Raw genomic sequence first — 115343 nt, 5'->3', positions numbered from 1 at the left:
AATAAAAGGTGGTAATCCTTTATAACAGCATATACTTTCGTTACAGGGCCTTTTCTAGGCGTCTGCAAGTGTGTGCTTGAGGGTGTTTTGATATGGGCTACCGTTCTTACAGAATTTTTGTCAAAACCATTGAAGCTATTGGCAATTGATACCTATAAAATTACATCGGTTGTTCCGGTTACGTAAATAACGGAATCGGACGACGCCACACGACCGTCTATTATTTGTCCTGACAAATAGATTCAAGCGAAATACCCGTTAGTAGGTATTGCAATACACAACTATTAGGAATAAATTTAACTCACCAAACAACATCCAGATTACACTCATGAAAAATACCATCCTAACAGGCACATTGTGCCTAGTGGTGGCAACAGCAGTTGCCCAGACGGTCGATTATAAGGAAATCGACTTCCAGAACGATGCCAGCGTCATTTCCACCATCAAGGTCAAAACCGGATCTCGTTACGGCATCAGGATCATCAACATCAATAAAAAACTTTACAGTATCGATAACATGGTTACCAATACCAGCTATCACGAAACACCACCTGCGCTTTTCGAGGTTTTCTCCAAAGCGGAACTGCCTGGAAAAACAGCGGACGGCACAGCCCTTGCCAACGGAAATACCAACCTGGTGACCATCGACGAATTGGGCGATGCAAAGCTTTCCCCTGCCCTCCGCGAAAAGCTTACCGCACTTAACAGCCTCTACAGCAATACGGCAAATACCATCTTTAGCAATGACGAGCTGTTGACCGGATTTGGTGACGCTTACCGCGAGATCCGTTCCATATTAACTTATCAAAATAACCTCGTTGCTTTACAAAATAACTGTGAGTCGAAGTTCGACCAAATCCGGAGCGAAGTGGTCAATCTGACACGGGCCAGCTTCAGGTCTTCCACAATGGAACAGCGGGACAGGGCCAGCCTTGCCTCTGCAGACTATTATGCGATACGCCCTATTCTGGTCCGGTATTTCGACCGCACCATCGAGGAAGAGGTAAGAAAACGCTACGAACAGATCAATATCGTTTTCGCCCCGAGCAAACGCGAACAGCTGAGCAAGGATGTAACCAAAATCAATGCCACCATCAAAGCACTCATTGTTGCCATCGAAAAGGAAAAACCAAAAGACGCCGCCTCCCTCAGCATCCTCAAAAAACTAAAAGCTGAACGCGATGGCAGCGCCCTGCAAAACTTATTGCTTGATAAAATGGAGCGTTACGCTAAGGTGGATATCGTTAAACTAAACAGCAACATGGAAACTTTCGCCGCATCCGGCCAAAAGGATGTACTGAATGTCTATGATTATTTCACCCCAGGAAACTGGACCTATATAGTCGATGCCCAGCCCATCGAAAATGACCTGACCGTTATCGCGGTAAATATCAAACCAAAGGACGCAGTCTCCTGCAGCATCACCGCAAAAAGTTATGCGGTTAATATAAAGGCAAAGGGCGGCATCAAAATTGACTTTTCAACCGGGCTATTCACCAACTTTGGTGGCAACGACTTTAAGGACCAGACTTACCGTTATGAACCTCTTGAAGGCAGCACTACCCAGCTGCAGGTAGTGAAAAATGAAAACAAAAACAGCATATTTCCATCTGTAGGGGCATTAATGCATGTTTATGGCCGTACTGGCCATGACGTAAAACTTGCAGGCACCTTCGGTTTAAGTACTAAGGACCTGGAAAAAATCAATTATCATCTTGGTGGCTCACTGATCCTTGGCACTTCCAAACGCTTCATCCTCAGTGCCGGTGCCACACTCACAAAGGCCAACCTTATCAGTGATGAATATCATGTCGGCCAGACGGTCGAAAAAGCAACAGCTCCTGTCGCTATACCCACCGCGTCATTCAGCCGCTTCGGTTTCTTTGCCGCCTTCACCTATAATCTGACCGCCAAATGAAAGCCTTCATGATCCTGGCATTGGTCTTCTTCTCATGGATGCCCATGAAACCCTTTGCCCAAAGCCTGTTTCAAACCGCGCCGGGTACGCCGATGGTCTGTTCATTCAACTGTAGTACCACTTTCATTGATCTGCAGAAAAACTGCCCGGCTCCCCTTCAGAGCCTCGCCAAACCAATGATCGCCACCAGGGTTAACCCGTTCGTTGAGTTTGACGGTATTATATCCAGGTTAAAAGGCGACCAGGCGAACACATTTACTTTGAGCTACTCATTTTTAGCCTGCACTGCGACCTGTAATGCGGCCAGCACCCTGGACCGTTACTCCAACCAGATCATCTACTATAACCCGGACTTCCTTGACAAAATTAAGGGAAGCGATGAAAAAGTAAAATGGGCCGTGCGCTGCATCATTGCCCACGAGATCGGCCACCATATTCTTGGCCATACCCTTCCCGGAAACCCAAGTCCCAATAATGAGGACCGCCGGAAAAGAGAAAAACGTGCAGATTTCTTTACGGGCTTTGTAATCAGCCGCTTCCCAGGGGCGACAATTGAAAATGCCCTGGAAGGCATCCGCAGCCTGGATGCCTCAACCTACAGTCCGCGTAATGACCAACAGGAAGCCAATAGTACCTATCCGACCCTCGCCAACCGCATGGATGCTGTAAGGGAGGGTTTTCTTGCATCTACATCATTGCCGATCCACCAAAATACCAACCGCTCAACCGGAACTGCATTAACCCTCAAAATGTTCAGAGATATCGACAGCATTGCCCTTGCCCAGATGCAAACACTTGGCCGCTCACAGATATTCCGTACGATGGACAAACTCTTTACGCTGGGCATGTATAATGAGGCCAGACTGCTGGCCGAAGACAAGCTAAAGAACTTAAACCTTATCGGCAGGGAACAGCTTTGGCAGTACAAGTCCATGGCCCAGGAGCTTGGTAACGATAAAGGGGAGGCCATTAAAAGCCAGCGCAAGGCCGTCAAACTGGGTAAAGATGATCCGGCAACAATTCTGCGCCTTCAGCACCTATTGAGGGAGGGTACAGATATCCAGAAAATCGAGGCCGATAAGCTAAAGGAAAAACTAGAGAGCGAAAAAATCAGGCAAAAAATGCTTTTAAGGCAATAATAAAGGAGGCAGAAAATAAAGCTGATATGATCGGATGCGATTTTAACATACAGCAAATAAATAATATAAGAAGCGCAAAATCATTACATATCTTAAATACTACAAGGTTTTAAAATTTTCCAAAATCGACAGGCGTTACAGGAGCATTTAATAATTCGCCTGGAACATACGCGAGGTATTGTGATACCTGTCATCAGATCGCGGTACGGTAACATGTGTATTGAATATATAGAACATTTTAAAAGTCAACATTTTGAAACAGCAAAAAATTCGAAGACATAATAGAAGACATCGGCATATAGAAAAATGGAGATTGGAAAATTTTGACCTAAGCAGCAGAGATGCTTAATGATTAAGTGGTGCCGTTTTATGAGCAGTACGACCTGCGTTTGCTGTGGATACTTACCGATAGGGGAATTGAATATTGCCGATCAAGGGAACAGCACGAGTTCCAGTTATACCTGGCCATTGAAGACTTCGAACATATCAAAACAAAGCCTAAAAGCCCGCAGACCAACGGCATTTTTGAGCGGTTCCATCGTACCATTCAGGATGAATTCTACGGTGTTGCCTCGTCTAAAAGTATCATCACAGTTATTCAATCTTTTCTTTACGTCGAATAAGCGCGCAAATAGATCAAAAAATGATTTTTCGCCACTGCTGACATTCCGCCAGTCAAAAGAAATAAAGTGCACAAGTTCCTTCGCAATATATTTATTAGATGGGTTGTATTCAGGTTTGGACATTTCCTTCAACAGACGGATCAGGCGCTGATCAGCTGCCTGAACGCTAATCGTCAAATGGTTATTAAAGGATCTAAAATATACTATAACATATTCATAAACAGAAATGTAATCTAACGTTGTCGCCCCACATGTCAACTCAGCCAGCATTTATAAAAGCTGCGTTTTTCCAACACCATTTTCGCCTGCAATGACATTAATGTCCACTACACAGTCACCCAGCAAATCCTTAAAAAGTTGTCTCTTTTATGAATAGTTAAAGTTTTCCCAATAATTTGACAAAAGAATTCGTTCGACAGGTTTGAGGATATTGGGGCAAAATTCAGAAAATTTTCGACGTAGATAAAAACAAGTTTATTCATATCGAAAAGTACCTAAAGTCCATCTACGTTGCAAATGAATGTTTATATGACAAAGTATAAATATTAAAATTTGGATTATTACAAGAATGAAATTTATCTAAGATTGTTCTTTAAATCTATCTTCGAATACGATGCACGAACCAAAATGACGATTAGCTATTATTTATAACTTGCTCATTTAGTACCGCTTGGATTATTAAGTTATTATCCCAGCTGGATCACATAAATCCTTCCCTGCTCATTGGAGCATTTTTATTTCAAAAGGATTTATTTCATGATGCTAAAAGCTCAAACAACCGGTTATGGCCCCTGCCCTGCTTTGACACAGCTATACACCAACAATACTCCAGGCCGAATTGCTCTTTACCTTTTATTTACCCATTGTAAACCTTCCCATCCGAAGCGAGGTAAATGTTTGATCATCCTGATCTATATCAAGGCTACAACTTCACCAAAGCAGATGCCTCGCAGTGTGCAAGCAGGTGTCACGCAAGCCTGGCCGGAAGGTGGCTCAAACGTGGGGTAAAGGTGGACTTTTGAATATTTTTTGGAAGTATTTTTTTTCAGATGGATGATTTGGGTACTCATCTTTTTGGGTGATTACAATATACTTAAATTATGACGAAACGGACAAAAAAAGCTTGTAAAATTTCGGCAAGGGCAATATAAACGCAAGTTATTAGGGTTTGTACCAGGCGTTGGGAAGCAGCTACAGATTGATCGTTGTACGGCGTTTGTAATTGGCCTCATGAAGTAGATCAACTTAATTTTATTCATCTGGCCATTGGCAACAGTACTAAAATTAAACGGGTAAAAACTGAAGCTGTTTTGTTTCCGGTTACCCCTTCCCTATCCATATCTTTATGGGCTAAATCAATGTAACCTGAACGCTCTTCTTAAAGCATCAGGAAGGATTTTAAGGTTTTAATCAGCCAATGAGGTATGGCTCAGGCCATCACCCGCAACTGTAAATTAACCTGGAACCTGGCTCAATGCCTCCTTTTTTATATTCTGTTTCATGATTGTTGCGTCTCGAGCTGTAAGCCACTCAGGTACTTATATAGTCCTTGTTCAGTCTTCATGAGTTCCTGGTGGGTGCCCGATTCAACAATCTGCCCCTTTTCAAGCACCAGTATCCTGTCCGCTTCACGAATGGTAGATAACCGGTGAGCGATGATGATAGACATCCGTCCGCTCATTAATTCTTCAAGTGCTTCCTGCACCAGGCGTTCTGATTCGGAGTCGAGGGAAGAAGTGGCTTCGTCCAGAATCAATATAGACGGATTTTTTAACAGTGCCCTGGCAATGGCAATGCGCTGACGTTGCCCGCCCGAAAGTTTTACGCCACGTTCTCCAACAACGGTTTCGTAGCCCTCTGGAAATGCACTGATAAAATCATGCGCATTTGCCCTTTTAGCCGCCTGTATTATTTCTGTTTTTGTGGCCTTTAGCTTGCCATAGGCGATGTTTTCCAATATCGTTCCGCCAAATAACATCACATCCTGTGGCACAATCGCGATCTGATTCCGTATATCCGTAAGTGAATAGGCAGCGGCTGGTTTGCCATCAAACAGGATTTCGCCACTTTGAGGATGGTAAAATTGTAGGATCAATCCTGCGGTAGTCGATTTACCCGAACCACTTGGACCTACTATTGCTATTTTTTGTCCGGCTTTCGCTTCGAAAGATACTTTGTTTAACACCGTTACTTCCGGCCTTGAGGGATAGGCAAAACTGATGTGTTTAAAAGCAAGATTCCCGGTTATTTTTTGTTTTGCCACGTTATCCTTTTCAACTATCGATACTGCTTCTCCCTGTTCGCCCAATATCTCCAGCACCCGTTCGCTGGCACCTACCGCCTTTTGCAGGTTGGCAAAAAGTTCAGGAAAACTACCCAGGGAACTGCCAAGGAACATCGCATAAAGTGAAAATTTTAAAAGTTCGCCGAAGGTAATTTCCTGGTGACTGACCAGGATACAGCCATAACCGATCACCCCCAGTACACTTCCAAAAACACAAAGCACGATAAAGGAAACAAACATGCCCCTGAATTTGGCCCCCTTAATGGCAATATCGGCTACCTCTCTGATGGTATTCCTGTACCGTGCGGCTTCAAAGGCTTCATTTACAAACGCCTTTACATTTGATATGCCCGACAGGGTTTCTTCAACAATGCTGTTTGATTCGGCCATTTTATCCTGGGCCTGGCGCGAAATTTTCTTGATAAACCGCCCGAACAACACTGCAAACACAATCATAAGGGGTAAAATCAAAAGCAGCGTAAAAACCAGTTTTTTCGAAATGACGGCCATCAAAACAATGCCACCTGCAAACAATACAAACTGCCGTAACATCTCAGCAATGGTGGTGGTTAAGGTATCCTGAACCTGCGACAGGTCTGCAGAGATCCTGCTGTTGAGCTCCCCAACCCTGCGGTTGGAAAAGAAGTTCATCGGCAAGGTGATCAATTTGAAATAGGTATCGCGCCTGATATCGGCAAGGGAGCGTTCTGCTACATTGACAAACCATAAAATTCTAAAATAAGATACCACTGCCTGCACGGCCAATACAACAAAGGCTAACATTAAGATTCCCGGTATGGTATCCGGCAAATAACCATTGGCGTGTTTACCCTGTGCGGTATCAATCAATGCACCGATAAAAGATGGAAAGGCCAGCCCAACCAAACTTGATAAAAAGAGAAAAAACAGCGCAGCAATGAATTTGCCGCGATAGGGTTTCAGATAAGTGAGCAAACGGGCAACATTGCCCAAACTTTTTCTGTTTATTTTGGCTTTTGATAATTCAACGCCTGGTGCATTTCCGCTATTTAACTGTTTTCTAGCCATTGTTTTGATGTGATCTTGTTTGGGGGGCGATTTCTGCTCTATCGCTTATTCCTGCGCCAAAGCGGGTTTTGATAATGAAGACGGATCAATGCCAAAAATACTTCATTTTTTCTCATGAAATTCTAACGATCCTGATTATCAGATTACTATTTTTTTGTCTTAAAGTTGGTTAAAAATTATCCCATAAGTACACAGTCATTATTCTATATTTGCGGCCAAAATAAAATAAATATGTATATGAAATCAAAATTAACCCTCTTCATTCTTCTTGTAGCGGTATTTATCTCCTGCAAAAAAACGACCAATGTTGATGTTAAACTTTCTACCAGCGGAAAGCTTACTTACAAACTAACCGACGATGCCGGTAAAGGATTGGCAAATGTAAAAGTATCTTTATTTGACCGTACCGACACCTATTACGCTAATTACAACATTCTGTTGGAAACCCGTTTAACAGATCCTAATGGTCTGGTAGATTTTGGCAACCTCAATCCAAGCAATTACTTACTTGTTGCTGATTCTGCAAAGGTAAATAATGTTGCCTACATGGTTCAGGAATATGTTCAGGTGATTACTGGTGCTGATAAAGCGAAAGAAACCAAGGTAACAGATTTTTCAGGAACATTTGCGCTTGCGGTTAGATCTTACAACAATAATCAACCATTAAAAAATATAGGTGTGATTATGATTCCTTCAAATAAATTCAACTACGCTGCAACTACTGCCGCCAATTTAAAAGTTGCCGATTTTTCAGGAGTGACAAACGATGCAGGGCTGATCACTTTCAGAATTCCTTCAAACAAGCAGTACGCAATATACCTTTATAATACGGTTACAAATGCATCATACAATTATAACAATAGCGTTTCGGTTCAAAAAGATGCTACGGTCAATTATTCAATGAATATCTATCAACTATAGTTGATTGTAAGATTGCTTATTTTATAATAGTATGAAATTTAAAATCATGGTCCTGCTGGGGCTGTTTATTTTGACGCTCTCCTGTAAAAAGATTACCAACGTTAAATTGGTTGATGGGGTAAATTCTGGCAAACTGAGTTATAGACTTGTAGATGATGCAGGGAAAGGTTTAGCTGGTATTAAAGTTTCGCTGTATGATGCAAAACTTGGTTTAAATACGAACTACCCCGACCCAAGTGCGTTGGTTGGATCAATAAGAACAGATCAGGATGGCGTAGCGTATTTTCCTGATTTGCTGCCTAACAATTATCTTGTCACCTGCGATACTGCCAGGATCAATAAAGTGAGGTACCGTACTGACGAATTTGTTCAGGTTGTTGCGGATGTAGACAAGAAAAAGAGTATAAATGTGTCTGAATTTTCAGGCCTTTTAAACCTCACGCTCATATCCACAAAAGATTACAGAACTGTATTGAAGAATGTAGGCGTAGTTGCTTATCCGGTTAATGAAATCATCCTTAATTCCAGCAATGTTTTTGAAGTGATCAATTCGTCAACGCTTAAAGGTGTTACCGATGCCAATGGTTTTGTATCAATAAAAGTACCATCCAATATTCCTTTTAATTTTATTGTATATAATATAACAAACAGGAATCTTGCTTATGGATACAATAGCTATTCGGTAGCAAAGAATGCCAAAATTAATGCTACGCTTTATTCAGATCCTTTTTAAGTATAATACCACCAGAAAAAGCTATTGATCAAAAAAAGGGAGCTGTCCGGAATGGATAGCTCCCTTTTTCATTTTATTTCAAAGACAGCAAGCTTATTGTTTTACAGTGCGATTCAAACCTCAAATATCCAATAAAGCGCTCCTACCCTGGCAGGCTCTCAGAAATTTTCATCATTTCAAAAAAAAGTATCAGGACCTGACATTTCAAAATTTTAATCTACCGGATAGAAATGTTTTCCTCCGTTGTAATAGATAGAATAATCTATGCTTTTTCGGGATTTCCTTTCAGTATATAGAATCGCATCCATTTGAAAAAAATTCATTAGCTTTATTTAGGTTAAGTGCAACTAAGTTTTATAAGGGAAAGTATATCCGGTAACTATTTGATTTTCGTTGTATAGGATGATCCTGGTCGGATCATATTTATCCTATCATTTGAACTTAGGTATTTAGACATACAATAATGATGCGCTTAAAGCCGCAGAAATGTAGGATGTCGGAAAAAGTACCGTTGATAAAACGATAAGAGACGACGAAGATTTTTATATGTGCTGTGTTTCGTATTAAGTTCAATTAAATGAAGTATTATTTTTAATTTTCTATAAAATAATGATATTCAAGTGTCTGTGTGTTTTATCAATACATTCGTTTAGGTGTTATGTGTAAAAAATAAATCATGAAAGCCAAGCTCTTTAATTATACGGCAGGCCAATGGATTGCTGAGAACGGCGAAGAAAACATAGCTGCTGATCAGTTTCAATTGGTATTGTGTTTTGGTGGTAAGCATTTATTGCAGACCATTGATGTATACCTGCAGTTAAAATCACTTTTTACAAATGCAGATATTGCGTTATGCAGTGCTGCAGGAGAAATTTACCAGCAAACGGTATGCGATAATGCACTTATTGCTATTGCTTTAGCTTTTGATTCAACCACGATAAAAACTTCGCTGGCCAATATAAACGAATATGAAAATAGTTACGCTGCGGCGATCGGGTTAATTGAGAAATTGCCGAAAGAGGAATTAAGCTATATACTAACATTTGCCGATGGAAATATGGTAAATGGAAGTGAGCTGATTAAAGGACTAAACGTTGCCGCGGGAAACATTTTGGTAACCGGTGGTTTGGCTGGTGATGATGCCAATTTTAAATCCACTTTAGTGGGACTCAATCAAAACCCAGGTGAAGGAAACATCATTGCCATTGGTTTTTATGGGAACAGGCTGCTGGTTACCCATGGCTCGCAGGGTGGTTGGGACATGTTCGGTTTGGAGCGAACGGTAACCCGATCGCAGGCAAATGTATTGTATGAAATTAATGGCGAAAGTGCGCTGGATTTATATAAAAAATATTTGGGACCTGATGTGGATAACCTCCCGGCCTCTGCATTATTATTTCCGTTAGCTATTTCTATTCCAGGTTTTTCAGAGCCAATTGTACGTACCATTTTATCGATTGATGAAGATAAAAAAACGATGACTTTTGCAGGAGACATACCCGAGGGCTCAAAGGTAAGGTTGATGAAAGCAAATTTCGATAATTTGATCGAAGCTTCGAGCCATGCAGCCACAAATAGCCTTAAACAAAATCAAAAGCCGGATTTTGCTTTGCTCATCAGTTGCGTTGGGCGTAAATTAATACTCGGCCCCAGAACCGAGGAAGAAGTTGAAGCAGTTGCTGAAGTGTTTGCTAAAGAAACTACCATCGCGGGTTTTTATTCGTATGGTGAGATTTCCCCGTTTAATAATAGTGGAACCTGCCAGCTACACAATCAAACGATGACCATTACTTCATTCTATGAATTACCATAAGTTACTTAATAAGCAGATTAGCAAATATTTATCTGCCGAACTGGTGGAGAATCCGGCTATTAAAAAATTTTTGAGCGTAATCAGCGATTCCTATGACGCGTTGCTAAGAGATAAATTATTGGTTGAAAGGGCTTTTTCAATTAGTGAAGAAGAGTATATATCTGTAAATAAAAAACTGAGCCATGAAGTATCGGTAAAAAGGAAATCAATTGAAACCTTGAAAAACATTTTGGGTGAAATGGGTCGGAATTATCAGGGCGAAAATCCTGATGATTTTCTTGCCATTGCCGAATACCTGAATAAACAGGTTACGTTAAGGAAAAGTGCAGAAAAGGTATTTACTTCTTTGGTGGAAAACTCGCACAGCGGGATTCTATTGGAAGATGAGCATAGAAACATCGTTTTTACCAATCAGCTTTTTTGCGATCTGTTTCAGATACCCTATCCACCAGATGCACTTATCGGTACCAGCTGCAGTGATAGTGCAGAGCAATCAAAACACCTTTTTAACAATCCTGATGAGTTTGTTGCCGGTATTGGACAAATACTGAAAAACAGAGCTTTCGAGAGTACAAACCTAACGCTAGCCGATGGAAGGATATTAAAACGCGAGTACATTCCGATTTTTATCGACGATGTATACAAGGGACACCTTTGGAATTATACCGATATTACCGAAAAGAAAAAAGCGATGGAAGCGCTTGAGCAGAGCGAATTAAAAAATCGCCTGATCATGAATTCGGCTTTGGATGCCATTATTACCATCGATAGCGAGGGATTAATTACTTTCTGGAATCCTCAGGCAGAGAAAATATTTGGCTGGAAGGAAGCTGAAGTGATCGGAAAGCATTTAACAGATAACATTATTCCATCCTACCACAAAGCCGGACATAAAGCGGGTATGGAAAGATACCATCAAAATAGTGCCGGTACAATTTTAAATAAAATGATTGAAATGCCTGCGATGAATAAAAACGGAGCGGAATTTTCAGTTGAATTGTCTATCATTCCCGTAAGCCAGGGCAGCACAAATTTTTTCTGTGCCTTTATCAGGGATATTTCTGACAGAAAGAAAAATGAAGAAGAGCTAAGGGCAAGTAAGGAGCTATGGCAATTTGCTTTGGAAGGCGCCGGGGATGGTGTTTGGGAATACAATTTCCAAAACAAAAAAGCCTTTTTCTCTAAAAAATACAAAAGCATGCTTGGCTATGGGGATGAAGATTTTGCCAATGACCCTGATGAATGGTTAAGCCGGATACATCCCGATGACCTTCCTAAAATTTTGGAGACAGATGAAGCCTATTTTTCAGGTGAAATAAATTCACATCAGCGGGAGTACCGGATATTACATAAAAATGGCAACTACATATGGGTACTTGACCGGGGAATGATCGTGAACAGAACACCAGATGGGTTGCCGGAGAGAATTATCGGTACCCATTCTGACATCACTGAACGTAAACTTTCTGAGCAGGCCCTGATCAACAAAGAAGAAAAGTACCGGAACATCATTACCAATATGAACCTGGGCCTACTGGAGGTTGATAATGACGGATATATTCAATTTGCAAATCAAACCTTTTGTAAAATGATCGGCTTTGACCAGGAAGAACTTGCCGGAGCGAAAGACACAGATATAATAGACCTTGGCGAAAGTAAGGAGACCGTAGCGTCAAAAACAAGTCTCCGAAAACATGGAATATCAGATGCCTATGAAGTGAAAGTTCGGAATAGAGCCGGCGAATTAAGATGGTGGCTCATAAGCGGAGCGCCAAGGCTCAATGATAAAGGGGAACATATCGGCTCTGTCGGAATACACTTAGATATCACTGAGCAGAAAAAGCTGGAGCATGAGCTTATCAAAGCTAAAGAGGCTGCCGAAGAATCAACGAAATCAAAAGAAGCATTTCTGGCCAATATGAGCCATGAAATACGAACGCCAATGAATGCCATTTCCGGGATGGCCAATCAGCTTAGTAAAACAAAATTAGATCATCATCAGCAATTTTTTCTCAATACAATCCGCTCCTCTGCAGATAATCTGCTTGTGATTATCAATGATATTCTTGACCTGAGTAAAATAGAATCTGGCAAGCTGGGTATTGAAAAAATTGGATTTGAACCTAAAAAGGTCATTAGCCATGTTATGCAGGTGATGCAGCACCGCGCCGAAGAAAAGGGACTTACGTTTACCAACTCATTTTACGATCAAAGACTTTCGAGGGTATTAATTGGCGATCCTTACCGCCTTTCGCAAATTATGCTCAATTTAGTCAGCAATGCGATTAAGTTTACCCCTAAAGGAAAAGTAGATATTTACTGCAGCGTTTTGCAGGATCACGAATCGGAACAGCTTATTGAGATAAGCGTGATTGACAGTGGCGTTGGAATGGAGCAGACATTTGTTAACCACCTGTTCGCTAAATTTTCACAGGAAGATAACTCTATTACCAGAAAATACGGAGGAACAGGACTGGGCATGAGCATATCTAAAGAACTCATTGAACTGATGGGTGGAGAAATTAAGGTAAACAGCGAAAAAAACAAAGGAACTACGGTATCCTTCAACCTCAGGATACCAAAAGGTAACGAACAGGACCTTATAGAGAAAGGCAATATTGAAGTAGATACAACATTACTGAATGGTAAGCAGATTTTGATTACCGATGACAATGAAACCAACCGGCTTCTGGCATCAGCAATACTGGGTAATTTTGGTGCTGTTGTTACCGAGGCCGCTAACGGACGAGAAGCGCTTCTTTTAATTGAAAAGAATAAATTTGATCTGATTTTGATGGATGTACAAATGCCCGAAATGGATGGGCTGGAAGCAACCAGATTGGTTAGGGAAAAACTAATAGATGTACCGATTATCGCACTAACGGCTTTCGCATTAAAAGGAGATAATCAAAAATGCTTAGACAATGGCATGGACGATTACTTGTCAAAACCATTTGAAGAAGAACAGCTCCTTGAAATTGCTTCGAAATGGCTGGGTAAATTTCATTTAGTTAAAAAAGAACCTGGTAAAGTAACTGATACACCACTTTATAATTTATCAAAAATTGAGGGCATAGCGAGAGGTAATACCAAATTCATTAATAATCTGGTCGGTTTTTTCATCCGGCATATACCGCTTACGTTAAAAGAGATAAATGATGCATACGATCACAATGATTTTTCGAAAATTTCAAAGCTTGTACATCGGATTAAACCCTCTGTAGCTGACATGGGTATATCATCCATAAAGGACGAGTTGATCGAAATAGAGAATTTTGCACCGGAATATGGTAAATCGCAAAGACTTGACTATTTACTGAATAAAATCAATTTGGTGTTAAATCAGGTGGTTTCCGCATTGAAAGATCATATTGTTTCTGATGTTTAATCTTTAACGGTTGATTTGGTTGCTGCCTTTTGTATGTATACTACCTGATAAAATTCTTTGCTGATGGACCTGCGTTCACCTTTAAGTGGTATGGCAGGTTCCTGTTGTTTAAAATAACCAGGAAATACCTCAGCTAAACGAACTGAAATTCGCAAACAAAAGTGCTCCAGACTGTTCGAAATCGATGTTTTTGAATTAAAAATCAATAAAATTTTTTAATTCAAATAAATAAACGTTAATTAGACATTTATTTATTGTTATGAGCAAAGCAAACTATGTAATTGGAGTAGATTATGGGACTGATTCTGTCCGATCTGTTCTAGTCGATACCGCAAATGGAAAAGAAATTTCGGCCTCTGTTTTTCTTTATCCCAGATGGCAAAAAGGTTTATACTGTAAACCGGCTGTTAACCAGTTCCGCCAGCATCCCTTAGATTATATTGAAGGTTTAGAGCATACCATAAAAGATTGTTTAACCAAAGCAGGTGGTGCAGAAATTGCTTCTTTAGTAAGGGGTATTTCGATTGATACGACAGGTTCTAGTCCGGTTGCTGTTGATGCCGCAGGTACTCCCCTGGCTTTAACACCTGGTTTTGAAGAGAATCCAAATGCCATGTTTGTGCTTTGGAAAGACCATACAGCGGTTAAAGAAGCTGCAGAAATTAATGAGCATGCTACCCGGTTCGAAACCAACTATTTGAAGTATGTAGGCGGAATTTATTCGTCTGAATGGTTTTGGGCCAAACTCTTGCGTACCTTAAGGGTAGATCAGTCTATTCGGAATAGTGCGCAATCCTGGGTAGAACATTGTGACTGGATTCCTTTTTTACTTTGTGGTGGCAAGGATGTGACTACCATGAAAAGAAGTCGTTGCGCTGCCGGACATAAAGCTTTATGGGCAGAAGAATTTAACGGTTTGCCACCGGAAGATTTTTTTAGCAGTCTGGATCCGCTTTTGGCTGGTTTCAGAGATAAATTATTTAATGATACCGATACTTCTGATGTTGCCGCCGGAACCTTGTGCGAAGAGTGGGCAAATAAATTAGGCTTAAGTACCGATGTGGTAATTGGTGTTGGCGCTTTTGATGCACACATGGGTGCAGTTGGCGGACAGATTGAGCCTTATTATTTAAGTAAGGTAATGGGTACCAGTACCTGCGATATTTTAGTAGCACCTAACCAGGATTTAGATGGAAAACTGATAAACGGTATATGTGGACAGGTAAATGGTTCTGTAATTCCGGGTATGGCAGGTTTAGAGGCAGGTCAATCTGCTTTTGGCGATGTATACGCCTGGTTTAAAAATTTAATCAGCTGGCCGCTAAACCATTTGCTAACTGAATCTGCACTTATTGATGAGGCCACGGCAATTGCGCTGAAAGAAGAACTTGAAGCCAAAATTATCGCCAGTTTAAGTAAGCAGGCTGAAGCTTTAGATGATGATGATTATGCAGAGCTGGCTGTAGATTGGTTAAACGGCAGAAGAACGCCTGATGCCAATCAGGAACTTAAAGGTGCCATCACTGGTTTGGGTTTAGGAACCGATGCTCCGCGGTTTTTCCGCGCACTGGCAGCCGCAACCTGTTTTGGCGCCAAAGCCATTGTAGATCGTTTTAAAGAACAAGGGGTGCCTGTAAAAGGTATTATCGGAATTGGCGGAGTGGCTAAAAAATCGGCTTACATTATGCAGATGATGTCTGATGTGCTCGAAATGCCGATCCGGATCCACCGCTTTGAGCATACCTGTGCTTTAGGTGCAGCTATGTTTGCCGCAGTAGCTGCCGGTATTTACCCGAATATTGAGGAAGCCATGCAAGCCATGGGTACCGGTTTTGAAAAAGAATATAAGCCAAATGTGAAAAAGCAAAAGCTTTACCGCCAGCATTATCAGCAATATTTAGGGCTTGGCCGTTATTTGGAGAAATACAGCAAAAAAGATGTTAAACCTTATCTGTCATGAGCAACTATCAGGATATAAAACAACAGGCTTACGAAGCCAATATGCAGTTGCCGAAATTGGGATTGGTATTGTTTACCTTCGGTAATGTAAGTGCCGCAGACCGTTCAAAAGGTGTATTTGCAATTAAACCCAGTGGTGTGCCTTATGAGGATTTAACACCGGAAAAAATGGTGATTGTAGATTTTGATGGGAAAACGGTTGAAGGTAGTCTCCGCCCCTCTTCGGATACCCAAACGCACGCCGTTTTGTACAAGCACTGGGAAGATATTGGTGGTGTAGTACATACCCACTCTACCTACGGCACTGCCTGGGCGCAGGCGCAAAAAGCCATCCCGATTTTTGGTACCACCCATGCTGACCATTTAACTGTCGATATTCCGTGTGCGCCACCGATGGATGACGCCATGATTAAAGGTAATTATGAATATGAAACGGGGTTCCAGATCATCAATCATTTTGAAAGCCTGGGCTTAAGCCATAAAGAAGTTGAAATGATTTTAGTGGGTAACCATGCGCCTTTTACCTGGGGTAAAACAGCAGAGAAAGCCGTTTACAACAGTGCCGTACTGGAGGCCGTAGCGCAAATGGCTTTGTTAACACAGCAGATTAATCCGCAGGCACCAAAGTTAAAAGATTCGTTAATTGAAAAGCATTATGAGCGTAAACATGGTGCAGGTGCTTACTACGGACAAAAATAGTGAATTCGAGGTCTTGAACTATCGGTTGGTGTCTCACCGACCGGAGAATATTAAACCTATCAGGTTTTAAAAACCTGATAGGTTTATTTGAATAAATTAAAAACAAAATAATTAAAAACAACATAAGCAGTAATGATTGATTTAAAAAAATTACAGGTTTGGTTTATCACCGGTACACAACATTTGTACGGCGAAGAAACCTTGAAGCAAGTAGCAGAACATGCACAGCAAGTTGCTGATTCATTGAACCAAAACCAAAATATTTCGGTTTCGGTGGTGTACAAGCCGATTGTAAAAACCACCGAGGAGATTTTTGAAACTTTACAACAGGCCAATATCGATGAAAATTGTATTGGAGTTATTACCTGGATGCACACGTTCTCTCCTGCCAAAATGTGGATCAGGGGTTTGAATGTATTGCAGAAACCTTTGTTACACCTGCATACACAGTTCAATCGCGATATTCCATGGAATACCATTGATATGGATTTTATGAACCTGAACCAGAGTGCACACGGCGACCGCGAATTTGGTTTTATGGTTTCGCGTATGCGTAAAGACCGTAAAGTGGTGGTTGGCCACTGGCAGGATGAAGAAGTGGCAAAACAGATTGATACCTGGTGCAGGGCTGCTGCCGGATGGAACGATTGGCAGGGCGCTAAATTTGTACGCTTTGGCGATAACATGCGCTATGTAGCAGTTACAGATGGTGATAAGGTTGAAGCGGAAATGAAATTTGGTTTTTCAGTAAACACTTACGGTATAGGTGATTTAGTAGCCGTAATTAATGGAATTGATGAGGAAGCTGTTCAGGCTTTATTAACAGAATACGAAGCTAGCTATGAAATGGCTGATGACCTGAAAGCTGGTGGTGCGAGACACCAATCGGTTTACGATGCGGCCAAAATTGAGTTGGGATTACGCAAGTTTTTAGTTGATGGCGGCTTTAAAGGTTTCTCAGATACCTTTGAAGATTTACACGGGATGATTCAGTTGCCGGGCATTGCAGCACAACGTTTGATGGCCGATGGTTACGGTTTTGCCGGTGAAGGTGATTGGAAAACTGCGGCTTTGGTACGTGCCTGTAAGGTAATGGGCGCGGGTTTACCAGGTGGAAATGCTTTTATGGAAGATTATACTTATCATTTTGATCCGGCAAATGCCATGGTGCTGGGTTCGCACATGCTGGAAGTAGACGCCAGCCTGGCATCAGGAAAAGCAAGTTTAGAAGTACATCCACTGGGCATTGGCGGTAAAGCTGATCCGGCACGTTTGGTATTCAACGTAGGCGGTGGCGATGCCCTGAATGCTTCGTTAATTGATATGGGCAACCGTTTCCGTTTACTGGTAAATGAAGTTAAAGCCGTTGAAGCAGAAAATGATTTGCCTAACCTGCCTGTTGCACGCGTGCTTTGGAAACCACTGCCTGATATGAAAACAGGTTGTGCAGCATGGATTTACGCGGGTGGAGCACACCACACGGCTTACAGTCAGAATTTAACTACCGAGCACTTGTCAGATTTTGCCAACATTGCCGGTTTGGAATACATTAACATTGGGGCCGATACGAAAATCAACCAGTTCAGAAATGAATTGCACTGGAATGAGGTGTTTTATAAAGGTTAAGCTAAATAAATCCCAATAATACAGAAGCCGATAACATTTACATTATCGGCTTTTTTTGTGATTATACTTTTCAACGATAAAATCGCTGTCCTCATGCATCCGCGTTACAAACGCGGACGATTTTTGTCTTTCAGTAGGTTATCGGATATAGCCTAACAAAATGGAGAGATAACAATAGACATTCGTCATTGCTAGAAGGCTTTTTCAGCCGACGAAGCAATCTTTCTAGCAAGAATCGCTGGCATGACAGATTGCTTTCCCGAGAAATCGGGACTGACTGTCGTTCCTCCCTATAATGACGATCTATTTACTTTCCAGTTTTCATTAATGTTGGTTAATTGAATAAATTGGGTAATTGGTTCATTGTCGGCATTGGTATAAACCGCAAACTAATAACTGTCAACTGAAAACTGATTAAGCGTTCGCCAAAGCCCGGTCTAAATGTACATAGCCTCCATCAACATGGATTATTTGCCCGGTAGTGTGACTTGAGCGGGCCGACATCAGAAATACCGTCATATTGGCAATTTCTTCTGCAGTGGTCATTCTGTTTTCAAAAGGAATTTTAGCGGTAATTTCATTTAGTTTTTCCTGTGCATCAGTTAGCGTTTCGATCCAGGTTTCGTAGGCGGGTGTCCAGCACTCGGCTACTACCACTGCATTTACCCTGATGCCGTATTTTAAAAGTTCTACCGCCCACTCGCGGGTTAGCGCGTTTCTGCCACCATTGGCTGCCGCATAGGCTGAAGTGTTGCCCTGACCGGTTTCAGCTGTTTTGGAAGTGATATTTACAATTGCCCCCTTGCTTTTGATCAGCTCAGGCAAAGCATGGTGCGCCATCAGGTAGTAATGCACTACATTTTTATGGAGCGAAGCCATAAAACTTTCATAATCGCCGCGCTCGAGGCCTACCCCATCATTTACACCGGCATTGTTTACCAAACCATCAATCCTGCCGAATTTAGCGACAATCTGGGCAACCACTTTTTCGCAATCTTCCGGTTTGGAAAGTTCGGCTACAAACTGATCGGCTTTTTTGCCTAGCAAGGTAATTTCATCAACCACCTTCTGGTTGTCTGCTGCTTTTCTGCCCACAATTACGGCGATGGCATCTTCTTTGGCAAACACTTCCGCGATACTGCGGCCAATGCCTTTGGCTGCGCCGGTAATGATGATTACTTTTTCTTTTAGTTGTAAATCCATATTTATTTTTTTTGCCACAGATTTCACAGATTAACACAGATTTAGTTTAGAGATTTGTGTTTGTCTTTTGTAGCTATAAGTTATTTTATTTGTTTTTAGCTCCTGCTTTATTTTTTGCCACAGATTGCACGGATAGACACGGATTCTGTATGATTAATATCTGTGTTCATCCTTTTTATCAGTAGTTTATTCTAATTGTTTTTTTCTGTTCTATTTTTTGCCACAGATTGCACGGATAGACACGGATTATGTTTATTAATATCTGTGTTCATCCTTTTTATCAGTGGTTTATTCTAATTGTTTTTTTCTGTTCTATTTTTTGCCACAGATTGCACGGATAGACACGGATTATGTATGATTAATATCTGTGTTCATCCTTTTTATCAGTGGTTTATTCTAATTGTTTTTTTCTGTTCTATTTTTTGCCACAGATTGCACGGATAGACACGGATTATGTATGATTAATATCTATGTTCATCCTTTTTATCAGTGGTTTATTCTAATTGTTTTTTTCTGTTCTATTTTTTGCCACAGATTGCACGGATAGACACGGATTATGTATGATTAATATCTATGTTAATCCTTTTTATCAGTGGTTTATTCTAATTGTTTTTTTCTGTTCTATTTTTTGCCACAATTTGCACGGATATACACGGATTATGTTTATTAATATCTGTGTTCATCCTTTTTATCTGTGGTTTATTCTAATTGTTTTTTCTGTTCTATTTTTTGCCAACGTATTTCACGGATAATTACGGATTGTTTTTTTATTAAAATCTGTATTTATTCATTTTATCTGTGGTTGATCATATTCATAATGTCCTGCCTTCTCGATTCGGGTAATACTTTTAAATCGATTAATTTTCCGTCTTTTAACCTTCCTTCAACGGTAGTTTGGTATGGTGCATAAAGTTTAAAATGTACATCCCAGTCTGCCGGCCAGGCCGGAAAAAGATAAATCTTTTTTCCATCGGCTTGCATGAGCATCTCCTGTAAACCAATCATGCCAGAACCGCCCCAGTTATGGTCGGGTGTCCAATCGAAGCCTGGTCCCCAGAAGGCCGGAAAACGCCTTCCGGAATCTTTTAATTTAAGGGTGGTTAATCGGGCAGCTTCTTCGGTTAAACCTAATCTCGCTGCAAAGATGTTATCCTGCTTCCAGCCTACATAACTCCTGAATTTCAGCACATCTGTGTCGTATCGGAAGGTATTGACCGCAGTATCTAAACCTGGTTTCCCTATGCCATAAATGCCCCATGGATATACCGGATAGAGTTGCGGACTTTCGGTGTTATTGATGCGTTCCCAGAGCTTGGCCGGTGCAATAGTGGTTTGCCCCTGAAAAGATCTGAAACTAATCTCTGGGATGGTTTTGAGCATGGCTGTCCATTCGCTTCGCTTATTTTCGGGTAATGAAGGACTTTCAATCAATGTTTGTAGTACTGTTTTCAATGCAGCGATGGTAGATGTAGCATTGTATGCCATTTTATAGGTTTCGGTACCGGAGCCCGGATACAAAACCAAGTGCCCTTCCCCGTCAAGTGCTTTGGCGCCGCGTTGTTTGGCCAGATAGGTATAATGCTCCTTGAAAAACATCAGTGAGCTTTCAATTAAAGGAAGATATTTTTCGATATTCCGCTGATCATAACGTTCTGTTTCGAGGATCATCATGCAGAACTCCAGAACGGTATCCCATTCGTATTCGAGCCAGGCATTGTATTCCATCCCTTTGTTAAAATCAGCCGGACGTTTCCAGCCATATTCTGCAGGGTTGGGTAAACCGAAATTTTCGAGTTGCTCGGTAAAACTTGCTCCTTTGTGCCCCCAGGCAGCCGCGGTTCTGATCTCCGCATTCTTTAGTAAATCCAGGTAGAAATCAAATTGAGGCTTCATCATATCGAAATCGCCGGTTTTAAGCATGGGCCAGTAAACCAAACGCTGGTTTTGTGCGGTATGGGTGCCTCCACCCCAGTTTCTGAAATCAGGTGTGTATTTTAGCGCGCTATCGGTAAACTGCGGATCGAAAGTAAAAAGCCCGCCATTAAATTTAGTCGGATATTTGCCAAAAGCATTACAGCCCAGCATGTAGCGGAAAAGCTGGTAATTCCTGCCGGATTGATTGGTGGCCTCATCTTTTGCCTGGATGTAAATAAAACTTTTGTTCCAGTAATTGTTCCACCATTTAATGCTGCCCTGCTGATCGTTTTTCGCATGTTGAAGTGTGCTTTTCAATTCCTTTTCCCAGGTAGTAACAGCCGATGTAGTACTGGTATTCAGGGCAATGGTGAGGTGTTCGTTTGTAGCAGGTGTCTTGCTTTTCAATTTCCAGCCCTGAAAAGGTGTGCTGAGGTAAGTGCCGGCATCATTACCTGCAGCCACCATGTTTTTTCCTGTCATTATTCCGCCAAAAATCAGATTTTTTAAAGGGTTGTAGAGTGCGGTTTGGTATTCGGTTAAACCTTGTTGTTTTACGGTCACATCAAAAACAGTTTGCGGCTGATTCTGATGATAAAATTGTACGCCACCATTTTTAAAAGCAATTTCGTCTTTCCGTGTTTTTACAACGCCTTGAGGAGCCCATTTGTACGAATTCTGGTTATTTTCTTTGCCTGTGGTATTGCGATCTTCAAAGCGCCAGCTCTCATAATTGGCGGTAGTGGTCATTTTTGCATTCGATTGAATGTCTATATGAATGACTGGTTTAAAAACATCGACCCAAACCTTGATTTCGCTTTTAATTTTTCCATTGGCGCCGGATATGCTGGCGTAACCATCTTTCAGGATGAGTTCTTGCTTAAAGGTTTGGCCGGCAAACGGATTGGGACTAAACTGCAACCTGACGCGACCAAGTTTAAGCAAGGTATTGTTTTCATCAAAGGTTCCGCTGCGGGAAATATAGCAATATACCTCTCCTTTTTCTACCCAGAGGTTTAAACCGATATCGCCACCGCCAACAGGCATCGATTCGGCTGAATTGTCACTTTGGGTAGTCCATACCACATTCGCGGATGCTATCTCTTGCGAAAAGGCAACTGTTGAAGTGAACCATAAAGACGCGAACAGCACAAAGACAAAGTTTTTGCCTTGCAAACGTAAAATATTTGACCACCTGAGACACCTAAGCACACCTGATTGATGATTTAAAAAAAACAACCATATAAGACAATTAAGCACATTTAAGTTGATTAATAGAATACTCTGTAGCCTTCGTTTCTTTGTGGTTAAAAAGCTAAGGATGCCTGAGGAATGGCTTAAAAATGCCGGCCATCTAAGTAAATTTAGCACATTGAAGTACTTTTTATATAAATGAGGTGTCTTTCTGGTGAACATCATTATTATTTCTCCCAATTGTCTGTACGGAAAGAGGAAACGGGCAGGCCGTCATTTCCGAATAAATCGCCGGTTACAAAATTCTTAAAAGCATAACGTACGGCCACAGGCACTTTTACCTCTTCCGCCGAAACAACGACGCTGCTGCCTTTTATAGTGGCTTTAGCCGGATAAAACTTCTGATCAGCGCCCGCAATTTCAAATAAAGATAAAGTTTTACCAAAAGAAGTTAACCCGTTAGGTATATTTTTAAACCTCAGGGTTGCAGTGTTTTTTTCGATACTTAACGATTCGTAAACCGGACTAAGTGCACCAAAGCCTTTGATACCATAGGTTTGGGCCAGGGCCAGGTAGGCAAGCCTTTCGCCTCCCTGTTTTTTATTGGCCGGATGGATGGAGTTTTCTTCACCGATATCCATTAAAACCGCCATGCCACTATTGGGTATTTTGCTTAACGATTTGCGCTGTGCATCGCGCAGATAAGCCGCGTTGTAACTGGTGCCTGGTTTGGCGATAAGTGAATAATTGTAAGGCGCAATTTGTGCGTAGTAGAAGGGAAATTCGCCATGGTCCCATTGTTGTCGCCAGCCCGAAACCATGGCCGGGAACAAATCTTCGTAGCGTTGTGGTCGCTCATAATTCGATTCGCCCTGGTACCAGATGGCTCCTTTAATGCCATAACCCATTACCGGATAAAGCATGCCATTGTATAAGGTAGTTGGTGTTCTGCTTACTTCTTTAATAGAATCGCCTTTTGAAGGGATTTTAATTTCTGTAAAGGGCTTTAAATCTTCAGGCGACATCCAGGCTTCAATGCTCGAACCACCGTAACTGTCGTTGATTAAACCAATGGGTATATGGAGCATTTCGCTCAGCAGCGATCCAAAATAATAAGCGGTAGCACTGAAATTAGAAACGGCTTCAGGTTCGGCAAGTTTCCACAACGAAGGTTTGCTGTTGTCCTGCCTTTCGGTAATGGATGAACGCGGAACAGTATATAACCTGATGTTGGGGTTTAAAGATTTTAAGATGACTTCATTAGATCCGATAACAGGCTGACTTTTGAATCCTTTCATCGGCATTTCCATGTTTGACTGGCCTCCGCAAAACCAAACCTCACCAATGAGAATATCTTTCAGGACGAGTTTTTCTCCATCATTGAGTGCGATTTCGTATGGTCCGCCTGCAGCTGGTGTAGCCACTTTTACTTTCCACTTTCCGGTTTCATCAGAAGTTACAGCATAGCTGGTTTTGTTCCACGAGGTAAACACTTTAACTTTGGTTGCCGGTTTAGCCCAGCCCCAAATGGCTACGTTGCTTTGCTGCTGCAACACCATGTGATCGGTAAAAATGGAAGCTGGTTTTACAGTGGCCGATGCGATGCTGGAGCAAAGGATCAGGAAAAGGATCAGTTTTAATTTCATTGTTGTATTTTTTTCTTTTACTGGTCGTCATTTCGAGCGCAGTGCAACCCAGTCGAGAAATCTATTATAGATTTCTCCATTGTGCTACGCTCCAGTCGAGACGATCACGGTGAAGTTATCTACTAACCGGCAGCCAAACCGACATTTCGGAATGGCCCCTGTTGCCCCAGGCAAAATAAGGTATCAGTTTAAGTGTGGTTGTAGTATTTTTATCTTCAATTGGCTTGTAAAGCACATTTTTCCAGTTATTGGGTGCTACAAATTTAGCGGTACCCTCCAGGCTCATTATTTTGGCGCCGTTAATATTCATGGTTTTTGCTTCAAATTGGGTTGTGGCAGGTATAAAGGCGTTGAAAATACGCTTACCCGGCAGGTCGGTAGATTCAAGGCAATATACCACCGGGCCGCGTTTTACGGCTACCTGATTGCGGTTTTCCTCTACCAAAGGATTGGCTTCAATTAAAACAGCCTCCATAGGAAGGTTGAGTGTAATCACATCCCCTTTTTTCCAAAGGCGGTTCATTTCAGCATAAGTGCCGGTACCAGCCTTTACCTGTGCTACTTTTCCGTTGATGCTGATCTGCGCATCATGTGTCCAGGCAGGGATCCTTAAAAAAATTGAATAGGCTTTATCGGTACTTTCTTTTAATGTGATTTTGATGTTGCCACTCCAGGGATAATCGGTTTCTTCGCTCAAAGCAATTTTAATGCCGTTACTTAGTGTGGTGCTTAAATTATTGCCTCCATATAGATTGAACCACAACCCTTTATCTGAAATGCTGTGGGCGTAATTACTAACTTCGGCAATGGTACGCACCACATTTGGCGGACAACAGTTTGATAATGTTATATAAGGTACCCGATCTTTAGACCAGCGCTGTTTGAAAGGTAAATCATCAGATTGTGCCAGCGGATTGGTATACAGGAAATTCTTTCCATCTAAGCTAATGCCCGATAAAACACTGTTGTGAAGCGCCAGTTCCATCACATCGGCATATTTGGCATCGCCAGTAAGTTGCAACATGCGCCAGTTCCACAATACGTTACCGATATTGGCACAGGTTTCGTTGTGGGCGGTGAAATTGGGTAGCTGGTAATCGCGGCCGAAAGCCTGGTGTATTTTCTGTACCTCGGCCGGATTGTATGAAGTGCCATCAGGCGATGTACCATCGTAAAGGGAGCCACAACCGCCGGTAATGTACATTTTATGCTGGTTTACATCATCCCATATCATATTCAGGGTGTTTAAAAGCGAATCTTTTCCGGTTTCTGCGTACAGATCGGCTATGCCGGCATACAGGTAATTGGCCCTTACGGCATGGCCCATGGCTTTAGTTTGCTGTAAAAAGGGAATACGGTCCTGGTTATCGTCGGTTCCATCCTCAATTTTCCCTTTAATGGCAATTAAATGTTTGGCCAGTTCGAGGTAGCGCGGATCTTTGGTGGTACGGTACATTTCTACCACACCCATGTAGTGCGAAGGACAAATGGCATTTCTGGCCAGAGTAGGCGAAGCGGATTTATAGAACCTGTATAAGTAATCGGTGGCTTTTTTGGCGATATTAAGCAAGGTGGTTTTACCCGTAGCACGGTAATGGATGCAACCTGCTGTCATTAAATGACCGATGTTGTACGATTCGAAACTCAGGCGATCCTGAAACTGGTTATTGGCACCGGTTTTACGTTGCTCAATCATGGCTTTGGTATAAATGTAGCCATCTTCGCGCTGCGATTTGCCAATAACAACAATCGCCTTATCCATCATCTCATCTAATTTTGGATTTTTGGTAGAAGCATACAGCACCGCCACCGCTTCCAGTGTTTTGTAATAATCGCCATCGTGAAAGGAAGGGCCGGCATGCGAACCGGTATCAAGGCCAGCGGCAATTTCGAAGTTTTTAAAGGCATGGCTGATTTTCGGATCGTTGTAAATGGCCCACATATTCGGTACCATGGTTTCGGTGGCCACTTTAAAACGGTCGGCCCAAAAACCTTTTGTCCAGGTTACATCACTCATATTAATGCTATGCAGCTTAGCATAAGGGCTGTTTGAGGTGTTGACCAGCGCTTTATCCTGTGCTACTGCGTTTAACATTAAAGAAAGCATTGCGCAAATCATTACCTGAAGTCGTAAAGTCTGAAAGACAAAATTTCCGGTCATATGAGGTAGCTTTTTTATCATTGTTTTTCTTTTTAGCGTTCTAATCTATTTTATTGCCAAAATTTCTTAAATTCTGAAGGGTGGGCAATGGCCTGATCATAATTTTCTTTACATTTTTTTTTAGAATTTTTTCGGAGCCCAATGATTTTAAAGTTTCAGTCCTCACTCCTGCTAAAAGATCAAATACTTTTTCGATCGTTGAATTTTTGCCATCATAAACTACACTGGAGATTTTAACCAATTGAAAAACGCCATTTTTGTAGATGAATTTATGCTCATAACGAACATCATTTTTTTCGGAGTTCATGACTAAAAACCCTTTTTCAATAAAAAAATATGGAATGGTATTTTTGGTGTGTATACCATCTACATATTGAGGTTCAATTACATCTGTTGAAGAGAAAACCATTTTAAATTGCTTGTTGGGCTGTAACAAAAATATCTGCAACCTCAACGGAACAGCTGCATCGATTGTATCCATTGTAATTACAGTTTTGTCTGTTAAGCCATCGTTATTCAAATCACCCTTTTCTAACCTAATCCGGACATTAAAATTATCTTTTACTTGCTTTTGCTGGGCGTAAACAATGGTTTGAGCAAAAGCCAGAATGAATACAATTATTTTTTTCATTTATTTGAAATATCAAATTCTCAATTACTTTTCAAGTTGTATCAGTACCGGTCCGAATAATCCTGCAGGGTTTAATGGCTTGCCTTCCAAACGGAATGGTGCAGTTGTTTTGGTAATTCTTTTGTTTTCAGGCAATTTACTATCACCAATTAAACGGTTAGCCCAGGTATTTACCATTTCAATGCTGATCTGGTTCTCTCCTTTTTTAATGGATTTGCTGATGTCTAAACGGTAAGGCGGTGTCCACAAGGTACCGCATGTCACGCCGTTGATTTTAACTTCGGCCATGCTCGAGAAAGCGCCTAAATCGATCCAGGCATTTTTGGTATCGCCATTGTAAGTAAAGTTTTTGGTGTAAAGTGCAGTTCCCGAATAGTAGCGGATTGCCGAATCAGGATTTTTGCTCCAATCGCTAAGCTGATTAAAAAGAACCGGTTGGGATGGGCCGCCATAAGCGGGGTCAAATTGCACCTGCCATTTAGCTGAAATATCCAGAGCTTTTTTATCTAAGGGCGTGTTTTCTACAGCTTTCAATCCGCTATCGGCACTTTGTGAAGAAAAAGAACTTACTTCCGGTGTGTCCATTACCAGAAAAACAGATTGGTTAGGATATAAGGTTAAACTGATGTTAGTACCATCAAATGCATTGTTGATCTGATGTGGTTCAGACCATACATCACTTACAGCATCATAGCTTTGTACAGCTTTTCTGCCATTTCTTAAATTGAAGCGTAATGCCCTTTTTCTATTTTGCTGATTAGAGACAAAGTAAATTTCCTTGTTACCATCAATTCTATGGGTGTAAGCAATACCAGGTGCGTAATCCTCATTTAATTTATTGCTTGTGAATTCATTAACCGTTAAGTCTCTTTTCAAGCCTAAAACATCAAAGGTTTCACCATAGAAAGGGGCCTTAAAAATCTGTCCCAGTCCTAATTTTTTGATATAAACAGGATGGTTATTATTTTTATATGATTCGAAGTTGCCATCCCAAATTTCTTCCACCATTTTATTAAACTCCATGGCGTTAACCTGTTTTATACCATTTTGGTATAAGGGTTTATCTCCAACAATTACCTTCGCACCTGCCCTGATCAGCCCCAAAAGCTTTTTAATTGTTTCATAGCTTATGTACTGGTAATTGGGGTTCATTTTCATATCCCCGGGGAATACCAGAATTTTATAGCTGGTACCGCCTGCAAAAACAACTTCTCCGTTTTTAACGGTTGCAGTGCTCAATACATCCGGATTAAAACTATCGTAAGCATAGCCGCGTAAAGGGTTTACCCAGTTTTCGGGATCGGCCATGTTAGCCGAATGGGTAACCCCGGCAGGGATTTGTCGCAAAGGTTCGCCAACATTGGCTAAACGTTGCTGTTCTGCCTCCACCACCTCCTTGCCAAAAAGTCCGGGTAAGGTTGTGACCAGCCTATCAGGTAATACCGACCTGCGGGGAAATTCTTCACCTGTGAAAACTGCAATATCCACTACAGGTTTACCTTGTTGCAGCAGATTTTGCGTGCGTGTGGCATAATCAACCCAGGCTTTACCCAGTTTCCACCAGGTTTGGTCGCGCTGAAAGTAAAGGCCTACCCCATCTAAAGTCATGCCCGGTTTTCTATCCATCCAGGGGTTATGCGCAAAAACGTGGTAGCTCAGTTTATTAATGCCGAGGGCATAATTAAGGTCTTGCAGGGTTTTCATATTGCCCGGACTTTCGTTCCAATCCATCCGTACGGTGGTAAAGGCCTCTGCCTGAACGATGTTTTTGCCATAAATGTGTGCTCCTGAAATGGCATCTAGCATATCGTTTGGTTTATCGTGCGTAGGGCTGTTCAGCCAAAACTCGCCCATGGGTACATCTACTGCTTTATAGTGCAATAAACCGTCGCTCATCATGGTAGGTGCGACACTCTCTGCGGTAAAGGTTACCCCTTTCTCCCTGGCCAGTTTGGCCAGGGTTTTATAAAACTGATCGACCACCAGCTCGGCGATGGTTTTCCTGATATCATACAGAAAATCTTCAGATACTTTTGCGCTTTCTACCGGAAGTCCGGTAAAAATGGGCAGATAAGGTGTTAAATCGTACCCCCGGCGTTTTAAAAAATCGGCTTTAAACAATGGCGACCAGTTCTGGCTGCCACACTCCCAGCTATCTACATGGAAAACGCTCAGTACTTTTCTTGCCATTTTAGGGCCAGCATGTTTTAAAGCTGCTCCGTACCAATTGTCGAATTGTAGTTTAACTGCTACGGGATTAAATTTATCGCATTCCAGCCCCATGCCGCCACCTGCGGTAGCGTTGGTATGCCCTGTTGAGGTATGCCCGATCCTTAAAATGGTCCATTTACCTTTGGGAGCCTTCCAGTTCAAAGTACCGTCAGGATTTAGTTTAGTACTGAGGTTAATGATGTTTTTTAAGGGAATGCAAAGGTTTGGGGCAATTTGAGCATCTGTGCTTCTTTTGCTGATCCGCCACACCGAGCCATTTTTGCCTTCAAATTGATTAAGCTGCGCTTCGGCCGATAATTCCAGGTTAACGAGTTTTAATGAAGGTTTCCATTTGGCGGCATCTAAATCTTCAGCGCCTGGTTCAGCGCCTCTCTTATCGTAAATAAACCTGAAGAATTGAGCTGTTACAGGTACAATGCTGTGTGTTACAGCTTCATCTGTGTCCTGCCAGCCATGCCGTGGTGCTTCCAGGCGCCCGATGGAGCGGAAGGTTTTCCCATCGTTACTCACCTCAATGGCCAGTCGCTGGGCCTGATAATTATTGCCGCTAACCTTAATTGTTATGGTTCGGCAGGTGAAAGGCTTTTCAAATTCGTACTGGATGTAACAAGGTTCGTTTGAGCCAAAGTTTTTCTTATTGCCGGGTTGAACCAGTCCGGTAGCGTCTGCGCCATTGCTGGCCGTAATTTTAGGGATGACGGTGCGGGTAGAGATCCCTTCTCCAACAGGTGATGGATACGCATAAACAGCTATATCGCGGTAGTAATTTTCCTTATTTTCGGGTACAGGTAGTTGTATTTTATTCTTCGTATTACTGGTGGTTATCTTTGACCAAACTACTTTTTGCATGGAAAGTTCGGGTTTAATCCAGGGACCGCCTGCCAATGCAAAACCATCGCTTACATGCATACCCAGTTTAAGGTTTAAACGTTTGGCTTCGCTCATGGCAAACTCCACCATTTGCCACCATTCGGGGGTAAGTTGTACGCTTGGCGGCTGATAAAGCGGTGTTTTATCGGCACCCTGAATACTCATTAAATAAGCGCCGCCGATACCATTGGCTTTCATGGCCTCCAGATCGGCTGTTATGCCGGGTTTCGAAACAGCTCCTTTAATCCAGTACCAGAATACCCAGGGCTTTGCGTTTTCATTTTGCGCATGGACCCGCTTTGAGGCACAAAAGCTGATCAGCAATATCAATAACAGTGTTTTACTAAACCTGGGTGTCATTTTTAAAATTTATGTTCAATAACTTTAAGTTGATCATAGTAGCAATGAGTAGATTAATTATGATTTATGCGCCATTTTATAGCCGCTTAAAGCAAAATAAAGCACCACTATAAAGCAAACCAACGGGATGCTGTAACCAATCTGGATGTGATCACCGTAAAGATCAATCAGGGTGCCCATGCCGAAAGGTAAAATGGCACCTCCCACAATTGACATAATTAACCATGAAGAACCTGGTTTGGTATCATCACCAATACCATCGATACCCAGTGCGAAAATGGTCGGAAACATGATCGACATAAAGAATCCAAGTCCACCTAAAGCATACACCACGTAAGAACCCTTTCCTAAAATAGCCACCAGGCACAACAAAACAGAGATAACAGCATAAATTGCCAGCAGTTTATTGGAAGAAACAAACTGAAGAATAGCTGTACCTGCAAAACGCCCGGCAGTGAATAAGAAACCATAAATCGCTAAATAGGATGCCGCGGTTTGCTCATCGAAGCCACCACCTTGCTGGGCCATTCTGATAAAAAAACTGGTTACACAAACCTGCGCACCGACATAAAAAAACTGTGCAACCACAGCCCACCTCAGGTGTTTATGTCTTAATGCACCAAAGAAACTACCTTTGGCCTCGCCATCAATACTCTTGGTTTTAATTTCGGGCAGGTGGATGAAATAAAATATAACTGCGATAATCAGTAAAATAATCCCTAAAGTAATGTAAGGGGTTTTAACTGAAGCTGCTTCTTCCAAAAAATAGCTGTTTCGGCTTTCCGCACTCATGGCCGCGAGTTGTTCTTTGGTATGCGATTTTCCGGAAAGGATAAATAAACCACCGATCATGGGCGCTACCATGGCTGCTAAGCCATTAAATGATGCGGCAAGATTTAACCTGCTGGTGGCTTTTGCCGGATCTCCTAAGACTGCAGCATAAGGATTGGCCGAAGTTTCGAGCATGGTTAAGCCACAACCAATGATAAAAAGTGCAATAAGAAAAGTGATGTAGGAAAGGTTATTGGCTGCCGGAACAAATAGAAAAGCACCGATTGCAAAAGCCAGCAGGCCCGAAATCATGGTAGCCTTATAACCCCATTTCTTTAAAATAACGCCTGCCGGAATGGCCATTAAGAAATAGGCAAAGAAAACAGCGGTATCAATTAAGGTAGATTGCCGGTTATTTAAGTTACAGGCTTTTTTAAGGTGCGGAATCAGGATCGAATCGAGATTGTGCGCCATTCCCCACAGGAAAAACAGACTCACTACGAGTATAAATGGCAATAGGTACTTTTTTCCCGATGAGGAATGGTTTTCAGTTACAATTTCGGTTGCGGTGTTGTGGTTCATGATATTTGGTTTATTGGTTCATTCGTTCAATAGTTCATTTGTCATTGGTGTGATTTGTTCATTGGAGCTGCCACTGCCAGGTGGATATCAGTGTCCTGATTACTGAACTAATGACTACTGAACTTTTTAACTACAAGAAGATGGTCGCATACCAATACCACTTCTCCATGTTGGTTAATGATTTCTACATGCTCTGTTACGGTGCCATATTCTGGCCTTTTGCTTTCTCCTTTTTCAGAAATGGTGACTTCGGAGTGAATGGTATCGCCAATAAACACCGGTTTTACGAAACGAAGTTTATCGTAACCTTTACTCATGGCCTCGGGGTTAATTTCGGAAGCAGTAAGGCCGATACCGATGCTGAAAATCATGGTACCATGTGCGATGCGTTGTTTAAAAGGTTGTGTGGCACACCATTCGGCATCCATGTGGTGCGGAAAAAAATCGCCGGTATGGCCGGCATGCACCACAAAATCGCTTTCTGTGATGGTGCGCCCTAAGGTCACACGTTTATCCTGTAACTGGTAATCTTCAAAAAATGTGGACTTGAAATACATAATTTAATTTTTTTATAAGCGATACAATCGCTGTTCCCCTTCATCCTCGTTACAAACGAGGACGATGTGTTCTAAATTTTATTCATTTAGTTTTTTGCAAAGCGTCTTACGAGGCAACGCTTTGTTTTTAGGCGATGCAATCGCCGTTCCCGTTCATCCTCGTTAAAAACGAGGACGATATTATTTCCTCTAGGCAAAGCAATTTTTCGGCTTAATTTATTCATTTTAGTTTTGCCGCTGCAAAGCGTTTTTATAAGACGACACATTTATTTTTAGCGATACAATCGCCGTTCCCGTTCATCCTCGTTACAAACGAGGACGATATTTTCAATATTGTTTCTTCGCAATGACGCTAATTTATTTAACCTTCACACCACCAGTATCACTGGATTGATAGGCACTTTCTACTACAGCCATCGTATCAATCACATCTTCAACACTGGTGTGTAAAACAGGGCTTGATCCTTCATTATAACGCATTAGATTGGCCATGGTGCCAATAAAGGCTTCCGGAAACCAGGAACCTTCCAGTTTTACGGTTTGCCATTCCGGTGTTTTTCCAGCTTCTGTCACACAATACTCAAACACATCTGGCACGCCATGCGGATAATCCATCAATAAGCCAATTTTGGCCACAATAGCGCCGTTGGTTCCCTCCCATTTTATATAACTTTCCTGATGCCTCGGACCAAAATCATGGTCGTGGTTGGTATTGATCACGGCATGCATGGTATCGCCATAATCAAGTAAAATGGTTGAACGTGATGATGACAAGCTTTTGGCAGGATGTTTCAGGGTTTTTGCCATCACACTATTGGGGTTACCCAAAAAGGAACGGATCAAATCAACGTAGTGGATGCTATGATACTGAATCTCTAAACGTGGATGGATGATCACGTGCGGGAAAATTTCCCAGGGGGTTTTAATGGTTACGCGGACTTCCATATCGTAGAGTTCGCCAATCAAACCTTTATCGATAAGGTATTTTGCAGCACTTACAAAAGGTGCAAAGCGCAGCTGGAAGTTAATGGCTGCTTTGAGTTTTTTTGCCCGGCATAAAGCTAAAATTTCTTTAGCCTGGTTAAAATCATCGCCCATGGGCTTTTGGATTAAAACCGCTGCACCATCAGGTAATTGCTTTAGGGTTTCGATATACTGCTGGGGCATAATGGTAATATCGAACACGGTATTTTCAGGCGCTGCAGCAACGGCTTCAGCCACATTATCAAAAACATGAGGGATACCGAAAGCATCGGCCAGTTTCTGTGCCCTGGCTTTTGTCCGGTTTACAATGCCATATACTTCAAAGCCCGCAATTTTATAAGCAGGCAGGTGCGCATCAGCCACAATTCCGCCGGCACCAATAATGATAATCGGCTGTTTGGTTTCGGGCAAAGCTGGTCTATATTGGATATCGATACTCATTTAATTCAATTTGTTAATCTGGTTTTGGGCTGCCTCAATTAAACCGGCAGATTCAGCCGTGGTATTGATGGCTTTTAACACCATTTCATCAATAATTTTGGCTATTTGCGTCCAGTTTTTATGCTGTGGCAGCGTATTGGACACCTCGTGTAACTGTTCTAATTTATGGTAGTATGGGATCATTTCGTTCACTTCTGCGTCTTTCCAGGTAGAAAGCCTGCAACCAATTCCACCTTCAAGCGTCAATAGCTTATCTTGCGCGGCATTCGTGGCAAATTTCAGGAAATCGTAAGCCACTTCTTTATTTTTACTGCCTTTGGCAATGGTGTAAAGCCAGTATACATTTAAGGATGCCGAAGCCTTACCAACTGCTGCAGGCAACAAATCGACACTTACCCTACCTTTTACCTTCGAATTGGCATCTACCTCGCACATGCCGGCAAAACCAAACCAGTTAATCATCATGGCGGCTTCGCCATTGGCAAAAGCCAGGCCGGCGGCAACCGATTCAAAATCTTTTGATTTGGGATGAACTGCAGTTTGATCATTTACGATCTTGCGATAAAAATTAAGACCATCTACAGCGGCCTGGCAGTTGATTTGAATGTTTCCATTTTGATCAACCAGGCTGCCTCCTCTGGTCCACAATTGCAGGCAAAAATCGAAAACGGTATTGTGCCCATCGGGATAGGAGGCAAAGATGCTGCCATATAGATGCTCGTCCGGGCGGTGAAAAAACTGTGCTGCCTGATGAAAATCCTCCCAGGTTTGGGGTATGGTTAAAGCTTTTCCAAACTGCTTTAAATAATTGGCCTGCTCAGTTTCGCTTTCAAACAAATCTTTGCGGTAGATAAAACACTCCGGACCATCATGAAAAGGTAAACCCACCACTTCCCATCCAAAGCGCTGTAATTTAAGTAGCGATTTGCTCCAGCCATTAGGGAAATCTACGGGTTTACGGGTGTTGATATAAGGGTTTAAAACCTCAAATGCCTGGTTCAGGTAACCTTCATACACCCAGTCGGTATTGATGTGCGCAATATCAAATGTGCCTTTAGCTAAGCCCTGATTGGTAATGGTACTTTCATAAAGCTCATGTAAATCCATAATCTGCATGTCCAGCTGGAGTGTACAGCCAGAAAAAGCACAATAGCTGTCCCAGAATTTTTGCATGGCAGATTCAAAAGGGCCAAATTTACGTACAGCTATTCTGAAAGTTTCGGCTTGATTAGACATTTACAGTGGTATGAGTTATAAATTCTTTGATGATTTTTTCGTTGTCCTGTCCCAGTTTGGGTGAACCTTTCGGTGAAGTTAGTAATTCTCCGTCAATCCGGATTGGACATCTGGTGGTTTCGTAACGGTAACCGTCAAGCATTTGTACTTCCTGGATCATGTTCAATACCTTAAAGCCATCGTGCGCCATCAAAGCATTCCAGTTTAATACATCCGAACACCAAATATCGGCTGGTTCTAATTTAGAAAGCCATTTTTCGGTGGTTTGGGTAAGCAAATGACAGGCTAATATGGCTTTAATTTCATCGCGTTTCTCAAAGGCTTCGCTTACTTCTGCATAATCTTCCAGTTTTTCGCAGCCGAGTAAATTACCCAATTGCGGAATTGACCCCATGGCCAATGCCAGATAACCATTTTCGGTCTGGTAAATGCCATAAGGTGCACCTAGATACGCATTTGCGTTGTTTTGTTTAGATCGCTCTGGCAAACTACCACCGTCGTTCATGAAGGTGGTAATGGTTTCAAACTGAAAATCGTAAGCCGATTCCATCATGCTCACCTGTACAAAACCGCCTTCATTTTTTACAGCTTTCCGGTACAGGCAGGCTAAAATTCCCTGGGCCAGATGTGCACCGGCCAGCATATCAACAATGGATAAGCCCATGGCCACAGGACCGCTGTCTGCATTTCCGGTAAGCGATGTCAAACCAGTAACCGATTGTAAGAGCAAATCCTGCCCAGGTTTATTTTTCCATTCACCAGTTGTTCCGTAACCTGATATTTCGCCATATATAATAGTGGGATTTAAAGCGCTCACTGTAGGATAATCGAAGCCTAAACGCTCCATTACACCCGGCCTGAAGTTATGAATCATGACATCGGCCTTTTTTAAAAGCCCACGCACCATTTCGCAACCTTCCTCACTTTTTAAATCAACCTCAAAACTTTCCTTGTTCCGGTTGATCGCATGAAAAACCGACGATTCGCCGTTCATAATCAGGTTTGAGGTATACAGCGTACGGCAGATGTCGCCAATGCCCAAACGTTCGATTTTGATTACACGTGCGCCCATATCGGCTAAACGCAAACTCGCCGAGGGGCCGGAAAGAAACTGGCTAAAATCGATAACTAAATAATCTTCAAGCGGTCGCATATGTTAATTTATTTTATTTATTCTTCATCCCGACGGTAGTGGAGGGATCTGTTTTGAAAGATTTATCCGTTCCGCTGCGCTACAGTCGAAATGACGACTTTATGTTGGTTGCCATGGGTTCGTGTCCACACGAACCATCCTCATTTGTTATAAAGGATTTAGAATAACTGTCACGTTGAGCCTGTCGAAACGTTTTTAAGTATTCATAAAAGTCCTTCGACAAGCTCAGGATGACAATCCATTAATTTATTTTATCTCAAACTCTCTGTTGATACTTTCCGTATCAAAACCCAATTTTGGCGCAGCTTTAGCCGCAAATAATTTTCTTTTATCAAGCCGGATGGGACTAACGGTTGTTTTAATGGTTTTTCCACTCCCTAAATTAAGCTGTTGTTCTATTTCCAGGTTTTTATAGGTACTTAATGCAGTAGCCGTTTGGTAATTGAGCACCTCGGCACACCAGATGCCATTGCTTTCCAGGCGATTAACCCAGCTGGCTGTACGCTCCTGTTTAAAGGTTTCGGAAAGACGTACAATCAGTTTGTCGCGGTTATCGAAAGCTGAACCAGCTTCTACATACAAGTCGCTGATATCGCAGCGGATAATGGCGCAGATATTCGGGAGGTTGCCCATGGCCATTGCAATGTAGCCATCCTGCGTTTGGTACATGCCATACGGGGCACTTAAATAAGCATGTGCGCTACCTTTGGCTCCGCTCCTGTCTGGCAATTTGCCTCCATCATTTAAATACGTCGTAATTACTTCAAACTGTACATCCAGAATAGATTCTAGCAGACTTACTTCAACCAGTACGCTTTTTTGGGTTTTAGCACGCTTAATTAAAGCCGCCATAATGCCTTGTGCCAGGTGGTTGCCGCACATAATATCCGAAACGGAAAGGCCAAAGGGCACCGGTCCGTCGGTATCTACACCGGAAAGAAAGGTTAAACCCGAAACAGATTGAACCAGTAAATCCTGTCCGGGTTTATTTTTCCATGGGCCTTCGTTGCCATAACCCGTAACCACGCCGTAGATAATTTCTGAATTGATTTGTTGTACCTGCCTATAATCAAGCCCAATTTTCTCCATCACACCCGGCCTGAAATTGTGCGTCATCACGTCTGCCCTGGCGATCAGTTTTTTGATTTTTGCTAAATCTTCCGGATTTTTTAAATCGGCAGTGTAACTCTCTTTATTGCGGTTAATGGTATGAAATAATAAGCTGTCTTCATCCACAAAAAGATTTTTGATGGATAGAGAGCGGCAGGCATCGCCGGTTTGTGGTCGCTCTATTTTAATCACGCGAGCGCCTAAATCAGCTAGTTTTAAACCAGCGGATGGCCCGGCCAGAAACTGGCAAAACTCTAAAACCAAAAGTCCCTCTAACGGCTTGTTCATGATACTGCTAAACTTTTAGATTGCTGATATAACTCGTTCAACGCAGATAAAACTGTCATTTCATCGCCCTCACCCATTAAATAATCGCGCACTACATCACCGGCATGATCCTGAAAATACATGGACCCATGGTAGCGGGGACGTAAAAAAGCCCTTTGTAAGGCAGGTAATGTGTTGGCAAAATATTGCTGGCTCTGGCGATTCACCTCTTCATTTTTCCATGCAGCCAAATGCCCGGGCTGTCCCCCGCTTTCGAAATATAATGTAGCCTGACAAGTTGGAGAACCCACAAACTCAACATATTTGGCTGCCATTTCTGGTTCAGTACATTTTGCTGAAATAGCCAAACCTGTGCCGCCTAAAGTGCTTCTTAAATTAGTTTTGCCATTCACCGATATCATATCATGAAAGTGCAGCACTTTTCGTGCATAACCATTTCTCGAATAATTGGCATAGCCGTAGGCAAAGGGGCAATAAGCAATCTGATCTGTTTGGGTCATGGCTTCATATACCTGAATAGGGTTCCTATTGAAATTTGCCGGATCTATTTTTGATGCCAGCTGACGGTACATTTGTAGTGCACTCACCCCGGTTTCAGTTGAAATTACAGTCTCATCATTCTGGCAGGGATCTTCGCCCAAAGAGCAGCAAAGCGTATAAAAATTCATTAACACATCTATCGGGATGCCTGCAAAGGCTACCAGGCCTGCATTGGCCAATGCCATTAAATCTTCAAAAGATTGAGGCAGGGAAAAGCCTTTTTCAGCCAGTAAATCAGGCCGGCTGGCGGCTACGGGTGTGGCTGCATCAATAGGTAACGCCCATAAATGACCATCATAAGTATAACTTTCGTAAGATTGTCCCACCGAATGCTCTTCCTGATCTTTCAAATAGTCATCACTGAGGTAAGAATCCAAAGGAACAATGGACTTGGTTTTGGCGGCAAAACCTGCCCAGGGGTGATCGATCACCAATAAGTCGAAACGCTCTGCCAGTTCCTGGATAGAGAAATCGGCAAATTGCTGCAAGCTCCGCTTTTCCCAGGTGATATTTACCTGAGGGTACAATTCTGAAAACCTTTGTGCAGTTGCCACCATGGGCAATATGCCACGACTGTGGTTCCAGGTTATTCCTTTTAAATTGATCGTCTTCTCCACTTATTCTTATTATTTAATTTCTGTCATGGTTCGTGTCTTCACGAACCATTATTTACATGCTCAGTTTCGGTTGGTGAGCCACCAACCCATTAGATTATCCAACTGTTTGGTGCCACACCAACCAGCTTTGCAACGCATTTATTTATTTGTTCTAACTTCTATAACTGCCGATGACAAACCTGCCGAGGTAGCTGTCAACTTAATTCTTCCGGATTTGGCTGTAGCCTGTAAAATAGCGAGGCATAAACCATGAAAAGCTTTGCGGTAACTGGCTTTAAAAGGTTCTAAACTCGCCTGAAACCCATTGTCTACACCGGCTATAAATCCATTGCCTTCCACTTTAAAGTCAACCAGGTTATCCGCATTCGGTACTACATTCCCGGCCTTATCTAAAATGCGTACAGTGATAAACGATAAATCTTTACCATCGGCTTTAATCTGTTTTCGATCAGCTATTAATTCAATTTTAGCCGGATCGCCGGCAGTTTTTACTTCACGGACCAAAACCTCTTTTCCATTTTTGCGCGATACGGCTTTAAGTGTTCCGGGTTTGAAATTTACGTTCCATTGCACGTGTAAATCATCATTCTGTTTTGATTTTTTACCTAAAGATTTTCCATTGAGGTACAGCTCCACCTCATCAGCCTGGTTGTAGTAAGCCCAAACCTCTACAGATTTGCCCGGTTCCCAGTTCCAGTGTGGCAGGATGTGCAATACCGGTTTATCGGTCCACTCGCTTTGGTACATGTAATATGAATCTTTAGGGAAACCCGCTAAATCGACAATTCCAAAATACGAGCTGCGTGCCGGCCATGGATAAGGTAATGGCTCACCGAGATAATCAAAACCCGTCCAGACAAAAAGACCTGAAACATGATCGTATTTTTTGGCCGCTTTCCAGGTTTCTTCGTGCGTAGAACCCCAGTAAGCCGAAACATTATCATAAGCAGAGGCTGACCATTCGCGGTTGCCTTCAGTAAACTTTGTTTTTCCATCTCTTGGCCACCGGCGGATGGTATCAGCCGTATCGTAAAAACCTCTGGTTTCTAATGCTGATGTAGTTTCGGTGGCCAGAAACTTAACACCAGGATAATTTTTAGGCCAATCTTTATACAGTTTATGGTTGTAGTTTAATCCATAGATATCCAGCGCATTGGCCTGGTAAATAAAGTTTTTCTTAGCATCGGTTTCGGTTAGTGCCGAGATTACCGGACGACTTTGATCGAGGTTTTTAACTGTTGCCACCAACTCTTTGGTTAGTGCTACACCGGTACTGTCGAACTGCTCGCGGATTTCGTTTCCAATGCTCCATAAAATAATGGAAGGGTGATTGCGGTCGCGGAGAACCATATCTTCCAGATCGCGTTTATGCCATTCGGGGAAACTGAGGTGATAATCGTTTTTGTTTTTCTTTTTCGCCCACATGTCAAAAGCTTCATCCATTACGAGAAAACCCATTTCATCACATAAATCTAAAAACTCCGGTGCCGGTGGATTGTGGGCCATACGGATGGCATTTACACCCATGGCTTTCATGATTTCGAGCTGGCGCTCCATAGCGCGTACATTTACAGCAGCACCCAAAGCACCCAGATCGTGGTGCAGGCAAACGCCCAGTATTTTGGTGGGTATACCATTTAAAGAAAAGCCCTTTTCTGAGTCGAAATTGAAGGTTCTGAATCCGAATTTAGTTTCATAAGTATCAATAAGCTTATTGTTTCGCAAAATTTGTGTAACCACTTTGTACTGTGCAGGCTTTTTTAACGACCAAAGCACAGGGTTTTTAAGCTGACTATCGCTGTTAACGATTAATCCTGTTGTATCTATTTTGATGTTTTGTGCTTGTGTTTTTATGATCAGTTTATCCCTGGTATCATAAATAGAATGTACCAAAACTGCTGACTGCTGTTTCGAAGTTTTGTTCTGGATTTGCGTTTTTATACTCACTTTTCCGTCAGTACCCGTAGTTACAAAAGTACCCCATTTGGCCACCGCAACTTTGGCAGTAGTAGTTAACCATACGTTTCTGTAAATTCCGGAACCGGAATACCAGCGGGAATCGGGCTGCGCTGAATTATCGACCTTCACAGCAATGATGTTATTGCCTGACTTTAAGAACCTGCTGATTTCGTAAGCAAAAGAGCTGTAGCCATAAGGACGCTTACCCAGGTAGTGGCCGTTTACCCAAACCTCGCTGTTTTTGTAAATACCGTCAAACTCAACGGTAATCAATTTGTTTTTAAAACCGGCAGGTGCCATAAATGTTTTCCTGTACCAGCCGATGCCTGTTGGCAAGCCACCACCTTCAGGTTTAGCAGGGTTCTTTTCGTCGAATTTGCCTTCAATGCTCCAGTCGTGTGGCAAAGTAAGTTTTCTCCATTTTGAATCATTATACAGCGAATTCCTGGCAGCGGGATCATCACCCAGGAAAAATTTCCAGTCGTGGTTGAAGCTGGTTTTTACTCGGGATTTTCTATCGGTTGGTGTCTCACCGACCGATAATTGTCTATCATGGTTGGTGCCCCGTGAAAAGATTTCTCCGTTCCGCTGCGCTCCAGTCGAAATGACGAATAGTGGATTAGCATCACAATTTTGCGAGGCTAATAATCCCAGCAGGGATACCATAAAAACCTTATAAATGCCCGGTATTCTCATTTCTTAATTTTGAACAAAATTCAATTTACTTTTTCCTAAATCTTTCGAAGTGGCCACCGCAATACCCCGCTGGTCTTGTTTGTTCACCGCACAATAAAAGTGGTAAACAATGCCTTTGTGCTTAACGACGAACGATTTGTGCGCATATAACTCATCATATTTTTCTGATGATTCGATCAGGTTATTACCCGTCCAGTCGGTCCAGTTGACGAGGTCTTTAGATACCGCAAAACGGTTAAAAGAACCTTTCCTGTCCTGCCAGAAAGCACCGAAATAAAACATCACGTAATTGCTTCCGATCTGCTGGATGACTGCATCGCCGGTAATGCCAACCGGATGATGTACAACGGGATTTTTAAGGTAGCGTTGCCAATGCACCATATCATCGGATACTGCCATGCCAATGCGTTCGTACCAGCGTGTTTTTTTATTGTTTGCCAGCGAATCGCCAACAGCATTGTAATACATTACAAAGGAATGGCCCGTCAACTTTTTCTGATCGGCAATCACCGTACTTTTAAATAGTTTATGACGGTTTTCCCACCAGCGTACATCGCTGTCGAGCGAGCTTAAAACCGGTTGATCCAGCCGTTTCCATTCCTGCACAACCGACGGATGTTCATCGGTATAAGCCATACCAACAGATAATGGTTCTGCCTCGTATCCTTTTTCCTTGCCACCAAAATAAGACATCCAGTATTTGCCATTAAAGCTGTTCGCCTGGTAACTACCTCCCCATTTGATATCTAAAAGTGCATTGTAGCCCGCCTTCTGGTTATCGTCCCATTTGCCTGAATCATCGAACGACATTAATTTACTCTGATTTTCCCAGTGCAGTAAATCGCTGCTTTTGGCCATCCAGGTTTCGTAACCGCGACCGCTAAAAATCAGATAAGTCATGTACCAGTATTTGCCTTTTCTAAAAATGGTGGGACAATCCATTTTATGCGCTTGATCAGCCGGAACCATCACCAATCCGTATTTGAAAGGCGTTTTCACTTCCTGGTAAATTTTTTCCATTTCGGCAGCAGATACCGGATTTTTAGCTTCCTGAGCAAATGCTGTAGCGCATGTTAATAGGCCTGTCAGATATATCCAGATCGTTCTCATGCTACTTCACTGTAAATTTATAATAACCCGAACCGATCGCTACCTGGGTTCTGCCATTGGCTGTGCCCAGGTTCTGGAATTTAGCATTGTGGATCTCTGCAAGGCTTTGATTTGCCGAAACCGGAATATAAACCACAGCTGTGGTATTCACTGGAATATTTATGGCGATTTCAAAACCATCGGTCGTTTTTTTCCAGTCAGTAGCTATTTTACCATAGGCCGATTGGTAACTCGTGGTTGCAGCAGTTAAATCACCGACTACCTCAGGGTAAATTTTAATCCGGTTAAAGGCGACCGAGTTTTCATCCTGACGGATTCCACCCACTCCGCTGTAAAACCATTCCATTAAATGCCCCAGCATAAAATGGTTATTGGAAACCGCTGGCAGTGCCGCCCAGCTTTCGGTCAAAGCAGTAGCACCCTTGGCCAACTGCATGCCATAACCGGGTACGTCGCTACGGCTGTTCATGTCGAAAATCACATCCGAGCGTCCGGCATCTTCTAAAACGCGTAGTACATAACGGTAGCCAATGTCGCCTGCTGTTAATCCGTTGTTTTTATCTTTAATGTCTTTTACGAGGTTATCAATAACTGCCTGCTTATCCTTTTCTTCAACTAAACCCATATAAACAGCCATGGCATTGGCCGTTTGGCTGCCCGAGCCGTATTGCCTGGTTTCCGGATTAAAGAATTTAGCATTAAATGCACTGCGTACTGAAATTGCAAGTTTGGCATAAGTCAGTACATCAGCTTTTTTACCCAATAAGTTGGCTATTTTTTCGAGGATTTTTAAATCATAATAATAAATAGCAGTGGCGGTAATGCCCATCGGGGTAAGCTGTGAAACGCCTGGTGGTTTTGGGCCAAGGTCATACCAATCGCCCAAACCTTGCGATAAAATGTGGTTATTGGCTTTGGTGTTTAAATATTGGATGTAACGCTGCATAGTGGGATAATGATTGGCTAAGGCCTGTTTATCGCCATACCACTTGTACAAATCCCAGGGTACTAAAATACTACTACTGCCCCATTCAGGCGAATCGCGGAACATATCGCCTCCCCATTCAAATTTAACATACTCAGGTGCAATTTCAGGAACGAGTCCGTTGGCTAGTTGCGAATTTTGCATATCGACTGAGGCTTTTACAAACAACGGTGCAGCCGCGTAATTGTAATTTACCGAACTGCCCATTAAATGCAATTGCTCTAACCAGCCGAGTTTTTCGCGGTGTGGACAGTCGGTAAAAACACTAACCATATTACTTTTAATACCCCAATCGATCAGTTTAAAGGTTTTATTAAACAATTCGTTTGAAGAAGTAAACTTGCCTGCTGTTGGAGCTGCATTACGTACGTGAAGGCCTTTTAAATCTTTGATAATGGCTTTGTTCAATGGGTTTTCTTTTCCGGCCGGAACGCCACCTTTAACCTGCAGATAGCGGAAACCCGTATAGAAAAAACGTGGTCGCCAGGTTTCGGTAGCCTCACCACTTAAAATATAGGTAAAGTAAGCAGGTCCGCCCATGTTTTTCTGGGTAACGGTACCATCTTCTTTTAATAGTTCAGCTGGTGTAATGCGGATGGTGTCGCCTGTTTTGCCGCTCACCTGGAGTTCAATAATGCCCGATGCGTTTTGTCCGAGATCATAAAACCAGTCACCATTTGCAGTTTGTGTAATCTGCTTTGCAGGAAAATGATCAAAAATTTTAACAGGCTCTTCCTTCTGGGCGTTTAGCTTCGGACCATTCACTACCAAAGCGCTTTTCCATTTGCCATCATTGAATGCTGCCTGGTTCCAGTTTTTTTGCGCTAAACCGGCGTTATAGTCTTCGCCACCATAAATACTGGAAAAAGTAACCGGCGAGGGTGATGTTTTCCAGCTTTCGTTGCTGGTTACATTGACCGAAGTGCCATCTGTATATTCGATCAGTAAACGGCAGATCATTTTCGGGAAGCCATAAGCCACTTTTAGTTTCCGGTACCTTTCTTTGACCGGCGAAATGTAATAAAAGCCATTTCCCAGCATCACACCCACGGCATTAGCGCCTTTTTTTAGTTGTTTGGTAATATCATAGGTTACGTATAAAGCTTCGCGATCGTATTTGGTCCAGCCAGGGGCTAAAAAATCATCTCCTACTTTTTCGCCATTTAAACTCATTTCAAAGTGACCCAAGCCCGAAATAAAGGCAGTAGCTTTTTTGGTGCTTCTGGTTACTGCAAACTCTTTGCGAAACATCGGCAGGATATTATTGCCGTTAAATTTGTCTTTCTTCCCATCCGTCGGTAAAACATTTACGTTTGAATCGGCCAGTTTTTCGTAAGCAATCCATTGGGCGCCTTTCCAGTCAGCTGCACTCAACAGCCCCATCTGGAAAAGTGCCGTTTCACTCCAGGCAGATGGCTTGCCCCGGTTATCCCAAACCCGGATTTTCCAGTAATACCTTTGAGCTGATTGTAGTGCTGCTCCTCTATATTTTATCTGAATGGACTGACCGGAAATAATCTTTTTAGAATCCCATACCTCACCTTTATCTTGCTTAAGCGAAGTCAGGCTCTTTGATACCAGAAGCTGATAAGCGGTTTGCATAACATTGTGCTGATCTGAAGCCATTTGCCAGCTAAAATGTGGTTGCACGGCATCAATCCCAAGCGGATTTGAACGGTATTCACAGGCTAAATGGAATACCTTAACCTCCTGAGCAAACAGCGGAAAAGTAAACAGGTAAAAAAAAGAAAAAATTACAAGTTTGTTCATTAGCCCGTACAGATCGCTTTTGATGCTTGATTTGGTTTATACTTGGTTGTCGTGCTCAATTTAGTTAGAAATAAATTCTTGGCCCCTATAGTATAAGCTGTAGAATTTGTTTAACTTTAAATTTTGCAGGTAATTCAAATATAAATCTTTTTTTTAAATATGAAAACATATATTCAGGTAATAATGATATAATTTCATTCTGAATATGAAATATGAATGCTTTTTGTATGTTTGAAACTGTAAAAAATACGATACAACCAAATTAACCCTGTATGAAAGAAAATGAATCGAAGTATCAGGCACCGGCTTTAGATAAAGGGCTTGATATTTTAGAGTATCTATCGGCTCAATCCATTCCCTTATCACAAACCGAAATTGCCATTGGTATTGAAAAAACACCGAATGAAATTTACCGGATGCTGATGAGTCTGGAAAGCCGTGGTTATATTTTACGCGATGAGGTTTCGGGTAAATACCGGTTGTCGCTCAAACTTTTTTACCTTTCTCACCGCCACTCACCTATTGATGAGTTAAGGAAGGCTGCACAGTTTCCGTTGGAAGAGCTGGCCAATTCGGTACGCCAATCTTGTCACCTGAGTATTTTGTACATGAATCAGGTGATGGTCATTATTCATGCGAAAAGTCCGGGACCAATTGCCCTTTCTATTGAAGAGGGAAATTTGTTTCCGCTACCATTAACTGCATCGGGTAAAGTATTGCTGGCTTATATGCCCGAAGCTGAACGAAATACCATATTAAAAAACAACGCTATTTTTAAAAAATATGCCAAACCACAGCAGGAAGATTTTTTAAACTCTTTGAATGAAATTCAGCAAACAGGTTCATATTTTAAAAACAGTGATGCTGTTTCGGGTGTAACCGATATTTCGGTCCCTATTGGTATTGCCAGTAATAATGGCATTATTGCCTGCTTAACCATTTCGATGCTGAATGCCTTAAATTCCGATCAGCCGATTGACAGCAAAGTTATTTTAGCTGAAGCGAACAAATGTGTTAAAAAAATTGAACAAAGAATTGGAGTTTAGCTTCATTTAAACCTGGCAGGGTTTAAAGCCTGCTGGGTTTGCACAGCTACAAAAGAGCTGTTAGCTCGAATATTTAACCAGATACTCCACTTCTTTTTCAATTGTAACCTCAAACATTCCTTTTGAAATTTCTTTAATTTCTGCTCCTTTCGCTACTGGTTTCGTTTTACTCTTTATCCTGAGTTTACCCTTTCCGGTAGCAGCGCTCACCTTGATTTCCCTTTTATTCATGTAAACTGAAATATCGCCGTTGGTAGTGGGTACTTTACCTTCCATCCAGGCTAAACCACCTAAATGGGGCTCAATGGTGTAGGTTTCGTAACCCGGAGAATCGGGACTTACCCCTAGGTAATATTTGCCGAGCAGGTAAATCGGGCTGGCTCCCCAGGCGTGGCAAAGGCTTTTTCCAAATGGCCGGCCGTACATGGCCAGGTGTTCGGTACCTTTTTTATCGGGATTATATTCCTCCCAAAAGGAAGTAGCACCCAGCTTGAGCATGCCTCCCCAATAGTTTTTCATCTCTTTTAATACATAGCTTTGCTCACCCATGGCACAAAGTGCTTCCAGCTCATAAAAGCGCATGTAAGGCGTAGTAATTTTGTTGATGCTGTCGTTAAGCAATACATGTTCTTTTACAGCTAATTTCTGTTCAGGTGTAAAGTAATCGAAGAAAATCCCGAACATATTCGCATAGCGCGTTACATTTTCTGTGGGCTGACCGGCTACCCTGCTGTGCACCAAGGCGTGTTTGCTTTGATTCCAGTAAATATCGAATATTTTGGCTTTCAATGTTTTGGCTTGTTGTTCATATTTGGTGGCATTTTCGCTGTCGTTGGCCAGTTTGGCACATAATGCCATGGTTTCTAAACTGCGGGCGTAAAGCAGTTGCTCGAAGCTCACTTCCCCATCTTTACTCAACTTATCGGCCCAGTCTATAAAAATCCAGTCACCGGGCATCCATTCCAGCAAACCGTTTTTGTTTTTACGGCCATCAATATAAGTCATAAGTGATTGCATGCGGGGATAAATGTCCTGTACAAATTTTCTGTCGCCGGTAAATTTGTAATAATCATAAATGCCCAAAAACCAATAGAAAGAATAATCCATGATGGTATTGATGTGCGCTGTAACCGGATCTTTGCCACGCTGGGCCAACAATGTTCTTTTCACGGTCGGAGCATCAAAAAACGAATAATAATTCATGAGGTAACTTTGGTAGGCATCGCCACTCCACACCCATCTGTCACGTTTTATGCCATCGATAAAAAATTCGCGGGTATTGAGGTGAAAAGTGTATTTGGCCACATCATAAATCTTGTTCAGTTCCGCATCTGATGATTTAAAACTTCCTCGCTCGGTAACGGGAGCATATTCATAAAGCATGGAGATAGAATCGGCAGAAACGCCATTTTCGGGCTGAAAATTCACATAGCGGAAAGCTTTGGAAAGCGGCATTACCGAATCTTTTTTGTTGGTAAAATCAATATCCAGATGATCCAGTGTTTCACATTTATCGGTTGATAAGGCTTCTTCTTTCGATTCGCCATAATACAAACTCAATTTACCTTTGCCTTTTAAGCCATGCACTTTAATAAAACCGAAGGTTTCTTTCCCAAAATCGGCTACATAACCTGTGCCTGCCTTTTCTGTTTTAACAGCAGTATGCTTTACAACAGGCAATTTAAACGCAGAAGGCTGGCTATGAGGATCGGTTAAACCCCAGGAGCCAGCCGAAACAAAGGTGGTTCCAGATTTATCGGAAGTTTTGCCACTGGCATCAATCCATTCTTTATCCTCAAAAGTGGTTAACCAGCTTTCATCTGATATAAGGGTTTTACCCTGTACAAAAATGGCTGGCACTGTAGCCTGGCTATACACTTTCAGGCTTAGTTTATGCTTTCCGGCCGGGATCTGGATGGATTTCGGAAAGCCGGTTAGGGCCTGACCGTCAATTTTAACATTGTAAGTGCCTTCTACAAAGAGTTTAACTTCTTCAGATTCATTAAGGGTAAACTCTTTATGGAAATCGACCAGCACGTAATGGCTATCCATTTTCCAGAAGACCGGAAAAAATGAACCACGTTCTGTTCTACGGTTTTGCATCACATTGCTCATGTAGATATCAAAATCGCCGGGATACCAGATCCAGGATGCTTTTTGAGCAAAAGCGGGGATTACCATAGTTTGCAGCAGGGTAATCAGGAGTATTTTTTTTAGGTTTATCATGTTGCTTGGTTTTTAGCCATGGATAATTTAAGTTTATCAGTTTTTTATTTAGACACGGATGGACACGGATTAACACGGATCTAATGTGTTGTTATCTGTGTGTATCCTTTATCTGTGGTATCTATACTTCATGTTGCTTGGTTTTTAGCCACGGATAGACACAGATTAACACGGATTTAGTATCTGTGTCTATCCTTTTTATCTGTGGTTCATAATTTGTGTCCCTAATGGGATAATTTAGGTTTATCATGTTGCTTGGTTACCGTCATCTCGACTGAAGCGCAGTCCCGAATATTCGGGAGAGAGATCTATAAAGCAGATTTCTCGACTACGTTACACTACGCTCGAAATGACGAAATTTCTAATGTCCGTTAAAGAAAATATAAAGTGTAACCATCAATATAGCCAATGCAGCCCAGGAAATCCAAACAGTCTTATCTGGTTTTTCAATATTGGCTTCATGTTCTTCGTTGATGGTGTAAATACTTGGTGTTCTGTCTAAAAGCGAAATCAGTATGGCGATAAGCAGTAAACCCACAAAAATCAGGAAGGATAACATGAGGTAATGCGGCCAAAAGGTGTATTCGCTGGGTGGTAAAACCCATAAATACATAATTCCGGTACTTAAACTCAGTACCGAACCGATGGATAGCGTAAAATTTACGGCTTTTCGGGTAGTCCGTTTCCAGAACACGGTTAACAGAAAAACCACTGAAAGCGGAGGCGCAATAAAACCCAGTACGGATTGGAACACATCGAAGAGGTTTAGACCTTTAATGTTATCGATGGCCAGCACTACAATTACCGCGAAAATACAACCGGCTATAACCGTTAAACGCCCAACATTGATGATCTGTTTATTGCTGGCCTTTGGATTGATTTTCTTCACATACACATCCATGGTAAATACGGTGCTTAACGAATTTAGCGATGAACCTATGGTGCCAACCAGAACCGCGATAAGCACCACGATTACCAAACCATTCATTCCCGGAGGAAAAAGATTGGTTACCATGGTCATGTAAGCTTCGTTGGGATCTTTCAGATTGGGAAAGAGGATATAACACAATATTCCGGTTACGATAAAGAGTGGCAGCGAAAGGATTTTTAGCCAGCCGATAAAGCTCACGCCCAACTGGCCCTGCTTCAGGTTTTTAGCGCCCAAAACAGACTGGACCATCGATTGATCAGTACAGAAAAAAGCGACAGCAGCTACGGGGTAACCTAAAAGAATGGCATACCAGGGATATTTGGGATCGCTGGCAGGTTGTATGAGGTTCCAGAAATGTCCGGGTGTTTTGCTGTATAGTGCTGAGATTCCTCCAACCTTATGCAGGCCTAGTAAGGTAAGCGAAAGCGAAACCGCAATCAGTAAAATCATCTGGAAAATGTTGACTTTGGCAATGGCTTTCAAACCGCCAAAAAAAGTGAATAAGCCCGCAAAAGCGACCAAAACGGTGACCGATTGCCACATGGGGATGCCTAAAATCTGGCGGACTAAAAAACCACCGGCAAACAAACCTAAGGATAGCCAGGAGATTAAAATCTTAACTAATGCATACCAGGCTAAAATATTCTGGGTAGAATCGCCGTAACGGTTTCCCATAAATTCGGGCATGGTGCTTACCTTTGCGGCCAGGTATTTGGGCGCGAAAACGATGGCTAGCAGGAAAAGGAAAATAAAGGCATACCAATCGAAGTTTACGGCCACAATACCGGTGGTATAGCCGATACTGGCAAAAGCAAGCAGCATGGATGGACCTACGTTAGTGCCCCACATGTTGAAGCCAATACTGGCCCAGCCTAAAGATTTATTGGCTAAGAATAAGGTTTCATCACTGTTTTTTGTCTTCGGAAAACTGGCGCGGTACCCGATCACCATCAGGATGACAAGGTAGGCGATTACGATGATGTAATCTAAACTGGTTAAACGTTCTACAATGTTGTGCATTTGGTTAGTTTGGTTTTAAATATTTCGTCATTGCGAGGAGGTACGACGAAGCAATCTTAATGCGGTAGCTAATTATTCACTGGTTGTAAGATTGCTTCGTTCCTCGCAATGACGAATTTCTATAATTCGATCGATTCCCGGCTAATGTTGTAACGCTATATCTTTTTGCCACGGAAACACGGATTAACACGGAAACTTTTATCTCGGTTTAATACTTTCCCGATATTTAAAGCATCTCACAGGATTTGAATTCGGTGACTTCTGTGTTTCAGTGGCCGATTTTATAACATACATTTTAACTTTTGATGTGATACGAACTATCGCTTCTTAACTATCTGTGTCTATCTTTTCATCTGTGGTTTAATATTTTATAATCCTATCGATTCCCGGCTAACGTTGTAACGCTATATCCTTTTGCCACGGAAACACGGATTAACACGGAAACTTTTATCTCGGTTTAATACTTTACTGATATTTAAGCAACTAACGAATTTGAATTCCGTGAGTTCTGTGTTTCCGTGGCCGATTTTTATAACACACATTTTAACTTTTGATGTGATACGAACCATTGCTTCTTAACTATCTGTGTCTATCTTTTTCATCTGTGGTTTAATATTTTATAATCCTATCGATTCCCGGCTAACGTTGTAACGCTATATCCTTTTGCCACGGAAATACGCATTAACACGGAAACTTTTCTCTCGGTTTAATACTTTACCGATATTTAAGTAGCTAACGAATTTGAATTCCGTGAGTTCTGTGTTTCCGTGGCCGATTTTTTATAACACACATTTTAACTTTTGATGTGATACGAACCATTGCTTCTCAACTATCTGTGTCTATCTTTTTCATCTGTGGTTTAATATTTTATAATCCTATCGATTCCCGGCTAATGTTATAACTGCTTAATATTTCCTCTATTTTTACCGGTAAACCTGTCTCGAGCGATTTATCCATGGCCTGCAAAAGCGCAATGGTTCCAATGCCTTCTTTTAAATCAGGGTAAGCGGTAAACTTATTGTTAATGCTGTCGGCAAAATACTCCAGGTAGTTCTGGTATTCGCCGGCATGGTGGCTCTGGCCTTCGAAACGGAAATAATGTTTCAAAGTGGCATCTCCCCAGGTAATGATTTTTTCTTCGCCTGTTTTGGTGGTTACGGCATAACGCAATTCATGGTAATCGGCCTGGCTGGCCCCTTCAGTTCCCCTCAAAATACAACTCATTCCACTATCGCGACATGCAGGCTGGGTTGGTCCGGTGTAAGCACCACTTACGCGGGCAATTCTGCCGTCTTTGGCCTTGAAGATAAAGTGCATGGTATCCTGGTTTTTTAAACCAGCTTTTTGCCCATTGCTGCTGAGCATACCATAGCCCATTACTTCTTCAATATCAGGCATATACCAGCGGATAAAATCGACCGGGTGACTTAAACCGCCATACAACCATTTGAACGATTGTTTTAGCGACCAGCCTTTTTCCAAAAACCAGTGGTGATCGGCATGGTAGTGGCTTTCGATGGTAATCAACTCGCCGATCAGGCCTTTATCGAAATCTTTTTTCTGGCGCATGGCCGGTTCGAAAAAGCGCGAACTCTGACCGACGAAAATTTTCTTTTTGGTCTTTTTGCTCAGGGCCAGCAGTTCGTTGGCCTGCGAGAGATCATCAATAAAGGGTTTGGTACAAACCACGTGCTTATCGTGTTCCAAGGCCAGTTTGATGTGTTCAAAATGCAAATGATCAGGTGTATAAATCGCAATCATGTCAATTTTATCGCTTTTGAGCATATCGTTGTAATCGGTAGTCCAGTTCTGGAAATCGAACTCCAGCGCCCGTTCTTTGCAAAGTTTTTTATTGGCATCGCAAATCTGGATCAATTTGAACTTTTTGCTGGCCAGTGAGGCAGATATGGTGCTTCTGCCCTCGCCTAATCCTAGTATTCCTAATCTTAACATATTTATTTTTTTGTAAGCGTTACAATTTTAAGTGTCGTCATTGCTTCGTCGGCTGAAAAAGCCTTCTCGCAATGACGATTTCTCTATATCGGTTTAAAGAAAACCCAAACTTCGCCAGGTTTTGTGCCTTCAATTCCCTCCTGGTATTTTTTCATTAATGCGTTCCATTCGTCTACCCTGGGGTTATTTTCCGTTGTTTTCGGGTTCAGTTTATCTAAATTTTCGCCTTTGGGTATGCTGATAATCAGCATGAGCTGGCGGCCTTTTTTAAAAATAACCAGCCGTTGAAAATCAGCATTGCAAAAGCCTTTTGATATTTCGGGCCATTTCTCAAATTGTGTTTTGTGGTATGCGAGATATTCTTTTTGCAGTTTTTCGTCTTTCACCAGGTTGGCAGATAATATAATGTTGTCCCATTCTTTTACCGGTTCGTTTCCACACTGTTTTTTCCGGTCGAAATCGTAAAACATATCATTGTACAGTTTAATTTCACTGGCATTGAGTCTTTTTAAGGTTTGTTGGAGACTCTCTGTTTTTAAGGTAGAGGTGTAAATGACCAGGCGGGTCTCCCAACGGTAAATGGATGAAAGCAGCAGGTTATTTTCGCGTGCAAATGCGGTTAATGCCTTTTCGTCAGGTACTTCATTCTTTTTAAAAATCAGCTCAAAAACCACAGGTTTATCTATCGCCTTATTAATCTGCCTGCTCCCAGAAATCGATGATTTATCCTTTATCAGATATTGATATTGCGCTTCCAGACCAGCGTTTTCTTTGATTTTTTCGGCAACTCCAGGCCCGTTATTTTCCCATACATTATCTGGTCCATTGGCATTTTGCAGGTATTTTTCGCTGGGCGTCCAGTTATTTTTTATGGTGAAATAGGAAGATCCTTCGTCGGTGTAGAGGTAAAACCAATGGTCAGGTAAGTGCGCATATTTGGCCGTGTAAATACTGTCAATAACATTTTCGGTAATGAACGAACCAGGTTGTGCAGATAAGGTATAAATGCCGGCTACATCGTACATGTGCTTGCCATAATGATGAATTTTGTTGGCGCTGATGGTATTATCCTTCATTGCATTTTTCGTTTTTGTCCAGCCCCAGCCCATGCTAATCCCTGAATAGGATACATCACTGACTTCATTATGCAGGATTTTCAGTCCGCGTACGTAACCTGCACCAATACCGACAGTGCCCCAATCCTCGTTGGTTACGTCGGTAATCAGGTTATTTTCAATCCGGTTATCCGAAGAAATTTCACGTTCATCCCTTGGCTGGTAAGGTAAATGTACCTCGGTGGCTTCGTCAGAAAAGGTACCCATTAGTATCCCTGATCCACCAATATCTTTAAACAAATTGCCGCTAATCAGATTGTTGGTTGTTCCTTTTTGATAATCGAGTCCGGTTGAAGCGTGGTGTTCAAACCTGCATGCCTCAAAATCGATATGATTGGCATAACTGATCTGGATGGCGGAAGCCGGACGCCCCACCCAGGCCTGGTTTTCTAATGTGGGTTTATCGGCAGTACCTGGTTGTTCTAACTTATAGGCGTCGAGCATATACATACCCGCCTGGTGCGGCACATGGCCCTGTTTGAAGGGTAATAACCACGATGCATGCTGAAAAGAAATCCCCTGGAAAGAAATGTAAGCAACCGGATGATCGATGGTTCCTTCAACTTTAACCAGTGTTTCTAAAACGGGCGCCACCACATCTGCCTGAAGCATATTCTGCTTATCTTTAGGCCAGTAATAAACTTTATGCTGCTGTAAATCTTCGAACCACTCGCCCGGTTCATCTAAAAACTGAATGGCATTGGTTAAATAATAGGCAGAATTCCCGGTTTTATCCGAAAGCCAAGGCGCTGGCCATGGGTGTTCTGATTGTATGCGGCTTTCGGGCTGTAAAAAGGAAAGTTCGGCAGTGTTCTGCTGTGTTTTTACTGATTTTACCCGCAAATTAGCAATGGCCCACCACTGGTGGATGACCATTTCGATGCCTTTAGCCCCGTTGAGGCTGATGTTTTTATTTAAAGGGATTTTGCAGGTCTGTGATTGGGCATCCCAGGACAAAATGCGGTTCATGGCATCGCCGTTAGCATCTTTGGCCCTAACAGCCTTACTATCATTCACCCAAAGCTGTCTGAACAATAAAGTATTATCGGCAAACATAGGTGCATCGGCAACCCAAACTTTACCTATGGCATTTTTAGGTAAGCCTGCAACCGGGTTAGTTAATTTTTTCCATCCTTTGATTTTTACGCCACCACTAAAAATAACTTTAGCGCCAGGAGCCGCCATAATCCGGATGGGACTTTCTTTGGTGCCCGAATCTTCGGGACGAAGCACAATAGCTTCATCTAGAGCGTAATAACCATTTTCGATAATGATATGAATCCCACCGTTAACTGAACTATCGTTTAGCCTGCGCAACTCCCTGGCCTTTCGGATGGCAAAATGTAAGGAGGCCAATGGTTTTTCCTTTGTGCCGGTACTGCGATCTGAGCCCAATTTGGAGACATAAATATCCGCTGCGAATAATTGTGCGCACATTAAATTTAAAATCAGCAAAATGGTTAGGTAGGTTCTCATAAACAAGGGTTATCCGGCTTGAAAAATAGATTTCAGGTATCTGGTATTGGCGGTGAAGTTGTACTTCACATTGGTAGGTTGTTTGGCATCACGACTACGTTCTATAACCAGCCAGCCACTCCAGCCCATTTCATCTAACGTTTGTTTTACCTTTTTGAGGTCAATTTTAGGATCATTTTCGAGCCATACACCATCTTCGTTTGTCGCATGGATCTGAATAATATTTTTCCTGCCCAATATTTTTAGTTCCTGGTGTAAATCACGACCATTTTTAGTTGCATTCGAAAAGTTGAAATAGCTTTTGATGTGCTTACAATTGATTTCTTTCAGCAACTGTAGTTCGCCTTTGGCATCGAGTGAAGTCTCAATACCGATAACCACCCCTGCTTTGGCCGCCATTTTACCGGCAATTTTTAAGCGCTCAACAATCGGCACCCTTAATTCGGGATTTTTAACTAAATCACCCTGTATGCCCAAGGGTAAAAAAACAACTTTGATTTGCATGGCTTTAGCGGTATCTAAACAATCCTGCACCATTTTTTGATAGGTTGGTCGTTTAGCAAAAGATTGGGCATAAAAGCCGGTCATGGCCAGGGCACAAAATTCGAGATGAAGTGCTTTTGCTTTTTCAAGGTATTGTTGTCTTATGGCCGGATCTGCCAGTTTATTATCAAAGGTTTCCCGGTCGCCCAGCCCGCCCATATCAATTTCCAATCCATCGGCACCGATTTCACTGGTCAGTTCCAAAGCGCTTAATTTCTGGCGTTTGAGGATCATCAAGTCAATTACAGCCACTTTGTACCTGCGCTTTTGGCTTGCAGCAAGCAAAACATTGGGCAACATTAAGCTCCCGCCAATTAAGGCAAGATACTGGATAAAAGTTCTTCTGTTCTGGTGTTGCATCATTTAATTCTGGCTTTTTGGAAACAATTTTTGCAGGTTTTCAAAACCCATTACAGCATTTTTAGGCAGTTTTTCACCTTTATCGCCGAAAACATACATGGCATTTTCTTTTTCGATGGTTACTTTGCTTTCATCGTACTTTCCGGCTTTGTCTTTAACAGAATTGCCATTGAGTTTAAAATGTTTAACCAGAAAATCGTAAAGGGCAATGCGTTTATTCAGACCGAAGTCATGTTTCTCATCTGGTAAATGCACATTTTCTACTTTATCCATTACGCCATAATAGCCATACATTTTTTGCAGGTATGGGAAATCATGTTCAGGAGTATGGGCGGTCCAGTCGCTACCATCTGATACGAGCAATTGTGGACGCGGTGCAGCCATTGCCGCAAGTTCCACATTATCTGTTCCACCCCCACATTGGTGAATGGGCATACCGCTTTCGCACGGACAGCCGCCATAAAAGTAGGATGACATGGCTACCACAGGGGCGCTGAGTTTAATGCGGTTATCCATTGCGGTCATTAAAATGCAATGGCTGCCAGCGCCCGAACCACCACTAATGGCCACCCGGTTGGTATCGGTTTCTTTTAGTGAAGTGAAATAATCTAAAATGCGGATTCCTCCAAGTGTTTGTACGGTTTGTGACAGGCTTTTTCTATGGTCTTCGTATTTAAACTGCAACATCGATTCGCCCCAGGCGAAGAGATCGTAACTAAAGGCCATAGCCCCCATGCGGGCCAGCATAGCGCAACGGACCTGGCAATCGGGACGGTAACGCTGTTTTTCCCAATGTCCATCAGGACTTAAGATTACCGGTATTTTTCCTTTGATATTTAGTGGTTTATAAAGTGATCCGTTGATCCAAACCCCTGGTAAAATCTCTAAAGCAATGTTTTCTACTGAATAGCCATCAAAAATTCGTTTAGCAGTAATAATTGGGTTCGAATTGGGCTTGGCCGGTAAAGGAGATAATTGCAAAGCCTCAAAAAGCTGAGGTTTAATCAATGCTTTCCGTTTTTCCCAGCTGTTCCGATCGCTGTATTTGGAAGCTAAACTATCCAGATAAGCCCAGCCATCCTGTACTTCCCAGCGGTAATATTCATATTCTTTAAGCTTATAAACGCCTGCTTTCTCTTTGTTCACCTTCATATCCAATGGAGTAAGTACATTGGATAAAGTTTCATCTACATCTGCCCGAAAGCGCCAGTTGGCATAGTTTACCCACTTATCTTTTACCTGTGGCTCGGCATATTTAATTTTTACGTGATAACGGTTTTCAATATCCTTAAGTACCTCTAATAAAGGCTTTTTGTATGCTTGATCTGAGTTTTGGGTTTGGGCGGAAAGGATGTTAGTGAAGGACAGTGTGCCCACTATAAATAACACTAGATATCTAAATATTCCGCCCGTCATTGCGAGTGCTGATTTTTCATCAGCCGAAGCAATCTTTCCTTGTAAGACAGATTGCTTTCCCGAGAAATCGGGACTGGCTGTCGTGCCTCCTCGCAATGACGATCGTCTTAACCTCGCAATGACGGATTGTTTCCTTATACTCCTCATGGTTCTTCGTTTTTAGTTTCAGTAATTACGGGTGCAGTATATCCCTTTAGTTTTGGCCAAATGCCATTTTTAATTTTCTTCAATTTTAATTTTGAAGGATCTACTACTACGTGTTTGATTTTCTCCCTTCGCCAGGTATAAATAAAATGCAACATGCCATCAGCTGTTTGAATAACAGCGGGATATGAATACTGGCTTATAGGCGAATCTTCTAAAATCAGTGCGGCGTACCAGGTTTTACCATCTTTAGAAACTGAAACATTTAACGGTGTGCGCGCACCCTTGGCCAAATCGCCGGGAGGCAATACATGGTTGTAAACCAATACCTGTCTGCCATCTTTCAGCGTAACGGCATCGGTACCTGAATTGTTGTTGGGTAAAGTGGTTTTGTTCAACGGCGACCAGGTTTCGCCGTTATCTGTAGACCATGATTCGGCAATGGCGCGGTTTGCGGTACGCGCTAAAATCTGAAGTTTACCTTTTCCATACTGTAAAATACTGGGTTGGATGGCTTTAATTCCGTTTTCCTGCAACGGCCCTACTGTACGCCAGGTTTTGCCGTTATCTTTGGTTACCTCGAAATGTACTTTCCAGCCATCGCCTTCGCGGCTGGATGGGGCGAAGAGATTTCCGTTACTTAACAAAACAGGCTTATTTTTAACCGGACCGATATTTCCATTTGGCAGTTTTGTAGCATCCGACCAAGTTTTGCCGCCATCTTTTGAGCTGCGCATCATGCCCCACCACTCAGATGGTTTAGGCCCTATTTTATAGAACAACAATAAATCGCCCCCTGGCACCTGGTACAGAACGGGATTCCAGGTAGGTAAGCGTTTGCCATCAGCCAAAATACCATTGGCTACAGAAACCGGTGCCAGCCATTTTCCATCAACAAAACGGCTGATGTAAATCTCTACATCAGGATTCCGCTCTTTGGTCCCCCCAAAAAACGAGGCCACTAAGCCTGTCGGGGTTTCGGCAATGGTAGCCGAGTGGCAGGATGGAAACGGAGCCTTATCGTATAAAAACTCCTGTTTAACGATTCCGGTTTGCCATTTTTCTACCTGGGCATGGGCAGTAAGCGTGAGGGCTGCTGCGGCGATGGTTAAAATTCTTTTGAATATCATACTTATTAGTTTTGGTCATTGTGAGGCTGATTTTTCATCAGGCGAAGCAATCTATTTTGCTGGAAAGATTGCTTCGTCGTACCTCCTCGCAATGACGATTTGCTCTTGCGTTATGTTTTGTGTTCACACAAACCATCATTTTAATTACTTCGTGCCTTGTACTGACGATTAACGTTCTACCACAAACTCATAATCACCTGAGCCCACCTCATAAATGGCTCTGTCTTTTTCTAACTTCATAAATTTTAAATCCTTCATTAAACCTGAATTCTCTTTAACTGCTTGCTTATTTTTTGCCGGAATATAGAGTATAGCACTCGTATTGGCCGGAATACTTACTTTCCATGTAAATTTACCGGTGGTTTTGGTATAGTTGCTTTTAATTAATCCATAAGCCGACTGATAACTTGCATTTATATGATCTAACCCATCGATCATTTCGGGTTTCATGCTAATTTTTTTAAAGGCCGGGCTTTCCGCTTTAATACCAGCCAGGTTTTCGTAATACCAGATCAGTAAATCGCCCAGCATCATCACGTGGTTTTGCGAATTCATTTTCGGATCGGCGGTATTGCCATTCCAGAGTTCCCAAATGGTGGTTGCACCGTTATCGATCATATAACTCCAGCTTGGGTAAGTTTTTTGTGTAGCGATGGTATAAGCCAAATCGGGTCTGCCGTAATCGTTCAAACAGCGCATTAGCCACTGCACGCCCACTAAGCCATTGCTTAAATGCCCTTTATTGGTTACTTCAACGGTATACACTATATTTTTGAAAACCTGATCGATATGCTTTTCCGGAACCATTCCGAAATAGAGCGGAATGATGTTATCTGTTAAGTTATTATCGCCATAAAAGCCTTTTTCGTTATAAAACCTCTGATTAAAGGCTGCTTTTATTTTATCGCCAAGGGCCTCATAATCTTTGTAATCACCTTCATTCCCGCTTATCTTGCTAAACTGCATCATCAATTGTGTAAAATGATAGTAGTAAGCCGTCGAAATCAGTTCGGAAGGATACTTTTTATCGGCACTTTTACCTCTGCCTGCCTCAATTGTTGCTGGTGGCATGCACCAGTCACCATAACTGTCCTTTGTGAGGATATTATCTCTCATGTAACGGTCTTGCATATAAGCCAGCCATTTTTTAATGGCCGGATAGTTTTCAGCCACCGCATGGACATCGCCGGTTTGCCTGTAAAGCATTTCGGTAATGAGCACAATGGAACCCGGCCAGCTCATGTTATCGCTATAATAACGCCAAAATGCGGGTGCAACATCGGGGATTGCACCATCTTCTTTCTGTGCATTCCTGATGTCCTGCAACCACTTAGCATAAAAACGGCCATTATCAAAAAGGAAATTTTCACCATGCGCAACGGCTCCTCTGTCGCCTAGCCAGGGCATACGCTCGTTACGTTGCGGGCAATCAATTGGGATGCCTTTGTAATTTCCGGCGATACCCCACCAGGCATTTTTAAAGATCTGGTTGATTAATGCATTTGACGTTTCGAAAGTACCTGCGGTATTCATTTTATCGTAGATCATTTTTCCAGTAAAGTCGCTGAGGTTTGGGGTGTAATTAAGTCCGGAAAGTTCTACATACCTAAAGCCACGGTAAGCAAAAGTGGGTTCCCATAATTCTGGTTCGTTTCCTCTAAAAGTGTATAAATCAGTGCATTTGGCATTGCGCAGGTTTGCCGTAAATAACTCACCATTTTCTTGCAACGATTCGGCAAAACGCATTTTCAATTGTTTGCCCTTTTGGCCTTTAACTTTAATTTGTAACCAGCCAACCATGTTTTGACCCATATCGAGGATAAATCTGCCGTCAGAGATTGCTTTAACAGCAACCGGTTTGAGCGTATTCATCACCCGCATGTTTTCGTTCATTTGGGCTTCGATGGTTCCCGATGGTTCCTGTACAAATTCTGCCTTCAGCCATTTGCTGTCGTCGAAACCTGCTTTATTCCAGCCGGTTGCTTCTTTTGTGGCATCATATTCTTCGCCATCGTACTCGTTATTTGCACGGATGGGACCATCGGCAGTGCCTTTCCAGGTATCATCGGTATCGATATTGGTTGTGCTGCCATCGCTGTAAACAATATGGACGTTCAGTAGCATTTTAGGAAAACCAAAAGTTTTGATTTTATAGGGTTTTTCATTTTGCCGCATGGCGAAGAAACGACCATTGCCTAAAATGGCACCAACTGCATTTTTCCCTTCCTGCAGATAAGGCGTCACATCGTAGGTATTGTATTTCACGTTTTTATTGTAATCGGTTGGTGAAGGAGTTAGTACCTCCTCACCTACTTTTTTACCATTCAGGTAAAGCTGGTACAAGCCCAGGCCAATAATCGAAGCTGTGGCGGATTTTACCTTTTTGGTATTTTGAAATTCCTTCCTGAAATAACGTGCCGATAAACGGGAGTCGGTTTTGATGTTATCCCATGGAAAGGCCCGATCGAAACCAATCCAGCCTTTTGGCCAGTCTTTGTAGTTAAGTAATCCCATTGTCCACGAGTTAGTGGCCGACCATTCGCTTTCGCCTGCGGTTGTCCAAACTTTAACTTTCCAGTAGGCTTTCATACGACTTGCTAATTTTTTTCCGTTGTACTCGACATGAATAGATTCATTACTGCTTACTTTTCCTGAATTCCAGAAATCTCCATCATTTTGTGCCAGTTTTTCAGTAGTTGAGGCCACCAAAATCTGATATGCTGTCTGCATCACATTTCGTTCTTTTGAAATGATTTGCCATGCCAAACGTGGTTTTAAAACATCAATGCCTAACGGATTTTCAAGCATTTCACAAGTTGAATTTCGCAACGATACCTGTGCCATCCCTTTTGAAAAGCATAGGAAGCAAATACTGATAATCGTTATATAATTTTTAATGTTCATTTAAGCTTTATGTTTCTCCCGCCGATTTCGCAAATTTCACAGATAAAAATTCTCCTATCTGCGTTCATCAACGCTATCTGCGGGCTATTTTTCTTGTTTTTCTAATTAGATTGCTTCCCCGAAAGCTCTGGGCTGGCAGTCGTACCTCCCCGCAATGAAGTATCTGGGGTAGAAAAATCAAAATACAAAGTCATATCCAACGCTCTCGCCGGTTCTTTTTCAAAATCGTAAAATACATGTTTCATGCCCATCGGACCGGTGGTTTCTGGTTTTTGTGTTTTGGTACCAATGGCCGAAATTCCGTTCATAAAAGAAATGTCGCCGTTTGGAAAAGTCGGACTCATGTTATCGTATTCTGTGTCTTTCGATTTCTTCGGGGTAAATAGCCTTAAGAAAACATCTTCCCTATCGGTTACTACCTTGAAATTTTGTGTCTTACCAACAAAATCGCACCAGTACAAATTGGCATAATAGCCTTTAAATTCAGGGTATTGCCATGGTGGCTCTCCGGTTGCCGAATCGTTGTAATCTTTTTTCCATACGCCTAGTTGGGTACCTTTCATGCGGTTTTTCCAAACACGGTATGGTCCGCTACCTTTGTAAGTTACACCTTTCATTTCTGTTTCGGGATAAGAAAAGTTTAAGCCAACGAAAGTGGTAAAATAAGCCGCGGGGAAATATTTTACCTGCATTTTTAACCATCCTGACGGATAAATTGTCCATTCCAGGGTGTTGTAACTTTCTTTTCTGTCAAAAGTTGAAGTGATAACCAGGTTTTGGCCATCCATTCTGGTTGTGAAATTTTTAAAGTTATTTACGCCTTCCTGTAAAACCGGTCCGTTGTTAAATGGTATGATTCCTTTCGTATTCTCGACCTTTTTCAATAAACCGTTTGTTTTATCAAAGGTTAGTTGAACGCCGTTAGCCGAAACTTCGAAAGCTGTAGCCGATGTTTTGAGATCCACTTTTGATGATCCGGTGGTTAAAACCAGTTCAGCAGCATCATCTTTTGGCAAGTTGATCGGGAAACTCCAGGTAAATAATTCCTTGCCGTAAACATCTTTAGCAGTTAGATACAGTGCATCGAAATTTTTCCAGTCTGCAGGAAGATTGATTTGCAATTTTCCTTTCTTTAAAGGTTTGATATCAGGTGCATTTGCTTTACTTGCTTTGAAATCGGTTTCGGAACCATCGGCTTTTAATCTTTTTAATTTCCATTCGAAACTGCATTGGTTCAGGTTGGTAAAGGCATACCTGTTTTCCAGAAGGAAAGTACCATCAAATGCGGCGGTGATTTCTCTTTTTTCGACAAATACCGGACTCCATACTTCTTTAATGGTATAAAAACTGCCCTCTTTTTCGTGGTATGGCCCTACAATCCCGTCAGGACCATGGTTACCATCAGTATCCAAAATGCCATTTTTATCGGTACGCACTACAGCCTGATCTGCAAAATCCCAAAGAAAGCCACCTGCAGAAAGCGGGTTGTTCCACATCGCGTTCCAGTAATCTTCTATCCCGGCACCATGGCCGCCATCCCACATGCCATGCAGGAATTCTGTTGGCATTAAGATGTTGTGACCATGATCGTAATTGCCGATACCATAATTATACTCGCGGTAATGTGTGGTTTCGAAGCCACCAAAAACCTCCCATGGGTGGATTAACGGGCGTTTCTGTATGTCGTTTTCAGGGAAAAGGCGATCGAGTTCCCGGTTGTGTCCACCTTCGTTTCCGTTGGCCCAGAACACAATAGATGGATGATTTTCATCGGCCGCCATCATTTCTTTAAATAGTTTGGTGCCGGTGGCTGTGTTGTAGGTACCGTGCCATCCGGCCAGTTCATCCATCACGAAAAGGCCAATCGAATCGCAAACATCAAGAAAATGACCATCGGGCGGATAATGCGACATGCGAACGGCATTCATGTTCATTTCTTTCATTAACTGCACATCTGCAATACTGATTTTTTTACTGGTGGTACGGCCCGATGAAGGATAAAACGAATGCCGGTTTACCCCTTTAAATTTCATTTTTACGCCGTTAACATATACGCCATCGCGCTCACGGACTTCAACCGTTCTGAAACCTATTTTTTTGGTAAGCGTATGGAGCATTTTTCCATTCTTACTCAGTGTAAAAGTGGCGGTATATAAATTGGGGAATTCTGAGGACCAAAGCGCCGGATTTTTAAAAGCTTGAGTTATGCTTGTTGTGCTACCGCTAATTTTAAAAGAAGCACTGCTGCCAAATTTATTTCCTTTAGCATCTGTTAACTGAAGGGCAATTTTATCTGCATCGCCTGTTGTGAAAAGATTAGCGGTCAATGTACCGTTGGCACGTGCATCGATCTGTATTCGTTCAATATGGCTTTGGGGTAAAGCCTCGAGGTAAACGGGACGGAAAATACCGCCAAAAATCCAAAAATCTGCTTTGCGTTCGGCATTGTTAACCGATTCATTGGTAGAATGTTTAGCTACTTTTACTTCAAGTAAATTATCGATACCCGGCTTAAGCAGTTTGGTAATGTCATATTTAAACACGTAAAATGATCCCTGATGAACTTCTCCGGCCAGCTGGCCATTGATTTTAACCTCGGTATCGGTCATGGAACCTTCAAAAACGATATTAATCTGTTTGTTTTTCCAACCAGCAGGAACATTAAATTTATACTTATAGCGTCCTTGTTCTTTGCCTTTATTTTCTTCTTTATTGAACCCGTAATTGTATTTTCCAAAACCTTGCAGCTCCCAGTTTGAAGGAACTGGAATAGTGGTCCATTTGCCTGAGTTCATGCCTTCGGTACAAAAGAACTCCCAGTTTACGGTATGGTCGTTGCCTGTTCCTGATAGATATAATTTCTCCGTTTGTTGTGCCTTAGCCTGGCAAAACATTAAAATTAAGCAAAGAAATAGTGATGACCGTTTTAACATTAATTGATTTTGAATTGCTGGGTTAATGGATTATCAGTTCGAAAGGGTAAAGCGGGCAGGCCATTGCTGTAAAAATTTCCCGAAGGGTTTTCTGCCCAGTTGTAACGTACCACTTTAGGATGCAACACTTCTTTGGCGGATACCCATACTTTTCCGGCTTTAATTTCGGCATTGGCGGGTACAAATTTACCGTCAGCTCCGGACAATGTAAAGCCCGCGACAGTGCCAGCATCTTTAGCATTTAAATGTTCGAAATTGAGTATGGCTTGGTTCGCTTTAAAGGTAACAGCTTGATAAATTGGACCTGAAAAATCTATTTTCTGGTTATAGGTTTTGGCTAAAGCCCAAATTGCCAGGCGCCTGCCTACCTCCCATTTATAGGTGGGATGTAAATCGCCACCGTTATCGTTTAAATCGGAAGTTGAGATCATTCCCGTATTAGGCAGGCGTAAAAGCTGTTCCTGCGCTTCCCAAAATGAAGGTTCTGTATCGGCGGTTAGTACCACTTTTTCGCTTTTTTGCTTGCTGTAATCGAAAGGGGCTATTTGTACGTAATAAAAAGGGAAATCATCATTTCGAGCCTTACGCCAGCTTTGTATCAGCGCTTTCATTTTATACGCGTAACTTATGGTTTCATTGAGGAAACAATTGGTTTCACCCTGGTACCATAAAACACCACGAATTTTGAAATTGGTCAAAGGTTCAATCATCGGTACATAAAACTTTCCAGGATCGTTGCCTATTTTTTTGTCTTTAAAATAGGCTTCATCAGCAAATGCCTTTTCCGAAATCCAGGGTTCGATAGCACTACCCGGCACTGCAGAGGAAATTACGCCTACCGGAACACCCAGTTTTTGCTGTAACTCTTTGGCAAAGAAATAACCTACAGCCGAAAAGGCACGTAAGGCAGAATCTTCGGCTACACTCCAGCTTTTATGAATGGAATCGGGTTTGATTAAAGTTTTTCTGTTTACCAGGAAAATCCTGATCTGCTTGTTTTTAGCCTGTGCTACCTCATCAGCCGGAAAGCCCAGTTTTTCATTTTTGGGCTTCGGGATTTTAGCCAGTTTGCGCATGGCATATTCCATGTTCGATTGACCTGAACAAAGCCATACTTCGCCAACCAGAATATTGCTCAACTCAATGGTATTAGAGCCTGAAATGAGCATACTTTGTGGTTGTGCAGATGTTTTTAATGGATTTAAAACTACTGCCCAGTTTCCGTTTTTGTCGGTAAGGGTTTCTTTTTTCTGCCCGGCGAAAGTTACGGTTACCCGCTCACCTGCTGCTGCAAAGCCCCAGATATTGATGGGTTTATCGCGTTGTAAAACCATGTTGCTGGAGAGGATTTGTGGCAACAGGATTTTGGCGTTGGCGGAGAAAGAGAAAAGAGATAAGATTATAGTTATTATCGTCATTTCGAGCGAAGTGCAACGTAGCCGAGAAATCTTTTTAGTTTGCTTAAAAGATTCCTCCACTACGGTCGGAATGACGATCGCGCGGGGATGCACTGACGGGAAAACTCCCAACTTCCAACTCCAAACTGTCAACTTCCTCATAATCCCTCCGTTTTTAAATATTTGATCAGATAAACGGCTTCTTTTTTCTCGGCCTCACCTGCGCTCTTTAAATCGTAGGTTTGGTCGGCCGGCGTGTCTATATCCGGGAAACGGCGTACATCACCTGTACGAAACACGATGCGCGAAACATCGGCCACTGGTTGGAAAGCCAGGCTGGTAAGTACATCTTTACCATTAATGGTAATGGTATAAAAACGATTTGCGGTGTTTAGTTTTAGCTTTATATTGTAGGTTTCACCAGCCTTATATTTTAAGAAATTTTTGTAGCGTGCACCAGCTTTTGCGCTTAGTACACCTGCAGTATCAAAAGTTAAACGCACGGTAGCCATGCCTTTATCATCTTGCAGCTCAATTTCCATTAAACCGAAATTATCCTGTTTAGGGGTAACCGAAAAAGAAATGCTTAACTTACCTGAGGCCGGAAACACACGTTCGGCTTTTGCATAATCAAAAGGATCGCTGTCTTTTAGGACTAAATTGCCATCTTCTACCTTTACCGGTGCCCAAAGCGGACTGTAAATATTCCACAAAGCCAAAGCTTTATCGGCAGGCATTTTGCTGAAATCATCGTTTACATGGCTGTTAACCGTTGTGCTTACGGGTACCGGAATACCTGAAACCCAAATGTCTTCTTTATTCATGCTGTAGGTAACCCAAAGCTTCCCGTCTGCAGGTTTTCCGTTACCTTCTTCAATACCCCGAACGTATTGCGGACCATACGATTTATAATTTCCTCCATAACGCATGGGCGAGATTTCACCATTTACCAAGGAAAGGTCAGTATAATCCAAACCATTCTTACTGGTGGAGATGGCCAGTGGCCAGCGGTATTCGGATGGATTATAAACGGTTGCAAAATGTCCATCACTGGTTTTTTGGCCCCAGATTTTGGCATTGCTGTTTACAAAACCAGGCGCACGGAATGCACTTTCAGGCCAGCTTTTACCATTGTCTGTACTAATGGCAGTTAAGGCGTTCTTCCATAGGCCCACTACGCGGCCATCGGGTAAATGATAGTAGCTGAAGGCTTTGTATTGTTTTTGCAAAGTAATTAAGGGGTCTTTCCGGTCGGCTTCTTCGTTCCATTGCTGGGTCATTAATTTATTCGCCAACAGCTCGTTACAGGCTTCAATAAAAGCCTTGCTTTTGCTTTTGGTGTAGTATGGATATCTGGTGTTCTTTTCAGAATAACCTGGATTGTAATGGATGAAATAAATCGGTCCGTATGTACCATCTGCATGTATTTCGCGTACAGCCCGGCCGATGCCATGTCCGTCATTAGGATCATCCCTGGCATCGAAACTGATGGCGTAAAAGCCGAGCACCAGGAAAACATTTTTGCTCGAAACATAAAAACCCATTCTTTGGTGCATTACCGCATCCAGATCTTTGGCTACATCTGTACGGCCTTCTTTTGTGGTACCATCCGGAATCCGGTAAACGGGAAAAATAACATCAGGCTTGGTCCAGGCGTAGCCATCTTTCGACGATTGTAGCAGCGTTTGTCCTGGCGGGATGCTCTCGCCTACTTTATCGCTCAAATATTCTACATAAAAGCGGCTGTTCCAATAAGCCAGCATGGGTGCGTGGTTATAGGTCCAGCCAAAGTTTTCTGCCAGCTCTGGGTGCTCTCGGTTTGCACGGAAGGTTTGGATGTTGTGTACACCCACTACCGGTGTTAACTGCCCGTGGTGGTAATCGGCATTAACCAGTGTTTTGCCAGTATAGCGCACGGTATCCTGTGCCTGCACGGTGGATAGTGCCAATGCAAGTAGGATAGCTAAACCAAATATCTGTTGTACTTTCATTTTAATTATGTTCTAGGTCATTGCGAGTTTCCGATTTTCATCGGAACGAAGCAATCTTTTCTTGTTCAATAGATTGCTTCACGCCTCCGCTCTTTCCCTTACTTCAGTTCGCAATGACGAATTATTTATTAATCAATACCTCTTCAATCACTTTCTTTTTCGCCCAGGTATCTGACGCATTTTCATTTAAATTTATGTTCTACGTCATTGCGAGTTTCCGATTTTTCATCGGAACGAAGCAATCTTTTCTTGCTTAATAGATTGCGTCACTCATCCGCTCCTTCCCTTACTTTAGTTCGCAATGACGAATTATTTATTAATTAATAACTCTTCAATCACTTTCTTTTTCGCCCAGGTATCTGACGCATTTTCATTTAAATTTATGTTCCACGTCATTGCGAGTTTCCGATTTTTCATAGGAACGAAGCAATCTTTTCTTGCTTAATAGATTGCGTCACGCATCCGCTCCTTCCCTTACTTCAGTTCGCAATGACGAATTATTTATTAATCAATAACTCTTCAATCACTTTCTTTTTCGCCCAGGTATCTGATGCATTTTCATTTAATTTATGTTCTACGTCATTGCGAGTTTCCGATTTTTCATCGGAACGAAGCAATCTTTCTTGCTCAATAGATTGCTTCACGCGCCCGCTCCTTGCCTTACTTCAGTTCGCAATGACGAATTATTTATTAATCAATAACTCTTCAATCACTTTCTTTTTCGCCCAGGTATCTGATGCATTTTCATTTAAATTTATGTTCTACGTCATTGCGAGTTTCCGATTTTTCATCGGAACGAAGCAATCTTTCTTGCTTAATAGATTGCTTCACGCGCCCGCTCCTTGCCTTACTTCAGTTCGCAATGACGAATTTCTATTTCTTTTAAACCTCGCAGGTTTTTAAAACCTGCGAGGTTTATTCAATAAATCTCTAATCAATTTCTTCTTCACTTTTAAAATAGTACCGTGTTTATGTCCATCGGGTACTGAAATTTCGCTGGTTATATCTTTAAAGGTTTTAAAATCAGTTGTTTTCATGGCTGAATAGTTTTTTTGTCCGTAAGCGTCGAAAAAAATCAGCCAGTCCTTTCCCGTTTTTACCAATGTCGGGCCTTCGGTTAGTTTAGGGCTAAAAGCCTCAGATACATTCGTATAGGGGCCTAAGGCCGAGGATCCAAAAGCAACTTTTAAATTGCGGTTAGGCCGGGTATTGTCTTTCAGAACCAGGACATAATCTTTTGCTTTGCGTTTAACAATCACAGCGTCGATCACGCTAAAGCCGGGATCGAGAAATAACCTGGGCTGAGAAAAGCTTTTGAAATCTTTGGTCGTAACCAAGTACATGCGGTGGTTATTTTCCTCCTCTTCTATCCCTTTGGCAAACCGGAACGGTATGGTCGATGCCCAGATGATGACATATTCTTTATTCTCTTCATCGTAAAAAAGCTCCGGCGCCCAAACGTTCACGGTTTCAGGTTCGTTCGCCATTACCGGAATAAATTGCTGTTTACCCCAGTGGATAAGATCTTTGGAGCTGGCATAGCCAAAACCTTTATCGCCTTTCCAGCTGCATGTCCAAACGAGGTGAAAAGTACCATCAGGGCCTTGTACCATGGATGGATCACGCAGTACTTTTTGAGTTCCGACTGTTGGTTTTAAAAAGACTTTGTTGAAATCGGTCCAGTGATACGCATCGTAACTGTACAGCAAGCGCAAGCCTTCTGTTGCCGGTTCATGGAACGAGGTAAACAAATAAGCCTGTTTACTGCAGGAAGTTAACCCGCAAAGTGCCAGGCCTAAAATGGCTAACCGTAAGGAGGATATGAACTTTAATTTTAACACTTTATTTGTTTATCGTGGTGCCAGACATTGCTATCTGGTACTTTTATTTGTTTCTTTTTCTGCATCAGATGGTAACATCTGACGCCACGTTTACTTTCTTTGTTTATCGTGGTGCTGGATATTGCTATCCGGTACTTTTATTTATTTCTTTTTCGGCATCAGATGGTAACATCTGACGCCACGTTATAGGATCGTCATTTCGACTGAAGCGCAGCGGAACGGAGAAATCTGTTGAGAAGATCAAAAGATTTCTCCACTATGGTCGTAATGACGATTTTTCTATTATATTTTATCTAAAACCAACACCCAGTCGTTGCCGTTGGCAGCTTCGCCGGGAGGGTTAAACTCATGGATGCCTTTGTTCTCCAACTCACCAATTGGGCTGGTTTTTCCGGTGCGAGGGTCAAACCATGAAGCTTTTACATCATCGCCATCAATTTTACCCATTTGCACCTTAAAATTTCTCCCTGTGTAGGTATAACACATGGCGAAATCTTCGCCCCTTGTTGCCAATACGCGGTCATATTTTTCACCGTCGCGACCTGCGATTAACGTTTGGTCGGGTACGCGGTCGAAATAACTGCGCGAAAGCAGCAGCGTTTTTAAATACCGCATTTGGGTAGCTCCCTGTGCATTTAAAGCTGTAATCCATTGCTCTTTCGGGCCATAAGCCGGTTTTTTATCGGTAAACTTATACATCTGCATTACCGAATTGTGGCCGTATGTATAACCAAAAGCGCCCGCAAAAACCGACCAGTAACCATATCTTCTCACATCTGCAGCTGTCCAGCGTGGCTGTAAGGTATCGTGTAATCCTTGAGGAATACCCTCATAGGAGGGTTCGCCATCAATCGTTGGTTTAACGGGTTTTAACCGGTAATCGGCTTCGATGTATTTCCAGTTGTCTTCGCCATAGTGCAATTTTTCGTTCTTAGAAGTATCCTGGTCGTAACGGCGGTGGCCGGATTGTACCATATCAAAATCGCACCAGGGCGAGTTATGGAACCATTGCGAAGAAGCTGTTCTGCCACGCGGATGGAAAGTAATTAAATGATTCGGATCATTGGCTCGCAAGGTTTGACCAATGGCATTCCACACTTTTAAGCCATCAGCGCCCTTGATGTCGCCACCATTTAACCAGATGATATTCCATTTCTCACGATATCTTTTGGCTAAAAATTCAGCATATTTTTTAGCTTGTGCCTCCTTCACTTTGCCGGCTTTAACATTAGTTCCCCAAACGGGTACCAATGCCATGTATAGGCCTTTTTCTGCGGCTTTATCTACAATATAATCTACATGGTCCCAGTAATCGTAGGCTACAGAATCTTTCGGATTATTGCCCGGGGTAAGCATGGGTTTGGCTACGTCGCCATGCACTACTGATGAATCTAAATACACATTGCGCGAGGGCACATCGTGCAAAACCATCACCTGGACTACATTAAAGCCCTTCTGTTTTCGATCTTCGAGATAAGTATTGGCTTCTTCGCGGGTCAATCTGCTAAACAGCAACCAACCGGTATCGCCCAGCCAAAAGAAAGGTTTGCCGTCTCCCGTGGTTAAATACCTTCCGTTTTCGGAAACCAGCAAGCTTTTATCGCCAAAATGTGGCCTTTCCTTACAGCCGGATGCCAGCAGGTAAAGCAGGCATAAAAGGAATGTCTGAGATTTAAGCTTCATAACTAAATTTTGTTGATGATGATGAGCTCTTCGCTGCTACCGGTTTTATTGATTCTCGCCACAGCATTTCCGTTTATTTTTTCTTCTTTCAGCACTTTGCCGTTTTTTGGGTTCAATATTTTTACACTGAATTTTCCTGTAGCTTTACTCAGGTCTAAGCTTAATGGCTCGGTCGAAGCATTATAGAGTACATAAGTTTTTCCGGCATTTTCCAAACCATATTGTTTTACATTTTTTCCGGCTGGAAGAAAAGGTTTAGTGCCCGAGATCAGGTTTAAGGTGACTTTATCGATATGATCGGCATTGGAAAGCGAGCCTCCTGCCATTAAAATGGCCCAGCCAAAATTTTCGTAATTATCTCCCGAATAGATGACTGCTTTTTCAGGGAATTTGGTTTTATACTCGGAAACGGCATGATAAACTTCTTCAAAAGAGGTTTTCTTTGGTTTTAACAAGCGCGCATGCTGACGTGGCGCCAGGCTTAAACCTCCTTTAGGTGCATAAGCTGTACCATCTGCCTGATAGTGCCAGTAACGTATATCAATTAAATCAACTACATTGGCACGCTCCGGATCAGCCAAAATTGCGTCCTGAACATCTTTGGTAACGCTCAAGCCAATAACCGGGTGTTTCCCGGTTTCTTTTTCCCATTCTTTAATGGTATCGATCCAGAACTGCACAAAATGCAATGGACCGGTAAACTCGGCACCAATAAGCTGGATGACGCCAGAATTTCCTTCAAAATTCTCAAGGCACTTGCGGATATAGGCTTTATGAATGGCCCTGCGGTGTTCGTTACTGATATCATAGAACTGTTCGGCCATAAAAATCCTTTTATCTCCTGCATAGGGAACCGGCTCAGGAAAACCTGTGCTGTTTATGTTGTTAGCCGTACGCCACGGAAAATCAGCGTAATGTGCACCTGCTTCGATAATGTTGTGCTGAAAATAATTTTCGTGGATGAGTACCAGGCCTTTCTGATCGGCCAGGTTTGCAAAGTTTTTTAAACGGTCCCAATACCAGAGGTTGTATTTGTTGATGTCATATTTACTCAGGCCATCCCAGGCTTTGTCCTGTCCGCTACGGGCAAAAGGTAGTTCGTAAAAAGGTGCCCAAACCTCGCCGTCCATCCGGCGGATGCGTTCGTGGTCATCTCTTCTCCTGTCGTACCAGAGACCATAATTGTGATCGAGGATTTTCACCGAACCATTCTTCATCGAATCAGTGATATCATCCAGGTTATCGGTTAAACCATTGCCTTCACGCCCTGGTACAAAACGCGTAATGTGAAATTTAGTGTTTTTCAATCCATAAGGCCGGGCACTTCCATTCCACCAGGGCACTTCCTGTCTGTCGCCTAATATAATTCCATTTCCGCGGGTAATCCAGCCATTTTTAATGCTCATTACGTCAGCGGTTTGTGTGTTACTCATTTTATGAATCCCCGAAGCGGTTAACAGCTTAGCCTGGCCTTTCTCTGTAGGGATATTATTTCTTTCGGTGGCCGAATCGATATATTCAGATAAAGTTAAAGCCGGTTTGTAGGCCAGTTTGGTCAGTTTTAGTGCTACATCAACCGGTGGACTGCTCGATGCTTCTGTTTCAACTGGAAGTATAAAAGCGCTGGCATCTGTACTATTGCCAACCCTGTCTTTCAATTGTGCATAGTACAAACTGCGTGGCTGAATCTGCTCGTTCGACATATCCCAATAACCATCGCCCGAAAACTGAGCCCAGGTACCGAAAGCCCAGTTTTGAGCAGTTGGAGGTTGATAATTATCTACCCTGGCCGCGCTGCATTGCCAAAAAACACTGTTTGCGGCGCTCCATCCTGCTCCTTGCCCATCCTGACCACGGTTTAAATAACTTAAGGCCTGTCCGTCGATATTCACAATATCGAATAATACGCCCGAAGCCCAGCTATCGTAAGCGCCGCTGAAAGAAAATGGCAGGTATGCCTGGCATTGTACAAAAACATTTGGGCCTGGGGCACAGAAACCGACGGCAAAATCGTGGTAACCATATTCTGAATATAACCTTTGGAAAAGCGTTTGTTGCCCTGTTGTTAAAAAGGTATAACGGCGCTCACCACCAATTTCGGATACAGGTGCCAACGATTTACAATCTTCAACGGTAATTCTTTTGGCGCTGGCCAGTACATTCACAGCAGAACCTGCAAAGTGTTCAAAAACCACCTGGCGTACCCAGGCATCTTCCACATTTTCGAGGCAAATGGCTGTCCAGCGGTGGTATTCGTCTTTAATATTGTCTTTATGGTAATCCGATTCAAGCTTCAGGTTCTCGATTCCCACCTGTGCGATCCGGCCATTCCATTTGTATTTGGTCACTGTTGCACCGCCATATTTAGCATCGAGTGCTGTGGTAATGGGGGCATCGAAAGTAATGGTCGATCCATTAATAGCGATAATTTTGCGATCCCAGAAAATATCCCTGGTACCCGGTTTCCAGCCCAGGGCGCTTTCGCCGCCGCCGAACTCGACAGTTTTCAGGGTTTCGATCCACGCGCTGGTCGATGGCCGCTGAATGGTGATCCGGTCACCCACTTTAAAGCTGCCGGTATTGGCCAGTGTAAGCCGGATGGCATTTACGGGTACATAAATATCTGTAACAGCCACAGCTGCTTCCTGCGTTTTATCATTTTTACCCAAAACCCTGATCACACCCATGCGGTCTAAACCAGTAGCAAAAATTCTAGTACCATCGGCTCCCATACCACTACCCCTGATAATGACGCCGGAAGCCGCAATTTTTAAAGTGCCGGCAACTTCATACGTTCCTTTTTCGAGTAAAACTGCCCCTCGCAAACCATCTTTGCCGGGCTGCATGGCCGAAACCATATCAATCGCCCGCTGGATGTAAGGTGTTGCATCTCCTTTAACCAAAGGAACAATGATTTTAGCTGTTGCTGTCGGAATGGCTTTTTCGCCAGCCATATAACCTGCATAAGAAAAATCGGGAATGCGGTTGCCCTGAGCATCGGCTGTGTAAGCCAATTTTCCGTCGTCACCTTTAAAAACGGGCTTAGGTGGTTCAACTGGCCTGGTTTTCTGGGCAAAGCATGCCGCTCCCATCAAAAACGCGATGACCAGCATCGGTACGGTTTTGAATGGCATTGATTTTAATATTTGGTTAGTTTTGGGCATTTGCGTTTTTTAAAGTATTAATCATTGCGGGGCAATGGAAATTATGGTCATCCGGATTGTAACGCAGTGAAACGGAGATCTCTCCCGGTTCAGATTTAGCTTCGCTGAGCAATTGTGGTTCCCGGCTCCGTTGCACTGCGCCCGAAATGATTGGTAAATTGCGAGGTGAGTGGCGACACTTCCCTTCAGCCTCTACCTTATCCGTTTATCTCAATTCCGGCCTCACTTTATTCACGTCTACCACGCTGTTTAAATATACTTCGATGTTCGAATAACCACTTTTGGTAATTTTAACGGCATCTGAAGCATCTTTAGGATTTAATCCCTGTTTAATCTCATAAGCATCAGGCATGCCATCATCGTCTGAATCTTTGTAAGGTGTACCCTTGTACTCCGGATAGCCGCCCACCTGCGAAATTTCGGTAATAATACCCAGTTTATAAGAATCACCTTTTAACCTGCGGTGTTCAAACTGGAAAGCGGAAGGTTTGGCATCAGGATGTACTTCGATTTTGCCGGTAGCCACCTGCTTTACCACACGGGTATCAACCGGGTCGCGTTTAGGTAAGGTAGCACCCGCATTGGCCAGTACATAATCTTTAGCTTGCAAGGTTGGAATAATGCTGATCTTTGGCATCGGAAAAGGTTTTTTCGCCTTCATGGCCGGGAAGTATTTACCAGCCGTTTCGAATGGCATTAAATTCCCCTTTTTATCTTCTATTTGTACGCCACCAGCCCAGTTATCACGGGTTACTTTCTCATTTCCATCGATAATATTGCCACTTACATATGCCCTGCCGAACACCACGTAAGGCAGTTTACTCCGGCCTGATTCAGGTTTTAAAATGCGGTAGCTGATGGGGTCGCCCAATTCGGTAACCGGACCAGGTTTGTAGTAGTTATTAATGATATTGTATTGTGCAGTATAATCACCACCATCAGTTGAGCGGTTGTTCCAGTTGAAAACCACGTTATTGGCAAAGTTGAAAATACCATTCCAGCCAATGGATGGGTTGCGGGCACCATTATCGGCCCAAAGATTGCGGACAAATGCGCAGTTTTCGCCACCTAAAGTACTGCCAAAAGCGTGGTTCCAGTAATCCAGCGCTTCAGAGAAGATCGAATTCTGGATGGTGATATTCACTGTGCCCAGTTTTTCTTCAATTTTACCAGTGCTGTCGTTATACATGTGGCGGTACATCGACATATTTTCATCTAATCCCCAACTGGCCGAAACGTGGTCGATCATGATGTTGCCTACCGGGTTACCACCAATGGCATCGTCGCGACGACCCACAAACGTTTCTCCTCTTCTAAAACGCATGAAACGCACAATTACGTCGTGGGTATTTAGCCAAACCGATTCGCCGGCCACGCAAACCCCGTCGCCAGGTGCTGTTTGACCAGCAATGGTAATATATGGTGCACGGATGATTAAAGGGGTTTTTAAACGGATAATGCCGGCAACATTAAATACCACAATGCGGGCGCCCCCTTGCTCGCAGGCATCACGTAATGAACCCGGACCGCTATCGTTTAAATTTTTTACAACAATAACCCTTCCGCCGTGGCCACCAAAACTGTATGCCCCACCACCTTCAGCACCCGGGAAAGCCAAAAGTTCTGATTGTGGTAAATCAGTTGGCCGGCCTGCCCATGGAATATAAGGTTTACCTGCTGCAGCTTCCTTCGCGATAACAGGCTTAGCCTTTTCCCAGGCAATATCTGATTGATGGTAAGCTTCTTTAAGCATCGAATCGGATGATTTTTTTACATCATCAGGGATTTTAGGGTACTGTGCGAAAGCATGATTGGTGGAGAGCATTAATGCTGTTGCGAACAACAGATTTAAAAAGTTCTTTTTCATTTGTGTTTTGCCCGTTGAGGAAACTAAAGAAATGTCGCAAATATTTTTAACTTAACCTAAATGCCAGGTTAATTTTTTTAAAAAATTGCGGCTTTATCTTTGCTTATCCTATGATTGTATTTTGGTTAGAAAGTATATAATGTTTCAAATTTGCATGCTGTCTGGCTTTGTTTTCGGTATAATTTTAGCGAGATTTTGTATCATGTTACCAAAAGGTGAAATGAACCTCCAGCCCGTCAAATTACATCCATTCAATCCAGTTACAAGATAGCAATAAAATTCATATATAAATGTAACATTCTTAAGTGAAAAAAGGAAACAAATTAATGTTTCCTTTTTCAAACCAATTATAAAAAAAAGGGCGATGAGCAGACCGCCCCTAAAGAGATTGCGAATGATTATTGAAGTGGATCAAACGGGCCACCCCATGTATTGTTTTGTTGCAAATTAACGTTGTTGTTGATTGCAGCAGTTGGAATACCATAGAAATAATTACCCGACTGGAAATTAATATTTTGATTATCAAGCGCTTTTAGACTTAACGTAAAGTTTGAAGCGTATAGCGCATCTAATGAAGTTGATGCAGAAGCCTCCCTGGTTGAGGCAATATAATCCGTTGCCAGCGTTCCGCTTCTCTTTAGCTGTATGACAAGTGCATTTCTTTTCATTCCATTGAGGGTTGATTCAAGTAGTTTCCTTCTTCTCAGATCAAAAAATCTTTTACCTTCAAATGCAAATTCAACCTGTCTTTCTTTCATAATGGCAGCAACCAGATCGCTACGGGACATGCCAGCGTCTAAGCCGTACAGTCCATCAGCGCCCGCCTCAATTCCTGCTCTCTTTCTAATGGCGATCAAATTAACATATGGTTCATCCGCAATGCCTGATTTATTCAATTCTGCCGCACTTTCTGCCAGATTCAACAGCACTTCTGCATAACGGATTTCAATCCAATCGGTACCGATGAATGTACTTGGCGAAGCTTTGGTTTCATCTACTCCTTTACGTAGATAGAAGCCTGTGTTACTCGCTGCAGTTGCTTCTGTCGTTTTATTGGTGGTACCTGTAGCTGCGCTGTAATAATAATACGTCCATAAGCGTGCGCCATTCATGACATTACCCCAGGTTGCCCCATTATAAGCAATAGTGGCGTAAAATCTTGGGTCTCGGTTTTTATAGAAGGTAGACATGGCATACGGATATTTTGTTGATGCGCCAGGTCCGGTGGACGGCTTGCCATCCAGCATCGGAAAAGCTAGACTCATTTCGTAGCTAGGTGTAAATGAGCCGCTTCCTGAAACAGATCTGGGTCTGGCACTATTATCGAATGAATTATTATTAGCATTGATATCAACAGATGATGTATTGAATCCTGTTACCAATACTGCTTCGGGATTTGCGGGGCCACCGTTCGAAGTTCCCCCTTCGGTTGTCCACATGGTGTAGTCGAATTTAGGATAAAGTCCAAAACCATTCGCAGACAATATGGTTACGGCAGTCTTATTTGCATCGTAGGCTGCCTGCCATCTGGCCACATCGTTATTGGGATTAAACTGCGGGCTGGCATAAGTTAGCAATACCCTACCCATAAAAGCGGCAGCTGCACCTGACGTAATTCTACCATAATCTGCCTGTTTAGGCCATTTTGCTGGTAAATATTTTACACATGAATCCAGATCGCTTTTAATCTGTGCAAATACTTCGCTGGTTTTAGCACGAGGTGTTAGCGCCAGCTGTTTTGCCTCGTCGCCAACGGCGTTAAGCGGCACCAGGATCAAGGGTACCCCACCATATAATTTAACGAGTTCGAAATATCGATATGCTCTCCAGAAATAGGCCTGGGCTGCAAACCGACGTTTCACAGCTAGATCTAGTGTACCTGCGTTCAAATCTCTCAGGAAAGTATTAATTGTCCGGAGTTTTCCGTAAGTGTTATTGTTGGCATTGGCCACCCCTAAATCAGTAACACTTTCTATGGTAGCGGTCCCTAATACAAAAACGTTACTTCCCTGACCTTCTTCAGTCAGGTTATATGTTCCGGCAGAGTGAATGGAACCGCCTGTACTACCAAACCAACCCGGTTGGTTTTGACTATATAAATAATCAACATTTAACTTTACCGTGGTTGAATCATTAAATACCTGCTCTGCGGTAAAATTTCCCAAATCAGATTTTTCCAGAACTTTTTTGCAGTTTGTTAGCGAAATTACGGCTAAACTCAATGCAGTTATAACGAATATCTTTTTCATCTTAATACGTATTAAAAGCCAATATTTAAACCGAACGACCAAGTTTTTAGTGTTGGATAACTATATAAAGCTGTTTGCAGATCTCTGTATTTACCAGGATATGGATTAATAAATTGGATTGGATTGGTAGCTACGGTGAAAACCCTTGCGCTAGACATACCTATTTTATTGGCGATTCTGGTTGGTATGTTATAACTTAAGTTCAAGCTGGTGATGTTAAAACTCGTCGCTTTGACTAACCAGAAATCAGACGTTACTTCAAAATTTGTTCTGAAAAAAGGGTTAGGGTAAGCTGCATCCGTGTTTGTTGGTGTCCAGTGATCTACCCAATAAACAGGTCGGTTGTTGTAAATAGATGCACCTGTTGCAGAGCTGGATTGATTTGCTGGTTTTAAACCATCAATTGACGTCCAACCGCCCCATGAAAGCCCCATAATCACGTTTAAAACCAAACCTTTATATCCAACATTCCAGTTTAGTCCCAGCGCGTTGTGGTTACTCTGCCTGTTTGTAATAAAAGACTGATCTTTTTTATCGGTACTGATTATCCCGTCGCCATTTACATCTTCGTAATTGATCATGCCTGGCTGTAAGGCTTGTCCAAATATTTTTACATTGGCTGCTCCTCCTGCTGCTGCTGCACGTTGTGCTATAATTGCATCAGCTTCGGCCTGGGTCCTGATAATTCCTAGTGACTTGTAACCAAATATCCCTAAATCAGAAGATCTTCCGGTAACATCTTCAACAGTACCCACAATTGCTGCAGATTGATCTACTTTTAACATTTTATTATCCATCCAGGTATAAAATGGACTAAAACTGTAGCTAAAATCTTTACCAATATTGTCTTTCCAGGTTAACGAGAACTCCCAGCCAAAGGTATTGGCATTAGTATAGTTTTCTGTTGGTGTATTTGCGCCAATGGTTGCCGGAACAGATGAACTTAATGTGGTTAAAATATCTGTTCCGTGATTCCAGTAATACTCTCCGGTGAATGATAAGCGATTTTTCAGGAAAGCCATATCTACACCATATGATGTTTTAAACTCTTTGTTCCAGGTTACGTCGGCATTTGGAATCGCCAGATTTGGTTTAATGGCAATTGTCCGGTTATCGTTTCCATTAAACACGGCCCCTCCAGAACTACCGGTGCCCAGATTGTAGTTGGCTAAATATTGATAAGCTTTTGTATTATCAACACCAGATAAACCAAATGAGGCCCTGAATTTTAACAGGTCTAACCATTTCAGGTTATTTGCAATAAAGGACTCTTTTGAGGCTACCCAACCAACCGACGCGGCAGGGAAATTACCCCAGTTTTTGCCCGGTGCAAACCTTGAGCTTCCATCTCTTCTGAAGATCGCCTGAAAAAGGTATTTCTGATCGTAATCATAATTGAACCGGGAGATAATCGATTGAAAGCCAAAAGTACTTACTGTTGCGGATTGGTTTGAATTTGACGTACCAACAGCGAAAGATTGATAATCTAAAGCACCTGCCACTAAGCCTGTTGCCTCTGCATTAACACCTTCACTGTTTTGTTCCCGTTGCTCAAATAAAGCCAGCGCGGAGATATTATGCTTTCCAAATGACCGGTTGTAATTAAAACCTCCGTTTATCTGATAGCTATCTGCAAACACCGGTGTTAAACGAACTTTGTCCCCGTTCAATACATTGAATGTACCGGTTAAATTTCCTCCAGGAATATGGTTGTTGGCACCTAAACCGGCATATTTATAATAAACAAATGAGGTACCGAATTGCTTGTTGTTGGCTGCATTTAGATTTTTATTAAATGTTGCAGTGGCTGTCAATCCTTTAATGCCGGGAATTTCATAAGTAACTTTAGCCAGGATATTTGTTGATGTATTGGTACCACCAGTATAGTTATTTGAGTTCTGGATCTGGAAAAAGTTGATGTTATCGTTACCACCAGTATTGCTTCCTCCAATAACTACAGGATTACCATTAATAAAATATTCTTGCCATGGCTGAACATTCTGTAGCGATGCAGCATCATTATCCAGATTTTCTGAAGTGCTGGTTAGTTTATACCAGTAACTTCTGGAATAGCCAACATTTGCGTTTAACGATAATGAAGTAACCAAACCTTTGGCAGGTTTTGCATCAACTGACGCTCTCAAGCCATATTTGTGTGAATTAATTCCTTTAAAGTTACTGTTCTGATTAACGAAGTCGCCGCCAATAAAATAGGTTACTTTATCTGTACCGCCACTAATATTTGCTGCTGTTCTCCAAACATAAGCTGGTTTAAAAGCATCGCCAAAGTAATCGTGACTATTGCTGGCAAAATATTCTAATTCATCCGGGGTATACCAGGCAGCAGTTCTTGAGCTTGCCGGAACACCAGCGGTTACCAGATAGCCATCAGCGTTAATGTATTTATCTACCGGTACACCTGGTACGGTTTGGATATATGCTGATGCATTGGTGTAATCGTTAGAAAATGTACCCAATTGCAAAGAATTCATCATTTTAGGCATAATCGTCGCAGTAGAAACGCCCAGTGAATTGCTGATATTAAATTTAGGCGCGCCGATTTTTCCTTTTTTGGTTCTGATCATCACTACACCGTTAGCACCTTGAATACCAAAAATGGCTGCTTCTGCATCTTTTAATACGGTTACGCTTTCTACCTCGTTTATGTCAAGGTTGTCGAAATCTGCTTGTGTTCTGATGATATCATCAATCACAAATAAAGGATTGGTTCCTTGTCCGCCATCTTTAGCAAATACCACTGGATTACGGATCGTGATCGTGGTGCCCTGTCCTGGTCTTTGTGCGCCACCGGAAACACTTAAACCAGGCGTAGTACCCTTTAATGCTGATGTAATGTTCAAAGCCGGAATATCCTCAACAGCCTTTAGGTTAGGAGTAGAAACGGATCCCGTTAGCGAGGTTTTCTTTTGGGTACCATAACCTACTACAACCACATCGTCTAAACCCTTATTATCTGAAACAAGCTTTACGTTGATATTGTTCTGGCTGCCTACAGTAATCAGTTGTCTGACGTAACCGATATAGGAAAACACCAATACATCTGTATTGTTTCTCACCTGGATGGTATAAACGCCATCTGCATTGGTGCTGACATTGCTTGGCATACCTTTAATGCTGACATTAACCCCTGGTATACCGCTCCCATCTGATTGATCAATAACCTTACCGGTAACCTTTCGCTCCTGGGCAAAAAGTATTGTACTTGCCACCAGCATCAGTAGCAAAGGCAAAGAAATTTTGCGTAAAAATTTTAAGTTCATATTGTTATTTGGTTAGTTTTGAAGTTATTTAAATGGTTGCATTGCTCCACTTAACGTTCAGCTATTTTAATCAGGCTGTTGCTAAAATGCCGCTATTAAAAGCTTAAAAAGGTTCTTTATTTATGATTTTAAAAAAAAATAGGTTAATCGGCGTTTATCGGAAATCATGCGACAAAACATAGCGTAATCTGGCTCATGTATAGTTAATCTGTGTGAATGTTTTGGTTAGAAAGTAGTAATTCAAACTGCAATTAAAGTATCGATATTCCAGCTAGCTTTATTGCCTGAATATTGTATGATCTAATTTACATGAAATCAAAAATACCAGCTATTATATCTTTTAATAATTGACATTACAAGGTACTAATAAAATTCATATATAAATGCAATATTCTTAAATAAAAAATGTTAAAAAAAATTCAAGCATTAAAACCAATGGGAATTAATTGCCATCAGCTTTTGCCTTCCGCCTTTTTTCCCATTCAATACCTTCTTTTTTCAGGTCGTAACCGGCAGCAGAAAGGTAATTGTTGATGCGGCCTTTATACTTACCGAACCAGGCATGTTTTTTATCTGATGATTCTGCATCCATTGCACGTTCCCGTGCCTCAGTTAACCAAACTAAAATCTGCTTTTTCTGCTCATCGGTTAAAGTGAGTATTTCTTCCTGGTAAGCTTTATAAGTAAGCGGCAGCACGCCGTAAGTCATACCGTTTTTCACCCCTTCAATTTGCTCATTATTGAGCTGGGCTGTCAATTTGCTGATGTATTTTTTGTGCAGTTTAGCCAGCGATGCTTCTACCGCACGGTTCTGCTTAGCTAAAGCCGAATCGCGCAATACCTTATTCTCTTTATTTTTCTCCTTAATATCTTTCGCCCCCAGGTCTCTGGCGGTATAAATATCGTTCAGGTTACTGTACTGATCTCTGATGATATTGGTAACCTTTTCAGCTTTTTTGCTATCGCTGATACCCAGGGTATTTACAATTTTAGCGGCACGCTCAGTAATGGTTTTGGTATAGGCCGCCTGATCTGCAAGGGCCTTATCCTGAGCAAAAACTGCCGTTGCAACGGAGAACGTTAAGAACAGGGCTAAAATTTGTGATTTCATTTTTTTATATCTTTAATTAGAATTTCTTTTTTTTCCAAGGTTGACATCTCCACAAAAGTGCACTTTTATGCCCAGTTCATCCATAGCCGCTGCTTTAATTCTGCAGGCTTCATGTGCACCGGCCTCGTAACTGGTGTATACCACCTGAATGTGGTTGGCCAGGTGGCGTGCCATTAACTGATCGCGGTTGACCCCTTTTAAAATGGCATGCATAATAGGCCACTCGGGTGTGGTTCCCTCCCATCTTCTTTTGGTTTCAGCTGCAGGTAAAGAGACTACTTCGCCCACTCCTAAATCGCAGTGCAGTTCATTATGCTTTATATACACGCGGCTCCATACGATGAAACCGGGCTTACTAATGCCTTTTAATGATCCACCGCCCAAACGGAAATACATGGCAGGCTGTCTGTCGCTGCTTGCTCCGGCGTAACCATCAATGAAATGTGCGGCTGGCGCCGCGCCTGAAATGAGAAAAAGCCAAACAAAGCCGTCAATTTCGCCTCCTTTATAATGTTCGCCCCAACGGATATCATGCAGCGTATTTTCTCCGCTCATGCCGAGTTCATTCCAGAGTTGATAAGTGAGCAGAGCATCCAAACCGGCACATTCATCAACTTCGTTAAAATGTGGTAAAGCCTTTTTGGCGTACAGTTCTTTGCCGTTTAAGCCATATACCGGTGGACGGTCTTCGTTATTAAGCAAACCTTCCACCAAATCGCTGGCCACTGTCAAATCTTTTAAACCCTGCTGGTATTGGATACCGATGGTGTCGCAGCTAAACTCGTCGGCAATGCGGAGTGCTGCAATATACATGCGGCATTGCTCAAGTGTTTGTCTTTTTGTTAATTGTGTAGCCTCGTCAGTACCCCAGTTAAAGGTCATTCTTTTTTGCAACAGCCAATCTAAAACACCTTCAGCTTCCTGATCGGTTACCTGTAACATGGCAGCATATAAAGCTGATTGACTGAGCCGCTCTTTAAAGAAACCGGTGCGGTGCAGCAGTTCATCGGGAATGATAGCATTGTACATACCCATGCATCCTTCATCAAACACGCCCATTATTACTTTTCGTTCTTTCAGACTTCTGGCAAAGTCCCGACCTTTTCTATCGTCGCTTAAAGGGATTTTATTTAGCGCGAAACTTTTAACGTGACTCTGATCATAACTGATTTTACCGGTATAAAGCCATTCCTGCAATCCGTCGATAAAAAAATCGTCTGTAAAATTTTCACTCCACAGCGTACTGTAAGGGATTTGGGCTTTGGTTAAACAACCGTTTAAATTTAACATGCCTACCAGTCCGGGCCACTGTCCGCTCCAGTTGGCGAGGGTAAGTATCGGACCGCGGTGCGTGGTTAATCCGGCTAATACGTGATGAGAATACTGCCAAACGCTCTCTGCAACGATTAAAGGCTGGCCGGGGTCAATACTCCTGAAGATATCCATACCCATTCTTTGCGAATCGATGAAGCCGTGTTTTTTAACCGGATCATAAGCGTGTGCCCGTTTAACCTTCCTTCCAAGCTGCTCAATTGCTGCAGTTAATTTTTGCTCCATTTCGGCTTGCGCTGCCCAGCAACTTTGGTTTGCCGAAAGGCGTAAATCTCCACTGGAAACGATAAAAATTTCGTTTGATTGATCTGGTCTCATATTTTATTAATGAACATAAAATTTACAGGAAAATAATGTGCTCTTTATTAATTTGGTTATGCCATACGGCTCTTATACAAAACTCCGCAATGAAATACAGCATTTTATCATGCTTTTTATCAACTTAATATAGGATATTATCATTTAAGTGCCTAAATTGGGCGTTTGTAATTGATGCCCTTATCGGCATTGGATGGCAATCCTAACCAAATGTTTTTATTAGAATCATGAAACCTCATTTTCATAAAGTACCCATTACCCTGCAAAGTTCTTTTAGTATCCGTCATGATATTAAACCCGATTTCGGCAATATCTGGCATTACCATCCGGAGCTTGAACTGCATTATGTAATTAAAGGTGAAGGTGTACGTTTTATCGGCGATAACATCAGTAATTTTGTACCTGATGAAATGGTTTTGCTGGGCGAAAACCTGCCGCATACCTGGCGTTGTAAAGATGAGTATTTTCAGGGCAACCCCGATTTAACTACCGAGGCGATGGTGATTCATTTTCTGCCTGATTGCCTGGGGAAGTATATGCTCACTTTGCCGGAAGCTTACCTGATTCCGAAGTTATTTGAGAAAGCAAAAAGCGGCATGGTAATTAATGGTAAAGCTAAAGACAAACTCATTGATTTAATGCGTGCCGCAGTTGATGCCACCAACCTTGACCGGATTATTATATTGCTCTCAATTTTAAAAACACTGGCCGAAACGGATGAATACTCGACCATTGTAACAAGCAAAAACACCTTTTACCAAAGCAATGAATCTGAAACCCTGCGGATTAACAAAATCTGCAATTATACTTTAAGTAATTATAAAAAAGAAATTACATTGGAAGAAGTAGCTTCTTTAAGCAATTTGAGTGTAACTTCTTTTTGCCGTTATTTTAAGCTGATGACGAAAAAGACTTTCTACGATTTTCTGATCGAGATCAGGGTAAGCCACGCCTGTCGTTTCCTGATTGAAAATAAGTTGCCTACTGAAATGATCTGTTTTGATTGTGGCTTTAATAACGTTTCCAATTTTTACCGGCATTTTAAAAAGGTAACGGGAATGACGCCGCTGGATTATAAGCGGAAGTATTTGAATTAATTCTTTCAGACCTTACAGGTTTTTAAAACCTGTGAGGTCTGAATAGAAAATGTCAGATGGTAACATCTGACACCACACCAAAAAACCTATAAGGTCTATGGTTTATATAAAAACCTCGATATTTAACTCGCTTCTTAAGGCAGTATAATCATCAAACAATTTTTCTACTTCTTTAACTACATCGGACGTAAACGCACCCACATTTCTCCGTGTGAAAGTTGAAATGTTTAAACCGCGTTTCTGCAGAAAATATTTGGAAACTACCGGGTAAACATTGTGCATCACGTCCATATTCTCCGTCAGGAAATTTTGCACAGCAGCTACATCATCTTTTAAATGGTTATCGTTGTAATGGTCGCAAAGCCAAACAATTAACTCCGGAAAATAATTGCCCTGAATGCAGGATAATCCTGAAGTACCTGCTTTTAACGATTCTACGGCATGCACCATGTAAGCATCATATAAGCCAAATGCATGACCATCAGTGAGTTTAAGTTTTTCTTTGATCTGAATAAGATCAAGGCTGGTATCTTTATGGTAAATTACCCTTCCTGTTGCTACAAAATCAGCCAGTTGCTGGGGTTTTAATACTCTTTTGTAGGGTACAGGGCATTCGTAGAAACCCATCGGAATTTCATCCGTCTGATGCAGCAGCTCGAACACGCGGTCGTTAAATATTTCATCGCTTTCCTCCTCATTGGCCAATAAACTGGTAATGGCAATAACGGCCTCAACGCCGGTATCGCTTACTGCTTTCACAAAATCGGCCTGTTTGGAAATGGGCCCACCAAAGGTCCCGGTAGCCACAACCGGTACCGCCCCGTTTACAACTTTAATAACATGTTTGATGACCTGGATGCGCTCTTTATCTGTTAATTCGAACATTTCGCTCGAAAGGCAATTGGCAAATAAACCCGATGATCCGGCCTGCAGATAAATCTCTGTAAGCTGGGTAAGTGCCGGATAATCGATATTTCCATTGCTTAAAAAAGGCGTAAGCATCACCGGGATGAACCCTTTTTGTGAGTTTTCCATTATATTTTGTCCTGATAAATTGTTCTAAATAATTGCCAGATTGAACCTTCCGGATTTAGCTGACGGTTTTGATTTTTCTGTTTTTAATTTTCGTCAGGAAAAGTCCTGTTAAAAAAATGGTTAAGGTACCGGTTACAATAATCATGTTTTTATGCAGCGGATTTCTAAAAGCTTCAAATTCCGGAGGCAGAAGAGAAGAAAATGTCATCCATATAATTACGGCAATACCGATAATAGTTGCAGTTATGGCTTCGTGGTTTTTGGTTTGCCGGCTTATAATGCCCAATAAAAACAAACCCAGCATGCCTGCAGCGAATATACCCGAAAGCTCCCACCATACATCCAATATACTTTTTACCCCAATCATGGCAATCCCAGCAATCATGCCGAGTAAACCAAAAGCTACTGTTGCGATGTGCAGCAGTGATAAATTCTGCTTATCATTGATTTCTGGTTTAAAATACCGCTTGTAAATATCGACCGAAAAAACAGTTGCCGAAGCGTTCATTCCGGAGCTGATGGTGCTCATAGCGGCCGATAAGATGGCTGAAACAATCAGCCCCACTAAGCCCACCGGTATTTTGGTCACCATAAAATGCGGCATAATTTTATCGCCGTAATCTGCCGGTTGTAAAGCGTTCTGTACTTTTAAAACCTCAGTTGCAGCAGCATGTAAAGGCAATCGCTCTACCGCTACCTGGTGTTTGATCGATTGTACCAGTTCAGGATTAATTTCGTAGTAGGCAAATAAGCAAGATCCTATAATAAAGAAAAGTAAGGATGCCGGAATATATAACCATACACATAACCAGATTGATCTGGAGGCTGCCCGGCTTGATGATGCGGTATGGTAGCGCTGTATATAATTCTGATCCATACCAAAATTATTCAGGTTGATGAAAAAGCCATAAAGCAAAACTACCCAAAACGATGAACTGATAAAATCAGGTTTAAAGCTGCCCAGACTAAATTTATCGGCGGCTTTGCCTATCTCTGCTATTTTCGCTACTCCGCCGGGCATATTGCTGATCACGAGATAAAGGATGAGTAAAGCACCAAAGGTTTTTACGATGGCCTGTACCACTTCTGTCCATATTACCGCTTCGATTCCTCCTAAAACGGTATAAACAATGATGCAGATGCCCATTACAATCATAATCATTTGCATGGAATAGCCGGTTAAAGCCTGTAAACTCAACGCGATGCCGAAAAAGATGGAACCCATCCTTGCCAGCTGCGTAAGCAGGAAGCAAACGACAGCATATACCCTTGCCCAGGCACCAAATCGCTTTTCGAGATGGGTATAGGCCGATATTTCACCTGTATTTCTGTAAAACGGCACAAAGTATTTAGAAGCTACCCACGCGGCCAGTGGCATTGAGATACTAAATACAAAAGCATTCCAGTTACCGCCGAAAGCTTTTCCGGGTACACCCAAAAAAGTATTGCTGCTTAAGAACGTTGCATAAATAGATAAACCTATTGCCCATCCGGGAATGAGGCCCGACGCTTTTGTAAATTGCTCGGAATTTTTATTTTTCCTGGAAAAATAAACACCAACCAGTATCATTCCAACCAAATAAATGGCGATAATCGCAAGATCGAATATAGGCAGACCCTTCATTATTGATTGGCTCGTTTATTAATTTGGTTAAAACAAATATGCATTTCTAAAAAACAGTATTCATATAAGATTTTGGCTACATATTGTACCATCTTATCTTATTGAACATCCAAAGCATCAATACTCATTCCTTTGGTTTCGATGGCAGTAATTCTTAGCTGATAGGCACCTGCGTTAATCATACTACCGGTACTGGTGCTGAAATAGTTCCATTTACCTGTCTTGGTTGGTGCAAATTCTGCCTGTTCTGTTTTCATCAAAGTACCATCAGCTGATAAAAGCTCCAGTTTAGCTTTGAGGTTTTGCTCAAAAGGGTTGTGATATTTAATGGTTAACGAATAGTTATCGGCAACGCCTACGGCGAAATTCCAGGTTAGAACGGCATCTGTATTGGCTTTAAAAGTAACGCGCTCCTTGCCCATCAACTCTTCTTTTACAATGTTGTTACCTTTTAAAATAGCATCGGTAGCCTTGTAGGTGGCGGTATTTTTTAAATCGTAAGCAGGTTGTAAATGCGTAACCGGTAAAACGAAAACATTTGCCGTGCGGCTATCAAAAATGATCCGCTCGTTTGGGTTAAGCCTTTTACGGTACAGCCGGAAGCTTTCTGCGTTGCTGTTGGCCAGAGCGGTTTTAGTATCGTCAAAACCTGTTGGCACACGGCTATTGGGGTTTAATGCAACAAAGGTATCTGCCGTGTCCGTCGCGGTAAATTCAATGCCCTCCTGCCCGCGCGAAGCTTTAAGCCATTCGGAACCAAATATGCTGGAAGGCAGGCTGGTAAAGTTTGTTTTTTCTCCAATAAATTGTGCTTCTCCAATGTCCAGCCAGTTATGTATTTCTGCATTTTTAATTTTGGTTAGAAGCGATTGGCTTGCGGGTGCAGGCTTAATATTTTGATTTGAACTGGCTATGGCAATGGCCGAAATTACTGCCTGTCCAACTTTTATTTCCGGAAAATGAATCGTTAAAGCACCACCCTTTACGGTCGTTTTGATGGTTTTCTTTAACAATGTATTGCTCCCGGCTTCTTTCCAGATATCTAAATCTTTAATCACTGTTTTGCCATTGAAAGCCACATCGAATAAGCGCATGCCTTTCGCGTCTAAGCCACCACCTATGCCCAACCAGGGTTCTATAAAATAAAGTTCTACCAAATATTCGCCATCTGGCAAAGGAAAATGATATTTCAGCTGGTCCCGGCCATACCTGAAAGTCTGAAATAACTTCCAATCGGTTGTGCCTGCAATGGGTTGAAAAGTACGGCGCTGACTGGCAAAAAAAACAGGTATACCCGGAAAACCTTTTGTCCAGGAGCTTGAACCAAAACAATTTTTCGCCGTTAAGTTCCTGTCTGCCGACCATTGATTCCCGTAGGTATCAGTATAATCATCGCCACCACAATTTAAGCGGTAAACATAGTGGTAGCTTTTTTCGGGAGCTATTATTTTTTGATCGGTAACCAGTTGATTGAAATCAGGGCTTTGCGGTAGATTTTGCAAAACAAGCTGATCTTTTGCAACCGCTTTCCCATTAACGTAACCTATCGCATACAATACATTATACTTGATATTGGGTTTGTTCCACTGAAAATGCGTGCCGGTTACACCTCGCTTCTTTTTGCCAAGCGATTGACCGCTAATGTCGTTAAAAAGCGCTACTTCATCGCAATTGGAATATACCACCACACTATCTTTTATCCCGGGCCTGCTCCATCGGTTTGGCCAGGTATGCGATACGATGTATACCATGGGTTGTGTTGCTTTTGGCGCATAGTTAGCCCTGAACATGTAAAAAACATCTGTAGGTTCTTCCCATGGCGTAAACATGCCTTTATAATTTACAGGGCCAACCCGGTCTAAATCCCGAAGTCCCTCGCCGCCCTGAACGCGTCCCGGATTATCATGCGAGCTATATAGCCAGAAAAAATGCCCTGCAGTTTTATCCTTTACCGATTCGGCCAAACGCACTTTAGTTTCCATCAGGTCGGTCATTTTGTTTTCGGTATAACCCTTTCCTGCTGCATCAACATCGTGCAGATCGATGGTTCGCCAGGCGCCGTATTCACCTACCAAAACCTGTCTTTGCAGGTCTTCGCCATAAGTTAAGGGGTTGCCGCCATAGGTGCCTGTCCAGTTTTGGGGAACATCCCAATCGGTGCCTTTGCCGCCATTACAAGTGGTTACTTTTCTTTGTGACGATGCGGTTGGGTCGAGTTTACGGATTAATTCGGTGCACTCCCGGGCGAAATCTTCAGGCAAGGTACTTTCGTTTTCCAATCCCCATAAAACCACAGCCGGACTATTTCGTCTTTCTTTTACCCAATCGGTTAAAAGGGCTTTGAAGTTTTTTCTAAATTCAGGCGTATCATACCAGATGTGTGCAGCCATTTGTGTCCAGCATAAAATCCCTTCCTTATCCCAATAATTAGAATACAACAGGTTGTGTGGCTGGTGTGCATCGCGGAAGGCATTAAAACCTGCAGCTTTAATCTGCATCACACGCGAACGGATTTGGGCATTGCTGAAAGCATGGCTCTGGCCGATTAAATGTTCGTATTCGGCTATCCCATTGATAAATACAGGTTTTCCGTTTAACAAAAATACTTTCTGATTGGCCTGTTCCCCGATTGGCCAGCTAATCCATCGGATGCCGTAAGGTGTTTGCTGTTCATCGAGCACTTTTCCATTTTCAATGAGGGTAGTTCTAAGCGTGTAGAGATATGGGTTTTCCAGCGACCATAATTTCGGATTACTTATAGTAGCCGTCTTCTGTACTACATTCATTTCTTTCCCCGGACCGAGATGAATGGTACTGCTCAAGGTTTGTATTATTTTTCCATTTGCTTCTGTTAGCTGACTGATGAGGTTAAGCGATCTGCCTTTTGAACCATAGTTTTTAAGACTTGTAGTGAAATTTAAAACAGCAGCTTTTTCTGAAATTTTATTGTCGTTCCAGATGTGAATACCAAAAGGTTCTACGCGAACTTCATTGGTAACGATGAGGTGAACAGGCCTGAAAATCCCCATAGGCTGCGAGCCTTCCGAAAAGCCACGTTCAGTAGAACAACCGCCATCAACCCAGGGTAAATCCTGAATGTTGGCCGGGTGATCGGCCCTCACCGCCAGTATATTTTCAACGTTATTCAGTTTAATCGCCGTTGTAATGTCGAGTGTAAAGGTAGTTCTGCCACCTGCATGGTAGCCCACCTTCTGACCATTTAGCCAAACAGTTGCATAAGAGCCTACTCCTTCAAAATACAAAAAGAAACGTTTTCCAGCCTTAATTTCATTTGTTTTAAAACTCTTGCGATACCAGGCATAACCGTGGTTGTTGCCGTGCAACCTGCGTTGGTAGCCCTCGTATTGATCCCAGTTATGCGGTACATTTACACTTTTCCAGTTTTTAGGATGATAAGTGGCTGCCTGAAAACCCTCAAAGGCATTTATACTTTTTTCATCGGCAACAGTAAGCCAACTGTTATTTAAAGAAATAGTCTTCCGGATCTGAGCATTAACGAAATTTATACTGCATAATGCCAGCAACAATAAGGTGAAGAAATGCTTTGAAGTATAGGTTCTTGGTTCGTGCTGACATGAACCAAGGCTTTTGAATATGGGGATTACTTCCTTGCTCAAGATACTTGTCTCCACGGACCTTTTACCATTAAAAATATTATCAAAACAATTCCTCAACCAACTCATCATTTCAAATCTCCGTTCAGTTTATAAGTTTCGCCTGCTTTGGTGTGCAGTTCTATCACTAAATTTTTATAATGCAACGTGCAATCTCCACCGGTTTTAGATTTAAGTGTAAATGAAGTTAATGTACCCTTTTCCCAGCTCAAATCTACTTCAAAACCACCTCTGGCCTGTAAACCTCTGATATTGCCAGTAGACATCGCTGTTGGCAAAGCCGGTAAAATATCCAGATAGCCCTGATGGCTTTGCAGGATCATCTCAGCTATTCCCGCAGATCCCCCGAAATTGCCATCAATCTGAAACGGCGGATGTGCGTCGAAAAGATTTAAGTAAGATCCGGCTCCGTTATTGGCTGGTTTCATCAACATCTTTACCAGTTTCATGGCATGATCGCCGTCCTTAAACCGGGCCCAGAAATTTATTTTCCAGGCCAAACTCCAGCCCGTGGCATCATCTCCACGATACAGCAATGATTGTTTTGTTGCCTGCATTATTTTGGCATCGGCATCCCAGGTAATGTCGCTGCCGGGATAAACGCCCCACAAATGTGAAACATGACGGTGTTTGTTGGTTGTATCGTCTTCATCGGTTAGCCACTCCTGCAACTGGCCATATTTACCAATTTGATTTGGTGCCAGTTGTTTCAACTTTTCCTGCAGTATTTTTTTGAAATCTGTATCGGTATGGAGTACATCAGCGGCTGCAATACAGTTCTTAAACAGCGAGCGGATAATCTGGTGATCCATAGTTGGCCCTGCTACCAAACCTCCATTTTCGGGTGAGTTAGACGGTGTACTGATTAACCAACCTGTTTTAGGATCTTTTATCAGAAAATCTACAAAGAACAGCGCAGCCTGTTTCATTGAAGGGTAAGCTTCTTTTTCGAGGAATTTCCGGTCATGGCTAAACTGGTAATGCTCCCATAAATGCTGGCATAACCAGGCTGCGCCGCTTACCCATATACCATGATCAGCAGCGTTTATAGGGGCGGTTCCATTCCATAAATCGGTGTTATGGTGTATCACCCAACCCCTTGCATTGTAATATGCTTTGGCCGTCTCGCCACCGGTTTTGATTAAACCTTTAATTTTCCGGAATAAGGGTTCGTTTAAGGCCGATAAGTTTAAAACTTCTGCTGGCCAGTAATTCATTTCCAGGTTGATGTTGGTGGTATATTTACTGCCCCATGGCGGGGTTAATAAATCATTCCAAATGCCTTGCAGGTTGGCCGGTTGCGTTCCTGGTCTTGAACTTGAAATTAGTAAATACCGTCCATATTGCATATATAAAGCAGCAAAAGCAGCATCACCGGAACTTACAAATTTTTTCAAACGCTCATCTGTTGGTAGGCGCTCATTTTCTGACTGACCAAAACTAACCTCAAACCTGTTGTAGTATTGCTGGTATTCTTTAACGTGGTTCTGTTTTATTTCAGCATAGGTTTTCCCTTTGAGGCTTTTGAGTGCTTTAACATTGGCGGCAGCCGGTAAGCCCGAAACATCCTGCGCATTAATAAAATTAGTGCCTGCAGTTAAGTAGAGGGTAACTTCATCTGCCTGATTTATACTGATTTTTCCGTTTGCAATTTTTAAACTTCCTTTTTTAACGATTGCCGTTAACCTGCTTTCTCCTTTCAATGCCCCATTGTTAACTGCAACTGTTAAAGCAAGTGTTTGCTTATCCAGTATTTTAACGGCCGACCGGCGATGCGGACTTGATAATTCTGCATCGAAGGTGATGGCTTTAGGTTTATTGGCACTTAAATGAATAACGACCGCCTGGTTGGGTTGACTGGCAAAATATTCGCGCTGATAGTTTACCCCATTGCTGGTGAAAGTGGTTTTAGCTATCGCCGTGCTGATATCCAGCGATCGTTTATAATGGCTTACCAGTGGTTTACTAAATTTAAAGTATAAGTTAAGGTCACCAAAGGGTTGGTAGCTCTCCTGATACTGCGATATGGCAGGCGGGTTTTCATCCTGAATTTTATATTTCCATGCTTTTTCCAGTGAAACTCCTTGTGTAATATCTGATCCTACCGGATAAATACCAATTTTTTTGCTGGTATCTTTATAGCCGAGTAAACCACCCTTATCAGCATAATTAAGCACCTGTATAGCAATGGTATTGCTGCCTGTTTTAACCAGTTTTGCCGGAACGGTGTATTTTCTCGGTTCATTGTTATCAGTATTGCCAACCAATGTGCCGTTAATGTAGGTAAAATCCTGATCACGGATGCGGTTAAGATCAAGTATCAAATCTTTTCCATTCCATTTTTCAGGGACATCGAAAGTTGTTCGAAGCCATACTGCTCCGTCTAAATTGGCAAGTCCAGCCGTTTCCCAGCCATCAAAAGCTGGTACTTTGAGGTTTATCCAGTTTTTGTCATCAAAATTGGTCAACGCAGGATTACCCGTTAAGCCTTTTCCTGCCTTCATTTGGTTTACCCAGGCATTTTTGTCTCCGGCTTCGCTTTGTAAACCCATAAACTGTGCCTGCGCAAGGCTTTCGGCTTCTTTTTGTTTTCCCTCAAAAAGCAGTTCTCTAATGTCTTTTAAATATTTATATGCCCCTTTTCGGTTGTAATCTCTTGGTTTTCCCGTCCATAAAGTTTCTTCATTAAACTGGATATGATCGACCATGGTACCCGCAAAAATCATGGCGCCAATGCGGCCGTTACCAATTGGCAATGCATCTGTCCATTTTTCTGCAGGTTTATTATACCACAAAATATTGTTGTTTTCCTGTGTCCAGGCATTTGATTGAACAATTACGGCTAAAATTAAAGTGGCTAAAGATTTAAATTTCATGTTATTGTACTTTATCGCCCGAAATAATTTCTATAGTGGCCATTACTTCCTTTTCTTTTTTAACGGGCGTTTTCACCCTTCTGAAATTATTGTTGCCTAAAAATATATTTTTCGTTTCAGCACCACTTAATTTTAAGTATGTATTTACTTCAGATGAAGGAAAAGCATTGTATAAAAAGAGGTCAGAAGTATTGGTTAAGTCTATAACGGCTGCATCTGCAGGCACTTTGTCGCTTTTTAGCCCATCTATAATCAGGTTACTTACCTGAGTTGCCTTTATTGCAGGGCCAATTTGGGTATTAACGGCTACGTGGTGTAGTTCAATAGCTGTAGCATTACTAATCGAAAAACCACTTTTCGCATCAAGGTTGATGTCGGTAAAAGTAACATTGCTGATGGGCATTTCTTCAAGCCCGTTTAAATAGGCCGCCTGGTTTACCTGTCCTGTGATGTTGGCGAAATGAATGTTCCGGAATGCCGGCGTACGTACTGAAACTGGTTCAACCTTGGTTTTAGCGTATTGCATATCGAGTACAATGGCTTGTTCGCGGATGTTTTTCATGATGATATTATTCACCCTGATCTCCTCTACTACACCACCCCTTCCACGTGCGGTTTTGATGCGGATACCGCGGTCAGTTCCATCGAAAACGCAGTTGGAAATGGTTATCTTGCGTACATCGCCCGACATTTCGCTGCCAATTACCACGCCACCATGACCAGACAACATGGTACAATTGGTAATTACATAGTTTTCGGCCGGAACTGCCATTTTCCTGCCTGGTGCATCTTTACCGGATTTAATGGTGATGCAATCGTCGCCAACACTGATGTGGCAGTCTGAAATGTGTACATTTTTGCACGATTCGGGGTTAATGCCATCGGTATTGGGCGAATGCGGATTATTTATGGTTACCGCATGAACTTTCACATTTTCGCAGAACTCAGGATTAACCGTCCAGAATGGTGAATTGCGAATGGTAATGCCTTCGATCAACACATTTTTGCAGAACATGGGCTGGATAAACGGCGGACGTAAAAAGCCGCGTTTCATTTGTTTGGGATCGTCCGGTAAGATGATGTCCTTATTTAGGCTGGCAAAGGTGGTTTGCCATTTCGATACCGGCTGCCCTTCTTTATAACCTTCAACAAAATTCCACCATTTTTTACCGTGGCCATCAATTATACCACGACCGATAATCGAGATGTTTTCGGCTTTATAGGCATAAAACAAGGGCGAAAAGCTGGTTACATCTACCCCTTCATATCGGCTTTTGACCATCGGAAGGTAATCGTCAAAGTTATCGCTGAAATGGAGCTCTGCACCAGCATCAATTAAAATGGTAACATTACTTTTTAAATGGATTGGCCCTGTTAAATATTTACCTGCCGGAAAATAAACAGTACCTCCACCCACTTTTGAAGCTGCATCTATCGCATTTTTGATGGCTGTAGTAGCCAGTTTACTGCTGTCGTTTTTAGCGCCATATTCAATTACGTTATAGTACCCTTGTGCCTTTGCGTTAAGGTAACCGATAACTGTTATTGCAAAAATTAAAGTCTTGATTATGTATCTCATTAGGTTTAAATATTTATTTTTTGCTGTATCCATGTTCGGTATACTTGCAATACAAGCAAATTTTCTTAAAAAGATTGCTTCACGCCATTCGCCTCCCCGCCTTCCAGTTCGCAATGACGGTTTTATTTACTATCGTCCTCGTTTGTAACGAGGATGATCGAGCTTAGCGATTGTATCGCCTCAGTTTACTCCTATCTCTTCGTAGCGTTCCAAACGCTACCGATTGGAATAGAAATGAGTCTTTGACCCGTATTGCTGATTGAGTTATAAACTCAATCCTATTCAATAATCCGTAGTGACGCTGCACTTAACACTACGGACAGATGTTTTATTTACTATCGTTCTCGTTTGTAACGAGGATGCACGAGATGAGCGATTGTATCGCTTTAGCTCATCTCTATCCATAGAATTCCGAAGGGTTCTACGGATTAATAAATAGAAAAGAGTCTCTGACTCGTTTTTGAAGATTAAGTTATAAACTCAATTTTATTCAATAATCCGTAGTGACGCTGCGCTTAATACTACGGATAGGATTACTTATTTAATTCATCATCACTTTTAAAGGTTTTAAATCTTTGCCTTTAAAAATCATCTTTCCATCTGCAAACACTAAAAATCCTTTACCTTTTTGATATTTATTTCCGGTTTTATCCCACAATACAGTTAAAATCTTGTTGTGATAGGAAACGTTATCAAGGATAAACCAATCCCATTGATTTTTGGGAATTAGCGGATAGATTTCCAAAATATTGTCTGCTCGTGGTTTGATGCCAACCAGATCGTTGATAATCAAATCGCAAAAAGTAGAGTGATTGTAAAAGCTACTTCTCGGATTATCACCTTTTAACCATTCGCCATTCCTCTCGTCCTGGTACTCACCGATGTAAGGTTTGCCATTTTTGGTGTGCGACGCAGCGAATTTATGTAACTCTTTATAGAACACGGCGGCGCTCATTTTACCATGCTGTTTATAGTTGGTAAGCAGGTTGGCCAATCCTTTGAGCGTTTGCGAGCTGGCAAATGGCCAGAGTGCGCCATCCCATTCGCAACTATGGCCCGTACCGCGCGTTCTGAACGTCGGGTTTCTCCTTTCTGCAGTGGTGAGGCCCCAGGGCGCATTAAAGCCTGCGGTATCTAACAACTGATCCCAGGCTTTTGCGTAGCTGGCTTTATCGTCTGGTAAATTAAAATCCCATGGAATAAAACCTATGGCTTCGCGAACCCCGGCATGTCCGCCCTTTGCCTTCCTGGTTTCGAAAAAAGCTGAAGCTGGGTTCCAAAGACTATCCTGGACCAGTTTTTTAATTGAATCGGCCTTAAGGTTATATTTAGCTACCAAGCTGTTGTCGCCAAACATTTTACCGAGCTTACTTAAAGCAATAGCATTGCCATACATATAGCTGTTAATGGTAGGCCTTTGGTTTTGATCTTTCCTCGATCCGCTGATCGATTCCTCCATTCCATCTTTCACGTCGTTTTGCCAGAGCAAGCCGTTTTTGAGCTTTCGCTCTGATTCCCATTTGGCATAGTCTTTATCCAATGCAGGTAAAATATCCTTTAAGAATTTCTGATCGGGTTTTACCAGATGGTTTTGGTATACAGCATCATCAACCCAGCTGCTGAACTGGTGAAAACGTTGCCTGGTCTGACCTACATCAGCAAGGTAGAGCCAAAATTTCACGTAATCCTGTAAATAGCTGTTGTCTTTCAGCCACCTGCCCTCGTAAAGATGGTGACCTAAGGCACAGCTAATGGAATTGTATTTACCTGCATGTTTTACAGGCTCAATAAACTCGGTAAAAATAAAACCTTCCGGAGTTTTGACCAGATGCTTGCGATACGTCCACCAGCGGTAATAATAATTTTGCTCCAGCACTTCGTCAGGGCATTCAAATAAAGGAATCTGCCCCGAAAGCCAGTTAAAGGCTTCGGCATTAGTTATGTAGTTTTTTACAGCCTCATTATCAATAGCATTAAAATACGTTACATACTTTTTTAGTTTATCTGTTCCGATAACCGTTTTTTGCTGCGCAAAGCCCATAAAAGCACATAGCGATAATATCGCTGTGGCTATAAAATTTCTTGTGTTTACCATCATTCAAATAACCAGTCTATATCTTTTCCATGTCCGTCCAATCCTGCGTTAAAAATCCGCAGTTCCTGTTTATCGTCAATAAAACCCAATACCAAACAAGCACCTTTGCCTAAATTTAAGGTATGTGTGCCGGCGGGAAAAGCGTAAGCGTGTATGTTAACCGGCGGGAAGCCTGTGGCAACCAGCGCATTTGATATTTTAATTTCCGACTGACCATAATTATTGGCACTTGCATCGGTTTCCAGTTGCGGTGCTGCCAGGTACTGTGGGTTTTTCTGGTTAAAAAAGCCAACCAGCAATTTTACGGACTGTGCGGTACTAAACTTAATTTCAGTTCCATTTTTAATTTGGCTGGCTTTGGAAAGTTGAATGCCCTTTAAACCCTGCAACTCGTCTGCAAGTTCTTTAATTTTGACCGTAGTATCGCTAAAAACCACGGCCTCTTTAGCAATTACATAAGTCGCTTTATGATTTAAAATTTGTACTGCCGCCGCTTTATAGTTGATGATTTTAGCTGTTTCTCCTTGCTTAACCGATTTTAAAGAATCAATACTGTGTTTAAAATGATTGAGTTCCCTGGTAAAAACCGGCAACATTTCACGCCAGTGGATGAATGTTTTATCCACGCCGCGCATCGGAATTTTGCGTTGCTTGGTCTGCATACTGTTTGCATATAAATAAGTCCTTTCGGTGTATTTAACCAGATTGGCATAGTATGCTACACTTTTTTCAAGAAAAGGCAATGCCTGATCCAGATCGGCCACGTTGTTTGAGTATTTATAGCGTAATATCCAGAGTGCGGCTTTAACCTTTTCAGCGTAAAAGTTGGCCATGGCATCATAACAATACATGTCGTTTTTAAGCCGGTTAAATTCTGCGGTATCTTTAGTTACGGTTGGGGCTGCGTTTTGTATAGCAGCTAAAGCTTTCTGACCGTGTACTACAACTTCTCTGGCAATCTGCACAGGTGTTTCGCCGATATGGCCCAGCTTTTTAAATTCTTTCTCGGCGTAATCAATAATCATCTCTCCTTCCGGCGCTTCCGATTCGTACATTAAAGTAAATACGCCGTAACGATATGGATTAATAAGCTGCGTCATTAACATACCCAGCGTTAAGGTCTGTCGGTTGCCATCAGTTATGCCATACCGGCGCAGGAGTTTGGGCGAAATCTCTCCCGATTCTTCATAAGCATTTAGAATGGCCTTTCCACCCATTAGGCTGGTTCCGTATTTATCGGCCAGTGCTTTACCCCAATAGTTTATTTCCTGCGTGCGGTCTCTTTGTGAATTCCAGGAATAGCGGCCCCATTCCTTGTACCAGATCCAGTCACGGTCTACCTCTAATAAACGACCTTTAACATCGTCTGCAGCATATGGCCAGTCCCAGTAGCTGGCTTGCGGGTACAGGTGCAGCCCTTTGGCGCCATAAATTTTGTTCATGGCCTGTACCGATTTTTGGATAAAATCTGCCGAACCATATCTAAAAGGTTCCAGATTAGCCAGGATGTGTACATTGGAGATATTTACCGTGCCAATGGCTGCGAGTTTACGGTTCAGTTCTGCCCAGGCCCCGCGTGGTGTGTAAGTGGTTAACGCTTCACCATTAAATTTATTCTCGGTATACAGGTTTTTATAAAGTGGTAAAGCAGCTTTCATTACACTGGGTGCATCGGTATCGTGTGCCCGCAAAACAATAGGCGGTTCTTCTTTTATACCGGCAGCTTTTAAACCGTCTTTCACACCGGGGATAATCGTTTTGGTAAACCAATCGATATCATCCTGCCCAACTCCTTCCATGGCTTCGCCCAATGCCACCATTAAACCTACGTTCGGATATTTTTCGACAAATGCAGTGATCGATTTTTTGGTGTAATCCGCAATCAAAGGGATAATTGGTCGATTGCGATCCTGTGTTTTTAATCCGTGTTTATCGGCAAAAGGTTTAGGGATAATAATGTTGTAAAACATCTGAATTACCCAAATGCCACGTTTATCAGCCTCGTGCGTTAAGAACCTGAAAATTTCTTCGTTTTTTTTGAGCGTGGCATTATCTACTTCTACAGCATAAGGATAGGCTTTTAATCGTAATAAAGACGAAAACGGGTGGCCGTTCCACAAATAAAGGGAGTTGTAGCGGTTCTCCACCATCATGTCGAGGTACTTAATCCATAAAGCCTTATCGTAAAGCCAGGGAAAAGTTTCAGGCGTGTATGGATATTCATAAACATCGTGTCCGGGTAAATAATCCGGCTTTTGCAAACCGATGCACGTGCCACGTAACACCATTTCAGGCTGATCGGTAAGCGATAAAGCAGTCGGCAATTTTCGGGTATCATGAATTCGGTCGGCCAGTTCAATGCAGCCGTATAAAGTGCCTGAAGCATCATGACCAGCGATATAAATGGTTCCGTTTTTATCTGTAAAAATGGTGTAAGCTTCTTTTTTAGCGGTGGCTATCGTATTTTTTACGGCTGCCGGTAATTTACCAGCTATAATCGCATCGGAGAATATGCCGATTACAATACCTGGTTTGCTTCCCCCTGCTTTAGCCTGTTGCATTATTCTGGTCTGGTAACCAATTTTATTCAATGCCTTTAAAATCCGTTCTGCACCAAACTTTATCCTTGTATGCGCAGCTGCAGGGATTAAAATGTTTTTATCAGTGCGGTTTCCTGCACTTGAAAAAGAGATCGATAAAAAATAACAGGAAATAAAAATCAGAAATTTTCTCATTTAATCTGGCTCAAATCACAAACCCTTTAAACTTGGGTAATGGATAATATTTGGTTATAATATTATTTAAATATAAAAATAATATTCAAATATAAGTAAATTGACTTTTGCGTTTTGTAAAATTTATGCAAGGTAAAGCCTGTTTAAAGCTTTTCGGCTGGTATGACAATATCTGTTAATATTTAGACAAGAAGATAAAATTTTTAATCAACAATATTTATTTTATTTGTAGTCGTATTCTAATCAATTATAATATTCCGCCGCTTTTCAATCGGTAGCAAGCACAAATTATAATGTGAAGGGTGCAAAATCAACATAAGTATATTACATCAACAATCAATTTAAACAATACACATGTTTTCACTCAAAAACAAAAAAGCAGTAGTTACAGGTGGCGGAAGTGGAATCGGCAGGGCTATTGCAACTATTCTCGCCAAAAAAGATGCCGAAGTACATATCATTGAACTGGGTGTTGCACAGGCACAAGATACGCTTGATGAAATTAAAGCAGCAGGAAAGCAGGCTTTTAGCTATGCCTGCGATGTTTCAGACCACAATGCCGTTAAAGCTGTTTTTGAGCAAATAGGAAACATCAATATTTTAGTTAATAATGCTGGTATTGCGCATATTGGTAAAGCCGATACGACTGATGAAAGTGATTTTGACCGGGTAATGCGTGTGAATGTTAAAGGTGTTTACAACTGCCTTCACGCTGCCATTCCACAAATCCGTTTGGCTGGCGGAGGTGTAATCATTAATATGGCCTCTATTGCAGCCTTAGTTGGCTTACCGGATCGGTTCGCGTACAGTACAGCAAAAGGCGCAGTGAAAGCCATGACCATGAGTGTAGCTAAAGATTATATCGGTGAGAACATCAGGTGTAATTCCATTTCTCCGGCAAGGGTGCATACCCCATTTGTAGATGGATTTTTACAGAAAAACTATCCGGACAATATTCCTGAAATGTTCGATAAATTATCTAAAACGCAGCCGATTGGCCGTATGGCCAGCCCTGAAGAAATCGGTGCGCTGGCATTATATTTATGTAGTGACGAAGCCGCATTTATTACCGGTTGCGATTACCCGATTGACGGTGGATTTACGACTTTAAACAATTAATATTCTTCTTAAATACAAAATATAACCTTTTTAACATGAAATTAATACGATTTGGAGAAGCAGGGGCAGAAAAACCAGGAGTGATCATCGGCGATAATTATTATGATGTATCTGCATTGGTCGGTGATTATAACGAAGCATTTTTTGGCGGCGACGGCTTAGCAGAACTAAAATCAGCTATTGCATCTGCTGATTTGCCACGGGTAGATAAAGGCGTACGTCTTGGTCCGCCTTTGGCCCGCCCGTCAAAAATTATCTGTGTGGGTTTAAATTACAAAGACCACGCCGCCGAAACCAATGCCCCTATTCCAACTGAGCCGATTTTATTCTTTAAAGCAACTTCTGCTATCGTAGGACCGAATGATGATCTGGTCATCCCCAAAAACAGTAAAAAAACCGATTGGGAGGTAGAATTAGCCATTGTTATTGGTAAAAAAGCCAGTTATGTAAGTGAAGAAAATGCTTTGGATCATATTGCGGGTTACGTTTTGCATAACGATTACAGCGAGCGCGAATTCCAGCTGGAGCGTAACGGACAATGGGTTAAAGGAAAAAGTGCCGATACTTTTGCGCCAATCGGACCATTTATTGCCACACAGGACGAAATTGCCGATGTACACAATCTGCGTCTTTGGTTAACTGTTAACGGAAAAACTTTACAGGATGGCAATACCTCGAACCTGATTTTCAATGTGCCTTTTATGGTTTCCTACATCAGCCAGTTTATGACCCTTTTGCCAGGTGACATCATTACTACTGGCACACCTGCCGGCGTAGGTTTGGGACAAAAACCGGAGCCATGGTATTTAAAACCTGGTGATGTGGTTGAATTGGGTATTGATGGTTTAGGCTCCAGTAAACAAATTGTTAAATCCTATAGCGACATTTAAGATAAAAAGATATTGCCCTGGCGCTGATTTTTTGATGGTGCAAACCTCATTTTATAATAAAAGCAATACCGGGAAACCACAACAGAAGCAAAATGGATCTTAACCGATCAGATATTTAAACTTTAATAAAATGATTGATACCCACGTACATTTTTGGAATTTCGATCCAGTTAGGGATAACTGGATTAATGACGACATGCAAATCATTCGCAAAGATTTTGCTCCCGAAAATCTCTTGGATATTTATAATGATTTAAATATTAAGGGATGTATTGCTGTTCAAGCAAGCCAATCGGAAGAAGAAAATCATTTTCTACTTGAACTGGCCGCACGACATGAAATTATAAAAGGTATTGTGGGTTGGGTTGACCTGCTTGATCCTGATCTTGACGAACGCTTAAGCCACTGGCAAAACCATCAGCTCATTAAAGGCTGGCGACATGTATTACAGGCCGAAAACCGTGATTTTATCCTGAATCCTGCTTTTATTGCTGGTGTTAAGCGGCTAAAAAAATACAATTATACCTACGACTTATTGTGTTATCACAACCAATTGGATGCGATTATACAAATGGTTGATCAAATTCCCGACCAACCATTTGTATTGGATCATTGTGGTAAACCGGATGTAAAAAAACAGACTTTAAAAGAGTGGACTAAAAATATTAAAACTTTGGCCAACAATCCAAATGTGCGATGTAAGGTATCAGGCCTCCTGGCTGAAGCGGATTGGCTAAACTGGAAGGAAAGAGAATTATTTAACTGTTTTGATGTCATATTTGAAGCATTTGGTCCTGAACGTGTAATGTATGGCAGCGATTGGCCGGTCGTGCTGATCAGCAGGCCATATCAGGATTGGTTCAATCTGGTAAATCACTACACAGAAAAATTTACTGCAGCAGAGAGAAAAATGATTTTTTCTGATAATGCAAAGGAATTTTATGGTATTTAAAGTTTACGCGCCAACGCTTGTTTCCAACGAGCGTTGAATATTTTATCGTTTATAACGATATAATCGTTTTGCTATTTATGCACTCGTTTGGAAACGAGCGCAAACAAATTCCAACCCAAAACGATCAATACAAAATAGCAGATAGTGCAGGATGGAAAACATCATACAAAACATTAGTTTTCATTTTTTAAAACACCATCTGACCAACACAATATTTAATTATGAGTAAAAAGATTACATTCCCCTATAATCCTCAATTCCCTTCTGTAGCCGATTTAAGAAAAAGAGCCAAATCAAGAATCCCAAAATTTGCTTTTGATTACCTGGAAGGTGGTTGTAATGAGGGACTTAATTTATCAAGAAACGAGAGCGACTTCGATAATATTTACCTTAAACCAAATTATTTGCGTGTTGGTGGGGAAATTGATATGTCGGTTGAGCTTTTTGGGCATAAATACAGTGCACCTTTTGGCATCTCTCCCATCGGTTTACAAGGTTTGATGTGGCCTAATGCACCCGAAATTTTAGCGAGGGCGGCAGCCAGACACAATATTCCCTACACACTGAGTACGGTATCTACCAGCAGCATCGAACGCATTGCTGAAGTTTCAGAAGGAAAAGCCTGGTTTCAGCTTTACCATCCCACCGAAAATAAATTACGGGATGACATTCTATCACGGTTAAAAGCAGTTGAATGTCCGGTTTTGGTTGTGCTGGTAGATGTTCCTGCTTTCGGATTAAGATATAAGGAAATTAAAAGCGGCCTTTCCATACCACCCAAAATGTCTGTCAGTAATATTTTACAGGCCTTTGCCAGACCATTATGGGGTATTAAAACGTTGCAACATGGCATTCCCTCTTTTGCTACCTTAAAACCTTATATGGAAAAAGGTATGGACATGTCTCAGCTGGGACAGTTTATGAACCGAACCTTTACCGGAAAAGTTGACATTGAAAAGGTGTCGGCAATCCGCGAAATCTGGAAAGGTCCATTGGTATTAAAGGGCATAGCTACAGACGAAGATATGCAGGCTGCTATCCAGATTGGCGTTGATGGGGTCATCGTTTCGAATCACGGCGGCCGACAGATTGATGCGGGTGAATCATCGATCAACTCTTTAATTAAACTTGCAGCAAATGATGCCTACAAGTCAAAACTGAAAGTCATGATGGATGGAGGAATCCGTTCGGGTGTTGATTTGGCCAGGGCACATGCCGTAGGTTCTGAATTTAATTTTATGGGCCGTCCGTTTATGTATGGCGTTGGGGCATTGGGTAACGACGGTGGAGACCATACCATCAATATGTTTAAAACCCATTTGTACCAGATTATGCAGCAACTTACTATAGAAAAAATTTCCCAATTCCAGGAAAGGTTATTGGAAGTATAAAACGTCATTTCCGGTTTGACTGGCAATCTCCTACTGTATTATTCTGCTGGCTGGTGTGGCATCAACCAGATAGAATAAAAGACAAAAAAAGACCTCTCAGATTTTTAAAACCTGAGAGGTCTGAATAAAACTTACCGTTAACCAATTAAACAGTAGCCTTATTTCGAGAACTTATAAGTTGTACTTGTTTTATATGTTTCACCCGGTTTAAGAACTGTCGAAGCAAAGTTCGGGTGGTTTGGCGCATCAGGAAAATGTTGTGTTTCCAGGCAGAAAGCCGAACGGTGTGGGTATGATTTACCGCCTTTACCATCTTTATCCGCTCCAGTTAAGAAATTACCACTGTAGAACTGTAAGCCCGGTTCTGTGGTTATCACTGATAGCACAATACCTGTTTTAGCACTTTTTACCACCGCAACCGGTGTTTTACCATCATGGTGGGTTAAAGCAAAGTTATGGTCATAACCTTTACCAAATTTTAACTGCTCATCATTATCGCCAATCTGCTTGCCAACTAATTTTGCTTTGTTAAAATCGAAAGCAGTACCCGCCACCGGCTGTAATTTTCCAGTCGGGATTAATGTTGAGTCAACCGGCGTATAAGTGTTGGCGTCAATCATCAGTTCGTGATCCAAAATGGTACTATCTCCTTCGCCGTTTAAGTTAAAATAAGCGTGATTGGTTAGATTTACAATAGTTATTTTATCTGTAGTGGCTTCATAATCAATTTGCAGTGAATTGTCGTCAGTTAAAGTATAAATTACCTTAACATCCAGTTTACCCGGATAGCCGGCTTCACCATCTTTAGAAACATAGCTCAGCTCCAGTTTTGTGCTATCCAGTTGTTTCGCATCCCACACTTTGCCAAAGAAACCATCAGTACCACCGTGCAAGGTATTTACGCCATCGTTAAGCTGTAATTGATATTCTTTGCCCTCTAAAGTAAATTTACCCTTAGCAATGCGGTTTCCGTAACGTCCAATCAGCGCACCAAAAAATGGCTCTCCTTTTTTACGATAGGCATCAATACTATCATAGCCCAGTACTACATCGGTTAGTTTGTTGTTTTTATCTGGTACCAGCAACGAAACTACTCTTCCGCCATAATTGCTAATAGACACCGAAGCGCCCTGCTTATTTTTTAACGTATAAAGCTTAACCGCTTTACCATCAATAGTGGTGTTGTATTTTAACGAATCTTGCGGTGTGCTGCTTGCTGTACCTTTATCAGTTGTGGGGTTACATGCGCTAAAAGCAAGGGCTAAACATAAGGTAGCCAATGGTAATGCTTTAAGAAATGGTTTTTTCATCAGTTTACTTTTTTTTAAGTTGATGAAGCGATCGTGATTTTTACATAGCAAAACTCCTGATGCTTGCATACAGATTTATTTTTGGTTAGGGCTAAAGTAGTAAAAAATAATTAACGTCAGGTTAACGATTATCATATTATTTCTGTTAATATTGATGATCATTCCTTACATCAAAAAAAATCATATAATTTAGCAAGCATATGCGCGATTTGAATTTCAAACCAAAAGCTTTTCTGTTTGATTTAAACGGAACCATGATTAACGATATGGAGTACCATACCATGGCCTGGTACAGTATAATGACCGAAGATTTAGGTTCAGAGCTTGATTATGCAAGCGTAAAAAAAGAAATGTACGGCAAAAACCACGAAGTACTGGAACGCGTTTTTGGCAAGGATAAATTTAGCCAGCAAGAAATAGAACGGCTTTCGGTAGAAAAGGAAAAGCGCTATCAGGCCGGTTATCTACCGAATTTAGCTTTACTTCCCGGCTTAAACAATTTTCTGGATCGGGCGAAGGCTGCAAAAATACCGATGGCCATTGGCTCGGCAGCTATTCCCTTCAATATTGATTTTGTGGTAGATGGTTTAAACATTCGCCATTACCTGGATGCGATTGTAAGTGCAGATGATGTGCAAATGAGTAAACCTGATCCGGAAACCTTTTTAAAGGCTGCAGCCGCACTCGGCATTTCAGCCGCTGATTGCCTGGTGTTTGAAGATGCACCAAAAGGTGTAGAGTCAGCGCAGAACGCAGGTATGCAATGCCTGGTTTTAACAACTACACACGCAGTTGAAGAATTTGATGGTTATCCAAATATTTTGGGCTATATTACCGATTACAACGATGCTAAATTAAATCTGCTTTTTTAAAAATGGGAAAATACTTAAATCAGAAACCTGTATTGGTTGCTGTTGACTGCATTATTTTTGGTTACGACGGCGAACATCTTAAACTTTTGGTTATCAAAAGAGCTATTGAGCCAATAAAAGATCAATGGAGTTTAATGGGCGGTTTTATTGGCGAGGATGAAAACCTTGATGGTGCTGCGAAACGGATCCTTTTAGAACTTACCGGACTGCACGATGTATATTTAGAGCAATTGCACGCTTACGGTAGCCCTGACCGTGATCCGATTGAACGTACGGTATCAGTAGTGTATTTTGCATTGATTGATATTAATAAATACAGCAAGCAGATTAATGATCAGTATCATGCAGAATGGTTTAAGGTTAAAGAAGTACCTGAACTGATTTTTGACCATAACGTGATGGTTAAAGCAGCGATGGATAAAATCCGATACCAGGCTGCCCTCCACCCTGTTTTGTTTGAGTTATTACCCAAACGTTTTACCATACCACAATTGCAGGCTTTATATGAGCAGGTTTACGATGCCCCAATTGATAACCGCAACTTTATCCGTAAAATAACGGCCAGTGGTTTGCTTATTAAACAAAATGAGAAGGATAAATCGAGTTCCAGACGTGGTGCTTTCTACTTTAAGCTCGATAAAAACAAACACAAAGCCCAGTTTCAATCATTTTTGAACTTTATACCCAAAACATCCAAATAACAAGTATCAGATTTTAACAGCTACCGCCCCATCATCATTATTTTTAAAAAAAAATATTAAAAAAAATCAGGTCTTAGCCATTTTAAAATCAAGGAATTACAAATGGCCAAAGTAAATTAAACGCTAAATATCGAAAAACATTTTATAAAAACATTTGCAAAGAAAGGATTAATCTCTATATTTGCACCTCCTTAAACAAAAGGAACGATTCCGTAGCTCAGCTGGTAGAGCATTACACTTTTAATGTAGTGGTCCTGGGTTCGAATCCCAGCGGGATCACAGAAATGACTAACAAAACGTATAAAACCCTGCAATCGCACGATTAGCAGGGTTTTTACTTTTAGGAAGTTACCAAAACTTGCACGAATTCCCAAAAAAAAGGTGCGTAATTCGGTGAGTCATCCTGAAAGTCTGTATGACTCACCGAATAAGCTGTATCCATTTAGTGTACAGGGTATTACAAACTGAACATCTTGTGTCCTTTAGTTGCCAATGCTAAATTTGTTAACCTTTAATCGTTAGATTATGAAAACTAATTTTAGCCTGCTTTTCTTTATGAAAAGACAAAAGAACTATTCAGAGGGCGAAGCCCATATCTACATGCGCATCACGGTAGATGGGAAACGTGTGGAACTTGCCACTGGCAGATCTTGTGAACCCGACCGCTGGCATTGCAAATCGGGAAGGGCAACTGGTACCAAGGAAAAATATCGGTTATTCAACACCAGCCTAGACCAATTGCAAAATAAGGTGTATGACGCCCATGCCAAACTAGTGCAGTCAGGTATGGAAATCACTGCACAATCTATTCGGGATGTATTGGTTGGTAAGGTTGCAAAATCTTCTATGCTATTGGATGCGGTTTCTGAACACAACGAAAAAATGGAAGCGCTAGTCGGCAAAGATTACGTGAGGGGAACGCTGAACAGATATAAAGTACTCTACAATCACTTGCAGACTTTTATCAAGATGCAGTATGAGGCTGATGATGTGGAGGTGGGAAAAGTGGATATTTCATTCTTCAACAACTTTGATTACTACCTAAGGTCACGATCATGTGCCAACAACTATACCGTAAAAATGATCAAGAACCTTGGCAAGATTATCAATATCTGCTGTGAGAACGGAACCGCAGAAAGCAACCCGATAACTTTCTATAAGGGGCGCACGAAAACCGTCGATAGGAACTTTCTTTCACAGGAGGAAATCCAGATCATACTACAAAAGCGGTTTGTTTCTGCGAGGTTGGATGTTATTAGGGACGTTTTCCTTTTTTGCTGCTTTACTGGTCTTGCCTATGCCGATGTGCAGAAGCTAAAGGTCACTGATATACAAAAGGGTATCGATGGCGAGCTTTGGATCATCAAGAACCGTCAGAAGACTAATGTAAGGGCTTCCATCCCTTTACTTCAAAACGCAGTTGAGTTGATCAACAAATACGAAAGCCATCCCATCTGCGGCAATCTCGGAACTGTGTTTCCCGTTCCGAGCAATCAAAAGATGAACGAATACCTAAAGGAGATAGCCGAACTGTGCGGTATCGAAAAGAAACTGACCTCGCATATCGCCCGCCACACATTCGCAACAACGGTAACACTCTTAAATGGCGTACCTATCGAAAGTGTATCCAAGATGCTCGGGCATACGAATATCAGGACTACACAGCACTACGCCAAGATATTGGACATTAAGTTAAGCGAGGATATGGCAAATCTCAAGGTCAGGTTAGCTGAACAATTTGTATAGGTATTAAGGATACTTGTGATTAAGATTAGGTTTTTCTTATTTCAATTTTAAGAGTCAATTTAGACAGCGGCAGTAAACTTTGGATTGTTGCCGCTATCTTGTTAATTCGTAGTAAACCAACTCTAAATAACGTAAGGGATTCGTAAATAATCTATCTTAAAAATTATAATTTAGATGAATGTACATCTCGAAGCTCTTTCTTAAAAATTTCAGAAGTTTTAAAGAATCAACAATTGAATTTTCAAAAGGAAAAAACGTCATTGTTGGTAAAAACAATTGTGGTAAGTCCAATATAGTGAAAGCATTGGATATGCTAATTGGTGAGAAATTCCCGACCTATTTGAATATTACGGAAAATGATTTTTATTGTCATGAAGAACCAAATCCCGATACCGATGAGATACAGGATGTTGTCGAGGACAATTTCTATATCGAAGTAACTATAGAAGAGAGAGATATAAACAAAGACCTAATAGCTACTATAATAAAGAATATTGCTTTTTCAAAAGTCGACAACATATCGTCAATTTATTCTTACGACGGTTATCAAATCAAAGTGAACTATAATTTATTACAGAATTTAGATGTTATAGCTGAGAATCCCGCAATTGTCGCCAATGAACGCAATCACAAAACTACATGGATGAAGGGTGATGCATTGATTTCCTTTATTGAGCAGAGCACAGTCATAAAGATTTTTTTCACTAAATCGTTAAGGTCAGAAGATGCATCGGGATATGGTCTAATACTTAAAAACAATAATGAGTATTGGTTGTCTCATTTTGTTCCAAAAAAGCTACGTGATGCCTTAATAACGTCAACGGTTATAAATTCCCTTAGAAGCCCCAAAGAAGATTTGAGGGTTGTTAACTATACATGGTTTGGAAAACTAATATCAAAAATTTGGAATGATAATAAAAATACTGAACTAGTTACTAATAAGGGTAGTTATATTGAATTGATTTTAGGTCATTCAGAAGAAATTAAGATGCAGGTTGACAAACTTTTCTTTGATAACACAGAAGAAATTAGAAAAGTCATAAGCCAAGCAATTGCTCATCAAAAAGTTTCGTTTAAATTATACAATGATAACCCATCAGATATCTACAAAAATGTTCAAATTTTTATAAATGATGGAATTGATAGAGCTATTACAGAAAAAGGCACAGGTATTCAAAGTGCAGTTATAATTGCATTATTTTCACTTTATTGCAATAAGTTCCACGCCACCAGTTCTCTTTTAATCACAGAAGAACCTGAAGTTTTTTTACACCCACAAGCAAGGCGAATAATTTCAGCAGAGTTAAATAACTACTTAAATGACAAAACTCAAAGGCAGCTAATAATTAGTACTCATTCGATAGAGTTTTTGAAAGGTGTTGACCCATCGAATATTATACGGGTTTTTAAATCCCCCGAAAATAATTACTCACAAGTTTCTCAAATAAAGAGAAGTGAGGATTTAGGCATATCACAGGAAATCAAAAGATTTCTTTGGAGCAATAACACAGAGATATTTTTCTCTGACATGGTAATACTAGTTGAAGGAGGAGAAAACTATTTGCTACCATCGGCGATTGATAAATTAAAGAAAACTAAACAATATCTAGATTATAAAAATATATCTGTTGCTCGAGTAAATGGAAAGGGTAATTTTTTAAGCTATATAAAGATGTTGAACGCCTTTAAAATCAAATGGATTTTAATTGGTGATCTGGACTGCTACAAAGATGTTCTTCAAAAAATACTCACATTTCTAAATCTGCCAGAACTAACTTCAGAACTGGAAAAGATAAAGGGATTGATTAATGTCGATAAAATTGATCCCATAGCTTTAAAAGAAAGATTAAAGGGCGTACAATCAAATCTTGATGCTCAACAGTTACTGAACATCTTCGAGAAATTCCAGAACGGTACTATCGAGAAAACAGATGATGAGCTCGCATCTTTGATTACGTATATGCAAGAAAGATATATTAAAAGTGATTTAAAACAAGAACTATTAACCAAAGTGGGAGAAAACCGCTTTAACAAATTTCAAAAAGAGCTCAATACACATAATATTTTTATCTGGTCGAACGGAGATTTGGAAAAATACTATACTAAAGCTGCAAAAGCGAAGAAGGGGAGTAAGGACATTATCGCATTAGAATTATCGTATGCAATAGCAGATGATGCTTGTCAATTGACTGATTATATACAACCTTTAGATGAATGGCAAGAGATTAGCGATAAAATTTAATTTCTACTCGCTATTCTAAGTGGACCCCACATCCCTGTACAATAAACGGGACTATTATATAATAGTCCCGTCAAACAATCAAAAAATGAAAGCCTGCACCACTCAGGCCATGAAAAATTTCTTACGATAATCTAATATACGATTAAATCATTAAAAATCAGCAAAATACCATTGGTATTCCCACTGCAATTACAACCTCCAAGCGAATTTCCCACCGTAGATGCTAAAAGCGGGAACTGGTGCGGGCAAGTGCGTGGGCGTTCCGCAGGCCGAAAATGAGCGTGGGGAAATATGACCTATACATCATCGGCCAGACCATCCAAAAGATACTTGGAGCGGTATGCCAGTATCGCCTTGTGCCATTCGACCATGAGGTTCCTCGCTTCTCTTTCCGTCAGCTCAACCTCTTCTTCGTTGGCAGATGGCTTCTGAGAAACGATATTGTGCAGTTTTTCCATATAGGGTTCGTGTAGGGCAAGTTTCTCCTCGCTAAAATCAATTGTGTCCAAGTGCTCCAACATGATCAGTGTCGACCAAATTTCCTTTCCGTTCTGGCCACTGTAATAACGTGGAAGTGATATTTCATCCAGTATCTTTTGGATGAACTCCTGCGGTCTGATCTCGAATATTTCACATATCATGATAAAGTCTTCGGGCAGTTCAAGCTTAATTGGTGTTTCCATAATGATCTCCTTTCTCTTTTAGTATATTGTAGTAATGCGATAAAAAGAACTCCCGATAGCATTCCGTTCTTTTCTTCAGATCTCGCACGATAAAGTGCCTTGCGTTGAGCTTCTGTAATTCGGTTATGTACAAATCGATTGCCTCGGTCAGGGGTATGATCTTCGATTGCTCATCCCTGTTCCTGCTGATATAATCAAAGACGAAAAGTTGGGGCATACTCTCAAGCTGTCTCTTTAATGCGACCTGCGCCCTAAATTCTGCAAGGGAGATACACGACATAAAATACTGTAGATAGCTGATCGCATCTACCGCATATAGTTCGCAGATGATCCTAAAGTCCTTTCCGAAGACCAGACAAGCCCCATCTTCCAAAAACAGCCGCTCGGGACTGCGCTGATACTCCTTCCTATAACCATAGAGCTTTTCCACAAGCGATATACTACGCTGATGCCTCTGCTGCTCACTTACCGACATTACTTGTTCCAAGTGCTACCAACTGCCGCAATACCTTTAGGGGGGGCAGGCTGAATGCCGTTTTGATAGCTCCCGTTTCGGCCGACATGCTGTACTGTTTTCGTTTTGTAGCTGTTCAAGGTTCAGGTCGGTTATGACACTGGTAGCCTCGCTGTAGCCATCAAGCGGGCCACCCCCTAAAAAACAGTATACCGAAACATGGTCGATAAAGCGCTGTAGTACCCCACTTATTTCTAGGTTCAGCAGCGTGCAGGCAACCCTGAATTCTAATGGTATTTCAATAGGGACTTCGTTTCTTTTTCTCATATTATTCGGGATTTTCAGCGGTAACTAAACTATTCTTTGAAAGCAGAATTACATCTCCAACAAACGCTTCAGTTTTCCTGTACAGTCCCCATGCGTCACTCCAGTCATCAATCTCGTCTATGCCATATCTTGCATTGGACTGCCCATCGGACAGCCTGCGGTACATACTTCTATCATTGTTCAATACCGTCGGAAAATACAACCTTGCTTGCGGCCAGAACATTCCGCAGATATCTAGTAGATGACCTACACGGCACAAATTCGGCTTATACTCAAGATATTTGAGGATAAGCCCGAGGCAGGCCTGTTCCACCGCTTGGGACATCAGGGAAATTGAAAGCACCATGTGTCCCTCATCTATCATTTCGCCCGAACATCTTAAAAACTCCTCAGCCCTTGTATTCCTGTTCAGCGTACTGCGATCCAGTTTTTCTGCGCTGTACCTCCGTGCATCTGTTGCGATCATTTTCGAAGGGATTTCGCTGCCCAGCAATAATTTTCCAGATTTGGCTATCGCATGGAAAAAACTACTTCCCCTTTGTACAGCCTTAGAGAATTCATTCTGGCCATGTATCAACAACAATACCGATACGCCCTCGCCACATCTATGGGTAATATGTTGTTGGAGGTTCAGCGCATAGGGATTGGCAACTTCGCTGATGACCAATAGGTCGTAGTGCACGCCAATACGTGAAATGATGGCACTGTTGCCGAATATACCATCCTGCGTTTCGCTATCTGTACGCATCCCAAGCTGATAGACAGCCTGTGGCTCAAGATAATGTGTGATGATTTCCAATATGCCAACAAGCACCTCGTCACTACTGGTCTGCCCCATATGTTCTACCACCTGCAAAGGGATTTTTGCACTGATTGGCTCTTGCTCAAATATATCATCCCCACTTTCAAGAAATAGCCTTATTGTTGCCTCCACGTATTTACGGAAATCCAATGCCAATTGATGCACCGATTGGATATCGATGCCCTCAGCCGAAAATCCGCTTTCATACCTTACCGCCGAATAGGCCTTGTCCATCATGTTAAGCATCAATCTTCCAGCTTCTACATCAAATTCCTTGGGTATGATTTCGAACTCAGGAAGGAGCTTCTTCAAATACTTGCGGTGTTGTTCTAACTGATGTGAACGTTTTTCATTGCCACACAACCCGATTTCAAGCGCCCTACAGGTCAGTTCGCATACCTGATGGAGCATAAATAACGCAACAGTGTCGTCATTCTTTTCGATATAGAACTTTGCACCCTCGCTAAAGGAGGCTACACGTAACATTGCGCTATCGTATGCCGCAGCTGATCGAAGTCGAACCTGCCTCAAATCCTCCACTGAAAACTGTGGCATCGGTGTAGCTTCATCAGCCTCATAAAGAAGAT

The 115343-nt window shown here is 41.9% G+C and carries 66 protein-coding genes, 1 tRNA gene and 1 pseudogene (1 of these 68 running past the window's edge); 21 read left to right on the top strand and 47 right to left on the bottom strand.

What is annotated here, in order from left to right; translation table 11 throughout:
- Positions 1–328: 328 nt before the first annotated feature.
- The 3 genes and pseudogenes from ACFE6N_RS06725 to ACFE6N_RS06715 all read left to right on the top strand — a co-directional run.
- A complete protein-coding gene (locus tag ACFE6N_RS06725) occupies positions 329–1918 on the top strand; it encodes a hypothetical protein (protein ID WP_378935007.1) in 1590 nt (529 codons plus the stop codon).
- Positions 1915–3057, top strand: a complete 1143-nt coding sequence (locus ACFE6N_RS06720; RefSeq protein ID WP_378935005.1) for a hypothetical protein — start codon at positions 1915–1917, stop codon at positions 3055–3057. Before ACFE6N_RS06725 ends, ACFE6N_RS06720 begins: the two co-directional genes overlap by 4 nt.
- A 332-nt stretch (positions 3058–3389) precedes the next feature.
- A pseudogene (locus ACFE6N_RS06715) lies at positions 3390–3644 on the top strand (IS481 family transposase); the annotation flags it as partial.
- A 1534-nt stretch (positions 3645–5178) separates the two neighbouring features.
- On the opposite strand, the gene ACFE6N_RS06710 reads toward ACFE6N_RS06715, so the two are convergent.
- Positions 5179–7011 (bottom strand): ABC transporter ATP-binding protein, encoded by a 1833-nt coding sequence (locus ACFE6N_RS06710; RefSeq protein ID WP_378935003.1) that lies wholly within the window; start codon positions 7009–7011, stop codon positions 5179–5181.
- A gap of 237 nt (positions 7012–7248) precedes the next feature.
- Between ACFE6N_RS06710 and ACFE6N_RS06705 the strand changes: the two genes are divergently transcribed.
- The 7 genes from ACFE6N_RS06705 (at position 7249) to araA (ending at position 18150) form a co-directional block, all read left to right on the top strand.
- Positions 7249–7932 carry a hypothetical protein gene (locus ACFE6N_RS06705; RefSeq protein WP_378935001.1) on the top strand — a complete coding sequence of 228 codons (684 nt, stop codon included), beginning with the start codon at positions 7249–7251 and terminating at the stop codon, positions 7930–7932.
- 31 nt (positions 7933–7963) lie between these two features.
- Positions 7964–8665, top strand: a complete 702-nt coding sequence (locus tag ACFE6N_RS06700; RefSeq protein WP_378934999.1) for a carboxypeptidase-like regulatory domain-containing protein — start codon at positions 7964–7966, stop codon at positions 8663–8665.
- A gap of 676 nt (positions 8666–9341) precedes the next feature.
- The gene (locus ACFE6N_RS06695) at positions 9342–10478 is read left to right on the top strand and encodes an FIST signal transduction protein (RefSeq protein WP_378934997.1); all 1137 of its coding nucleotides are present in this window, start codon (positions 9342–9344) and stop codon (positions 10476–10478) included.
- Positions 10465–13866, top strand: a complete 3402-nt coding sequence (locus ACFE6N_RS06690; protein ID WP_378934995.1) for a PAS domain S-box protein — start codon at positions 10465–10467, stop codon at positions 13864–13866. Before ACFE6N_RS06695 ends, ACFE6N_RS06690 begins: the two co-directional genes overlap by 14 nt.
- Positions 13867–14125: 259 nt before the next feature.
- Positions 14126–15826 (top strand): ribulokinase, encoded by a 1701-nt coding sequence (locus ACFE6N_RS06685; RefSeq protein WP_378934993.1) that lies wholly within the window; start codon positions 14126–14128, stop codon positions 15824–15826.
- On the top strand, positions 15823–16524 hold the full coding sequence (locus tag ACFE6N_RS06680) for an L-ribulose-5-phosphate 4-epimerase (RefSeq protein WP_090979282.1): 702 nt from the start codon (positions 15823–15825) through the stop codon (positions 16522–16524). The genes ACFE6N_RS06685 and ACFE6N_RS06680 overlap by 4 nt, the downstream gene beginning before the upstream one ends.
- Before the next feature lie 132 nt (positions 16525–16656).
- Positions 16657–18150 carry an L-arabinose isomerase gene (gene araA / locus ACFE6N_RS06675; RefSeq protein WP_378934991.1) on the top strand — a complete coding sequence of 498 codons (1494 nt, stop codon included), beginning with the start codon at positions 16657–16659 and terminating at the stop codon, positions 18148–18150.
- A gap of 414 nt (positions 18151–18564) precedes the next feature.
- On the opposite strand, the gene ACFE6N_RS06670 is transcribed toward araA, so the two are convergent.
- The 16 genes from ACFE6N_RS06670 to ACFE6N_RS06595 all read right to left on the bottom strand — a co-directional run bounded on the left by ACFE6N_RS06670 (position 18565) and on the right by ACFE6N_RS06595 (position 45160).
- Positions 18565–19353 carry an SDR family oxidoreductase gene (locus tag ACFE6N_RS06670; RefSeq protein WP_378934989.1) on the bottom strand — a complete coding sequence of 263 codons (789 nt, stop codon included), beginning with the start codon at positions 19351–19353 and terminating at the stop codon, positions 18565–18567.
- Between the two features lie 792 nt (positions 19354–20145).
- The gene (locus ACFE6N_RS06665) at positions 20146–22443 is read right to left on the bottom strand and encodes a DUF5703 domain-containing protein (RefSeq protein ID WP_378934987.1); all 2298 of its coding nucleotides are present in this window, start codon (positions 22441–22443) and stop codon (positions 20146–20148) included.
- A 245-nt stretch (positions 22444–22688) separates the two neighbouring features.
- A complete protein-coding gene (locus ACFE6N_RS06660) occupies positions 22689–24107 on the bottom strand; it encodes a sialate O-acetylesterase (protein ID WP_378934985.1) in 1419 nt (472 codons plus the stop codon).
- A 115-nt stretch (positions 24108–24222) separates the two neighbouring features.
- Entirely contained in the window at positions 24223–26289 is a 2067-nt protein-coding gene (locus ACFE6N_RS06655) for a glycoside hydrolase family 127 protein (protein WP_378934983.1), read from the bottom strand.
- 19 nt (positions 26290–26308) lie between these two features.
- Complete coding sequence (locus ACFE6N_RS06650; RefSeq protein WP_378934982.1) at positions 26309–26899, bottom strand: hypothetical protein; 591 nt, start codon at positions 26897–26899, stop codon at positions 26309–26311.
- Between the two features lie 24 nt (positions 26900–26923).
- Positions 26924–30361, bottom strand: coding sequence for a glycosyl hydrolase (locus ACFE6N_RS06645; RefSeq protein WP_378934980.1), 3438 nt, complete (start codon positions 30359–30361; stop codon positions 26924–26926).
- Positions 30362–30418: 57 nt separating this feature from the next.
- Positions 30419–31714, bottom strand: coding sequence for an L-fucose:H+ symporter permease (gene fucP, locus ACFE6N_RS06640; protein WP_378934978.1), 1296 nt, complete (start codon positions 31712–31714; stop codon positions 30419–30421).
- Between the two features lie 107 nt (positions 31715–31821).
- On the bottom strand, positions 31822–32271 hold the full coding sequence (locus tag ACFE6N_RS06635) for a MaoC/PaaZ C-terminal domain-containing protein (protein WP_378934976.1): 450 nt from the start codon (positions 32269–32271) through the stop codon (positions 31822–31824).
- A 357-nt stretch (positions 32272–32628) separates the two neighbouring features.
- The gene (locus ACFE6N_RS06630) at positions 32629–33696 is read right to left on the bottom strand and encodes a Gfo/Idh/MocA family protein (protein WP_378934974.1); all 1068 of its coding nucleotides are present in this window, start codon (positions 33694–33696) and stop codon (positions 32629–32631) included.
- Positions 33697–34932 carry an extracellular solute-binding protein gene (locus ACFE6N_RS06625; RefSeq protein WP_378934972.1) on the bottom strand — a complete coding sequence of 412 codons (1236 nt, stop codon included), beginning with the start codon at positions 34930–34932 and terminating at the stop codon, positions 33697–33699.
- A complete protein-coding gene (locus ACFE6N_RS06620; RefSeq protein WP_378934970.1) occupies positions 34925–36085 on the bottom strand; it encodes a CaiB/BaiF CoA transferase family protein in 1161 nt (386 codons plus the stop codon). Before ACFE6N_RS06620 ends, ACFE6N_RS06625 begins: the two co-directional genes overlap by 8 nt.
- Positions 36086–36331: 246 nt before the next feature.
- Positions 36332–37483, bottom strand: a complete 1152-nt coding sequence (locus ACFE6N_RS06615) for a CaiB/BaiF CoA transferase family protein (protein WP_378934968.1) — start codon at positions 37481–37483, stop codon at positions 36332–36334.
- The gene (locus tag ACFE6N_RS06610; protein ID WP_378934966.1) at positions 37480–38640 is read right to left on the bottom strand and encodes an ABC transporter substrate-binding protein; all 1161 of its coding nucleotides are present in this window, start codon (positions 38638–38640) and stop codon (positions 37480–37482) included. Before ACFE6N_RS06610 ends, ACFE6N_RS06615 begins: the two co-directional genes overlap by 4 nt.
- A 138-nt stretch (positions 38641–38778) precedes the next feature.
- Positions 38779–41295: a sugar-binding domain-containing protein gene (locus tag ACFE6N_RS06605; protein WP_378934964.1), complete on the bottom strand. Its 2517-nt coding sequence runs from the start codon at positions 41293–41295 to the stop codon at positions 38779–38781.
- A 3-nt stretch (positions 41296–41298) separates the two neighbouring features.
- Positions 41299–42405 carry a glycosylase gene (locus ACFE6N_RS06600; protein ID WP_378934962.1) on the bottom strand — a complete coding sequence of 369 codons (1107 nt, stop codon included), beginning with the start codon at positions 42403–42405 and terminating at the stop codon, positions 41299–41301.
- A gap of 1 nt (position 42406) precedes the next feature.
- Positions 42407–45160, bottom strand: a complete 2754-nt coding sequence (locus tag ACFE6N_RS06595; RefSeq protein WP_378934960.1) for a family 78 glycoside hydrolase catalytic domain — start codon at positions 45158–45160, stop codon at positions 42407–42409.
- Between the two features lie 272 nt (positions 45161–45432).
- Here ACFE6N_RS06595 and ACFE6N_RS06590 point away from each other — a divergent pair, with 272 nt between their 5' ends.
- On the top strand, positions 45433–46206 hold the full coding sequence (locus ACFE6N_RS06590; protein ID WP_378934958.1) for an IclR family transcriptional regulator: 774 nt from the start codon (positions 45433–45435) through the stop codon (positions 46204–46206).
- Positions 46207–46266: 60 nt separating this feature from the next.
- Here the strand turns inward: ACFE6N_RS06590 and ACFE6N_RS06585 are convergent, their stop codons facing one another.
- From ACFE6N_RS06585 to ACFE6N_RS06495, 19 genes are all read right to left on the bottom strand, one after another.
- On the bottom strand, positions 46267–48432 hold the full coding sequence (locus tag ACFE6N_RS06585) for an alpha-rhamnosidase (RefSeq protein WP_378934956.1): 2166 nt from the start codon (positions 48430–48432) through the stop codon (positions 46267–46269).
- Between the two features lie 361 nt (positions 48433–48793).
- Positions 48794–50383: a sodium:solute symporter family transporter gene (locus ACFE6N_RS06580; RefSeq protein ID WP_378934954.1), complete on the bottom strand. Its 1590-nt coding sequence runs from the start codon at positions 50381–50383 to the stop codon at positions 48794–48796.
- Between the two features lie 867 nt (positions 50384–51250).
- Positions 51251–52336 (bottom strand): Gfo/Idh/MocA family protein, encoded by a 1086-nt coding sequence (locus ACFE6N_RS06575; RefSeq protein ID WP_378934952.1) that lies wholly within the window; start codon positions 52334–52336, stop codon positions 51251–51253.
- 83 nt (positions 52337–52419) lie between these two features.
- Positions 52420–54927: an L-rhamnose mutarotase gene (locus ACFE6N_RS06570; protein WP_378934950.1), complete on the bottom strand. Its 2508-nt coding sequence runs from the start codon at positions 54925–54927 to the stop codon at positions 52420–52422.
- Between the two features lie 9 nt (positions 54928–54936).
- Positions 54937–55833 carry a sugar phosphate isomerase/epimerase family protein gene (locus ACFE6N_RS06565; RefSeq protein ID WP_378934948.1) on the bottom strand — a complete coding sequence of 299 codons (897 nt, stop codon included), beginning with the start codon at positions 55831–55833 and terminating at the stop codon, positions 54937–54939.
- Entirely contained in the window at positions 55834–57393 is a 1560-nt protein-coding gene (locus ACFE6N_RS06560) for an acetylxylan esterase (protein WP_378934946.1), read from the bottom strand.
- Positions 57390–58520, bottom strand: a complete 1131-nt coding sequence (locus ACFE6N_RS06555; protein WP_378934944.1) for an exo-alpha-sialidase — start codon at positions 58518–58520, stop codon at positions 57390–57392. Before ACFE6N_RS06555 ends, ACFE6N_RS06560 begins: the two co-directional genes overlap by 4 nt.
- A 168-nt stretch (positions 58521–58688) precedes the next feature.
- Entirely contained in the window at positions 58689–61328 is a 2640-nt protein-coding gene (locus ACFE6N_RS06550; protein ID WP_378934942.1) for a family 78 glycoside hydrolase catalytic domain, read from the bottom strand.
- A 197-nt stretch (positions 61329–61525) separates the two neighbouring features.
- Entirely contained in the window at positions 61526–64357 is a 2832-nt protein-coding gene (locus ACFE6N_RS06545; protein ID WP_378934940.1) for a glycoside hydrolase family 2 TIM barrel-domain containing protein, read from the bottom strand.
- Positions 64357–65775 carry a sialate O-acetylesterase gene (locus ACFE6N_RS06540; RefSeq protein WP_378934938.1) on the bottom strand — a complete coding sequence of 473 codons (1419 nt, stop codon included), beginning with the start codon at positions 65773–65775 and terminating at the stop codon, positions 64357–64359. The genes ACFE6N_RS06545 and ACFE6N_RS06540 overlap by 1 nt, the downstream gene beginning before the upstream one ends.
- A gap of 137 nt (positions 65776–65912) precedes the next feature.
- The gene (locus ACFE6N_RS06535) at positions 65913–67745 is read right to left on the bottom strand and encodes a six-hairpin glycosidase (RefSeq protein ID WP_378934936.1); all 1833 of its coding nucleotides are present in this window, start codon (positions 67743–67745) and stop codon (positions 65913–65915) included.
- Between the two features lie 899 nt (positions 67746–68644).
- Positions 68645–69586 (bottom strand): glycoside hydrolase family 43 protein, encoded by a 942-nt coding sequence (locus ACFE6N_RS06530; RefSeq protein ID WP_378934934.1) that lies wholly within the window; start codon positions 69584–69586, stop codon positions 68645–68647.
- 282 nt (positions 69587–69868) lie between these two features.
- Positions 69869–71269 carry a glycoside hydrolase family 140 protein gene (locus tag ACFE6N_RS06525; protein WP_378934932.1) on the bottom strand — a complete coding sequence of 467 codons (1401 nt, stop codon included), beginning with the start codon at positions 71267–71269 and terminating at the stop codon, positions 69869–69871.
- Between the two features lie 2 nt (positions 71270–71271).
- Positions 71272–74403, bottom strand: coding sequence for a DUF6298 domain-containing protein (locus ACFE6N_RS06520; RefSeq protein WP_378934930.1), 3132 nt, complete (start codon positions 74401–74403; stop codon positions 71272–71274).
- A gap of 235 nt (positions 74404–74638) precedes the next feature.
- On the bottom strand, positions 74639–76300 hold the full coding sequence (locus tag ACFE6N_RS06515) for a polysaccharide lyase family 1 protein (protein ID WP_378934928.1): 1662 nt from the start codon (positions 76298–76300) through the stop codon (positions 74639–74641).
- Between the two features lie 398 nt (positions 76301–76698).
- Entirely contained in the window at positions 76699–78549 is a 1851-nt protein-coding gene (locus ACFE6N_RS06510; RefSeq protein WP_378934926.1) for a RagB/SusD family nutrient uptake outer membrane protein, read from the bottom strand.
- An 11-nt stretch (positions 78550–78560) separates the two neighbouring features.
- Positions 78561–81830 (bottom strand): SusC/RagA family TonB-linked outer membrane protein, encoded by a 3270-nt coding sequence (locus ACFE6N_RS06505; RefSeq protein ID WP_378934924.1) that lies wholly within the window; start codon positions 81828–81830, stop codon positions 78561–78563.
- 442 nt (positions 81831–82272) lie between these two features.
- Positions 82273–82941, bottom strand: a complete 669-nt coding sequence (locus tag ACFE6N_RS06500; RefSeq protein WP_378934922.1) for a DUF3826 domain-containing protein — start codon at positions 82939–82941, stop codon at positions 82273–82275.
- 12 nt (positions 82942–82953) lie between these two features.
- Entirely contained in the window at positions 82954–84591 is a 1638-nt protein-coding gene (locus tag ACFE6N_RS06495; protein ID WP_378934920.1) for a fucose isomerase, read from the bottom strand.
- Between the two features lie 227 nt (positions 84592–84818).
- Here ACFE6N_RS06495 and ACFE6N_RS06490 point away from each other — a divergent pair, with 227 nt between their 5' ends.
- Positions 84819–85688: an AraC family transcriptional regulator gene (locus ACFE6N_RS06490; protein WP_090979354.1), complete on the top strand. Its 870-nt coding sequence runs from the start codon at positions 84819–84821 to the stop codon at positions 85686–85688.
- Between the two features lie 102 nt (positions 85689–85790).
- Here the strand turns inward: ACFE6N_RS06490 and ACFE6N_RS06485 are convergent, their stop codons facing one another.
- The 7 genes from ACFE6N_RS06485 to ACFE6N_RS06455 form a co-directional block, all read right to left on the bottom strand.
- On the bottom strand, positions 85791–86723 hold the full coding sequence (locus tag ACFE6N_RS06485) for a dihydrodipicolinate synthase family protein (protein WP_378934918.1): 933 nt from the start codon (positions 86721–86723) through the stop codon (positions 85791–85793).
- A gap of 55 nt (positions 86724–86778) precedes the next feature.
- Positions 86779–88347: a sodium:solute symporter gene (locus ACFE6N_RS06480; protein WP_378934916.1), complete on the bottom strand. Its 1569-nt coding sequence runs from the start codon at positions 88345–88347 to the stop codon at positions 86779–86781.
- A gap of 98 nt (positions 88348–88445) precedes the next feature.
- Positions 88446–92000 (bottom strand): malectin domain-containing carbohydrate-binding protein, encoded by a 3555-nt coding sequence (locus ACFE6N_RS06475; protein ID WP_378934914.1) that lies wholly within the window; start codon positions 91998–92000, stop codon positions 88446–88448.
- 50 nt (positions 92001–92050) lie between these two features.
- Positions 92051–94858: a glycosyl hydrolase family 95 catalytic domain-containing protein gene (locus ACFE6N_RS06470; RefSeq protein ID WP_378934912.1), complete on the bottom strand. Its 2808-nt coding sequence runs from the start codon at positions 94856–94858 to the stop codon at positions 92051–92053.
- 1 nt (position 94859) lies between these two features.
- Positions 94860–96437 carry a glycoside hydrolase family 28 protein gene (locus tag ACFE6N_RS06465; protein ID WP_378934910.1) on the bottom strand — a complete coding sequence of 526 codons (1578 nt, stop codon included), beginning with the start codon at positions 96435–96437 and terminating at the stop codon, positions 94860–94862.
- Positions 96438–96978: 541 nt separating this feature from the next.
- Positions 96979–98535: an MGH1-like glycoside hydrolase domain-containing protein gene (locus ACFE6N_RS06460; protein WP_378934908.1), complete on the bottom strand. Its 1557-nt coding sequence runs from the start codon at positions 98533–98535 to the stop codon at positions 96979–96981.
- Complete coding sequence (locus tag ACFE6N_RS06455; RefSeq protein WP_378934906.1) at positions 98532–101267, bottom strand: hypothetical protein; 2736 nt, start codon at positions 101265–101267, stop codon at positions 98532–98534. The genes ACFE6N_RS06460 and ACFE6N_RS06455 overlap by 4 nt, the downstream gene beginning before the upstream one ends.
- Before the next feature lie 354 nt (positions 101268–101621).
- Here ACFE6N_RS06455 and ACFE6N_RS06450 point away from each other — a divergent pair, with 354 nt between their 5' ends.
- The 4 genes from ACFE6N_RS06450 (at position 101622) to ACFE6N_RS06435 (ending at position 105619) form a co-directional block, all read left to right on the top strand.
- On the top strand, positions 101622–102386 hold the full coding sequence (locus ACFE6N_RS06450) for an SDR family NAD(P)-dependent oxidoreductase (RefSeq protein ID WP_378934904.1): 765 nt from the start codon (positions 101622–101624) through the stop codon (positions 102384–102386).
- 35 nt (positions 102387–102421) lie between these two features.
- Positions 102422–103276, top strand: coding sequence for a fumarylacetoacetate hydrolase family protein (locus ACFE6N_RS06445; RefSeq protein ID WP_378934902.1), 855 nt, complete (start codon positions 102422–102424; stop codon positions 103274–103276).
- A gap of 130 nt (positions 103277–103406) precedes the next feature.
- The gene (locus tag ACFE6N_RS06440; RefSeq protein WP_378934900.1) at positions 103407–104228 is read left to right on the top strand and encodes an amidohydrolase family protein; all 822 of its coding nucleotides are present in this window, start codon (positions 103407–103409) and stop codon (positions 104226–104228) included.
- Between the two features lie 221 nt (positions 104229–104449).
- Positions 104450–105619 (top strand): alpha-hydroxy-acid oxidizing protein, encoded by a 1170-nt coding sequence (locus ACFE6N_RS06435; RefSeq protein WP_378934898.1) that lies wholly within the window; start codon positions 104450–104452, stop codon positions 105617–105619.
- A 158-nt stretch (positions 105620–105777) separates the two neighbouring features.
- Here the strand turns inward: ACFE6N_RS06435 and ACFE6N_RS06430 are convergent, their stop codons facing one another.
- Positions 105778–106929: an aldose epimerase family protein gene (locus tag ACFE6N_RS06430; protein ID WP_378934896.1), complete on the bottom strand. Its 1152-nt coding sequence runs from the start codon at positions 106927–106929 to the stop codon at positions 105778–105780.
- Between the two features lie 200 nt (positions 106930–107129).
- On the opposite strand from ACFE6N_RS06430, the gene ACFE6N_RS06425 reads away from it, so the two are divergent.
- The 5 genes from ACFE6N_RS06425 to ACFE6N_RS06405 all read left to right on the top strand — a co-directional run bounded on the left by ACFE6N_RS06425 (position 107130) and on the right by ACFE6N_RS06405 (position 112490).
- On the top strand, positions 107130–107801 hold the full coding sequence (locus ACFE6N_RS06425) for an HAD family hydrolase (RefSeq protein WP_378934894.1): 672 nt from the start codon (positions 107130–107132) through the stop codon (positions 107799–107801).
- A 2-nt stretch (positions 107802–107803) separates the two neighbouring features.
- Entirely contained in the window at positions 107804–108502 is a 699-nt protein-coding gene (locus tag ACFE6N_RS06420) for an NrtR DNA-binding winged helix domain-containing protein (RefSeq protein ID WP_090979378.1), read from the top strand.
- A gap of 206 nt (positions 108503–108708) precedes the next feature.
- Positions 108709–108781 (top strand) — tRNA-Lys (locus tag ACFE6N_RS06415).
- A 246-nt stretch (positions 108782–109027) separates the two neighbouring features.
- Positions 109028–110248 carry a site-specific integrase gene (locus tag ACFE6N_RS06410; protein WP_378934892.1) on the top strand — a complete coding sequence of 407 codons (1221 nt, stop codon included), beginning with the start codon at positions 109028–109030 and terminating at the stop codon, positions 110246–110248.
- Positions 110249–110426: 178 nt separating this feature from the next.
- A complete protein-coding gene (locus tag ACFE6N_RS06405; protein WP_378934890.1) occupies positions 110427–112490 on the top strand; it encodes an ATP-dependent endonuclease in 2064 nt (687 codons plus the stop codon).
- A 296-nt stretch (positions 112491–112786) separates the two neighbouring features.
- Here ACFE6N_RS06405 and ACFE6N_RS06400 read toward each other — a convergent pair whose 3' ends face one another.
- From ACFE6N_RS06400 to ACFE6N_RS06390, 3 genes are all read right to left on the bottom strand, one after another.
- Positions 112787–113173, bottom strand: a complete 387-nt coding sequence (locus ACFE6N_RS06400) for a hypothetical protein (RefSeq protein WP_378934888.1) — start codon at positions 113171–113173, stop codon at positions 112787–112789.
- Positions 113157–113648 (bottom strand): hypothetical protein, encoded by a 492-nt coding sequence (locus ACFE6N_RS06395; RefSeq protein ID WP_378934886.1) that lies wholly within the window; start codon positions 113646–113648, stop codon positions 113157–113159. Before ACFE6N_RS06395 ends, ACFE6N_RS06400 begins: the two co-directional genes overlap by 17 nt.
- Before the next feature lie 307 nt (positions 113649–113955).
- Positions 113956–115343, bottom strand: the 3' portion of a protein-coding gene (locus ACFE6N_RS06390) for a HEPN domain-containing protein (RefSeq protein WP_378934884.1). Its footprint extends 280 nt past the window's final position; the window shows 1388 of its 1668 coding nt (coding positions 281–1668); the start codon falls outside the window, past its right edge; its stop codon occupies positions 113956–113958.

Source organism: Pedobacter sp. BG31, from assembly GCF_042464845.1.
GTDB classification, from domain to species: domain Bacteria; phylum Bacteroidota; class Bacteroidia; order Sphingobacteriales; family Sphingobacteriaceae; genus Pedobacter; species Pedobacter suwonensis.
The sequence above is the reverse complement of the archived record's forward strand: the minus strand, read 5'-3'. Positions and strand labels throughout refer to the sequence as shown.

Excerpts from the sequence above, each read along its gene's own strand:
- ACFE6N_RS06725 (WP_378935007.1), top strand. The coding sequence starts at position 329 with ATGAAAAATACCATCCTAACAGGCACATTGTGCCTAGTGGTGGCAACA.
- ACFE6N_RS06720 (WP_378935005.1), top strand. The coding sequence starts at position 1,915 with ATGAAAGCCTTCATGATCCTGGCATTGGTCTTCTTCTCATGGATGCCC.
- ACFE6N_RS06710 (WP_378935003.1), bottom strand. The coding sequence starts at position 7,011 with ATGGCTAGAAAACAGTTAAATAGCGGAAATGCACCAGGCGTTGAATTA.
- ACFE6N_RS06705 (WP_378935001.1), top strand. The coding sequence starts at position 7,249 with ATGAAATCAAAATTAACCCTCTTCATTCTTCTTGTAGCGGTATTTATC.
- ACFE6N_RS06700 (WP_378934999.1), top strand. The coding sequence starts at position 7,964 with ATGAAATTTAAAATCATGGTCCTGCTGGGGCTGTTTATTTTGACGCTC.
- ACFE6N_RS06695 (WP_378934997.1), top strand. The coding sequence starts at position 9,342 with ATGAAAGCCAAGCTCTTTAATTATACGGCAGGCCAATGGATTGCTGAG.
- ACFE6N_RS06690 (WP_378934995.1), top strand. The coding sequence starts at position 10,465 with ATGAATTACCATAAGTTACTTAATAAGCAGATTAGCAAATATTTATCT.
- ACFE6N_RS06685 (WP_378934993.1), top strand. The coding sequence starts at position 14,126 with ATGAGCAAAGCAAACTATGTAATTGGAGTAGATTATGGGACTGATTCT.
- ACFE6N_RS06680 (WP_090979282.1), top strand. The coding sequence starts at position 15,823 with ATGAGCAACTATCAGGATATAAAACAACAGGCTTACGAAGCCAATATG.
- araA (WP_378934991.1), top strand. The coding sequence starts at position 16,657 with ATGATTGATTTAAAAAAATTACAGGTTTGGTTTATCACCGGTACACAA.
- ACFE6N_RS06670 (WP_378934989.1), bottom strand. The coding sequence starts at position 19,353 with ATGGATTTACAACTAAAAGAAAAAGTAATCATCATTACCGGCGCAGCC.
- ACFE6N_RS06660 (WP_378934985.1), bottom strand. The coding sequence starts at position 24,107 with ATGAAATTAAAACTGATCCTTTTCCTGATCCTTTGCTCCAGCATCGCA.
- ACFE6N_RS06655 (WP_378934983.1), bottom strand. The coding sequence starts at position 26,289 with ATGATAAAAAAGCTACCTCATATGACCGGAAATTTTGTCTTTCAGACT.
- ACFE6N_RS06650 (WP_378934982.1), bottom strand. The coding sequence starts at position 26,899 with ATGAAAAAAATAATTGTATTCATTCTGGCTTTTGCTCAAACCATTGTT.
- ACFE6N_RS06645 (WP_378934980.1), bottom strand. The coding sequence starts at position 30,361 with ATGACACCCAGGTTTAGTAAAACACTGTTATTGATATTGCTGATCAGC.
- fucP (WP_378934978.1), bottom strand. The coding sequence starts at position 31,714 with ATGAACCACAACACCGCAACCGAAATTGTAACTGAAAACCATTCCTCA.
- ACFE6N_RS06635 (WP_378934976.1), bottom strand. The coding sequence starts at position 32,271 with ATGTATTTCAAGTCCACATTTTTTGAAGATTACCAGTTACAGGATAAA.
- ACFE6N_RS06630 (WP_378934974.1), bottom strand. The coding sequence starts at position 33,696 with ATGAGTATCGATATCCAATATAGACCAGCTTTGCCCGAAACCAAACAG.
- ACFE6N_RS06625 (WP_378934972.1), bottom strand. The coding sequence starts at position 34,932 with ATGTCTAATCAAGCCGAAACTTTCAGAATAGCTGTACGTAAATTTGGC.
- ACFE6N_RS06620 (WP_378934970.1), bottom strand. The coding sequence starts at position 36,085 with ATGCGACCGCTTGAAGATTATTTAGTTATCGATTTTAGCCAGTTTCTT.
- ACFE6N_RS06615 (WP_378934968.1), bottom strand. The coding sequence starts at position 37,483 with ATGAACAAGCCGTTAGAGGGACTTTTGGTTTTAGAGTTTTGCCAGTTT.
- ACFE6N_RS06605 (WP_378934964.1), bottom strand. The coding sequence starts at position 41,295 with ATGAGAATACCGGGCATTTATAAGGTTTTTATGGTATCCCTGCTGGGA.
- ACFE6N_RS06600 (WP_378934962.1), bottom strand. The coding sequence starts at position 42,405 with ATGAGAACGATCTGGATATATCTGACAGGCCTATTAACATGCGCTACA.
- ACFE6N_RS06595 (WP_378934960.1), bottom strand. The coding sequence starts at position 45,160 with ATGAACAAACTTGTAATTTTTTCTTTTTTTTACCTGTTTACTTTTCCG.
- ACFE6N_RS06590 (WP_378934958.1), top strand. The coding sequence starts at position 45,433 with ATGAAAGAAAATGAATCGAAGTATCAGGCACCGGCTTTAGATAAAGGG.
- ACFE6N_RS06585 (WP_378934956.1), bottom strand. The coding sequence starts at position 48,432 with ATGATAAACCTAAAAAAAATACTCCTGATTACCCTGCTGCAAACTATG.
- ACFE6N_RS06580 (WP_378934954.1), bottom strand. The coding sequence starts at position 50,383 with ATGCACAACATTGTAGAACGTTTAACCAGTTTAGATTACATCATCGTA.
- ACFE6N_RS06575 (WP_378934952.1), bottom strand. The coding sequence starts at position 52,336 with ATGTTAAGATTAGGAATACTAGGATTAGGCGAGGGCAGAAGCACCATA.
- ACFE6N_RS06570 (WP_378934950.1), bottom strand. The coding sequence starts at position 54,927 with ATGAGAACCTACCTAACCATTTTGCTGATTTTAAATTTAATGTGCGCA.
- ACFE6N_RS06565 (WP_378934948.1), bottom strand. The coding sequence starts at position 55,833 with ATGATGCAACACCAGAACAGAAGAACTTTTATCCAGTATCTTGCCTTA.
- ACFE6N_RS06560 (WP_378934946.1), bottom strand. The coding sequence starts at position 57,393 with ATGAGGAGTATAAGGAAACAATCCGTCATTGCGAGGTTAAGACGATCG.
- ACFE6N_RS06555 (WP_378934944.1), bottom strand. The coding sequence starts at position 58,520 with ATGATATTCAAAAGAATTTTAACCATCGCCGCAGCAGCCCTCACGCTT.
- ACFE6N_RS06550 (WP_378934942.1), bottom strand. The coding sequence starts at position 61,328 with ATGCTTGAAAATCCGTTAGGCATTGATGTTTTAAAACCACGTTTGGCA.
- ACFE6N_RS06545 (WP_378934940.1), bottom strand. The coding sequence starts at position 64,357 with ATGTTAAAACGGTCATCACTATTTCTTTGCTTAATTTTAATGTTTTGC.
- ACFE6N_RS06540 (WP_378934938.1), bottom strand. The coding sequence starts at position 65,775 with ATGACGATAATAACTATAATCTTATCTCTTTTCTCTTTCTCCGCCAAC.
- ACFE6N_RS06535 (WP_378934936.1), bottom strand. The coding sequence starts at position 67,745 with ATGAAAGTACAACAGATATTTGGTTTAGCTATCCTACTTGCATTGGCA.
- ACFE6N_RS06525 (WP_378934932.1), bottom strand. The coding sequence starts at position 71,269 with ATGAAGCTTAAATCTCAGACATTCCTTTTATGCCTGCTTTACCTGCTG.
- ACFE6N_RS06520 (WP_378934930.1), bottom strand. The coding sequence starts at position 74,403 with ATGCCATTCAAAACCGTACCGATGCTGGTCATCGCGTTTTTGATGGGA.
- ACFE6N_RS06515 (WP_378934928.1), bottom strand. The coding sequence starts at position 76,300 with ATGAAAAAGAACTTTTTAAATCTGTTGTTCGCAACAGCATTAATGCTC.
- ACFE6N_RS06510 (WP_378934926.1), bottom strand. The coding sequence starts at position 78,549 with ATGAAAAAGATATTCGTTATAACTGCATTGAGTTTAGCCGTAATTTCG.
- ACFE6N_RS06505 (WP_378934924.1), bottom strand. The coding sequence starts at position 81,830 with ATGAACTTAAAATTTTTACGCAAAATTTCTTTGCCTTTGCTACTGATG.
- ACFE6N_RS06500 (WP_378934922.1), bottom strand. The coding sequence starts at position 82,941 with ATGAAATCACAAATTTTAGCCCTGTTCTTAACGTTCTCCGTTGCAACG.
- ACFE6N_RS06495 (WP_378934920.1), bottom strand. The coding sequence starts at position 84,591 with ATGAGACCAGATCAATCAAACGAAATTTTTATCGTTTCCAGTGGAGAT.
- ACFE6N_RS06490 (WP_090979354.1), top strand. The coding sequence starts at position 84,819 with ATGAAACCTCATTTTCATAAAGTACCCATTACCCTGCAAAGTTCTTTT.
- ACFE6N_RS06485 (WP_378934918.1), bottom strand. The coding sequence starts at position 86,723 with ATGGAAAACTCACAAAAAGGGTTCATCCCGGTGATGCTTACGCCTTTT.
- ACFE6N_RS06480 (WP_378934916.1), bottom strand. The coding sequence starts at position 88,347 with ATGAAGGGTCTGCCTATATTCGATCTTGCGATTATCGCCATTTATTTG.
- ACFE6N_RS06470 (WP_378934912.1), bottom strand. The coding sequence starts at position 94,858 with ATGAAATTTAAATCTTTAGCCACTTTAATTTTAGCCGTAATTGTTCAA.
- ACFE6N_RS06465 (WP_378934910.1), bottom strand. The coding sequence starts at position 96,437 with ATGAGATACATAATCAAGACTTTAATTTTTGCAATAACAGTTATCGGT.
- ACFE6N_RS06460 (WP_378934908.1), bottom strand. The coding sequence starts at position 98,535 with ATGATGGTAAACACAAGAAATTTTATAGCCACAGCGATATTATCGCTA.
- ACFE6N_RS06455 (WP_378934906.1), bottom strand. The coding sequence starts at position 101,267 with ATGAGAAAATTTCTGATTTTTATTTCCTGTTATTTTTTATCGATCTCT.
- ACFE6N_RS06450 (WP_378934904.1), top strand. The coding sequence starts at position 101,622 with ATGTTTTCACTCAAAAACAAAAAAGCAGTAGTTACAGGTGGCGGAAGT.
- ACFE6N_RS06445 (WP_378934902.1), top strand. The coding sequence starts at position 102,422 with ATGAAATTAATACGATTTGGAGAAGCAGGGGCAGAAAAACCAGGAGTG.
- ACFE6N_RS06440 (WP_378934900.1), top strand. The coding sequence starts at position 103,407 with ATGATTGATACCCACGTACATTTTTGGAATTTCGATCCAGTTAGGGAT.
- ACFE6N_RS06435 (WP_378934898.1), top strand. The coding sequence starts at position 104,450 with ATGAGTAAAAAGATTACATTCCCCTATAATCCTCAATTCCCTTCTGTA.
- ACFE6N_RS06430 (WP_378934896.1), bottom strand. The coding sequence starts at position 106,929 with ATGAAAAAACCATTTCTTAAAGCATTACCATTGGCTACCTTATGTTTA.
- ACFE6N_RS06425 (WP_378934894.1), top strand. The coding sequence starts at position 107,130 with ATGCGCGATTTGAATTTCAAACCAAAAGCTTTTCTGTTTGATTTAAAC.
- ACFE6N_RS06420 (WP_090979378.1), top strand. The coding sequence starts at position 107,804 with ATGGGAAAATACTTAAATCAGAAACCTGTATTGGTTGCTGTTGACTGC.
- ACFE6N_RS06410 (WP_378934892.1), top strand. The coding sequence starts at position 109,028 with ATGAAAACTAATTTTAGCCTGCTTTTCTTTATGAAAAGACAAAAGAAC.
- ACFE6N_RS06405 (WP_378934890.1), top strand. The coding sequence starts at position 110,427 with ATGTACATCTCGAAGCTCTTTCTTAAAAATTTCAGAAGTTTTAAAGAA.
- ACFE6N_RS06400 (WP_378934888.1), bottom strand. The coding sequence starts at position 113,173 with ATGGAAACACCAATTAAGCTTGAACTGCCCGAAGACTTTATCATGATA.
- ACFE6N_RS06395 (WP_378934886.1), bottom strand. The coding sequence starts at position 113,648 with ATGTCGGTAAGTGAGCAGCAGAGGCATCAGCGTAGTATATCGCTTGTG.